Source organism: Qipengyuania sp. GPGPB31 (assembly GCF_038396345.1).
Lineage (GTDB): Bacteria > Pseudomonadota > Alphaproteobacteria > Sphingomonadales > Sphingomonadaceae > Qipengyuania > Qipengyuania citrea.
This window is the reverse complement of record NZ_CP149572.1, coordinates 2,501-112,242: the sequence shown is the minus strand read 5'-3', so window position 1 is coordinate 112,242 and position 109,742 is coordinate 2,501. Positions and strand designations below refer to the sequence as shown.

Annotated in this window: 120 protein-coding genes, 2 tRNA genes, 2 rRNA genes and 1 pseudogene; 51 read left to right on the top strand and 74 right to left on the bottom strand. The window is 64.6% G+C overall.

Annotation, left to right across the window (positions count from 1 at the left end):
* Positions 1 to 60: 60 nt before the first annotated feature.
* The 9 genes from rbfA to pspF form a co-directional block, all read right to left on the bottom strand.
* Positions 61 to 462, bottom strand: coding sequence for a 30S ribosome-binding factor RbfA (gene rbfA / locus WKH79_RS00640; protein ID WP_050600344.1), 402 nt, complete (start codon positions 460 to 462; stop codon positions 61 to 63).
* Positions 462 to 1,001 (bottom strand): DUF1697 domain-containing protein, encoded by a 540-nt coding sequence (locus WKH79_RS00635; RefSeq protein WP_063507177.1) that lies wholly within the window; start codon positions 999 to 1,001, stop codon positions 462 to 464. Before WKH79_RS00635 ends, rbfA begins: the two co-directional genes overlap by 1 nt.
* Positions 1,001 to 1,411, bottom strand: coding sequence for a PaaI family thioesterase (locus WKH79_RS00630; RefSeq protein WP_269420724.1), 411 nt, complete (start codon positions 1,409 to 1,411; stop codon positions 1,001 to 1,003). Before WKH79_RS00630 ends, WKH79_RS00635 begins: the two co-directional genes overlap by 1 nt.
* Positions 1,411 to 1,842: a PaaI family thioesterase gene (locus WKH79_RS00625; RefSeq protein WP_050600182.1), complete on the bottom strand. Its 432-nt coding sequence runs from the start codon at positions 1,840 to 1,842 to the stop codon at positions 1,411 to 1,413. The genes WKH79_RS00630 and WKH79_RS00625 overlap by 1 nt, the downstream gene beginning before the upstream one ends.
* Positions 1,843 to 1,859: 17 nt before the next feature.
* On the bottom strand, positions 1,860 to 4,403 hold the full coding sequence (gene infB / locus WKH79_RS00620) for a translation initiation factor IF-2 (protein WP_050600181.1): 2,544 nt from the start codon (positions 4,401 to 4,403) through the stop codon (positions 1,860 to 1,862).
* Positions 4,403 to 5,155 (bottom strand): DUF448 domain-containing protein, encoded by a 753-nt coding sequence (locus WKH79_RS00615; protein ID WP_341859291.1) that lies wholly within the window; start codon positions 5,153 to 5,155, stop codon positions 4,403 to 4,405. Before WKH79_RS00615 ends, infB begins: the two co-directional genes overlap by 1 nt.
* Complete coding sequence (nusA, locus tag WKH79_RS00610) at positions 5,136 to 6,797, bottom strand: transcription termination factor NusA (RefSeq protein WP_063512485.1); 1,662 nt, start codon at positions 6,795 to 6,797, stop codon at positions 5,136 to 5,138. Before nusA ends, WKH79_RS00615 begins: the two co-directional genes overlap by 20 nt.
* Positions 6,797 to 7,375, bottom strand: coding sequence for a ribosome maturation protein RimP (rimP, locus tag WKH79_RS00605; protein ID WP_050600178.1), 579 nt, complete (start codon positions 7,373 to 7,375; stop codon positions 6,797 to 6,799). The genes nusA and rimP overlap by 1 nt, the downstream gene beginning before the upstream one ends.
* Positions 7,376 to 7,574: 199 nt before the next feature.
* On the bottom strand, positions 7,575 to 8,600 hold the full coding sequence (gene pspF / locus WKH79_RS00600) for a phage shock protein operon transcriptional activator (RefSeq protein ID WP_230833379.1): 1,026 nt from the start codon (positions 8,598 to 8,600) through the stop codon (positions 7,575 to 7,577).
* A 169-nt stretch (positions 8,601 to 8,769) separates the two neighbouring features.
* Here pspF and WKH79_RS00595 point away from each other — a divergent pair, with 169 nt between their 5' ends.
* From WKH79_RS00595 to WKH79_RS00530, 14 genes are all read left to right on the top strand, one after another.
* Entirely contained in the window at positions 8,770 to 8,922 is a 153-nt protein-coding gene (locus WKH79_RS00595; RefSeq protein WP_197458144.1) for a hypothetical protein, read from the top strand.
* Positions 8,923 to 9,125: 203 nt separating this feature from the next.
* Positions 9,126 to 9,815, top strand: coding sequence for a phage shock protein PspA (gene pspA / locus WKH79_RS00590; RefSeq protein ID WP_050600176.1), 690 nt, complete (start codon positions 9,126 to 9,128; stop codon positions 9,813 to 9,815).
* A gap of 4 nt (positions 9,816 to 9,819) precedes the next feature.
* Positions 9,820 to 10,116 carry an envelope stress response membrane protein PspB gene (pspB, locus tag WKH79_RS00585; RefSeq protein ID WP_050600175.1) on the top strand — a complete coding sequence of 99 codons (297 nt, stop codon included), beginning with the start codon at positions 9,820 to 9,822 and terminating at the stop codon, positions 10,114 to 10,116.
* A complete protein-coding gene (gene pspC / locus WKH79_RS00580; protein WP_050600174.1) occupies positions 10,113 to 10,490 on the top strand; it encodes an envelope stress response membrane protein PspC in 378 nt (125 codons plus the stop codon). The genes pspB and pspC overlap by 4 nt, the downstream gene beginning before the upstream one ends.
* A 31-nt stretch (positions 10,491 to 10,521) precedes the next feature.
* Positions 10,522 to 10,833: a hypothetical protein gene (locus WKH79_RS00575; protein ID WP_063507109.1), complete on the top strand. Its 312-nt coding sequence runs from the start codon at positions 10,522 to 10,524 to the stop codon at positions 10,831 to 10,833.
* The gene (locus WKH79_RS00570; protein ID WP_063507108.1) at positions 10,830 to 11,168 is read left to right on the top strand and encodes a hypothetical protein; all 339 of its coding nucleotides are present in this window, start codon (positions 10,830 to 10,832) and stop codon (positions 11,166 to 11,168) included. Before WKH79_RS00575 ends, WKH79_RS00570 begins: the two co-directional genes overlap by 4 nt.
* Entirely contained in the window at positions 11,168 to 11,476 is a 309-nt protein-coding gene (locus WKH79_RS00565) for a hypothetical protein (protein WP_341859290.1), read from the top strand. The genes WKH79_RS00570 and WKH79_RS00565 overlap by 1 nt, the downstream gene beginning before the upstream one ends.
* Positions 11,476 to 11,790 carry a hypothetical protein gene (locus WKH79_RS00560; protein ID WP_341859289.1) on the top strand — a complete coding sequence of 105 codons (315 nt, stop codon included), beginning with the start codon at positions 11,476 to 11,478 and terminating at the stop codon, positions 11,788 to 11,790. The genes WKH79_RS00565 and WKH79_RS00560 overlap by 1 nt, the downstream gene beginning before the upstream one ends.
* Positions 11,787 to 12,062 (top strand): hypothetical protein, encoded by a 276-nt coding sequence (locus tag WKH79_RS00555; protein WP_050600170.1) that lies wholly within the window; start codon positions 11,787 to 11,789, stop codon positions 12,060 to 12,062. Before WKH79_RS00560 ends, WKH79_RS00555 begins: the two co-directional genes overlap by 4 nt.
* Positions 12,063 to 12,092: 30 nt before the next feature.
* The gene (locus WKH79_RS00550; RefSeq protein WP_341859288.1) at positions 12,093 to 12,332 is read left to right on the top strand and encodes a hypothetical protein; all 240 of its coding nucleotides are present in this window, start codon (positions 12,093 to 12,095) and stop codon (positions 12,330 to 12,332) included.
* A 2-nt stretch (positions 12,333 to 12,334) separates the two neighbouring features.
* Entirely contained in the window at positions 12,335 to 12,505 is a 171-nt protein-coding gene (locus WKH79_RS00545) for a hypothetical protein (RefSeq protein ID WP_197470561.1), read from the top strand.
* A gap of 41 nt (positions 12,506 to 12,546) precedes the next feature.
* Complete coding sequence (locus WKH79_RS00540) at positions 12,547 to 12,954, top strand: SufE family protein (protein WP_341859287.1); 408 nt, start codon at positions 12,547 to 12,549, stop codon at positions 12,952 to 12,954.
* A gap of 1 nt (position 12,955) precedes the next feature.
* Positions 12,956 to 13,306: a YbaN family protein gene (locus tag WKH79_RS00535; RefSeq protein WP_050600167.1), complete on the top strand. Its 351-nt coding sequence runs from the start codon at positions 12,956 to 12,958 to the stop codon at positions 13,304 to 13,306.
* Positions 13,307 to 13,379: 73 nt separating this feature from the next.
* Positions 13,380 to 13,538 (top strand): YqaE/Pmp3 family membrane protein, encoded by a 159-nt coding sequence (locus tag WKH79_RS00530; protein WP_082835542.1) that lies wholly within the window; start codon positions 13,380 to 13,382, stop codon positions 13,536 to 13,538.
* A 33-nt stretch (positions 13,539 to 13,571) separates the two neighbouring features.
* Here WKH79_RS00530 and WKH79_RS00525 read toward each other — a convergent pair whose 3' ends face one another.
* Both WKH79_RS00525 and WKH79_RS00520 read right to left on the bottom strand, forming a co-directional pair.
* A complete protein-coding gene (locus WKH79_RS00525) occupies positions 13,572 to 14,090 on the bottom strand; it encodes a sterol desaturase family protein (RefSeq protein ID WP_063507107.1) in 519 nt (172 codons plus the stop codon).
* 49 nt (positions 14,091 to 14,139) lie between these two features.
* Positions 14,140 to 14,565 (bottom strand): thioesterase family protein, encoded by a 426-nt coding sequence (locus WKH79_RS00520; RefSeq protein ID WP_063512490.1) that lies wholly within the window; start codon positions 14,563 to 14,565, stop codon positions 14,140 to 14,142.
* Between the two features lie 91 nt (positions 14,566 to 14,656).
* On the opposite strand from WKH79_RS00520, the gene leuC reads away from it, so the two are divergent.
* The 10 genes from leuC to WKH79_RS00470 all read left to right on the top strand — a co-directional run bounded on the left by leuC (position 14,657) and on the right by WKH79_RS00470 (position 23,199).
* Complete coding sequence (leuC, locus tag WKH79_RS00515; protein ID WP_341859286.1) at positions 14,657 to 16,114, top strand: 3-isopropylmalate dehydratase large subunit; 1,458 nt, start codon at positions 14,657 to 14,659, stop codon at positions 16,112 to 16,114.
* Between the two features lie 6 nt (positions 16,115 to 16,120).
* A complete protein-coding gene (locus WKH79_RS00510; protein ID WP_063507105.1) occupies positions 16,121 to 16,279 on the top strand; it encodes a hypothetical protein in 159 nt (52 codons plus the stop codon).
* Between the two features lie 79 nt (positions 16,280 to 16,358).
* The gene (gene leuD / locus WKH79_RS00505; RefSeq protein WP_063507104.1) at positions 16,359 to 16,964 is read left to right on the top strand and encodes a 3-isopropylmalate dehydratase small subunit; all 606 of its coding nucleotides are present in this window, start codon (positions 16,359 to 16,361) and stop codon (positions 16,962 to 16,964) included.
* Positions 16,961 to 17,959, top strand: coding sequence for an NADPH:quinone oxidoreductase family protein (locus tag WKH79_RS00500; protein WP_341859285.1), 999 nt, complete (start codon positions 16,961 to 16,963; stop codon positions 17,957 to 17,959). The genes leuD and WKH79_RS00500 overlap by 4 nt, the downstream gene beginning before the upstream one ends.
* 91 nt (positions 17,960 to 18,050) lie before the next feature.
* Positions 18,051 to 18,377 (top strand): DUF1476 domain-containing protein, encoded by a 327-nt coding sequence (locus WKH79_RS00495; protein ID WP_341859284.1) that lies wholly within the window; start codon positions 18,051 to 18,053, stop codon positions 18,375 to 18,377.
* 4 nt (positions 18,378 to 18,381) lie between these two features.
* Complete coding sequence (locus WKH79_RS00490) at positions 18,382 to 18,615, top strand: BolA/IbaG family iron-sulfur metabolism protein (RefSeq protein ID WP_050600159.1); 234 nt, start codon at positions 18,382 to 18,384, stop codon at positions 18,613 to 18,615.
* A gap of 34 nt (positions 18,616 to 18,649) precedes the next feature.
* Positions 18,650 to 18,979, top strand: coding sequence for a Grx4 family monothiol glutaredoxin (gene grxD / locus WKH79_RS00485; RefSeq protein ID WP_050600158.1), 330 nt, complete (start codon positions 18,650 to 18,652; stop codon positions 18,977 to 18,979).
* Between the two features lie 296 nt (positions 18,980 to 19,275).
* The gene (locus tag WKH79_RS00480) at positions 19,276 to 20,058 is read left to right on the top strand and encodes an NUDIX domain-containing protein (protein ID WP_157052109.1); all 783 of its coding nucleotides are present in this window, start codon (positions 19,276 to 19,278) and stop codon (positions 20,056 to 20,058) included.
* A 262-nt stretch (positions 20,059 to 20,320) separates the two neighbouring features.
* Positions 20,321 to 22,720, top strand: a complete 2,400-nt coding sequence (locus WKH79_RS00475) for an ATP-binding protein (RefSeq protein ID WP_341859283.1) — start codon at positions 20,321 to 20,323, stop codon at positions 22,718 to 22,720.
* A gap of 149 nt (positions 22,721 to 22,869) precedes the next feature.
* On the top strand, positions 22,870 to 23,199 hold the full coding sequence (locus tag WKH79_RS00470; protein ID WP_341859282.1) for an Hpt domain-containing protein: 330 nt from the start codon (positions 22,870 to 22,872) through the stop codon (positions 23,197 to 23,199).
* 100 nt (positions 23,200 to 23,299) lie between these two features.
* Here WKH79_RS00470 and WKH79_RS00465 read toward each other — a convergent pair.
* Positions 23,300 to 23,376, bottom strand: a tRNA-Arg gene (locus WKH79_RS00465).
* Between the two features lie 61 nt (positions 23,377 to 23,437).
* Here WKH79_RS00465 and WKH79_RS00460 point away from each other — a divergent pair.
* The gene (locus tag WKH79_RS00460; RefSeq protein ID WP_341859281.1) at positions 23,438 to 24,163 is read left to right on the top strand and encodes a queuosine precursor transporter; all 726 of its coding nucleotides are present in this window, start codon (positions 23,438 to 23,440) and stop codon (positions 24,161 to 24,163) included.
* Positions 24,164 to 24,246: 83 nt separating this feature from the next.
* On the opposite strand, the gene WKH79_RS00455 is transcribed toward WKH79_RS00460, so the two are convergent.
* The 10 genes from WKH79_RS00455 to WKH79_RS00410 all read right to left on the bottom strand — a co-directional run bounded on the left by WKH79_RS00455 (position 24,247) and on the right by WKH79_RS00410 (position 35,679).
* Positions 24,247 to 27,171, bottom strand: coding sequence for a TonB-dependent receptor (locus WKH79_RS00455; RefSeq protein ID WP_341859280.1), 2,925 nt, complete (start codon positions 27,169 to 27,171; stop codon positions 24,247 to 24,249).
* A gap of 201 nt (positions 27,172 to 27,372) precedes the next feature.
* Complete coding sequence (gene virB11 / locus WKH79_RS00450) at positions 27,373 to 28,332, bottom strand: P-type DNA transfer ATPase VirB11 (protein ID WP_341860075.1); 960 nt, start codon at positions 28,330 to 28,332, stop codon at positions 27,373 to 27,375.
* 81 nt (positions 28,333 to 28,413) lie between these two features.
* Positions 28,414 to 29,547, bottom strand: a complete 1,134-nt coding sequence (locus tag WKH79_RS00445) for a TrbI/VirB10 family protein (protein ID WP_341859279.1) — start codon at positions 29,545 to 29,547, stop codon at positions 28,414 to 28,416.
* Between the two features lie 3 nt (positions 29,548 to 29,550).
* A complete protein-coding gene (locus tag WKH79_RS00440) occupies positions 29,551 to 30,321 on the bottom strand; it encodes a TrbG/VirB9 family P-type conjugative transfer protein (RefSeq protein WP_341859278.1) in 771 nt (256 codons plus the stop codon).
* Positions 30,318 to 31,487 (bottom strand): type IV secretion system protein, encoded by a 1,170-nt coding sequence (locus WKH79_RS00435; RefSeq protein ID WP_341859277.1) that lies wholly within the window; start codon positions 31,485 to 31,487, stop codon positions 30,318 to 30,320. The genes WKH79_RS00440 and WKH79_RS00435 overlap by 4 nt, the downstream gene beginning before the upstream one ends.
* A 2-nt stretch (positions 31,488 to 31,489) precedes the next feature.
* On the bottom strand, positions 31,490 to 33,943 hold the full coding sequence (locus WKH79_RS00430) for a VirB4 family type IV secretion/conjugal transfer ATPase (RefSeq protein ID WP_341859276.1): 2,454 nt from the start codon (positions 33,941 to 33,943) through the stop codon (positions 31,490 to 31,492).
* The gene (locus WKH79_RS00425; protein ID WP_050600125.1) at positions 33,933 to 34,217 is read right to left on the bottom strand and encodes a VirB3 family type IV secretion system protein; all 285 of its coding nucleotides are present in this window, start codon (positions 34,215 to 34,217) and stop codon (positions 33,933 to 33,935) included. Before WKH79_RS00425 ends, WKH79_RS00430 begins: the two co-directional genes overlap by 11 nt.
* 1 nt (position 34,218) lies before the next feature.
* Positions 34,219 to 34,518 carry a TrbC/VirB2 family protein gene (locus WKH79_RS00420; RefSeq protein WP_156488709.1) on the bottom strand — a complete coding sequence of 100 codons (300 nt, stop codon included), beginning with the start codon at positions 34,516 to 34,518 and terminating at the stop codon, positions 34,219 to 34,221.
* Positions 34,519 to 34,522: 4 nt separating this feature from the next.
* Positions 34,523 to 35,149 carry a lytic transglycosylase domain-containing protein gene (locus WKH79_RS00415; protein ID WP_063507087.1) on the bottom strand — a complete coding sequence of 209 codons (627 nt, stop codon included), beginning with the start codon at positions 35,147 to 35,149 and terminating at the stop codon, positions 34,523 to 34,525.
* 146 nt (positions 35,150 to 35,295) lie between these two features.
* Positions 35,296 to 35,679 (bottom strand): hypothetical protein, encoded by a 384-nt coding sequence (locus tag WKH79_RS00410; protein WP_050600123.1) that lies wholly within the window; start codon positions 35,677 to 35,679, stop codon positions 35,296 to 35,298.
* Between the two features lie 264 nt (positions 35,680 to 35,943).
* Between WKH79_RS00410 and WKH79_RS00405 the strand changes: the two genes are divergently transcribed.
* From WKH79_RS00405 to WKH79_RS00395, 3 genes are all read left to right on the top strand, one after another.
* Entirely contained in the window at positions 35,944 to 37,512 is a 1,569-nt protein-coding gene (locus WKH79_RS00405; RefSeq protein WP_063507086.1) for a hypothetical protein, read from the top strand.
* Positions 37,513 to 37,636: 124 nt separating this feature from the next.
* Complete coding sequence (locus WKH79_RS00400; protein WP_341859275.1) at positions 37,637 to 38,803, top strand: TonB-dependent receptor plug domain-containing protein; 1,167 nt, start codon at positions 37,637 to 37,639, stop codon at positions 38,801 to 38,803.
* Positions 38,804 to 38,882: 79 nt separating this feature from the next.
* On the top strand, positions 38,883 to 40,388 hold the full coding sequence (locus WKH79_RS00395; protein ID WP_341859274.1) for a TonB-dependent receptor: 1,506 nt from the start codon (positions 38,883 to 38,885) through the stop codon (positions 40,386 to 40,388).
* Between the two features lie 131 nt (positions 40,389 to 40,519).
* Here the strand turns inward: WKH79_RS00395 and map are convergent, their stop codons facing one another.
* The 8 genes from map to WKH79_RS00355 form a co-directional block, all read right to left on the bottom strand.
* Positions 40,520 to 41,287, bottom strand: a complete 768-nt coding sequence (gene map, locus WKH79_RS00390) for a type I methionyl aminopeptidase (RefSeq protein ID WP_063512090.1) — start codon at positions 41,285 to 41,287, stop codon at positions 40,520 to 40,522.
* A 1-nt stretch (position 41,288) separates the two neighbouring features.
* Positions 41,289 to 41,498, bottom strand: coding sequence for a ParD-like family protein (locus WKH79_RS00385; protein ID WP_341859273.1), 210 nt, complete (start codon positions 41,496 to 41,498; stop codon positions 41,289 to 41,291).
* 134 nt (positions 41,499 to 41,632) lie between these two features.
* The gene (locus WKH79_RS00380; protein ID WP_050600120.1) at positions 41,633 to 42,310 is read right to left on the bottom strand and encodes a response regulator transcription factor; all 678 of its coding nucleotides are present in this window, start codon (positions 42,308 to 42,310) and stop codon (positions 41,633 to 41,635) included.
* A 106-nt stretch (positions 42,311 to 42,416) separates the two neighbouring features.
* Positions 42,417 to 43,439 (bottom strand): aldo/keto reductase, encoded by a 1,023-nt coding sequence (locus tag WKH79_RS00375; protein ID WP_341859272.1) that lies wholly within the window; start codon positions 43,437 to 43,439, stop codon positions 42,417 to 42,419.
* 31 nt (positions 43,440 to 43,470) lie between these two features.
* Complete coding sequence (locus tag WKH79_RS00370; protein WP_341859271.1) at positions 43,471 to 44,208, bottom strand: SDR family oxidoreductase; 738 nt, start codon at positions 44,206 to 44,208, stop codon at positions 43,471 to 43,473.
* A 13-nt stretch (positions 44,209 to 44,221) separates the two neighbouring features.
* Positions 44,222 to 45,364 (bottom strand): acyl-CoA dehydrogenase family protein, encoded by a 1,143-nt coding sequence (locus WKH79_RS00365; protein WP_050600117.1) that lies wholly within the window; start codon positions 45,362 to 45,364, stop codon positions 44,222 to 44,224.
* Between the two features lie 14 nt (positions 45,365 to 45,378).
* On the bottom strand, positions 45,379 to 46,356 hold the full coding sequence (locus WKH79_RS00360) for a nitronate monooxygenase family protein (RefSeq protein ID WP_050600116.1): 978 nt from the start codon (positions 46,354 to 46,356) through the stop codon (positions 45,379 to 45,381).
* Positions 46,357 to 46,416: 60 nt separating this feature from the next.
* The gene (locus tag WKH79_RS00355) at positions 46,417 to 47,007 is read right to left on the bottom strand and encodes a flavin reductase family protein (protein WP_341859270.1); all 591 of its coding nucleotides are present in this window, start codon (positions 47,005 to 47,007) and stop codon (positions 46,417 to 46,419) included.
* A 186-nt stretch (positions 47,008 to 47,193) separates the two neighbouring features.
* Between WKH79_RS00355 and WKH79_RS00350 the strand changes: the two genes are divergently transcribed.
* Positions 47,194 to 47,925, top strand: a complete 732-nt coding sequence (locus WKH79_RS00350; protein ID WP_341859269.1) for a 3'(2'),5'-bisphosphate nucleotidase CysQ — start codon at positions 47,194 to 47,196, stop codon at positions 47,923 to 47,925.
* On the opposite strand, the gene WKH79_RS00345 is transcribed toward WKH79_RS00350, so the two are convergent.
* A complete protein-coding gene (locus WKH79_RS00345; RefSeq protein WP_341859268.1) occupies positions 47,926 to 48,819 on the bottom strand; it encodes a CoA ester lyase in 894 nt (297 codons plus the stop codon). It lies immediately after the preceding gene.
* Positions 48,820 to 48,926: 107 nt separating this feature from the next.
* Here WKH79_RS00345 and WKH79_RS00340 point away from each other — a divergent pair, with 107 nt between their 5' ends.
* From WKH79_RS00340 to WKH79_RS00330, 3 genes are read left to right on the top strand one after another with little or no spacing between them, the layout of a single operon-like run.
* Positions 48,927 to 50,138: an acyl-CoA dehydrogenase family protein gene (locus WKH79_RS00340; protein WP_341859267.1), complete on the top strand. Its 1,212-nt coding sequence runs from the start codon at positions 48,927 to 48,929 to the stop codon at positions 50,136 to 50,138.
* A gap of 18 nt (positions 50,139 to 50,156) precedes the next feature.
* Positions 50,157 to 51,227, top strand: coding sequence for an acyl-CoA dehydrogenase family protein (locus WKH79_RS00335; RefSeq protein ID WP_341859266.1), 1,071 nt, complete (start codon positions 50,157 to 50,159; stop codon positions 51,225 to 51,227).
* Between the two features lie 9 nt (positions 51,228 to 51,236).
* On the top strand, positions 51,237 to 52,538 hold the full coding sequence (locus tag WKH79_RS00330) for an MFS transporter (RefSeq protein WP_341859265.1): 1,302 nt from the start codon (positions 51,237 to 51,239) through the stop codon (positions 52,536 to 52,538).
* Here WKH79_RS00330 and WKH79_RS00325 read toward each other — a convergent pair.
* Together WKH79_RS00325 and WKH79_RS00320 are read right to left on the bottom strand one after the other, a co-directional pair.
* Entirely contained in the window at positions 52,530 to 53,756 is a 1,227-nt protein-coding gene (locus tag WKH79_RS00325; RefSeq protein ID WP_157052102.1) for a TetR family transcriptional regulator, read from the bottom strand. The two genes, WKH79_RS00330 and WKH79_RS00325, sit on opposite strands and share 9 nt — an antisense overlap.
* A complete protein-coding gene (locus WKH79_RS00320) occupies positions 53,753 to 55,489 on the bottom strand; it encodes a class I adenylate-forming enzyme family protein (protein ID WP_341859264.1) in 1,737 nt (578 codons plus the stop codon). Before WKH79_RS00320 ends, WKH79_RS00325 begins: the two co-directional genes overlap by 4 nt.
* 178 nt (positions 55,490 to 55,667) lie before the next feature.
* Between WKH79_RS00320 and WKH79_RS00315 the strand changes: the two genes are divergently transcribed.
* The 5 genes from WKH79_RS00315 (at position 55,668) to WKH79_RS00295 (ending at position 65,936) form a co-directional block, all read left to right on the top strand.
* On the top strand, positions 55,668 to 56,903 hold the full coding sequence (locus WKH79_RS00315) for a serine hydrolase domain-containing protein (protein ID WP_341859263.1): 1,236 nt from the start codon (positions 55,668 to 55,670) through the stop codon (positions 56,901 to 56,903).
* A 10-nt stretch (positions 56,904 to 56,913) separates the two neighbouring features.
* Complete coding sequence (locus WKH79_RS00310; RefSeq protein ID WP_341859262.1) at positions 56,914 to 58,950, top strand: 3-hydroxyacyl-CoA dehydrogenase NAD-binding domain-containing protein; 2,037 nt, start codon at positions 56,914 to 56,916, stop codon at positions 58,948 to 58,950.
* Between the two features lie 235 nt (positions 58,951 to 59,185).
* Positions 59,186 to 61,849: a TonB-dependent receptor gene (locus WKH79_RS00305; protein WP_341860074.1), complete on the top strand. Its 2,664-nt coding sequence runs from the start codon at positions 59,186 to 59,188 to the stop codon at positions 61,847 to 61,849.
* Between the two features lie 273 nt (positions 61,850 to 62,122).
* Positions 62,123 to 65,095, top strand: a complete 2,973-nt coding sequence (locus WKH79_RS00300; protein WP_341859261.1) for a TonB-dependent receptor — start codon at positions 62,123 to 62,125, stop codon at positions 65,093 to 65,095.
* A gap of 76 nt (positions 65,096 to 65,171) precedes the next feature.
* Positions 65,172 to 65,936, top strand: coding sequence for an SDR family oxidoreductase (locus WKH79_RS00295; protein ID WP_050600106.1), 765 nt, complete (start codon positions 65,172 to 65,174; stop codon positions 65,934 to 65,936).
* Between the two features lie 21 nt (positions 65,937 to 65,957).
* On the opposite strand, the gene WKH79_RS00290 is transcribed toward WKH79_RS00295, so the two are convergent.
* Genes WKH79_RS00290 through WKH79_RS00270 form a run of 5 tightly spaced genes read right to left on the bottom strand, consistent with a single transcriptional unit; the run spans position 65,958 to position 70,200 of the window.
* Entirely contained in the window at positions 65,958 to 66,938 is a 981-nt protein-coding gene (locus WKH79_RS00290) for a TolC family protein (RefSeq protein WP_341860073.1), read from the bottom strand.
* On the bottom strand, positions 66,824 to 67,366 hold the full coding sequence (locus WKH79_RS00285) for a hypothetical protein (RefSeq protein ID WP_341859260.1): 543 nt from the start codon (positions 67,364 to 67,366) through the stop codon (positions 66,824 to 66,826). The genes WKH79_RS00290 and WKH79_RS00285 overlap by 115 nt, the downstream gene beginning before the upstream one ends.
* Positions 67,363 to 68,343, bottom strand: coding sequence for an efflux RND transporter periplasmic adaptor subunit (locus WKH79_RS00280; protein WP_341859259.1), 981 nt, complete (start codon positions 68,341 to 68,343; stop codon positions 67,363 to 67,365). The genes WKH79_RS00285 and WKH79_RS00280 overlap by 4 nt, the downstream gene beginning before the upstream one ends.
* A gap of 1 nt (position 68,344) precedes the next feature.
* Positions 68,345 to 69,076: an ABC transporter ATP-binding protein gene (locus WKH79_RS00275; protein WP_197458245.1), complete on the bottom strand. Its 732-nt coding sequence runs from the start codon at positions 69,074 to 69,076 to the stop codon at positions 68,345 to 68,347.
* 11 nt (positions 69,077 to 69,087) lie between these two features.
* Positions 69,088 to 70,200 (bottom strand): ABC transporter permease, encoded by a 1,113-nt coding sequence (locus WKH79_RS00270; RefSeq protein ID WP_230833336.1) that lies wholly within the window; start codon positions 70,198 to 70,200, stop codon positions 69,088 to 69,090.
* A gap of 92 nt (positions 70,201 to 70,292) precedes the next feature.
* Between WKH79_RS00270 and WKH79_RS00265 the strand changes: the two genes are divergently transcribed.
* On the top strand, positions 70,293 to 70,919 hold the full coding sequence (locus tag WKH79_RS00265; protein WP_341859258.1) for a TetR/AcrR family transcriptional regulator: 627 nt from the start codon (positions 70,293 to 70,295) through the stop codon (positions 70,917 to 70,919).
* Positions 70,920 to 70,969: 50 nt separating this feature from the next.
* On the opposite strand, the gene WKH79_RS00260 is transcribed toward WKH79_RS00265, so the two are convergent.
* The 14 genes and pseudogenes from WKH79_RS00260 to WKH79_RS00195 form a co-directional block, all read right to left on the bottom strand.
* Positions 70,970 to 71,797: a flagellar motor protein MotB gene (locus WKH79_RS00260; protein ID WP_050599122.1), complete on the bottom strand. Its 828-nt coding sequence runs from the start codon at positions 71,795 to 71,797 to the stop codon at positions 70,970 to 70,972.
* 1 nt (position 71,798) lies between these two features.
* Positions 71,799 to 72,662 carry a flagellar motor stator protein MotA gene (gene motA / locus WKH79_RS00255; protein ID WP_341859257.1) on the bottom strand — a complete coding sequence of 288 codons (864 nt, stop codon included), beginning with the start codon at positions 72,660 to 72,662 and terminating at the stop codon, positions 71,799 to 71,801.
* Positions 72,663 to 72,690: 28 nt separating this feature from the next.
* Positions 72,691 to 72,867 (bottom strand): hypothetical protein, encoded by a 177-nt coding sequence (locus WKH79_RS00250; protein WP_341859256.1) that lies wholly within the window; start codon positions 72,865 to 72,867, stop codon positions 72,691 to 72,693.
* Positions 72,864 to 73,601: a flagellar hook-associated protein FlgL gene (flgL, locus tag WKH79_RS00245; RefSeq protein WP_341859255.1), complete on the bottom strand. Its 738-nt coding sequence runs from the start codon at positions 73,599 to 73,601 to the stop codon at positions 72,864 to 72,866. The genes WKH79_RS00250 and flgL overlap by 4 nt, the downstream gene beginning before the upstream one ends.
* On the bottom strand, positions 73,598 to 74,875 hold the full coding sequence (gene flgK / locus WKH79_RS00240; RefSeq protein WP_341859254.1) for a flagellar hook-associated protein FlgK: 1,278 nt from the start codon (positions 74,873 to 74,875) through the stop codon (positions 73,598 to 73,600). The genes flgL and flgK overlap by 4 nt, the downstream gene beginning before the upstream one ends.
* A 60-nt stretch (positions 74,876 to 74,935) precedes the next feature.
* Positions 74,936 to 75,238 carry a rod-binding protein gene (locus WKH79_RS00235; RefSeq protein WP_341859253.1) on the bottom strand — a complete coding sequence of 101 codons (303 nt, stop codon included), beginning with the start codon at positions 75,236 to 75,238 and terminating at the stop codon, positions 74,936 to 74,938.
* A complete protein-coding gene (locus WKH79_RS00230) occupies positions 75,235 to 76,332 on the bottom strand; it encodes a flagellar basal body P-ring protein FlgI (RefSeq protein WP_341859252.1) in 1,098 nt (365 codons plus the stop codon). Before WKH79_RS00230 ends, WKH79_RS00235 begins: the two co-directional genes overlap by 4 nt.
* 11 nt (positions 76,333 to 76,343) lie before the next feature.
* Positions 76,344 to 76,996, bottom strand: a pseudogene (locus WKH79_RS00225) (flagellar basal body L-ring protein FlgH).
* Between the two features lie 11 nt (positions 76,997 to 77,007).
* Positions 77,008 to 77,796, bottom strand: a complete 789-nt coding sequence (gene flgG / locus WKH79_RS00220) for a flagellar basal-body rod protein FlgG (protein WP_050599116.1) — start codon at positions 77,794 to 77,796, stop codon at positions 77,008 to 77,010.
* A gap of 19 nt (positions 77,797 to 77,815) precedes the next feature.
* Positions 77,816 to 78,556 carry a flagellar basal body rod protein FlgF gene (gene flgF / locus WKH79_RS00215; RefSeq protein ID WP_050599115.1) on the bottom strand — a complete coding sequence of 247 codons (741 nt, stop codon included), beginning with the start codon at positions 78,554 to 78,556 and terminating at the stop codon, positions 77,816 to 77,818.
* Positions 78,557 to 78,561: 5 nt separating this feature from the next.
* Positions 78,562 to 79,374: a flagellar hook basal-body protein gene (locus WKH79_RS00210; protein WP_050599114.1), complete on the bottom strand. Its 813-nt coding sequence runs from the start codon at positions 79,372 to 79,374 to the stop codon at positions 78,562 to 78,564.
* Between the two features lie 15 nt (positions 79,375 to 79,389).
* Positions 79,390 to 79,671, bottom strand: coding sequence for a flagellar hook capping FlgD N-terminal domain-containing protein (locus tag WKH79_RS00205; protein ID WP_063505373.1), 282 nt, complete (start codon positions 79,669 to 79,671; stop codon positions 79,390 to 79,392).
* Positions 79,672 to 79,679: 8 nt separating this feature from the next.
* Positions 79,680 to 80,090, bottom strand: a complete 411-nt coding sequence (gene flgC, locus WKH79_RS00200) for a flagellar basal body rod protein FlgC (protein ID WP_050599112.1) — start codon at positions 80,088 to 80,090, stop codon at positions 79,680 to 79,682.
* Positions 80,087 to 80,434: a flagellar basal body protein gene (locus WKH79_RS00195; protein ID WP_050599111.1), complete on the bottom strand. Its 348-nt coding sequence runs from the start codon at positions 80,432 to 80,434 to the stop codon at positions 80,087 to 80,089. Before WKH79_RS00195 ends, flgC begins: the two co-directional genes overlap by 4 nt.
* Positions 80,435 to 80,616: 182 nt before the next feature.
* On the opposite strand from WKH79_RS00195, the gene WKH79_RS00190 reads away from it, so the two are divergent.
* The 9 genes from WKH79_RS00190 to WKH79_RS00150 all read left to right on the top strand — a co-directional run bounded on the left by WKH79_RS00190 (position 80,617) and on the right by WKH79_RS00150 (position 87,252).
* Positions 80,617 to 81,273 (top strand): MotA/TolQ/ExbB proton channel family protein, encoded by a 657-nt coding sequence (locus tag WKH79_RS00190; protein WP_269420710.1) that lies wholly within the window; start codon positions 80,617 to 80,619, stop codon positions 81,271 to 81,273.
* Positions 81,270 to 81,689: a hypothetical protein gene (locus WKH79_RS00185; RefSeq protein ID WP_341859251.1), complete on the top strand. Its 420-nt coding sequence runs from the start codon at positions 81,270 to 81,272 to the stop codon at positions 81,687 to 81,689. Before WKH79_RS00190 ends, WKH79_RS00185 begins: the two co-directional genes overlap by 4 nt.
* 59 nt (positions 81,690 to 81,748) lie before the next feature.
* Positions 81,749 to 82,261 (top strand): flagella basal body P-ring formation protein FlgA, encoded by a 513-nt coding sequence (locus WKH79_RS00180; RefSeq protein WP_341859250.1) that lies wholly within the window; start codon positions 81,749 to 81,751, stop codon positions 82,259 to 82,261.
* A gap of 79 nt (positions 82,262 to 82,340) precedes the next feature.
* Entirely contained in the window at positions 82,341 to 82,628 is a 288-nt protein-coding gene (locus WKH79_RS00175) for a flagellar biosynthesis anti-sigma factor FlgM (RefSeq protein WP_082847534.1), read from the top strand.
* Complete coding sequence (locus WKH79_RS00170; protein ID WP_082835635.1) at positions 82,625 to 82,960, top strand: hypothetical protein; 336 nt, start codon at positions 82,625 to 82,627, stop codon at positions 82,958 to 82,960. The genes WKH79_RS00175 and WKH79_RS00170 overlap by 4 nt, the downstream gene beginning before the upstream one ends.
* A gap of 74 nt (positions 82,961 to 83,034) precedes the next feature.
* On the top strand, positions 83,035 to 83,889 hold the full coding sequence (locus WKH79_RS00165) for a transglycosylase SLT domain-containing protein (RefSeq protein WP_341859249.1): 855 nt from the start codon (positions 83,035 to 83,037) through the stop codon (positions 83,887 to 83,889).
* The gene (locus tag WKH79_RS00160) at positions 83,886 to 85,988 is read left to right on the top strand and encodes a flagellar biosynthesis protein FlhA (RefSeq protein ID WP_341859248.1); all 2,103 of its coding nucleotides are present in this window, start codon (positions 83,886 to 83,888) and stop codon (positions 85,986 to 85,988) included. The genes WKH79_RS00165 and WKH79_RS00160 overlap by 4 nt, the downstream gene beginning before the upstream one ends.
* Positions 85,985 to 86,710, top strand: coding sequence for a sigma-70 family RNA polymerase sigma factor (locus WKH79_RS00155; protein ID WP_050599105.1), 726 nt, complete (start codon positions 85,985 to 85,987; stop codon positions 86,708 to 86,710). Before WKH79_RS00160 ends, WKH79_RS00155 begins: the two co-directional genes overlap by 4 nt.
* A gap of 140 nt (positions 86,711 to 86,850) precedes the next feature.
* Positions 86,851 to 87,252 carry a hypothetical protein gene (locus WKH79_RS00150; RefSeq protein WP_341859247.1) on the top strand — a complete coding sequence of 134 codons (402 nt, stop codon included), beginning with the start codon at positions 86,851 to 86,853 and terminating at the stop codon, positions 87,250 to 87,252.
* Positions 87,253 to 87,312: 60 nt separating this feature from the next.
* Here WKH79_RS00150 and WKH79_RS00145 read toward each other — a convergent pair whose 3' ends face one another.
* From WKH79_RS00145 to WKH79_RS00055, 19 genes are all read right to left on the bottom strand, one after another.
* Complete coding sequence (locus WKH79_RS00145; protein ID WP_063511831.1) at positions 87,313 to 87,705, bottom strand: flagellar protein FliS; 393 nt, start codon at positions 87,703 to 87,705, stop codon at positions 87,313 to 87,315.
* 1 nt (position 87,706) lies between these two features.
* Positions 87,707 to 89,125 carry a flagellar filament capping protein FliD gene (fliD, locus tag WKH79_RS00140; protein WP_230833328.1) on the bottom strand — a complete coding sequence of 473 codons (1,419 nt, stop codon included), beginning with the start codon at positions 89,123 to 89,125 and terminating at the stop codon, positions 87,707 to 87,709.
* Positions 89,122 to 90,282: an EscU/YscU/HrcU family type III secretion system export apparatus switch protein gene (locus WKH79_RS00135; RefSeq protein ID WP_050599101.1), complete on the bottom strand. Its 1,161-nt coding sequence runs from the start codon at positions 90,280 to 90,282 to the stop codon at positions 89,122 to 89,124. Before WKH79_RS00135 ends, fliD begins: the two co-directional genes overlap by 4 nt.
* Positions 90,279 to 91,064: a flagellar biosynthetic protein FliR gene (fliR, locus tag WKH79_RS00130; RefSeq protein WP_050599100.1), complete on the bottom strand. Its 786-nt coding sequence runs from the start codon at positions 91,062 to 91,064 to the stop codon at positions 90,279 to 90,281. Before fliR ends, WKH79_RS00135 begins: the two co-directional genes overlap by 4 nt.
* Before the next feature lie 11 nt (positions 91,065 to 91,075).
* Entirely contained in the window at positions 91,076 to 91,348 is a 273-nt protein-coding gene (locus tag WKH79_RS00125; protein ID WP_050599099.1) for a flagellar biosynthetic protein FliQ, read from the bottom strand.
* Between the two features lie 5 nt (positions 91,349 to 91,353).
* Positions 91,354 to 92,121: a flagellar type III secretion system pore protein FliP gene (gene fliP / locus WKH79_RS00120; protein WP_341859246.1), complete on the bottom strand. Its 768-nt coding sequence runs from the start codon at positions 92,119 to 92,121 to the stop codon at positions 91,354 to 91,356.
* Positions 92,118 to 92,399: a flagellar biosynthetic protein FliO gene (locus tag WKH79_RS00115; protein ID WP_050599098.1), complete on the bottom strand. Its 282-nt coding sequence runs from the start codon at positions 92,397 to 92,399 to the stop codon at positions 92,118 to 92,120. Before WKH79_RS00115 ends, fliP begins: the two co-directional genes overlap by 4 nt.
* A complete protein-coding gene (locus tag WKH79_RS00110; protein WP_341859245.1) occupies positions 92,399 to 92,620 on the bottom strand; it encodes a FliM/FliN family flagellar motor switch protein in 222 nt (73 codons plus the stop codon). Before WKH79_RS00110 ends, WKH79_RS00115 begins: the two co-directional genes overlap by 1 nt.
* Positions 92,550 to 92,723: a FliM/FliN family flagellar motor switch protein gene (locus WKH79_RS00105; RefSeq protein ID WP_341859244.1), complete on the bottom strand. Its 174-nt coding sequence runs from the start codon at positions 92,721 to 92,723 to the stop codon at positions 92,550 to 92,552. The genes WKH79_RS00110 and WKH79_RS00105 overlap by 71 nt, the downstream gene beginning before the upstream one ends.
* Positions 92,724 to 92,729: 6 nt before the next feature.
* Complete coding sequence (locus tag WKH79_RS00100) at positions 92,730 to 93,623, bottom strand: FliM/FliN family flagellar motor C-terminal domain-containing protein (protein ID WP_341859243.1); 894 nt, start codon at positions 93,621 to 93,623, stop codon at positions 92,730 to 92,732.
* On the bottom strand, positions 93,623 to 94,078 hold the full coding sequence (locus WKH79_RS00095) for a flagellar basal body-associated FliL family protein (protein WP_341859242.1): 456 nt from the start codon (positions 94,076 to 94,078) through the stop codon (positions 93,623 to 93,625). Before WKH79_RS00095 ends, WKH79_RS00100 begins: the two co-directional genes overlap by 1 nt.
* Positions 94,079 to 94,232: 154 nt before the next feature.
* Complete coding sequence (locus WKH79_RS00090; RefSeq protein ID WP_341859241.1) at positions 94,233 to 95,522, bottom strand: hypothetical protein; 1,290 nt, start codon at positions 95,520 to 95,522, stop codon at positions 94,233 to 94,235.
* Positions 95,523 to 95,582: 60 nt separating this feature from the next.
* Positions 95,583 to 95,948: a hypothetical protein gene (locus WKH79_RS00085; RefSeq protein ID WP_156488869.1), complete on the bottom strand. Its 366-nt coding sequence runs from the start codon at positions 95,946 to 95,948 to the stop codon at positions 95,583 to 95,585.
* Between the two features lie 10 nt (positions 95,949 to 95,958).
* The gene (locus WKH79_RS00080) at positions 95,959 to 97,290 is read right to left on the bottom strand and encodes a FliI/YscN family ATPase (protein WP_269420705.1); all 1,332 of its coding nucleotides are present in this window, start codon (positions 97,288 to 97,290) and stop codon (positions 95,959 to 95,961) included.
* A complete protein-coding gene (locus tag WKH79_RS00075; RefSeq protein ID WP_050599092.1) occupies positions 97,278 to 97,856 on the bottom strand; it encodes a FliH/SctL family protein in 579 nt (192 codons plus the stop codon). The genes WKH79_RS00080 and WKH79_RS00075 overlap by 13 nt, the downstream gene beginning before the upstream one ends.
* On the bottom strand, positions 97,849 to 98,868 hold the full coding sequence (gene fliG, locus WKH79_RS00070) for a flagellar motor switch protein FliG (protein ID WP_050599091.1): 1,020 nt from the start codon (positions 98,866 to 98,868) through the stop codon (positions 97,849 to 97,851). Before fliG ends, WKH79_RS00075 begins: the two co-directional genes overlap by 8 nt.
* Entirely contained in the window at positions 98,865 to 100,493 is a 1,629-nt protein-coding gene (gene fliF, locus WKH79_RS00065) for a flagellar basal-body MS-ring/collar protein FliF (protein ID WP_269420703.1), read from the bottom strand. The genes fliG and fliF overlap by 4 nt, the downstream gene beginning before the upstream one ends.
* A 3-nt stretch (positions 100,494 to 100,496) precedes the next feature.
* Positions 100,497 to 100,859: a flagellar hook-basal body complex protein FliE gene (fliE, locus tag WKH79_RS00060; protein ID WP_050599089.1), complete on the bottom strand. Its 363-nt coding sequence runs from the start codon at positions 100,857 to 100,859 to the stop codon at positions 100,497 to 100,499.
* Positions 100,856 to 102,109 (bottom strand): sigma 54-interacting transcriptional regulator, encoded by a 1,254-nt coding sequence (locus WKH79_RS00055; protein ID WP_341859240.1) that lies wholly within the window; start codon positions 102,107 to 102,109, stop codon positions 100,856 to 100,858. Before WKH79_RS00055 ends, fliE begins: the two co-directional genes overlap by 4 nt.
* 220 nt (positions 102,110 to 102,329) lie before the next feature.
* On the opposite strand from WKH79_RS00055, the gene WKH79_RS00050 reads away from it, so the two are divergent.
* The 4 genes from WKH79_RS00050 to WKH79_RS00035 all read left to right on the top strand — a co-directional run bounded on the left by WKH79_RS00050 (position 102,330) and on the right by WKH79_RS00035 (position 106,270).
* Complete coding sequence (locus tag WKH79_RS00050) at positions 102,330 to 103,205, top strand: flagellin (RefSeq protein WP_341859239.1); 876 nt, start codon at positions 102,330 to 102,332, stop codon at positions 103,203 to 103,205.
* Between the two features lie 186 nt (positions 103,206 to 103,391).
* Positions 103,392 to 103,958 carry a hypothetical protein gene (locus WKH79_RS00045; RefSeq protein ID WP_230833319.1) on the top strand — a complete coding sequence of 189 codons (567 nt, stop codon included), beginning with the start codon at positions 103,392 to 103,394 and terminating at the stop codon, positions 103,956 to 103,958.
* Positions 103,959 to 104,475: 517 nt separating this feature from the next.
* A complete protein-coding gene (locus WKH79_RS00040) occupies positions 104,476 to 105,879 on the top strand; it encodes a histidine kinase dimerization/phosphoacceptor domain -containing protein (protein WP_341859238.1) in 1,404 nt (467 codons plus the stop codon).
* A gap of 16 nt (positions 105,880 to 105,895) precedes the next feature.
* Positions 105,896 to 106,270 carry a response regulator gene (locus WKH79_RS00035; protein ID WP_341859237.1) on the top strand — a complete coding sequence of 125 codons (375 nt, stop codon included), beginning with the start codon at positions 105,896 to 105,898 and terminating at the stop codon, positions 106,268 to 106,270.
* Between the two features lie 179 nt (positions 106,271 to 106,449).
* Here WKH79_RS00035 and WKH79_RS00030 read toward each other — a convergent pair.
* The 3 genes from WKH79_RS00030 to WKH79_RS00020 form a co-directional block, all read right to left on the bottom strand.
* Positions 106,450 to 106,526: transfer RNA gene (locus tag WKH79_RS00030), tRNA-Met, on the bottom strand.
* Positions 106,527 to 106,636: 110 nt separating this feature from the next.
* A 5S ribosomal RNA gene (rrf, locus tag WKH79_RS00025) occupies positions 106,637 to 106,751 on the bottom strand.
* Positions 106,752 to 106,916: 165 nt separating this feature from the next.
* A 23S ribosomal RNA gene (locus WKH79_RS00020) occupies positions 106,917 to 109,708 on the bottom strand.
* Positions 109,709 to 109,742: the final 34 nt, after the last annotated feature.

Here is a 109,742-nt window from a genome sequence, read left to right as displayed (position 1 = left end):
CGTCATCCCCGTCAGCGCGGGAATGACGAACCGCAGGTGCATGGAACCCCGGGCGCGCGCCTAGTCGTCGGTATCGTCGAGGTCGCGCGCGACCTTGGGGTCGGACAGCAGCTTTTCGATCCGGCTGGCTTCGTCGAAGCTCTCGTCGGGCTGGAAATTGAGCCTGGGGGCAAATTTGAGACCGAGCCGCTGCGCGACTTCCTTCTGGAAGAACGCGGTGTTGGTCCGCAGCGCCTTGAGCACCTGGCCCTCGTCTTCGCCGAGCAGCGGCTTCACATAGGCCTTGGCGTTGCGCAGGTCGGGTGTCATGCGCACTTCCGTCACCGCGATGTTGCTGGCGGACAGCACGTCGTCATGCGCCTCGCCGCGCGCGAGCAGTTCGGACAGGATATGGCGGACCCGCTCGCCCACCTTGAGGACGCGGACCGATTGCTGTTCGGGAGTGGAGTCGTTTCGGGCCATCAGGCAAGTCTTTCGGTAAGTCGCTTGAGCGATCGCATGTTGCGCGCCGTGCCCTGGCAGCCGAGGCGGCGCTCGATAAAGGCGGCAGTCAGCTTGCTGGTGCCGACACCGTTCACATAATCGATATGGAGTGCGCGTGTTCCGGGGGCGATCCGCTCGTCCCCGCGCCCGGCATGGTCGGCAAGGAGCCGTTCGAAGCGTTCCGGTCCGGGCTGCGCGGTGAGAAAGTGGACGTGGACGAATTTGTCTTCGCCCGTGCCGGAGAAGGGATTTTCCGCGATCGCCGCTTCCAGTTCGGCGGCGCTGAGTACCAGTGCGAAGGTATCGACGCCCAGTTCGCTGCGCACAATATCGGCAATCCGGTCGGGCAGTTCCTTTCCCAACACGCCGGTTGGCGGGTCGAACAGGATATTGCCGCTGGCGACGACGGTCTCGACATCGGCGAAGCCGTGCCTGGTCAGCGCGCCGACCAGATCCCCCATCGTGATACGGTTGCCGCCGACATTGATCGACCCGAGCAGAGCGAGACGACGCCCCATCAGGCGGCCCCGCCCGGGCGCGGCGTGGGGATCGCGGTGCTGGTTGCGCGGGCGAGCAGCTTGCCCGCCTCGTCGAACAGTTCGCCTTCGAGGAAGATGACCTTGCGCCCGCGGCGGATCACGCGGCCCTTGCCGATCACCGGCCCGGCCATGACCGGCTTCAGCAGGCTCATCGAGATGTCGAGATTGAGCGGCGCTTCTTCGTGGTCGGTGGCCCAGACATGCGCCCAGCCCATCACCTCGTCGAGGAAGCCCGCAACAAGCCCGCCCTGCACGCTGCCGCGCGGGGTGATGAAACTGTCGGGCGCGTGGAAACGCAGGGTGATTTCCTCGCGGTCCTTGTCGAAATGGTCGAACTTCACGCCCAGCAATTTGGCGTGCGGTGCGCCGAGGATGGCATTGTCGGCCATCAGTCGTCCTTTCCCGGCAGCGGCGTGGGAATGGCGCTCGAAGTGGCGCGCACCAGCAGATTGCCGTCCTTGTCGAACAGCTCGCCCTCGAGGAAGGCGACCCGTTTGCCCAGCTTGAGCACGCGCCCCCTGGCAGTGACGGTTTCCATCGGGACCATGCGCAAATAGGTGAGGTTCATGTCGAGATTGAGCGGCAGGCGCTGCTCCGCCGCACCGAAGCGGGCTTCGGTAACGGCGAGCAGCGCCCCGCCCATCACTTCATCGAGGAACCCCGCGATGAGGCCCCCCTGCACCGCGCCGCGCGGGCTCGCGAAGCTCGGCGGCGGGGTGTAGCGCGTGGTCAGCTCGCCCCGCTCCACATCGAAGGAGACGAAGTCGCTCGCCATCAGCTCGGCCGATGGCGAACGCCTGCCTTCGTGGATTTTCGCCATCCGTCCTCAGCCCCCGGTCACAGCGTGCGTTCGCGCTCCTCGACTTCGAAGACTTCGAGCTGGTCGCCCGCCTTGATGTCGTTGGTATCGGCCAGCACCACGCCGCATTCGAGCCCGGCGCGGACTTCGTCCACGTCGTCCTTGAAGCGCCGCAGCGATGCGATGGTCGTTGCCGAAACGATGACGTCGTCGCGCGTGAGACGGGCGAACAGGCCCTTGCGGATGACGCCTTCCTCGACCAGCAGGCCGGCGGCCTTGTCCTTCTTGCCTGAACGGAACACTTCCTTGACCGCGGCACGGCCCACGACGTGTTCGATCCGTTCCGGACCCAGCTCGCCTGCCATCTCCTTCGCGATTTCCTCGGTCAGGTGATAGATGACGTCGTAATACTTCATCTCGACGCCGTCGCGCTTCACCAGTTCGCGCGCCTTGGCGTTGGGACGCACGTTGAAGCCGATGATCGGCGCGTTGGAAGCAGCCGCCAGCTGGACATCGCTTTCGGTGATCGCACCCACGCCGGCGTGCAGCACGCGGACCTTGATGAGATCGTTCGACAGATTGTGCAACGCGGTCGTGATGGCTTCCACCGAACCCTGCACATCGGCTTTCACCAGTACGGGGAACTCGACCACATTCGACGCGAGGTTGTTGAACATCGTATCGAAGCTGGTCGGGGCCAGCGCGGTGCGCTTCTCGGTTGCCTTTTCCTGGCGGTATTCGGCGACTTCGCGGGCACGCTGTTCGTTCTCGACCACGCTCAGCACGTCACCGGCCGACGGCACGCCGCCAAGGCCGAGGACCTCGACCGGCATCGACGGACCGGCCTTCTTGATCTGCTTGCCCTGGTCGTTGACGATCGCGCGGACGCGGCCACTCTGCGTACCGACCACGAAGGTGTTACCGCGCTCCAGCGTACCGCGCGTGACGAGCACGGTGGCCACCGGGCCGCGGCCCTTGTCGAGCTGCGCTTCGATGACCGTGGCTTCGGCCATACGGTCGGGATTGGCCTTAAGCTCGAGCAGTTCGGCCTGCAGGCTGATCGCGTCGAGCAGCTTGTCGAGACCGGACTTCTCCTTGGCCGAGATTTCCACGTCCTGCACATCGCCCGACATCTTCTCGACGATCACTTCGTGTTCGAGCAGACGCGTACGGATGTTGTCGGGATTGGCTTCGGGCTTGTCCATCTTGTTGATCGCGACGATCATCGGGACGCCCGCGGCCTTGGTGTGATTGATGGCCTCGATCGTCTGCGGCATGATGCCATCGTCGGCCGCCACCACCAGCACCACGATATCGGTGACATTGGCACCGCGCTGGCGCATCTCGGTAAAGGCGGCGTGACCCGGCGTGTCGAGGAAGGTGATCGTATCGCCGCCCTTCGTATTCACCTGGTAGCTGCCGATATGCTGCGTAATGCCGCCGGCTTCGCCCTTGACGACATTGGCGCCGCGCAGGGCGTCAAGCAGGCTGGTCTTGCCGTGGTCGACATGGCCCATGATCGTGACCACCGCGGGACGCGGCTTGAGCGTCTCGGGCGGATCGACGTCATCGACATTGGCGATGTCGACATCGGCTTCCGAGACCTTCTGGATGTTGTGGCCGAACTGGTCGACCAGCAATTCCGCAGTGTCCTGGTCGATCGTCTGGTTGACGGTCACCATCATGTCGAGATTGAAGAGTTCCTTGACGAGATCGGCACCCTTTTCGCCCATCCGCTTGGCCAGTTCGCCAACCGTGATGGCTTCGGGGACGATGACGTCGCGGACCTGCTTTTCGCGCGGCTTCGAGGGGCCGCCCTGCATGCGGCGCTCCTTCTCGCGGGCGCGCTTGAGCGCGGCGAGCGAACGCGCGCGGCGTCCTTCGTCCTCGTTGAGGGCCTTGTTGACCGTCAGCTTGCCGGCGCGGCGCTTGTCCGGCTTCTCGGCAGTGCGCGCGGCCTTGTCGTCCTTCTTCTTGCGCTCGGGCTTCTTGGGCTCGGGGCGCGCAACCGGGGTGAAGCGGCGCGGCGCCGGCGACGGGGTCCCGGCAGCGGCCTTGTCACCCGCAGGCGTTTCCGCCGCGGTCTCGCCAGCAGCCGCTGCGGGTTCTTCCGCGGGCTGCTGCGCCGGCTTCTGCGCTTCCTCGGTAGCGGCCTTGGCGGCCTCCTCCTCGGCCTTGCGCTTCTCTTCGGCGCGTTTCTTCTGGTCTTCGGCAGCCTGGCGGGCCTGCTCTTCCTCGCGCTTGCGCGCGTCCTCGCTCTGGCGCAGGCGATCTTCCTCGGCCTCGCGCTGCAGACGCGCGACGCGTTCCTGCGGGGTTTCGTCGGCGGGCGCAGCCGGCTTCTTCGGCGCAGCCTTCTTGGCCACCGGAGCCGGTGCCGGCTCGGGAGCGGGCGGCGGCGGCGGCGGCGGGGGCGGCGCAGCAGGCGGGGTTTCGCCGGGCTTCACGAGCTTGCGGCGGCGCTTCACCTCGACCGCGACCTTGTTGGTGCGGCCGTGGCTGAAGGTCTGCTTGACCTCGCCCGGCTGAGCACCCTTGAGGGTCAGCGGCTTGCGGGCTGGTTTCTTGTCGTCGTCGCTCATTATTGCTCGTTTCTCTCGTTCGTCTCGTTCAGTTCGTCATCCGGCGCGCATACGGAGGCGCGCCGCTCAGCGGTGGGCAGGTCATGCCCCAGATAGTGCATGAGGCGCGTCAGCGGTTTCATGACCCTCGCGACCGCAGCATCATCGGCCAGCGCCAGATGGACGACATTGTCGCGGCCCAATGCCACAGATAGAGCGCTCCGGTCCAGTGGCAGTTCGAGACCGCGCTCGCCCGACCCTTCCGCATCGCGTCCGACGCGCCACGCCTGGTCGAGCTTCTTGCGCCCGTCTTCGCTGGCATCATTGGCATGCAACAGCATGGCCACTGCGCCCCCGCGCGCCGCTTCCGCGATGCGCTGGGTGCCCAAGATAAGGCTTCCGACGCGCATTTCGAGCCCCAGTCGGTCGAGCAGCACGCGAGTCAGCGCATCCTCGATCATCTGCGGCAGCGTTTCGGGCAATTCCAGATCGCCGGTCTTGAACGCGCGCGCCAGCGCTCCCTTCAGCTTGCCCGAGGCCAGCGCCGCTGCGAATTCCGCGCGCGGGGCACCGGTCCAGGCGCCGCGTCCGGGCGCTTTTTCATGCGCATCGGGCAGCACCAGTCCGGCAGGCGAAACCGCCAGCCGCACGAGTGTTTCGCGCGGGGCGGTCTCCCCCGAAAGAATGCACCGCCGTTCGGGCTCGGAAGCTTTCCGTGCCTTGGGCGTGCCAGCGATGTCGGACGTCAGGCGCTCATTGGGTGGAGTCCGCATCGGCGGCCTCCTGCGTGTCGGTCGCTGCGGCAGGTGCCGGGGCTTCCTCTTCGTCGTCGAACCAGTGCGCGCGGGCGGCCATGATGATCTCGTTGCCCTGCTCTTCGCTCAACCCGTATTCGCCCAGCACGCCGGCCTTGTCCTGTTCGCGGACCGAGGGGCGGCGCATCGGCGGACCGTCGGCATTGTTGCGCCGACGCGGGGCTTCGCGCTTCTTCTGGATCAGCTCGTCGGTGGCGAGATCCGCCAGGTCGTCGAGCGTCTTGATACCCGCCTTGCCCAGCGTCACGAGCATCGCTTCGCTGAGGTGCGGCAGTTCGGCGAGGTCGTCCTCGACGCCCAGTTCGCGGCGTGCCTCGCGATGCGCGGCCTCCTGGCGGTCGATCGCTTCCTGTGCGCGGTTCTGCAATTCGCCGGCCAGGTCTTCGTCGAAGCCTTCGATCGCCGCCAGCTCGTCGAGCTCGACATAGGCGACTTCCTCGAGTTCGGCGAAGCCTTCGGCGACGAGCAGCTGCGACAGCGTTTCGTCGACGTCGAGCTCTTCCTCGAACATCTTCGAGCGCTCGGCGAATTCCTTCTGGCGCTTTTCCGAGGCTTCTTCCTCGGTCATGATGTCGATCTGGTTGCCTGTCAGCTGGCTGGCGAGACGCACGTTCTGGCCGCGGCGACCGATGGCGAGCGACAGCTGGTCGTCGGGCACGACGACTTCGATGCGGCCCTCTTCCTCGTCGAGCACGACGCGGGCGACGGTGGCCGGCTGGAGCGCGTTGACGATGAAGGTCGCGCCGTCATCGCTCCACGGGATGATGTCGATCTTTTCGCCCTGCAGTTCCTGCACGACCGCCTGGACGCGGCTGCCCTTCATGCCGACGCAGGCGCCGACCGGGTCGATGCTGCTGTCGTGGCTGATCACGCCGATCTTGGCCCGGCTGCCCGGGTCGCGGGCGGCGGCCTTGATCTCGATGATGCCGTCATAGATTTCGGGCACTTCCTGCGCGAACAGCTTGCGCATGAAATCGGGATGCGCGCGGCTGAGGAAGATCTGCGGGCCGCGGTTGTTGCGTTCCACCTTGGTGATCAGCGCGCGCACGCGTTCGCCGACCCGCGCGGCTTCGCGCGGGATCTGCTGGTCGCGGCGAATCACGCCTTCGGCACGGCCGAGGTTGACGATCACATGGCCGAACTCGACCGACTTGATCACGCCGGTGATGACTTCGCCCGCGCGGTCCTTGAATTCTTCGTACTGGCGCTCGCGTTCGGCATCGCGGACCTTCTGGAAGATCACCTGCTTTGCGCTCTGCGCGTCGATACGGCCGAGATCGACCGGTGGCAGCGGATCGACGATGAAGTCGCCGACCTTGGCGTCGTCCTGCAGCTTTTCGGCGGCTTTGAGATCGATCTGCTTGAAGTAGTCCTCGACTTCCTCGACGACCTCGACGACGCGCCACAGGCGCAGATCGCCGGTCAGCGGATCGAGCTTGGCACGGATGTCGTTTTCCGCACCATAACGGTTGCGGGCAGATTTCTGGATCGCTTCTTCCATCGCCTCGATGACGATCGCCTTGTCGATCATCTTTTCCGAAGCGACCGAGTTTGCGATCGCGAGGAGTTCAGCCTTGTTGGCGGAAATGGCACTGGCCATCAGTCGTCTGCCTTTTCTTCGTCAGGAATGTCGGGGGTTTCGACAATTTCGTCGGCACCGCTCGTGTCGAGCGGCTGGGTGGCGGCAATCAGTTCGTCGGTCAAGACGAGCTTCGCCGAATGGATCTGGTCGCGGGGGACCGTAACGAGCCCCTGCTTGCGGTCTTCGATGGTGACGATGTCGCCGTCGATGCCCTTGAGTTCGCCGCGCAGGTTGCGCTGGCCGTCATAGCTCTTGGCCATGGAAATCTTGGTTTCATGGCCGGCCCAATTGGCGAAATCCTTCGCCCGGGTCAGCGGCCGGTCGATCCCCGGACTCGATACTTCGAGGTGATAGGCCCCGGCGATCAGCACATCGCCCTGCTCTTCGAGCGCATCGATCCGATCGGACACGCGGCGCGACAGGGCCGCGCACTGTTCGATCACCAATTGGCCCGTGGCGGGATCTTCGGCCATGATCTGGAGCGCCTCGCCGCCGTCACCGGCTTCGGACGGCATCATCTTGACGCGCACGAGCTCGAATCCAAGGGCCTGTGCCTCGGGTTCGATTACTTCGGTCAAGCGGTCCAGGTCGGCCATGCAGTCTCCAATACGCGCCCCATGCGACAATGGGGTTTCGTGCCGGCCCCTCGCGGCGCCAGCCCCTCCAGTGTCGCGACAATGTCGGGATGCCCAGCCAGATAGGCGCGAGTCCTGCGAAAAGCAAGCGGTAAGCGGGAAGCGCCGAACAGCACGCGATTGCAACAGCTTGACGGGCGCCCGGCCGGCCCCGCACCGGTCAGTCGTCGTCGGTCAGCCCGTGCTTCTTGATGCAATGGCGCAGCTGGTCGTAAGTCAGGCCGAGCGCCTTGGCAGTCTGGCGCTGGTTCCAGCGATGCTTGCCCAGCGCATGCTCGACGATCGCACGCTCATGCGCATCCACCGCTCCGCGCAGATCCGCGACGAGATCGAAATCAGGCGTGGCAGGCGCGGCCGTTGCAGCCGACTGCGGCGCCGGACTGTCCTTGCGCGGGCCCGGGCCGGCGGGTTTCCACGGGCTGTCGAAGGGATCGAACACGACGTGCCCGATCGGCTGGTCCCAATCGTCCCAGCGATAGATCGCGCGCTCGACGACATTGCGCAATTCGCGCACATTGCCGGGCCAGTCGTGCCGTTCGAGCTGGTCGGCGACATGCGGCGCGAAACCGGGCCAGCCTTCCCAGCCGAGTTCGGCCGCCATACGGCGTCCGAAATAATCGGCCAGCACCTCGACATCGCCTTCGCGCACGCGCAGCGGCGGCAGGGTGATGACCTCGAAACTCAGCCGGTCGAGCAGGTCGGCGCGAAACTCGCCCTGCTCCGCCTTGGCCGGGAGGTCCTCGTTGGTCGCGCCGACGATCCGCACGTCGACGCGCATCGGGCGGCTCGATCCGATCCGCGTAACCTCGCCATATTCCACCGCGCGCAGCAGCCGTTCCTGCGCACCGGTCGATAAAGTGCCCAGTTCGTCGAGAAATAGCGTGCCCTTGTCGGCTTCCTCGAACCTTCCGGCGCGCGCCTTGGTAGCACCTGTGAACGCGCCCGCCTCGTGTCCGAACAGTTCGGCTTCGATGAGCGTTTCGGGCAAGGCGGCGCAGTTCATGACGACCAGCGGTTCGTCCCAGCGGGTGGAAAGGCGATGCAAGCGTTCGGCGATCAGTTCCTTGCCCGTTCCGCGCTCGCCCACGACGAGCACGGGCCGCCGCATCGGCGCTGCCCGGCTGGCCCGTTCGACCGCATCGAGGAACGCCCCCGACTGGCCGACAAACTGATTTCCCCGCTCCATGACCAAGAGATAGGAATATTTCCCAATGCTTGGCAAGAAAAACCAACACGCCATTTGATGTATCTGCAAAAACCCCCGCTATCCTCCCGTTTCCGGGGTTTGGCACACCGCTTGCTTAACCTAGGACAACAGCAATTGGCCCACCGGCCCCAAGGGAGGTAACCCACAGATGTACAACCGCAGCTTCTTCCGCAGCCAGCTTGGACAGGCCGCCATCGCCAGCATCGCTGCGATGGCCACCTTCGTCGTACTGAGCTCGCAGATCGCGGTGACGACGCCCACGCCGGTGCTGGCCGCATATGAACAGGTCGAGATTGCATGACCCTGCCCCCCGATCATGATCCCCTAGGGCCGGAGCGGCAGTCCCCCGAAAACCGCCGGGACAACGACACCGGCGACGCTTCGGCCCGCCCTCGCTTGTCGCGTATCGAGGAGGAGGTAGAACGGCTGCGCCGCTCGCCAACTCCGACGCGTGACAGCGGACGGTCGAAGGGATCGGACTTTTTTTCCAGTGGAGCACCTTTAATGGGCATTTTCAGCCGCACCCGCGATATCATCGCTGCCAATTTCAACGACATGCTCGACAAGGCGGACGACCCCCAGAAGATGATCCGGATGATCATCCTCGAAATGGAGGAAACGCTGGTCGAGGTCCGCGCCAGCGCCGCGCGCACGATTGCCGACCAGAAGGAAATGCATCGTCACACGGTCAAGCTGGACAAGCTCCAGGCGGACTGGGGCGAGAAGGCGCAGCTGGCCGTGTCCAAGGATCGCGAGGATCTTGCCCGCGCCGCGCTGGTCGAGAAGAAGAAAGCCAGCGACATGAGCGAGCAGCTCAAGCAGGAAATCGCCGTGCTCGACGATGCGCTGCGCGCCTACGAGCAGGACATCCAGAAGCTGCAGAACCGCCTGCGCGAAGCCCGCAGCCGCCAGACCGCGATCGCCGCGCGTCTCGAAAGCGCCGAGAACCGCGTCAAGCTGCGCAGCCTGATGACCAACGAACGCGTCGACGATGCACTCAGCCGCTTCGACCAGCTCGAACGCCGGGTCGATTATGCCGAAGGCCGCGCCGATGCGCTGAACATTGCCGATCAGTCGGACAAGCCCAGCCTGTCGGACGAGATCGCCGCGCTCGAGGGCGCCGATGCGATCGACGACGAACTCGAACAGATGAAAAAGGCGCTCGGCAAGGGCAGCGCCGGCAAGGAGGACTGACCCCATGGAAGAGATTATCATCATTCCCGCGATCTTCATCGGGCTTCCGTGGATCATCCTTCACTACATCACCAAGTGGAAGACCTCCGCGACGATCACCGGCGACGACGAAGCGCTGCTCGAGGAACTCTACAACCTCGCCAAGCGGCTCGATGACCGGATGGACACGGTCGAACGCCTCGTCGCCAGCGACAATCCCGAATTCCGTCCCGCCCGCATCGTCCACGACAGCGAACAGGACAACCAGCAGCTGCGCGAACTCGAACAGCTGATTGCCGAGAAAAAAGGAGCCAGCCAGTGAACAGCCCCCGCACGACGCTTTACCGCGACAAACAGAACGCGAAGCTCATGGGTGTGTGCTCGGGCATCGCGGATTACACCGGCGTCAACGCCTTCTGGGTCCGGCTCGGCTTTCTCGGCCTGACCTTCATGACCGGTGGATCGACGATCCCGTTCTACTTCATCGCCGGCCTGCTGCTGAACAAGAAGCCTGCGCACCTCTATGTCGACCGCGAAGAGCAGACCTACTGGCAGCGCGTGCGGCAGAACCCCAAGCGTACCGCGCGCGAAATCCGCGCCCGGATGAAGGATGTCGACCGCCGCCTGGCCGAAGTGGAAACCTTCTACGTCAGCAACAACCCGCGGCTGACCGCCGAGATCGAACGCCTCCGGTAATCCGGGAACCGACACAGGGGGAGCACAAGCAATGTTCGACTGGGCCTATCTCATTCCGCTGGCGCCGTTCCTGATCGGCGGGCTGGCAATCTGGACCCGCCACCAGCACAAGATGGCAGAGATGCAGCTCAGCGCGACCGCCGAGAGCACTGCCGAGAAGGCCGCCCAATATGCCAGCCGCGTGGGCGATCTCGAAGAACGGGTCCGGGTGCTCGAACGCATCGTCACGGACAGCGGCTACAACGTAGCAACACAGATCGAAGCCCTGCGCGACCAGCGCAGCGTGGAAGCGACCGACAGCGGAACACCGCTCGATATGAAACAGGGAGAACACAAGTCATGAATTGGGGTGGACCCGAATTCGTCATCGTCATCATCGCGCTGAGCACCGGTGGCTGGCTGATCAACAACTGGATCCGTGCCAAGCACGGCTATTCGCTCGAGGATGAATGGGGCGGCAAGACCGAACGCAGCGACACGGCGGAAACCAAGGCACTGAAAGCCGAGAACCGCCAGCTGCACGACAAGCTCGACACCATGCAGGACCGCATGGTGGTGCTCGAAAAGATCGTCACCGACCGCGGCTATTCGCTGCATGACGAGATCGAGGCGCTGCGCGACAAGCCGGCAAGCGATGCCGGCGTGCCACTGAACCTCAAGCGCGGGGAGAAAGCGTAATGGAATTCATCACCGAAACCACCGTCATCGGCGGCGTGATCGCCATGTCGCTGGCCTGGATTGTCAATACCTGGATCCGCGTCAAGAACGGCTACCCGCTCGAAAACAGCTGGGGCATGTCGGTCTATCCCAAGAACGACCAGGCGGTCGAACGGGTGAAGCTGCTCACACAGGAAAATGCCGAACTCCGCGCCGAACTCGGTTCGGTGAAGGACCGGCTCGGCAATGTCGAACGTATCGTCACCGACAGCGGTTATCACCTTACCCATGAGATCGATCGCCTTCGCGACACGAAGGATGCCAACTGATGGATGCCGACCTGCTTCTGATCTTCGGTTTCGTGCTCGCCATCCTGCTGATCGTGCTGACCTTCGGTACGGTCGCAGGCAACCGCAGCCGGGCCCACAAGTTGCAGAGGCTCGAGCTGGAAGCGCGGATCGCCGAAGCCAAGGCCGGACAAGCGGCCACGGACAATACCGAACATCGCCAGCTGGAAGAACGCATCCGCGTGCTCGAACGCATTGCCACCGACGGCAATCACGCGCTGGCATCGCAGATCGACGAATTGCGCGACCTGCAGGAAATCGAGGTCCGCACCATGCCGCAGGGAGCGACCCGATGAGTTTCTGGACCGCCATTGTCGCAATCGTCGCGATTGCCACGATCGCCGCCATCATGCGCGAGCGCTACCGGGCAATGGGACGCATCGAACGCGGCCGGCAGCAAGAGAGCGAGGATCGTATCTCTGCCGCCGAGAAACGCGAAGTCGAGGAATTGCGCGAACGCATCAAGGTGCTCGAACGGATCGCGACCGACAACAATTCGCTCGACGCACGGCAAACCAAGCAGATCGCCGCCGAAATCGAAGAACTGCGCGACAAGCAGTCCGATTGAGGCGGCGAGGTTCAAGGAGGACATGAGGTTATGTTCGAACCGACTTTGATAATCGCAGGCGCAGCGCTGGTCGGCCTGACCATCGTGGCCGCTGCCCTCCTGCGCGCCTGGCAGGGCTGGCTGGCGCTCAAGCGTGAAGAGCTGGACCGCCACCCCGCGGCCGACCGGCCCGAAAGCGGATCGACGATCGGCGCGGCGCGGATCGAGCTGGCCGACCTGAAGGAACGAATCAAGAAACTCGAAGCCATCGCCAGCGGCGTCGATCTGTGACCGTGGTCCGCACCGACGCCGCGCGCGCCGGGATCGGCCTTGGCAGTGCGATTGCGGTGGCCATCAGCTGGAGCCTGCACGGCTCGATCGTCTGGGCCGCGATCCATGGCTTTTTCGGCTGGTTCTACGTGCTGTACCATGCGCTCACCCGGCCCGGCGGCCTGTTCGGCTAAGCCCGATGGACGCCCGCAGGCACGCCCGCTAAAGGCGCGCCATGCGCACACTTTCCGACATCGCCGAAGAATACGAGTTCCTCGAAGGCGACGAACGCTATCGCCTGCTGATCGAACTGGGCCGCGAACTCGAAGCGATGCCCGATGCCCTCAAGACCGATGCCACGCTGGTGCGCGGCTGTTCGGCACAGGTGTGGGTCTATCCCACCGGCAAGGCCGACACATTGCACTTCCTGGCCGACAGCAACGCTGCGATCACCAAGGGGATCGTCGCGCTGGTGATTGCCGCCGTTCAGGATCGCCCTGCCCACGAAGTGGCGGCCATGGACGTGGCTGGCGCGCTCGAACCCTTCGATCTCAAGAACCAGCTGTCGAGCAATCGCACGCAGGGCGTGCCGAACATGATTGCACTCGTCCGGGAGCACGCGGCGCGAATCGCGGCCGGGTGACTTGAAACGGCCGCTCTACAAGGGCCTCGGCTTCCTTGCCGTCGGGCTTGGCGCCGTGGGTGCGGCCCTGCCCATCATGCCGACCGTGCCTTTTCTCCTCTTGGCAGTCTATTTCTTCGCCCGGTCGAGCCCCGAGCTCGAGCAGAAGATCCTCGATCATCCCCACTGGGGGCCGCATGTGAAAGACTGGCGCGAGCGCCGTGCGATCAGCCGCAGGTCGAAGACCATGGCGATCGGCGCGATGGCCACTGGCGCGGTGTTCACCTGGTATACGCTCGGCCATCCCTGGTACTGGATTTCAGTCGCCGTGCTGGTGATCTGCGGCAGCTGGATTGCCACGCGCAACGAATAGGCCGGCGGAACCGCGCGCGCCCCGGCCCGTTGATGACCCGAACGACGGGAGGGACGACAAAAGGACATTTCCCATGGCAATTCTTATTCTTATCGCGACCATTCTGCTGCCCCCGCTCGGCGTTGCCGCCAAGCACGGGCTCGGCAAGACCGCGCTGATCAATCTGGTGCTGACGCTGCTGGGCTATATCCCCGGCCTGATCCACGGATTGTATGTAAACTACGCCAAGTAAGACCGCACACGGCGGACTGGAAGCGCCGGGGCCTCAGGCTCCGGCGCTTTCGCGTACGATGGCGATGCCCGCTTCGCGCTGGCGGCGCAATTCGGCCTTGAGTGCTGCCGGGCTGCGGGCGAAGACGAAGCCGAAGCTGACCCCGCCTTCCTTGCCGATCGTGGCATGGTGCAGCTTGTGCGCCTGGACCAGACGCTTGGCGTAACCGCTCTTGGGGACCCATTTGAAGTAGCGCTGGTGAACCAGCCCGTCATGCACCAGCGTGTAGATGACGCCATATGCCATTATGCCGAGCCCGATCCACGTGGCTGGCCACCAGGCCCCCTCGCCCATCACCCATTCGCTGCCCAGCGCGAACATCGAAATGCTCATCGCCGCGCCGACGACCGCATAGAGATCGTTTTTCTCAAGCAGATTGTCGTGCGGTTCGTGATGGTCTCGGTGCCACCCCCAGCCGAAGCCATGCATGATGTACTTGTGGCTCGCCCATGCGACCCATTCCATCGCGACCACGGTCGCCAGAACGATCAGTGCGGGGATGAAAACGGCCATTGCGTGAATATAGGAGCTAGCGCGCGGCAGACAAAGGGCGGTCGGCGCTTTAGCTGCCTGTTTGCGCCTTCGGCTTGCCGGGCAGGCCGAAACAGGTTTCGGCGACTTCGCGGCTGATTCGTGCCGGTCGCAGGCTCTTGGCATCGATGCAGCACCACATGCTCTGCACTTCGGCCAGCACGTCTTCGCCGCGGCGAATCACCGTATTGTAGAAACTGCGCGCGCCGGCGATCTTCTCCAGCACGGTTTCGGCGATGACATCATCGTCGAGAAAGGCCGGGCGGCGATAGGTGATCTCGTGCTTGAGCGCGACCCAGGCCTTGCTGGCCACTTCCTCGGCGGGGGCGAGTTTCTGCCAGTGCGCGAGCACTGTGTCCTGCACCCAGTTGAGATAGCGCGCGTTGTTCACGTGCCCCATGAAATCGATATCGTCCGGGAGGACCTTGATCGGAAAGGTGAATGGCTTTGCTGACATTCATGTCAGTAGAGCAGGGAAAGGTTAAGTTTGGAAGACTCTTGTTTTGCCTTTTTGCGCAGGTGGGCTTCCTCCCGCACATTCCCGGGCCATGGGCAACACACCGCGCACGCTTTACGAGAAGATCTGGGACCAGCATGTCGTCGAACAGCGCGACGATGGCACCTGCCTGCTCTATATCGACCGTCACCTGGTTCACGAGGTCACCAGCCCGCAGGCCTTCGACGCGCTGCGCCTGGCCGGACGGCAGGTGCGCCGTCCCGACCTGACGCTGGCGGTCCCCGACCATAACCTGCCCACCACGCCGCGGGTGGCCGCGGATGGTTCGCGGCTGCCGATCGAGGATGCACAAAGCGCTGCCCAGCTCGCCGCGCTCGAACGCAACGCCCCCGGATCTGGAATCGATTACATCGATGCGGTCGCGCCCGAGCAGGGCATCGTCCATGTCGTCGGCCCCGAGCAGGGTTTCTCGCTGCCCGGTGCGACCATCGTATGCGGTGACAGCCATACCGCCGCGCACGGCGGCATCGGCGCGCTGGCCTTCGGGATCGGGACCAGCGAGGTTGAACACGTGCTGGCCACGCAGACGCTGCAGTTGCGCCGCTCGAAATCGATGGAAGTCCGCGTCGATGGCGCGCTGGGCCCGGGCGTCACGCCCAAGGACCTGATCCTGCATATCATCGGCGTCATCGGCACTGCCGGGGGCACCGGCCATGTCATCGAATACCGGGGTGAGGTGTTCCGCGAGATGAGCGTCGAAGGCCGCCTGACGGTCTGCAACATGAGTATCGAAGGCGGTGCCCGCGCCGGACTTATCGCCCCCGACGATATCGTCTTCGACTACCTTCGCGGCCGCCCCTATGCGCCGTGCGGCGGCGATTGGGACCGCGCAGTCGCATGGTGGCGTTCGCTGGTGACCGACGATGGCGCGGTGTTCGACAAATCGGTCGTGATCGATGCCGCCGACATCGAGCCGACGGTCAGCTGGGGGACCAGCCCTGAGGATGTCGTGCCGGTCGGCGGCACCGTCCCCGAACCCGCCAGCTTCGCCGACCCTTCCAAACAGGAAGCCGCGCGCAAGAGCCTCGATTACATGGGGCTGGAACCCGGCATGCGGATCGAGGACATCGCGGTCGAGAATGTCTTCATCGGCAGCTGCACCAACAGCCGGATCGAGGACCTGCGCGCCGCGGCGCAGGTGCTCGAGGGCCGCACCAAGGCGCCCAATGTCCGCTGGGCGATTGTCGTGCCCGGTTCGGGACTGGTCAAGCGGGCCGCCGAAGCCGAGGGACTCGATCGGATATTCATGGACGCCGGTTTCGAATGGCGCGAACCGGGCTGTTCGGCCTGTCTCGCGATGAATCCCGACAAGGTACCTCCCGGCGAACGCTGCGCATCGACCAGCAACCGCAATTTCGTCGGCCGCCAGGGGCCGGGCGCACGCACCCATCTGGTCAGCCCGGCAATGGCGGCTGCCGCCGCGGTTACGGGGCGGCTCGCCGATGTGCGCAAGCTACCCCTTGCCAAGCGAACGGTGGCTGACCATTGAGAACCGATGACCAAGAAGCTTTCCGGAAAAGCCGCCATCGTCGGGGCCATCGGCTCCGCCGCCGTTGCCGCAGCCTTGCTCTATGCGAACAAGCGCAAGGAGAAGAAGAACGGACCGCGCCAGCCGGGTCCGATCCCTTCGGGGGAAAATCCCGAAACCGATTGATCTCACACGTCGCTGGGGGGAGAGCCATGGCGCCGAAATCAGGATTTGGGACCGCGCCACGCGTGGCGGGGGCCGTGCGATGAAAGCCGTGTCCACGATCGAAGGCCGCGCGATTCCGCTGGGGCTGAAAAACATCGACACCGATGTGATTATTCCCGCGCACTGGCTGAAGACGGTCAGCCGCGAAGGCCTCGGCGAAGGCGCGTTCGAGACGATCCGCGCAACCCCGGGCAACCCCTTCGACGTCGAGGATTTCGCGCAGGCGCCGATCCTGATCGCAGGCGACAATTTCGGCTGCGGATCGAGCCGCGAACATGCCGCATGGGCGATGCTCGACATGGGTCTTGCCGCAGTGATCGCGCCCAGCTTTTCCGACATTTTCGCCGGCAACGCCTTCAAGAACGGAATCCTCGCGGTCGAATTGCCGCAGGAACATGTCGATCGCCTGCTCGAAGTCGCGAAAGAGCAGCCGATCACCATCGACCTCGAGAACCAGGTCGTCACAACGCCATTCCAGGATCGCTTCGCATTCGAGATCGATCCGTTCCGCAAACGCTGCCTGCTCGAGGGACTCGACGAGATCGGCCTGACGCTGGGCAGCGAAAGCGCCATCACACAACACGAACAGACGCGCGGGGGCGCCCTGCCCTGGCTCGACAAACCACAGAGGAGAGAAGCAGCGTGAAGGCAGTCCTTTCAAAGGAAACCGGCGGACCCGAAACCCTGGTCGTCGAGGATATCGACGCCCCCACCCCCGCCAAGGGCGAAGTGCTGGTCAAGGTCGCTGCCTGCGCCATCAATTTTCCCGACACGCTGATTATCCGCGACATGTACCAGTTCAAGCCGCCCCGCCCGTTTGCTCCGGGTGGCGAGATCTCGGGCACGATCGAGGCGCTGGGCGAGGGCGTCGAAGGCTTCGCCGTGGGCGACCGCGTGATGTGCGGCATCGGCAATGGCGGGCTGCAGGAAAAGGTCGCAGTGGCGGCCGAACGCCTGTTCAAGGTGCCCGAGGGGATCGACCTGGTAAAAGCCAGCGCGTTGCTGATGACCTATGGCACCACGATCCACGGCCTGAAGGACCGCGGCGACATCAAGGAGGGCGAAACCGTCCTCGTGCTGGGCGCCGCGGGCGGTGTCGGACTATCGGCGGTCGAACTGGCGAAGGCCTATGGCTGCCGCGTCGTGGCCGCGGTTTCGACCGAGGAAAAGGGCGCAGTCGCCAAGCAGCACGGCGCGGACGAAGTGGTGATCTATCCGCGCGCGCCGTTCGACAAGGACACTTCCAAGCAACTGGCGAGCGACTTCAAGACCGCCGTCGGCCCCAATGGCGCGGATATCGTCTATGACATCGTCGGCGGCGATTATTCCGAACCCGCACTGCGTGCGATCGCCTGGGAAGGCCGTTTCCTCGTGATCGGTTTCCCCGCCGGGATCGCCAAGATGCCGCTCAACCTCACCCTGCTCAAGAGCTGCGACATCCGCGGCGTGTTCTGGGGCGCCTTTACCGCGCGCGAGCCCGAGCGCAATCAGCGCAATATCGAGGAACTGTTCGACCTGTGGAAGGCGGGCAAGATCAATCCGCTGGTCAGCGAGACCTATCCGATCGAACGCGCGCATGAGGCCATCGCCAAGCTCGAAAACCGCGGCGCGATTGGCAAGCTCGTGGTCACAATGGAATAGCCGCTCGCGCGGGAGGATCACACAAGCGCCCTTGCGGGCTTGCGGGGCCGGGCCTATTCCGGCCCCAAGATTCCATCCCGAGAGGACCATCATGACCGATTTCAAGGATCGCGAGCGCGGCGAGGAAGCCAAGTTCGCCTTTGACGAGGAAAACGCCTTCAAGATCGCCGCCCGCCGCAACCGCCTGGTCGGCGAATGGGCGGCAGGCCTGATGGGCCTGACCGACGAGGAAACCGACGCTTACAAGAAAGCGGTCGTGCAGGCCGATTTCGAGGAAGCGGGCGACGAAGACGTGATCCGCAAGCTGCTGGGCGATCTCACCGCGGCCGACTGCGACGTCAGCGAGTCCGATATCCGCACCAAGCTGGAAGAATGCGCTGTCGAAGCGCGGCGCCAGTTCATGAGCGGCGGGGCCTGATCGGATGCCGATGGCTGCCGACGACATCGTCGCGTTGATCGAGGAAGCCCTGCCCGGTGCCAGCGTCGAGATGCGCGACCTTGCGGGCGATAACGACCACTGGGCGGCCAAGGTCACGGCGCCCCAATTTGCGGGGCTGACCCGCGTCAAGCAGCACAAGCTGGTGTATGACGCGCTGGGCGGTCGCATGGGCGGCGAACTGCACGCCTTGCAACTCACCACCCAAGCCCCCACCTGATTCCGACCACCAGATTCATACAAAGGACGGGCCGATGTCCGACACCAACCAGCGCATCGCCGACATCGTTGGCGCCAACGACGTCACGCTTTTCATGAAGGGCACGCCGCTCTTCCCGCAGTGCGGCTTTTCCAGCCGCGCGGTGGCCATTCTCGATCACTGCGGTGTCGCCTATGACAGCGTCGACGTGCTGCAGGACATGGAGATCCGTCAGGGTATCAAGGCCTATTCGGACTGGCCGACGATCCCGCAGCTTTATGTGAAGGGCGAATTCGTGGGCGGCAGCGACATCATGATGGAGATGTTCGAAGCCGGCGAACTCCAGCAGATGCTCGACGAAAAGCAGGTCGCCAAGGCGTCCTGATGATTTTGCGATACGGCGTCACGCGCGCCGTATCCTCCCAGAACGGGTAAGGCCCGCCGGGTGGAGAACCGGGCGGGCCTTTTGTTCGTCCGGATGCTGGGGGGAGCATTCCGTTGAAGACCGAACATGATACCCATCGACATGCATCCCCCGTGCCAAACTCCATGCAACGCTGCGATCCGGCGCACCTCAATGGTAAACGCGATTTTTCCCGCGATGCTTAGTGTAAAATAGCCCGACAGGCGCTGTTTACCTTTGCGCTTGGCATTCCCCCCTCCCCCCGCCACAACATGGGCATGAGCGAACAACCACAAGCCGGGCCCGCAGGCATTCCCGCTGCCACCGTCGTCATATTCCGCAATGCGCCGGCCGGCGGCCCGCCGGAAATCCTGATGACGATCCGTTCGCGCGAAATGGTCTTCGCCGGCGGCATGGCGGTGTTCCCGGGCGGCCGGGTCGATCCCGCCGATTTCGATCTCGGCGCGCGGATCGGCGGACCGCTCGATCCCGAAGAGGCGGCCCACCAGGTCGCAGTGGTTCGCGAAACGCTGGAGGAGACGGGTCTCGCGATCGGGCTTGCAGGCGAAATCGATGCCGACAAGGCGCGTGCCGCACGCCGGTTCCTTCAGCAAACCGGTGAGCTTGCCCCCGTGCTCGAACATTTCAACTGGGAACTCGATCTGGCCCAGCTGGTGCCGTTTGCGCGCTGGTTTCCCAAGAACGAACGGATCCCGCGTGTCTACGATACGCGTTTCTATCTGGCCGATTTGGGCACCGGGGCGGTCGAGATCGAAGCCGACCTGTCGGAAAACACGCATCTGTTCTGGATCAGCGCACAAGGCGCGCTCGACGCTGCCGAACAGGGTGACATCAAGGTGATCTTTCCGACCCGGCGCAATCTCGAACGGCTGGCGCTGTTCGACAGTTTCGCGGCCGCGCGCGCGCAGGCGGAAGCCATCCCCGTGCGCACCATCACCCCCTTCATCGACGATACCGATGGCCGGTCATGGCTGCATATAGGTGAGGATTTCGGCTACCCGGTCACCGGCGAACCGCTGGAGAATGCGGCGCGCGGCTAATCTCGCCGGATCGACCAGGCCCCCGGGCTGGCGATCCGTACTGCGACCCGTCTGGCCAGAGCGCTTTTATGCGAAAAACATCAGGGTTTCCCACATTGCGGCCCAAAGCTTTTTTAAGCGCCCGTCATGTATAGCCTGTTGATAGTGCCCGCCATTTCTCGACGGCCTTTTCGGTTCTTTCCGGCGGGATTGTACCAACAGCCGCTATCTTGCATACCGCAGGAGCAATAGTGCGCAAAACTCGGGGTCGGGCGTCGTAGACATGAGCATGGATTTGCAATCGGGTCTGCTCGGCTTCGCTCTCGGAGCCGTCGCGGTCGTGCTGCTGGCGCTGTGGCGGACCGCACGCAGCAGCAACCACGGCAAGACCGAAGCCGTCGCTGGTCTGCCCGGCAAGACAGCGCCTGTCGCCCCCACGGTCGAGGAAGTCGTCGAGGGTCTGCCCGACATGATTGTGGCTATCGGGCCCGATCGGGTCCGCCGCTATGTCAGCCCATCATGCAAATGGCTGCTGGGTTTCACGCCCGAGGAAATGATCGGCCTCTCGCCAATCAACGCCATCCATCCCGATGACCGCGCCCTCACCATGGAAGCCAGCGAAAAGCTGTTCAATGGTGAGGTTTCGTCGACGCTGACCACTTACCGCCACAAGCATGCGGATGGCCATTATGTGTGGCTCGAAGCGCATATGACGACGCGCTGGCGCGACAATGGCGAAATACGCGATTTCGTGGGCGTCGTGCGCGATATCGGGGGACGGCGACGCCAGAAATTGCGCGACAGCGAGCGCAATGCGCAATTGCGCGAAAACAATCGCCTGCTCCAGATGGCAGAGGAGAGCGCCAATATCGGACACTGGCGGGTCGACGTGCAGGAAGGCACGCTGTTCTGGTCCGATCAGGTCTATCGCATCCATGGCGTGGACAAGGACTTCGTCCCCGACGTGGCTTCCGGTCTCGACTTCTACTGTGAAGAAGATCGCGCGCGGGTTTCGGAAATGGTCGACAAGGCGTTTTCCGAAGGGGCCGATTTCGAATTCCAGGCCCGTATCGTGCGCCCCGACGGTGAGCTGCGCCATGTGGCCAGCCTGGGCAATGCCGAAACCGCCCCAACAGGGGAAGTCGTCACGGTATTCGGCATTTTCAAGGATATCACCGAAACGGTGGAGGCCGAAGAGCAACTCCGCCAGTCGCGCGACATTGCCGAGCGTGCTTCGCAGGCCAAGGCACATTTCCTGGCCAATATGAGCCATGAAATCCGCACGCCGATGAACGGCGTGATCGGGTTCGCCGATCTGCTGCTCGAAAGCGAGCTCGAGAAAGAGCACCACGACTATGCGCGGATGATTTCGGATTCGGGCAAGGCCATGCTGCGCCTGCTGAATGAATTGCTCGACCTGTCGAAGATAGAGGCCGGCCGGATGCAATTGACCCGCGAACCGGTGAATTTCGGGCATATCGTACGCAGCAGCGCGCGCTTGTTCGAACCCAATGCCAAGGCCAAGGGTATCAGGCTCGACATAGATGTCCCCCCGGACATGCCCGAAGGCATTGGCGACAAGTTGCGCATCCGCCAGATCGTCCTCAACCTCGTCGGCAATGCAATCAAGTTCACCGAGCGCGGATCGGTGCGCGTGGAGGCCTGCGAAAAAGACGGCAAGATCGTGTTCCGGGTGATCGATACCGGTATCGGCGTGCCGCCCGACCAGCTCGCCTATATCTTCGAGGAATTCGCGCAGCTCGATAATTTCGGCAAGGGCAAGGCCAGCGCTTCGGGCGGTGGCACGGGGCTCGGCCTGGCGATTGCGCGCCAACTCGCCGAACTGATGGACGGCCGGCTGACCGCCGAAAGCACGCCGGGCAAGGGGTCGACTTTCGAACTTGTCCTGCCCTTGGTGAAATGCCCTGCGCAAAAGTCCGCAGCAAAACAGGACAGTTCGGCATCGAGCTACCGTACGGCGCTGGCCGGGCGGCGGGTGCTGCTGGCGGAGGACGCGGAGATCAACCAGAAGCTCATCGTCGCGATGCTCTCGCGCCTGGGAGTGGAAACGCAGGTCGCCGACGACGGTCAGCAGGCGGTCCAGCAGGTCATGGAGGCGAAGGCACAGGGCCGACCGTTCGATGCCGTGCTGATGGACATGCAGATGCCGGTCATGGACGGGCTCGACGCGTCACGCGCGCTCCGCGCGAATGGCGTCGGTCCGCGCGAACTGCCGATCATCGCGGTTACCGCGAATGCCTATGCCGACGATATCGAATTGTGCATGGAAGCCGGCATGCAAGACCATGTCGCCAAGCCGATCTCGGCAGAACGGCTTGGCCCCTGTCTCGAACAATGGCTCACCAAACCGGCGCCGGGCTCCGGCGAGTTGGCGGAAACCGACCTTTCGGTAGATGTGGACGATGCCCGGAACATGTACGAACAGCGCAAGCTCGAACTGCGTAACCAGCTTGCCGCGCTCGAGGGCGAGGACATGCTTGGTTCCGCGCAATGCGACCTGCTGCGCGACAAGCTCCACGTCATGGCCGGCATCGCCAAATACTTCGGTGACGAAGAACTCGGCCAGCTTGCAGGCCGGATCGAACGGGATCTGAAGCTTGCCGCCGACGACGCGAATATCGGTCGCGCTCTCGACGAACTGCGGCACTGGTTCGACACCTGAGCGATCAGCCGCGCGCGGGCACTCCGGCAAGCGGGGTGATCGGCCGTTGCCAAGCCGCAGACTTGCAGGCAGACTTTGCGGTGCGCGACCCGGCAAGCGCGCGGGTGGGACAATAGCGCTCGGGAGGCGCATGACGGAGGAAACCGGCGATGAAAGGTAGGCCGCCCGTGGACGACCCGATCGAAGAGGAAACGGATCCCGAACTGCGCGCCCTGTTCGAACAGCGCCGACAAGCCAGCCTGGACGCGGTCGATGCCGCTCTTGCCAGCCATTCTATCGATGCTGAGCAGAAGCAGGAAATTGCCGAGCTTCTCCACCAGGTCACCGGGGTGGCCGCCTATTTCGGCGAAGCCGACCTCGGCGAACGGTGCCGGGTCGATGAACGCCGCCTCCTGCAATCCGCAGACCAGCAGGAAACCCGCCAGCTGCTCGAAATGCTGCGGCCATGCCTGGCAGGTTGCGAAACCCCATTGTCCTGAAGCGCGGGGGACCCGGTAAGTGGATAGACGGGAGATCGATTGCGATCCGGCGGCAAGCGCCATCCTGCAAGAACGGCGCAAGGTCTCCCTCTCGGGAAATTGGCGCGCCCGGCAGGACTCGAACCTGCAACTCCAAGCTTAGAAGGCTCGTGCTCTATCCAGTTGAACTACGGGCGCGCTCCGGGGCTGCCATAACGTGCCTTTCGCGGCTGGCCAATCGGCACTAACCGTGTTTGCGATGGAAAACGCTCCGACGAATACGCCCGCACCGCATTTTCGCTATTACGATCTGGTGATGGCGGCCTTCGTCACCATCCTGTTGCTGTCGAACCTAATCGGCGCATCGAAACCGAGCTACGTCATACTGCCGGTCATCGGCGAATGGTCGTTCGGCGCCGGGGTGCTGTTCTTCCCGGTCAGCTACATCATCGGTGACATCCTGACCGAAGTATACGGCTATGCCCGTGCACGGCGGGTCATCTGGACGGGCTTTGCCGCATTGCTCTTCATGGCTTTCATGGCGTGGGTCGTGGTGCAGTTGCCGCCGGCGGAGGGCTGGCCCGGACAGGAAGCCTACGAGTTCGTGTTCGGCAACAGCTGGCGCATCGTGCTGGCGTCGATGGTCGCCTTCTGGGCTGGCGAATTCGCCAACAGCTATGTCCTCGCCAAGATGAAGGTGTGGACGCAGGGGCGCCATCTGTGGATGCGCACGATCGGGTCGACGGTGATCGGCCAAGGTCTCGACAGCCTGATCTTCTACCCGCTGGCCTTCTGGGGCCTGGTCGGATGGCCGGTCGAGCTGCTGTGGCAGGTCGTGCTGTCGCAATGGGCGATCAAGACGCTGTGGGAGGCGCTGCTGACCCCGGTCACCTATGCCGCGGTCGGCGCGCTCAAACGCGCCGAAGGGGTCGAGCTGTTCGACACCGATACCGACTTCTCGCCTTTTGCATCCAGCAAGCGCTGAACACGGCGGGAGGCCGGGACCTTCACGAAAAAAGGGGCGACCCGCAGGCCGCCCCTTCCCTCTCCCCCGCTCTTGCGGGTAGCTTAGAACTTCGCCCCGATCGCGATGCCGTAGCGCCGCGGATCAAGCGTGAAGATGTTGGTGAAATTGCCCGACGAAGCATCGGTGACATAAAGGCCCGTTACCGAGTCGCTGTCAAAGATGTTCTGCACGAAACCGCGTACGAACCAGCGGTTGTCGTTCCCGTTCAGCGTGATCGAGGCGTTCGCCTGGACGAACGGTTCGATCCGGTTGACGTTGCCGTTGAACACATTGCCGTATTGTTCGCCCGTATAGGCCAGATCGAACCGCGGAACGAGCGACATGCCATTGTCGAAATCGGCAGTGTACTGCACGCCCACCGAAGCCTTGTATTCGGGCGCCTGAGGCAGGCGATTGCCCCTCAGGTTCACCTCCACGCCCGGGCTCAGCACGTCGATCGGACCCAGCGCTGCGAAAGCCGGGTTGGCAGTCTGCGCGTCGAGCACGCTGCAGATGCTGAACGCGCCGGTCGAGGCAATCCCCCCGTCGGCGGGGAAGGCGGCCGGGCCCTGCAGTCCCAGTCCGGCGTTCACCGCCCCGACGAAAGCGTTGGCCCCCGCGCCGGTCACCGCGCACAGCGAGCCGTTCGAAAGGTCCTTGATGATCACGGCGTCGGGATCGCCGCCGCCCGGATCGCGCGGATTGCTGAAGAACTGGTCGCCTGCCACCTTCGCATTGAGGTAGCTGACGTTCATGTTGACCATCCAGTTGTAGCTGGGCCGCAGGATGGTCTCGAGCTCGACGCCCCAGATATTGGCATCGATCGTGTCGTTGACCGAGGTCCGAGCAACGATGCGGCTAAGCTGCAAGCCCTTGTACTTGTAGTAGAACCCCGTGAGGTTCACCTGAGCCGCACCGTTCAGGAAACTGTTCTTCGAACCGATTTCGAAAGCGTCTATCTTCTCCGAATCGAAGCTTTCGGAAACCGCGAAGACCGGTGACAGCGGCGGGTTGATCCCGCCCGACTTGTAGCCGCGTGAATAGGAGAAATAGAGGTTGTTGTCGGGCGAGATCGCGAAGTCGAGGACCGCGCGCCCGGTAATCGCGTCGAAACTGACTTCGCGTTGCTGCAACAACTGGTTCCCCGGCGTCCCGGCATCCGCATCGAAGCTTCCGACGAATGGCGACGTGAACGGTTCGCCATTACCGAAGGGATTGAGGAAGCTGGCGTAGGTCGTCCGCGCGGCAACGCTCTTGCTGTCGTCATTGTAGCGGATGCCGCCCGTGAACTGGAGCCGGTCGGTGATGTCGACATAGACTTCGCCGAAGATGCCGAAGCTTTCCAGTTTGAAGTCGGTCGTGTTGTTCCGGTACATCGACGTCGCGAGGTAGGATGGCGGTGCCCCTGCCCCGAATGCCGAGAATGTCCCGAGGATCGCGCTGGCGTAGTCCAGCCCGAAGTTGTTGACGTAATAGCTGTTCTCGCCGACTTCGGATTCGGCGTAGATGCCGCCCAGCAGGAAGTTGAACGGTCCGTCGAAATCGCTGGAAAGGATCGCCTCGCCCGACCACGAGGTCTGCTCCTGGCTCGACCGGTCGAAGGCCAGCGGAACATCGGCGCAGATCGAATTGCCCTCGAATGCCCCCAGATTGCCCGCATCGTTATCCGATGTGCACAGCACGCCGTTGGGCCCGTTCGGGATCAGCGCGTTCGCGATCGGCGCGAAATAGGCGTTCGACCCCGGAACGAAGGGCTGGGCCGGTACGCCCGTGGGAATGCCGTTCGCCGCGAAGAAAGCCAGCGTGTTCAGGGCGCCGGCATAACCGCTGCGATCGAGGATACCGAGGTTGTAGTCCTGGCGGGAATCGACCGAGGTTTCCTGATATATCCCCGTAAGCGACAGGTTCATGGGCCCGATCCGCTGATCGAGATGGGCCTGCAACTGCAGTTCGTCGGCGAAGTATTCGGGCGTGAACGCGGTGTTGACCGTGCGCACGTCGTTGGGCTCGTCGAAATTGGCGTATCCGTCGGGTCCGTAGACGCTGCCTAGGGCCAGCGCCTCGGGGATGCCTTGGATGCGGAACAGTTCTACCGAAGACAGGACCGTACCCAGCGTCGAATTGGCATTGGTGCTGTCGAAGTCGCGGCGGTTGTTAAGGCAGCCCAGCACGCCGGTGGGATCGCGCTGGCAGGCCTGCTTTTGGATCCGCAACCGGTCGTCGTTCTCGCGGAAGTAGAACGCCATGAGGTCGAGCGTGGTGTCGGCGGTGGGCTCGAAGCGCAACGATCCGCGCACCGCGTACATGTCGCGCCCGTCGATATCGGAGTCGTCGTAGAGGTTGTCGGTGAACCCGTCGCGATTGAGATAGAACCCGGCCGCGCGGAAGGCCAGCGTGTCGCCGAGCGGCACATTCACCATGCCCTTGGCCTTGATGCTGTTGTAATTGCCGTATTCGAATTCGGCAGCGGCCCCGAAAGTACCCAGTTCGGGCTTGGCGGTCACCACATTGACCACGCCCGAAGTCGCGTTGCGACCGAACAGCGTGCCCTGCGGTCCGCGCAGGACTTCGACGCGCTCGAGATCGAAATATTCGGTTTCGAAGAGGCGCGTGCCGAACAGCGGTGAACCGTTGGTATGGATCGCAGTCGCGCTATCGCAAGTCACGCCCACGCAAAGGTCGCCGATCCCGCGGATCGTAAAACTCGCGCTGGTGAAGTTCGACTTGGTGAAAGAGACATTGGGCAGCGTAAGCTGGAGATCGCTGGCGTTTTCGATCTGCTGCGCCTCGAGCGCCTCGCTGTCGAACGCGCTGACTGCAATCGGCACTTCCTGCAGCGACTGGTTCTGACGCTGCGCGGTAACGATGATGACGTTGTTATCGAACCGCGGATCATCGAAGCCATCCTCGGCAGCGTCCTGCGCAAATGCCGGGAACGAAATAGCGCTCGCGCAGATACCCGCGAGCAGGGAAGCCCTTACCCTCATTAACCCTCTCCTCTCCATGTGCCGTCTTTGCGGCTTATGGCGTATTGCTAACACACATTCGTATGCACGCAAGCGTTGGCGCATGATTGTTGCGCAAAAGGACGGCGAATTTTGGCGAGTGTTGTTTTAGGGACGCTAGGCGAGCGTTCATTGACGCTACGGCACCCGACGCCGCGCAGGGTGTGTACAAAAATACCGCTGTCAGACGAGAGTATGGCTTTCGGCCAGTTCGATAATGCCGCGCCTGCCCGATTCATCGCGTCCAAGCTGCACGAACACGTCGATCACGCTGGCCGCATAGGCAATGGTATCGCTCCGCGTCAGCCCGATTCCCGTCTGCATGACCATCAGGGACAATTGCTCGAGCGCGCCCCGCAGCGAGTTGGCGTGGACGGTGGAGAAGCTGCCCGGATGGCCGGTGTTGATCGCGCGCAGGAAGCTGACGCTTTCGGCGCCGCGCAGTTCGCCCAGCACGATCCGGTCGGGGCGCAGGCGCAGCGCGGCCTGCAGCAATTCGTTGGCGGTGACCTTGGCTTCGCCCAGTTCGCCCTTGACCGCGACCAGCCCGACGCCGTTTTCGCCGGGCAACCTGAGCTCGGGCGTATCCTCGACCAGCACGACGCGTTCGTGACGCGGGATTTCGCCGAGCATGGCGTTGAGGAACGTCGTCTTGCCGGTGCTTGTCCCACCCGAGACGAGGATGGTGCGCCGCTGGCGGATCGCCTCACGCAGAAAAGCGATCGGCTGCGCCTGCGTATCGGGCATGGCGTCCCGCCCCTGCGGCCTCAGCGGACCGGTGTCATAGGCATCGAGCGGCAGGTCGAGCCGGCGATGGCGGCGGACCGCCATGGCCCAGTGCTTGCGCGCCGCGGGCGGACCACAGAACTGGACGCGCGCGCCGCCGGGCAGCGTCGCGCCGAGCAGCGGGTGCTCGCGGTTGATCCCCTGGTCGCTGACCCGCGCAACCTGTTCGGCCAGGCGCTGGATCAGCCGGTCGTCGATATCGGGCCGCACCACCTTGTGCATGCCGCCCCGCGCCGCATCCTCGACCCAGACCTCGCCCGGCCTGTTGACCAGGATCTCGGTCACCGTGTCGCATTCGAGCCACTCGCGGAATGGCGCGAGATAGGCGTCGAGATAGACGCTGCGTTCGCCGTGCAGATCGACCGGCGGGGCATCCGCTTCAGGCTGTCCGTCGGGTTGGAAAGGGTGGATGTCGGCGCTCACGGCAGGGCTTCCGGATCAGCTGACCGAAGAGAAATCGAGATCGCGCGCGGTAAAGATGCGGATCGGTTCGCCCTGTCGCACCCGCACGGTCGGCCCGCGCTGGCCGTCCTGCTGGGCTGCAGTGGCCGCGGCCGAGGAACTGGCCCCGCCGATCAGCACGCCTGCCGCGCCGCCGGTGGCGAGCGAGCCGACGCCGCCGACGACCGACAGCAGCAGGGCCGAACCGAACCGCCTGAAGAAACCGTCACCCGAAACCTTGCCCGCAAGACCCGTGGTCCCGTCGAAACCGATCGCAGGCGAAGCCAGGTTGACAGAAGCCCCGTCGGGACGGATCAGCCGGGTCCAGATGACATAGGCGCGCTTCTGGCCGTTCTGCAGGCCCGACTGGTACTGACCGATCAAACGGCTCGAACGCGGGACGAGAACCTTGGTCCCGTCGAAACTGCGCACGTCCTGGCTTACCACGGCGCGGACATAGCCCGGGACATTGGTGTCGATCGCCGTTTCGAGGATCGCCGGAATCAGCGTGCCCTGCGTCACCGTGGTGGTGGGATTGCCCATCGCCTTAGCCTGCGCCGGCGCCCCGCCCACGCCGCCGATCCGGCTGGCGAAATCGCTGGCGCCGTTGCCGGAAGCTCCGTTTCCGGCCGCTTCGCCGGCCCCGCTTGCCTCTCCCAGTGCCAAAGTAGCGGGGGCGTTGCCAGCATCGAACACCACGGTGGGGCTGGCATAGGGATTGACGGCAAGTCCCGGCTGCGGCTGCGCCGACAGCACGGGCTGCGGCGCGGGATCGGGGCGGGCGATGGGCGCGGCGGCAACCTGCGGCGCGATCGGCGCCGGGGCCGCTTGCGGCGGCACCGCGGATGCGGCTTCGACCGGCGCCTGCTGGCCGCCGCCTATCCCCTCGCTCGGCGCGATGCGCGCGGAATTCATGCTCCACATGGTCACAAGCCCGAGCCCCGCGACGATCGCGATCCCCGCCACCAGGCCAAGCGCATCGGACTTGCCCGCCGGACGTGCGACCACGGGAAAGGCGTTGCGCTGGGCAAGGTCGATGACCTCGGCATCGCTGCCCTCGCGCGGATCGATATCGTTGGCAACCCCGCTATCGCCGGGCTTCTTTTCGGGCAGGCGCATGGCAAGACGCATGGGTTACTTCCTTCTCGCGGCGAAAGCGGGGCTGGCACCCGCGCTGTTCGCGGGCCGCTGGGGGCCGGTGTTGACCAGTTCGGCGCTGTCTTCGCCCGAACGCAGAACGATGCTGCGCGGCACACCGTCGACCACGATCGTATCGCCCCGCACCGTGAAATTGACCGGCCCCTCGACGCCTTCGCTATTGGTCACCAGGATCGCGGGGACCTCTCTGCCGCCGGGCCAAGTCAGGAAAGTGGCAGTCCCGTCGTCATAGGTGTTCTCGGGCAGCAGTTCGGGATCGCCGGATGCATTCCACGCGAAATTGAGATCCGCCGGATCGACCACGGCATAGGGATCGCCCGCGGCCTGCCGCTCCACCGCGTTGGGCGCTTCGGCCACCTCCACCAGCTCTTCCTCCGGCTCGTCCGGATAGGCGAAGCGCATCAGATAGAGCGGCTTGGCCGACGGGCTGGCGACGAGATCGAACAGATAGGTCCGCTTGCTGGTGACGACCGTCAGATTGGTCGCGGCACGCGGCTCGAGCGGTTTGACGAACAGGATGTTCGCGCGCTTGTTGGGCGTCACTTGCCAGGTTGCGCTGTCGCCGATGGCGACATTCTCGATCACCTCGTCATCGCCAAACATGATGCTCGCCTGGACCGCGATGCGGCCACCGATACGCACCACCTTGGCTTCGTCGTACAGCACTTCTACAAGGCGAGCATCCTGCGCGGCGGCTGGGCTGGCCATCAGCGCGAGGGCGAGCGCGGGAATAAGCGCGCGGATCATGCGGTTTTCTCCATGGATCGATCAAGGGCCTTCGGCGCGGCGGACTTGAACCGGCTTCCGATACCGGAACCGCGCGCACGGGCGGAACTGGTGGGGGATGATGGGGCAGGGCCGGAAGAGGTCGCATAGACCTTCACCGTGCGCGAACCGCCACTTCCGCCAGAGCCGCCACTGTCATTCGCGGCATAGGCGGCAGGGATCGTGGCAACATCGATCCGGCGGGCCTGCGAACTCGCCTGGCTGGCGGCCTGCGCCTGCGCGAGAGCAGCGACAGGCGCGGCCTGCTGCGGCGCCGCGGCAGGCGCGGACTGTTCCTCGCGCTCGCTCGCGAGGCCGAACACGCTCCAGCCAGCCACCATCGCGCCCGCTACCTTGAGCACGAGCGCCATCAGCGCGACGTGCACCGCGCCGATCATGAAGAAGGCCATTCCGGCCTGCGGATCGACCTGCCCGGGGCTGGCGGTCAGCGCACCGAGGATCGGCACGGCGAGTTCGAGCATCACGCTGCCGCCCAGCACCGCGAACAGCGGTGCAAGCGCGCACAGCGTCAGGCCCTTGACCCACCCGGTGAACAGGCCCCGCGTGCCGTTGAACAGCGCCATGACCACGAACAGCGGACCCAGCGCCACCAGCACGCCCAGGGCGATCTTGGTGGTTACCAGCAGCCCCACGGTTCCGAGCATGAACAGCAGCGCGCCGAACCACATCATCCCGGCAGGCGAAAAGGTCGAGATATCCTGCGCGCCCGCGCTGGCTTCCTGCACCGCGAGGAACACGACATCGATCTTCTGCGCGAAGAGATCGGTGGCAGAGCCCCGTGTCCCGCTGAGAACCCCGGCAAGGTAATCGGGAGTGGCAACCGCGAGGTTCCACACCACGCTCTGATATGCGAGCCAGCTGGTGGCGAAGGTCAGCACCAGCCCCAGCGTCATCATGCGCGGGACGAGGCTGCGCACGCCGATATTGGTGCGTCCGGTCAGCAGCGCGAACGCAAACAGCACGATGAACAGCGTCAGGACGAGCGTGAGCACCGTGCCGAGCGATCCCCCGGGAGCGAACAGCCGGCCGAAGGCCGCCGCGCTGGCTTCACCCGCAATGCAGTCGACCCCGCGCAGCGCCGCGGCGACGCCATTGCCGACCTGATCGGCGGCTTGCTGGCAGTTCACGCTCACTCGGCCGCGAGGCGCAGGGCCTTGACCCCGGCCTCCCCTTCATCATTAGCGCCGCCCGGCCACCGGGTTCCGGTCAAGGCAGGGAACCACTCGCTCGGCGCGTCGCCCAGCGCTTCGCGCAACAGGTCGAGCCGGCGGACAGAGCTTTCCCGTCCCGACAGCAGCGTCAGCACTTCGGGCGCGCCCGACAGGTCGAGCCGCACCACCACGCTGGCATCGGGCTGTCGCACGAGGAAGCAGCGGCTGTGCGCAGGCAGCGTGCGGATCAAGGCGAGTTCGTGCGCGGTAAGTCCGAAACCATCGCAATAGTCTTCGGGCCGCGCGCGGCTGTTGGGCATGAACACCATGGTGGCGGTCTGTTCGACCAGCGCCGTCGAAATGCGGCTTTCAAGCGCATCGCGCGCGGATTGCGTAGCGAAACCGACCAGCGCGTTGCGTTTGCGCAAGGTCTTGAGCCAGTCCCGAATGCGCGCAGCGAAGACTTCGTCGTCGAGCGCCTTCCAGCCCTCGTCGATCAGGATCATGGTCGGCTTGCCGTCGAGCCGTTCCTCGATCCGGTGGAAGAGATACATCATGGTCGGCGTGCGCAGCCGCGGGTTTTCCAGCAGCGCGGTCATGTCGAAACCGAGGACGCGCGCGCCAAGATCGAGCCGGTCCTCGGAATTGTCGAACAGCCAGGCATGTTCGCCCCCTGGCCCCTCACCCGCGCCGATCCATGCGCCGAGCCGGTCGGCTAGATCGCCCGGTTGCGGACGCCGCGTGCCCGATAGCAGTTCCCTGAAATGCCGCAGGCGGCGCAGCGAAGCATCGTTGGCATAGGCGGCATCGACCGCCGCCGCGATGGTTTGCTCTTCTTCGGGGCCTTCGGCCTTGAGCAGCACGCCCAGCCAGTCACGCAGGAAGGCCCGGTTGCCGGGCGTGTCGGGCAGCGCCAGCGGATTGAACCCCGTCGGTTCGCCCGAGCGGATGCTGTCGTAGCGTCCGCCAATGCCGCGCACGAACAGTTCCGCGCCGCGATCCTTGTCGAACAGGATCGTGCGCGGGCTGAATTTCTGCGCCTGTGCGGCGAGGAAGTTCATTACCACCGTCTTGCCCGAACCCGAGGGTCCGATGACCGAGAAATTGCCCAGGTCGCCATGGTGGAAATTGAAGAAGAACGGTGTCGCGCTGGTGGTTTCGAGCAACGTCACCGCCTCGCCCCAGTGATTGCCCTGGGCTTGCCCCAGCGCGAAGCCGTGCAAGCTCCCGAAACTCGCCATGTTCGCGCTCGAGATCAGCGCGCGCCTTACGAGATAGGCCTCGTTGCCCGGGAACTGTCCCCAGAAGGCGGGTTCGAGATTGGTATCCTCGCGTACTGCGATCGCGCCGGTATCCGCCAGCGCGGCAGCGCAGGCGGCCATGGCGTCATCGAGCTGGCCGAGTTGCCGCTCGCGGACCATGACGGTCAGGTGATGGTCGCCAAAGCCGACCGCGCCATTGCCCAGCGCATCGCGCGCCGCCAGCATGTCCGCGCGTTCGGCAGCGGCTTCCTCGTCCGCCGATTTGAGCCGGCGGATTGCCAGATCCATCCGCTCGCGCGCGGTCTGTCGCTCGGTCGGGGCATAGCTTTCGCTGACCACCATTTCGAACGGCAGCCGCAGCAGGCTGTCGAGCAGGCCCGGAGAAGTCGCTTCGGGATAGTCCTTCATCCCGAGCATTGCCGCGAATTCGGGTGCACCCGAGCCGCGCGTTTCGATTGCATCGAGCCCGAAACTCACGCGGCGATAGGGCAGCATATGGCCGATATCGACATCGTCGGCTGGCTTGCGCACCGGGCGCATTTCGCCATTGTAAAGCGCGCTCAGCAGTTCGAGCATTTCCGAATTGGTGCTGCCCTGCGGGCCCGTGTATTCGCCCAGCGGGGTCGCCCCATATGCGCTCAGCGCTGCGACGAGACCCTGCGAAGCCGCGCGCAGCGAGCGCAGGTCCTTGGGATCGGGTTCGAGCCGGTCGCCGTCCTGCCGGCGGAATTTCCTGCCGACCCGTTCGACCAGGCCCGCTTTGCCCCGCGCGGGACGACGGATCAGCGTGATGAACTGGTCGTTGACGAACAGCTGGCCCGAACCCAGCCGGTCGCGCCGGCATGCATCGATATGCCGGCTGATCGGATCGGGAAATTCGGCTTCGAGATCGACCGATACGCGGCGGCGGATAACGTGGTGGTACAGCACGAACCGCGCATCGAGTGTCGAGCGCAGAACCACTTCGCGCGTGGCCGCATGCGCGTTGAGCGCTTCGCTGTCCTCGGTTTCGAACAGCAGCCCGGGAACCTGGATCGCGGTCATGACAGAACCGTCGCGCAGCAGCAGCGTGCTTTCGTCGATCAGCCGGAGATAGGGCAGCCGGTCGCCGGCCCGCGCTTCCTTCGCGCTCCAGGCGGCAGCGCCCATCCATTTGGTCTTATGCGGCATAGGAATTGCACCCCCAGCGCTGGTAATTCTTCACCCGCGGGCATTTCGATACCTTGGTGATCCACAGGTCGAAGATGCGCGGCTCGCGCAGGCAGGCGAAATATCCGATCCCGTGCATGACAGCGAAGACCAGCAGTGCCAGCCAGCTGCCGGTGATCAGAAAGGCCTCGGTCGTCACCATCCCGTTGATGATGAAATAGTTATATGTCACTCCCGCGAACATCTGCGGCCGCGTGAGTGCACGATGCACGGGATGGCGCACGAGCGTGGTCATCTCACGCGGCCACGCCCTGGATGCCGGCCACGATGGATGCCGCGCCGAACAGGATGAAGACGCCGATGATCACGGTCGCCCCGAAACGCCAGTTGAGGCGGCCGGTCAGCATCATGAAGCCGACTGCGGCAACCGCCATAACTGCCACCGCCGTTGCGACATTGCCAAGCAGCGTGCCCTGAAGCCAGCCGAGCGCGGCGACGATCGGCCCCGAACCCGCGGGATCGGCAGCCTGCGCGAAAGCAGCGCTGGGGGTCAGGAAGGCGGCCAGAACTGCCGGAAGGGTGAACTTGCGACTCAATTGATTACTCCCGTGAATGATCGGACAGGCGGCCCATGATGGCCGCCACGTAAAGCTGCGTTTCGCGGATGCGCGGGACACCGCCGGCGCGGATCACCCGCCCGGGCCCGGCATTGTAGGCGGCAAGCGCCTTCTCGAGATCGCCGTCGAACCGGTCGAGCTGTTCGCGCAGGTAACGCGCGCCGCCTTCGAGATTGGCGAAGGGATCGTCGGGGTCGACGCCCAGATCGCGCGCCGTGCCGGGCATGAGCTGTGCCAGTCCGCGCGCGCCCACCGGCGATACTGCATTCGCGCGCCAGCGGCTTTCCTGCCACACCAGCGCCTCGATCAAAGTCGGGCTGAGATCGAAGCGTCCGGCGAGTTCGGCGACCTTGGCCTGGTAGTCCTGGGGCACCAGCCGCGCGTGGCGGACCGGGTCCGCCACGGCGATGTCGGGCACGACGATGTCGCCCGGGACCTCGGCCGTGCCAAAGGTCATCGATTCATCGGGCGCAGCCGGTTGCGCGCGGCCTGCGCCGGTTACCCAGCGCGCACCGTCCGCATCAATCTCCAAGACATCCGCCCTTGCATCAAGGGCGGGAAGCGCGGCGCAGGACAAACCGATTGCCAAGGCCCAGCGTGCGAGAATCATTGCACCCTCCGTCCCACCGCGTCTGGGCACGTTTCATGACAAGAACGTGACGAAGCGGCGAATGAGTGAGGGCTGGATCCGGTGACTGCATGAAAAAGCCCGCCTCCCTGTGGAAGGCGGGCCCTGCGGCTCGGCCGTTGCGAAGATCAGCGGAGCGATAGCGCGTAATAGCGTGCGAATTCGCCCTGCTCGAGCATGGCCAGCGCCTTGCGGGCAAGCCGGCGGGAATCGACCCATTCGCCAGTGGCGGTCTCGAGCTCGACGCTGCTGCGCATGTTCGCAGCGGTAGCGAATTCGGTGCGGGCCGCATCGTAATTGCCCATCCGCGCGAGCGCGATACCGTGGTTGATCAGGCGTGCCGGATCGTTCGCGGCCAGTTCGTCGCAATTCTCAATGGCCTGCCGCGCTGCGGCATTGTCGTTGGCCACCAGTTCTTCATAGCCGACGTCGAACGCGGTGTCCGGGGCCTGCGCGGTGGCAACAGGGCCCTGCGCGAGAAGGACGAGGGCAACGCTGGTAATGATCGCCATGACAGCTCTCCTTTTATGTTGTGAGTGCATGTTTGAACCCCGGCCCTGCCAACTGCAACAAATCTGTAACTTTGTCATAAAACCGTAATCCGACCCCGCGGAAACGGTTTTCCGCCATTTCGGCGAGACCGCCCGGAATGATCCGAGGTTCTGCAACACAACGGTCATCTTTCGACAAAAACTGTCACGAACGATCCCTAGCGGGGGATTCGCGATCCGAGATTTCGCATCCGATTCATCCGGTTTTTGAGGGGACCGTTACCCGTGACCAATTTCCATCGTTCGCTCGTCCTTGGCTGCTCTGCACTGGCTCTTGCCAGCTGCGGCGCCGACGAAATCGTCTCGCCGGGTACCGGCGGTGACGTGATCATCAACAACCCGACCCCGGCCCCGACGCCGACCCCCACGCCGACCCCGACGTCGACGCTGGTGACCCCGGCCGCGGGCTGCCCGACCATTTCAGACCCGGTCGGCCTGACCGATGGCAACACCATCACCGGCCCCACCGGCGAATACCGCGTCTGCACCCTGCCCGCGCGCTTCACCGCTTCGTCGACCCTGCCCTACATCGAAGGCCTGCTTTACCGCATCGACGGCCGCGTCGATGTCGGCACCGACGGCGGGGCTGCCGATACCGGCGCGGACACCGACGTCGAACTGACGATCGAACCAGGCGTGATCCTGTTCTCGTCGGGCTCCGGCTGGCTGAACGTCAACCGCGGCAACACGATCAATGCGAACGGGACTGCCGCGCGTCCGATCATCTTCACCAGCCGCGACAATGTGCAGGGGCTGAACACGGCCAATTCCTCGGGCCAGTGGGGCGGCGTCGTCCTGTCGGGCCGCGCTCCGGTAACCGATTGCATCGCCCCGGGCGCAACCCCGGGCACCACCGCCTGCGAACGCCAGGTCGAAGGCGCCGCGCAGCCGGCCCTGTTCGGCGGCGCGACCCCGACCGACAGCTCGGGCAGCATGAGCTACGTCCAGATCCGCTACTCGGGCTTCGTCCTGTCGGGCGACAGCGAACTGCAGGCGCTCACCACCGGCGGCACCGGTTCGGGCACGCAGCTCAGCAACATCATGAGCTACAACAGCTCGGATGACGGCGTCGAATTCTTCGGCGGCCAGTTCAACCTGCGCAACCTGATCGTGGTCGGCGCCGAAGACGACAGCCTCGACACCGACACCGGCGTCAAGGTCGACATGCAGAACGTGATCGCCATCCAGCGCCCCGGCGTCGGCGACACGATCATCGAAGCCGACTCGTCGAACGGTCTCGAAGAAGACACCCCGCGCCAGAACACGCGCATCTCGAACGCCACCTTCATCGCCAACAGCGGCACTGGCGACCAGGCGATCCGTATCCGCGGTTTCGCCGACTACACGATCGTCAATTCGGTCCTGGTCGACAATGAAGGCTCCACGCCGTGCCTGCGCATCGACAATCCCGAAACGCTGAACCGCGCTGCCAATGGTGCGATCGACGAAGCCGGCCCGGTGGTGTTCAATTCCTTCGTGCTCGATTGCTCGGTGGACTTCCGCGACAGTTCGGGCGGGGTGACCGCGGCGCAGATCGAAACGCGCTTCAACGCCGGTTCGAACAACGATGCCAATTTCACCAACACGCTGTCGATGGGCTTCGTAAACGGCACCAACGAGAACGGTGTCGCCGTGTTCGATCCGACCGCGATCTCGTCGTTCTTCCAGACCCCCACCAACATCGGCGCGGTCTATCCGGGCAACGACACCTGGATCCAGGGCTGGACCTGCAATTCGGCAACGGTGACCTTCGATGCCGCGGTCTCCGACTGCAGCAGCCTCCCGGTCTACTGATCCGCATCGACGGCTGCGGGGCGCGCATTCCGCGCGTCCCGCGGCCGGTTTCGCATTTCGCATCGGCGCCTTCGCAGGGCTCCAGCACAGTTTTTAAGACCTGAATATGAGGGGGTCTCGAACCATGTCGACCGGCAAGCAGCTTTCCGCGCTGCTCCTGCTCTCCACCGCGCTCACCTTCCCTGCCGGGGCCGCATTCGCCCAGGCAGCGAGCACCGGCGCCGAAGGCGTACCCGCCGATGAAGATCCCGCCACCGACGCCATCATGGCGCAGCAGGCCGAGGGCATCGACGACACGCCGCAGGAGGAAGCGTTCGAGGAAACCGATATTTCGGTCCCCGGGGGCGCAATCGTCGTCACCGGTCGCCGCCGGCAGGACGTCACCCGCGCCTCGTCGCAGGTCGTCTCGGTGCTCGACAGCGCCAGCATTGCGCGGACGGGCGAAGGCGACATCGCCGGCGCGCTGACCCGCGTCACCGGCCTGTCGACCGTGGGCAACGGCCTCGTCTATGTCCGCGGCCTGGGCGATCGCTACTCGCTCGCGCTGCTCAATGGCCTGCCGCTGCCCTCGCCGCAGCCGCTCAGCCGCGTGGTCCCGCTCGACATCTTCCCCACCAGCGTCATCGCCTCGAGCCTGGTGCAGAAGACCTATTCGGCCAACTTCCCCGGCGAATTCGGCGGCGGCGTCATCAATCTGACGACCCGCGCGGTGCCTGATGAGAGCTTCGTCAAGGTCAGCGCGGGTATTTCGGGCGACACCGAAACCACCTTCGGCACGGGCTACACCTATTACGGGTCCGATTACGACTGGTTCGGCTTCGACGATGGGCGCCGCGACCCCGGCCCCAACCTGCGATCCTTCCTCGACAGCGGGCAGTCGCTCAACGACCCCGGCGTGGACCAGCAGGCCATCCTGACCGAACTGGGCGATCCCAATCTGATCCTCCTGCAGAGCACCGATGAACTGCCCGTCAACTGGTCGGGCGGCATCACCGCGGGCACCAGTGTCGATGTCTTCTCCGATGGCCGGTTCGGCGTGATCGCCACTGCCTCGCTCAGCAACAAGTACCGCAATCGCTTCATCACGCGGCAGGCCGCGCTGAACGGCGATCTCGACCTCGACCAGACGGGCAACCAGTTCCAGACCGACCAGCGGATCCTCGCCAATGCCATGCTCGGTTTCGGGCTCGAAGTGGGCGAGCACCGCTTCCGCCTGACGAACCTCTACATCCGCGATTCTGCTCAAGCGCGCGTCGCTGGCGCAGATTTCCGACCTGACCGACGACGATGACGATCTGTTCCAGAACACCGGCTGGTACGAACGCCAGCTGCTCGACACGCAGTTCGTCGGCGAACTCGAATTCGGCGATTTGTCGATCGACCTGCGCGGCGGTTATGCCCAGACGCAGCGCGAAGCGCCGAACGAATGGGAATTCGTCTATTCGCGCGACCTCAATCCCTCGGGCGGGTTCGACGACATCTATCTCAACCTGCAGAACGGAGGGCAGCGTGGTCGCACCACGGTGGCGTTCTCCGACCTGACCGAAGACCTCTATTACGGCGGTCTCGATGTCAGTTACCAGCTGGCCAACTGGCTCGGCGTGACGGTGGGCGGCGCCTATACCGACACCGAACGCCTGTCGCGGCGCCGCGAATTCGACATTCGCACGACGGGCGATTACCCGCTGGCGTTCGGCGCGCTGCGCCCCGACAATCTGCTGGGCGATGCGCTGATCGCGCTGGGTTACGATACGGAAGCGCAGACTGCCGGCGGGATCGGGCCGTTCTCCTACACCATTATCGATACCACCGCCGCCGATCCGGCGTTTTCCGCCGGGCTCGAGATCAAGGCTGGCTATGCGCAGGCGCGGATCGAACCGCTTGCCGGGGTCTCGCTCGATGCGGGTGTGCGCTACGAAGACGCGACGCAGCAAGTCGTGCCGCTCGGGCTCGACGGCCTGCCCAGCGGATCGGCCAATGCCACGCTGCTGAACAACGATTACTGGCTGCCCGCAGCCACGCTGACCTGGGAAATCGCCGACAGCCTGCAGGCGCGTTTCAATGCGTCCAAGACCATCGCGCGCCCCCAGTTCCGCGAGCTGATCCTGCAGACCTATTACGATCCGGAAAGCAACCGCCAGTTCACCGGCAACCCCGGGCTGGTGGATAGCGAGCTGACCAATTACGAAGCCCGCGTCGAATATTACTGGGGCTCGGGCAGCAAGTTCAGCCTCGCCGGGTTCTACAAGGACATCGAGAACCCGATCGAGGTGTTTTCGAGCTTCAACGACAACACCGTGGTTAGCCGCTTCGCCAATGCGCCCCAGGCTGAACTCTACGGTGCGGAAGTCGAAGTCCAGTGGAACAAGGACCTCTACACGCTGGGCGACTGGTGGGACAGCAAGCGCTTCGTCGCGATTGCCAACTACACTTACACCCAGTCCGACATCAGCGTGCAGACGGGCGACCAGGTCAATGTCCCCGAACTGGGCGGCCTGCAGTCGGCGTCCAACTTCTTCGAGGACGGTACCGCTCTTACCGGTCAGTCGGACCATATCGCCAACATCCAGCTGGGGCTCGAAGACCTCGACCGCGTCAGCCAGATGACCTTCCTGTTCAATTACGGCAGCAAGCGCGTGATCAGCCGCAGCACGCTGTCGCGCCCGGACATCCTCGAGGACCCCGACCTGACGATCGACTTCGTCGCGCGGCAGGGTTTCGAACTGGCCGGCACCGACATGGAAGTGAAGTTCGAGGCGCGCAACCTGACGGGCCGCGACCATTTCGAATACCAGACCACCGGCACCACGCGGATCGAGAACAACAGCTACGACGTCGGACGCAGCTTCAGCCTGTCGGTATCTGCCGAGTTCTGATTACACACACACACACACACACATCTCCCTCGGAAAGGGCCGCTTTCGGGTGGCCCTTTTTCGTTGATGCGCGGCTGAAGTTGGGGTGGAAGGCAGTCCTAAACTTAGGACCGGCGCCAGCCCGACCGATCCTAGGCCGGTGCCAGTTCGTCATGGCGCAAGGTCAGCACTTCGACCCCATCTGCGGTCACAGCAACCGTATGCTCGAATTGGGCTGACAGTTTTCCATCCCTGGTGACCACGGTCCATCCATCATCGCGGGTGAATATCTGACGGCTGCCCAGGTTGACCATTGGTTCGATCGTGAAGGTCATGCCTTCACGCAGTCGCATGCCTCTTCCGCGGCGGCCGAAATTCAGGACTTGCGGTTCCTCGTGCATTTCGCGGCCGATACCATGGCCGCAATATTCCCGTACCACGGAGCATCCGTTCTTTTTCGCGTGTTTTTCGATAGCGGAGCCGATGTCGCCCAGATGGGCACCGGGCCGGACCTGCCTTATCCCCGCCCACATGGCATCGCGAGCGATACGCACGAGCCTTTTCGCAGCGCCGGAAGCGTTTCCGACCACATAGGTCTTGCTGGAGTCGGCAATGAAACCATCTTTCTCCAACGTGATATCGAGGTTGATAAGGTCACCATCCCGTACGATCGTCTCGGGGTCGGGCACACCATGACAGACGACTTCATTGATCGAGCAGTTGAGCACGAATTCGAAGCCATATTGCCCTTTGCTGGCTGGCCGTGCGGCGAGGTCGACGGTGATGTAGCGCTCGACCAAATCGTTGATCTGCATGGTCGACATGCCGGCAAGATCGAGCCCGTCCAGCATCTCGAAAACCGAGGCAAGCAGACGACCGGAATTGCGCATGAGCGCAATTTCATCGGAAGTCTTTACCATTTCAGGCAGCAGTCCGCTGGTCGCGACGAGTGTCCGGAGCAAGCAAGAGTTCCTGCTTGACGATATCGCTGAACGACAGGGTCGGGTTGGCTTCGGCGAGCCTCCCTATCTTCATCCAGAATTCGGCTTGCGCATTGATCGATCGACACATGACCGCGCTAGCGTTTCGCACGTCCTCGTGCAGCTCTTCGTCTATCTTCACGATGCCCATAGCGTCCGTTCCAGCTCAAGTAATATACGGTCCGTATATGGAACATATATTGAGCCGTCAATCGGGGCTCCGCTGTGAAAGCGATGAACGCCGGTAATCGCGTCGCTAACCGACAGACTGCTATCGCCCGGCGCTCAATCGTAGCTGTCGTACACATATCCCAGCGAGCGCACCGTCCGCACGCGTTCGCCCGCCCCGACCTTGCGCAGCGCGCGGCGCAACCGGCCGACCCAGACATCCACGGTGCGCTCGTCGATCGGCGGCTCCTGCTTTCCCAGCGCCGCGATCAGATCGCCGCGCGACAGCACACGGTCGGGGTTCTGTGCGAGGAAATGCAGCAGACGGAATTCGTTGGGCCGCAGATCCAGCGCCCGGCCGTTCCACCGCGCTTGCAAGGCCGCGAGATCGACCAGCAGCGCGCCCAGTTCGAGCCGTTCGTTGACGCGTGGCTGTGCGCCGCCCATCTGCAGCGCCATCACGCGATCGAGCACCATCGTGCGATCAATCGGGCCGGTGATGTAGTCGTCGGCCCCGGCGCGGAGCGCGCGGCGCTTGTCCTGCGCATCGTCTTCCTCGAGCACGATGGTGATGTGGGCATCCTGCATTCGCGGGTCGGAACGCAGCCGCCGGCACATCTCAAGCCCCGAGAGATCATCCATCACCCAGTCGACGAAAGCGCAGACAGGTCCTTCGACCAGCCGCCGCGGTCCATCGGGATAAAGCCGCGCGAAGGCGTAGCACAGATCGCCGTTCTCGAAGTCTGGCAAATCGCCTGCCATCGGGTCGGTCAGGAATATGTTGATCGTACGCACGCAGCCGTCACCCCACCAGTGAGGTGGCAGCGATGCCGCAGTCATATGACTCGTATGTGACCTCGTCTGCGCGTTTGTAACACTGCGGCGCAAAATGCGCCGCGTCTTACGGTCTGGCGATCGTGAGCGACCAGTCGCGGGCCACGGTGGAGGCCACGCCGACCGGGTTCTTCGGCAGGTAGGGCTCTTCCAGCCGGCGAACTTCGTCCTCGGTCAGTGCCAGTTCCATCGCCGCGCAGGCGGCGTCGATATGACCGGGCTTGGTCGCTCCGATGATCGGTGCGGTCACGCCTTTGGCGAAATGCCAGGCGAGAGCCACGCTCGCGCGCGATACATCCCGTTCCGCGGCAATCGCACCAACGGTTTCTACGATTGCGCGATCCGCCTCTTCCTGCTGGCGATAGAGCAGCTTGCCGAAGCCGTCGGTCTCGCTGCGCACGGTGGTTTCGTCCCATGCGCGGGCAAGCTTACCACGCGCCAGCGGGCTCCACGGAATGATGCCGATGCCCTGATCGGCGCAGAGCGGCAGCATTTCGCGCTCTTCCTCGCGGTAGAGCAGATTGACGTGATTCTGCATCGAGATGAACCGCGTCCAGCCATTCGCGCGGGCCACTTCCTGCGCCTTGGCGAACTGCCAGGCGAACATCGACGAGGCGCCGATATAGCGCGCCTTGCCCGCCTTCACGATGTCGTGCAGCGCCTCCATCGTTTCCTCGATCGGCGTGGCATCGTCCCAGCGGTGGATCTGGTAGAGATCGACATAGTCCATGCCCAGCCGCGTCAGGCTGTCGTCCACCGCCTGCATCAGCGCCTTGCGCGACAGCCCGCCAGCATTGGGGGCCTGCTGCCAGGGCAGGAAGGCCTTGGTGGCGACCACGATCTCGTCGCGCCGCGCGAATTCGGGCAGCAAGCGCCCGATCACTTCTTCCGAGGCGCCGCGCGAATACATGTTCGCCGTATCGAAGAAGTTGATCCCCGCCTCCACCGCTTCGCGGATGAAGGGACGGCTTTCGTTCTCCGAAAGCACCCAGTCGCCATGCCAGCCCTTGCTGGTGTCGCCATAGCTCATGCAGCCGAGGCACAGCCGCGAAACCTTGAGGCCCGAAGGCCCGAGATTGACGTAATCCATGATCGTATCCCCTTTCAGGAGCAGGCCGGTTTCAGGCGAGCGTCATTCCGCCATCGACGCGTATGGTCTGGCCGACGATATAATCGGCCAGCGGCGAGGCAAGGAACAACGCCGCCCCGGCCATGTCCTGCGGGGTGCCCATCCGGCCTGCCGGTATGCGCGCCACCGCGCCTGCCGCGCGCTGTTCGTTCTCGGTCGTGACCTTGGTCAGCTTGGTCGGGACAAGGCCCGGCGCGATGCCGTTGACGCGAATGCCCTCTCCCGCCCAGGCCTGCGCGAGGCTGCCCACCAGGCTGACCGCACCCGCCTTGCTGGCGGCATAGGCCGGGTTGCCCAGCATGGCGTGATAGGCGCCCACCGAACTGACCACGATCAGCGATCCGCCCTGCTCGGCCAGACGGGGGCGGACGATCCGCGCGCAATCCATCAGCGAGTTGAGATTGACCTCCATCACCGCGTCCCAGCCCTCGCGCTCGAATTCCTCGCGGCGATAGCGCACCGTGCCCTGGCACAGCACGACGACATCGAGCCGCTCGGGCAGTTCAAAGCTGGCAGTGGCGGAGGCGTCCGACACGTCGAGCCGGTGGAAGGTCAGCCCCGCCAGATCGCTGCCTTCGGAGGCCGCATAATCGGATGCCGCAGCGCGGGTTCCGGTGACATGGACCAGCGCCCCGTGCTGGCGGAAGCCATGCGCAATGCCGTTGCCGATCCCGCTCGTCCCGCCCACGACGAGGACGGTCTTACCGGAGAAGTCGAGCGGATCGGTCATGCGGTATTGCTCCTCAGATCGAGCGGCTGATCACTTCCTTCATGATCTCGTTGGTGCCGCCGAAGATGCGCGTGACACGCGCATCGCGCCACAGCCGGGCAATTGCATATTCGTTCATGTAACCCGCCCCGCCATGCAGTTGCAGCGCCATGTCGCAGGCTTCCCATTGCAGGTCGGTATGCCACAGCTTGGCCGCGCTGGCCTCGTCGGTGGTGAGCTCGCCCGCAAGGTGCTTCCTGATCGCCCAGTCGAGATGCGCCCAGCCGACCTGGATCTTGGCCTTGAGGTCGGCGAGGACGAATTTGGTGTTCTGGAACTCGAACACCGTCTTGCCGAAGGCCTTGCGGTCCTTGGTGAACTTGACCGCTTCGTCGAAAGCGCGCTGCGCTGCGGCCTGCGCGCCCACCGCGATGCCCAGCCGTTCCTGCGGCAGTTCTTCCATCAGATGGATGAAGCCGCGCCCCTCGCCGCCGAGGATATTGGTCATCGGCACACGCACATCGTTGAAGAACAGTTCGGAGGTATCCGCCGAATGCTGGCCGATCTTGTCGAGATTGCGCCCGCGCTCGAACCCTTCGGTGCCGGCATCGACCAGCACCAGCGAGGTGCCCTTGGCGCCCTGCGCGGGATCGGTCTTGGCCACCACGATGACGACATCGGCGTTCTGGCCATTGGTGATGTAGGTCTTGGACCCGTTCACCACGAGGTGATTGCCGTCCTTGATCGCGGTGGTGCGGATGCCCTGCAGATCGCTGCCCGCGCCCGGTTCGGTCATTGCGATCGCCGAAATCACATCGCCTGAGACCATGCCGGGCAGGTATTTCGCCCGCTGTTCCTCGGTGCCCAGGCGTTCGATGTAATTCGCAGTGATATCGTTCTGCAGCGTGAAGCCGGCCGAACTGCCGAGATAGGACAGCTCCTCGCACAACACGCAATTGAAGCCGAAATCGAGGCCGAGCCCGCCGTTCTCTTCCTTTACCGTGGGGCACAGCATGCCCGCCTCGCCCAGCGCCTTCCACGCCGAACGCGGGACGATGCCCTCTTCCTCGTGCTGGTCGAGATAGGGCGTCATATGTTCGGCGAAGACCTTGCGCACGGTGTCGCGAAAGGCCTCGTGATCGTCGTTATAGGCGGTGCGATAGCTGGTATCGAGCATGGTCCGTCCTCCTCTCAGGCGTCGAGGAAGCCGGCAAGGCGCTGGCGGATGAGCACTTCGGCTTCCGCCATTATGCCGTCGATCAATTCCTTGCAGGTCGGGATGTCGTTGATCAGACCTGCCACCATGCCGCACGACCACGCGCCGGCATCCATGTCGCCTTCGGTCATGATCCGCGGATAGACGCCCGCAACTTCCTCGATGATGTCCTCGAACTTGAGGTCGTCGCCCAGCTTGCGTTCCTTTTCCAGCAAGCGTTCGACGGCATCATTGGTCATGACGCGCTCGGTGTTGCGCAGCGGGCGCATGACCAGCCGCGTGTCGAGCTCGCTCGCCGCGACGATCGCCTTTTTCACGTTCTCGTGCACCGGCGCTTCCTGGGTGGCGATGAAACGCGTGCCCATGTTCATGCCTTCCGCGCCCATCGCCAGGCTGGCAACGAGGCTGCGTGCGTCGGCCATGCCCCCGCTGGCGACAAAAGGAATGTCGAGTTCATCCGCCGCGCGCGGCAGCAGGATCATGTTGGGAATATCGTCTTCGCCGGGATGCCCGCCGCATTCGAAGCCGTCGACGCTGACCGCATCGCAGCCGATCGACTGCGCCTTGAGGCTGTGCCGCACGCTGGTGCACTTGTGGATCACCTTGACCCCGGCGTCCTTGAAATAGGGCAGCACCTGTGCGGGATTGTTGCCCGCGGTCTCGACCGCCTTGACGCCGCCGTCGATGATCGCCTTGACCAGACCGGGATAATCGGGCGCGTTCACCGTCGGCAGGAAGGTCAGGTTCACGCCAAAGGGCTTGTCGGTCATATCCTTGCAGCGCGCGATCTCGTTCGCCAGCTTCTCGGGCGTACCCTGCGTCAATCCGGTGATGATGCCCAGCCCGCCCGCATTCGAAACCGCGGCCGCCATTTCCGCGAAACCGACATAATGCATGCCGCCCTGGATGATGGGGTGCTCGATGCCGAACATTTCGGTGATGCGGGTTTTCATGTGCTGTGCCTCTTCCCTTGATTGCTTTTCGCAACGGGTATCGGCGCAAACGCGCTGAGTCTAGCGCTTCGCCACAGCTTCGAGAGCGGCCAGCAGGTCGGCCCCGCTCGCCGTAAGGGAAAGTCCGGTGCCCGCGTGTTCGGCCAGCCCTTCGCGTTCGAGGTCTTCGCCGGTCGGAGCCCGCATCACGCGGCCGTAGCGCCCGCCGTGATAGATCAGCGGGTCAGCCTCGCGCCGATCGAAGTCGACGACTTCGCCGAGGAAGATCGCATGGTCGCCGCCTTCATATTCGAAGCGCGCGCGGCAACCGAACCGAGCGGCATAACCCGCCAGCAGCGGGGCGCCCTCCGGCCCATCGACATCCTCGACCCCGGCGAACTTGCCATCGCCCGGGCGGGCGAACCGGTCGGACATCGCCTGCTGATCCGCCGCAAGGACGTGCACCGCCCAATTGTCGGCATCGCGAAAGACCGGGAGGCTGCCCGAGCGCAGCGACAGGCTCCACAGCACCATCGGCGGATCAAGGCTGACCGAATTGAAGCTGTTCGCTGTCAGCCCGTACGGCCGCCCTGCTTCGTCGCGCGCGGTCACAATGGTCACGCCGGTGACGAAGCTGCCGAGCGCATCGCGGAAAGCCTGGGGATCGAACATCGGCTTCCCAGCTAGTCGCGCCCCGGCATTTGGGCAACCATGGAGACGCGCAAAGCCCTTAGCTGCGAGAAAGCTGCAGCGCGGGGCGGGCAAAGTTGCATCTGGCCTGCCTTAGGGGGTTCGCAGCGCGGGCGGTCTCTGCCATGCGCGTCGGCCACCCTTACCAGCCAGGAATACCTTGCCGTGATGACCGATGCCGAACTCGCCGCCCACCTGGCCGAGGTTGCCGGGAAGATCCTGCTCGAAGTGCGCGGTAGCGGGGTCTTCCAGGGCAAGAGCCTGGGCAAGGCGGGCGACGAGACCGCCAACCAGTTCCTCGTCCATGCGCTACGCGAACAGCGGCCGGAAGACGGCCTGCTCAGCGAGGAAAGCAAGGACACCGACGAACGGCTGGCGAAGAGCCGCGTGTGGATCGTCGATCCGGTGGATGGCACGCGCGAATATGGCGAGGAGCGCGCCGACTGGGCCGTGCATGTCGCCCTATGCACCGATGGCAGGCCCGAAATCGGGGCCGTCGCCCTGCCCGGTCTTGGCCTGGTGCTGCGCACCGACACGCCTGCCGCGGTACCCGACGCAGCCGGAACGCCTCGCATGGTGGTCAGCCGGACGCGGCCGGCAGCCGAGGCGGTCAGCGTGGCGGAAACGATCGGCGCCGAGTTGGTCGGCATGGGCAGCGCCGGGGCCAAGGCGATGGCCGTTGTCCGCGGCGAAGCGGAAATCTACCTGCACACCGGCGGCCAGTACGAATGGGACAGCGCCGCCCCCGCAGCGGTGGCGCTTGCGCATGGCCTGCATGCCAGCCGGATCGACGGCTCTCCGCTCACCTATAACCAGCGCGATACCTACATGCCCGACCTGCTTATCTGCCGGACCGAATGGGCCAACCGGGTGCTGGAAGAGGTCGCCCGGCTCGGCTGATCAGTCTTCTACCTGTGCCAGCAATTGCCGGGCGCGGGACAGGTGCGGGCGGTCGAGCATGCCGCCCTTCCAGCCGATCGTGCCGGCACCGGGATTGGCTTCGAACAGATCGACGATCTCGCGCGCTTCGGCCACTTCCTCATCGGAGGGAGTGAAGGCTTCGTTGATCACCGGCACCTGCGCCGGGTGGATCGCCAGCATGCCGCGATAGCCTTGACGGCGCACCTCGATCGCGCGCTTTCGCAGCGCCTGGAGATCGCGGAAATTGGTGTCGATCGTTTCCACCGGCACGACTTCGGCCGCCGCGGCGCCCAGCAGGCACAGGCTGCGTGCCAGCTTGTAGGTAAAGGCGAAATCGCCTTCGAAATCCTTGTTGCTCTGCGCGCCGAGCGAATCGGCCAGGTCTTCCGCGCCCCAGGTCATTGCCGCCAGGCGCGGCGCACCGCCGTAGTCGCCGGTGGTGAACATGGCCGCGGCGGTTTCGGTCACCAGTGCAATCACCGGGGTCGATCCGGTCGCGATCCCGTTCTCGTGTTCGAGCGGAGTGATGAGCCGGTCGAGTTCTTCGACATCGTGGCGGCCACGCGACTTGGGCAACATAATCCCGCCCGGCCGGGCGGGTATGACGGCGGCCAGATCGTCGGCGGCCCACGGTCCGTCGAGCGGGTTGATCCGCACCCACAGACGCGCGCGTTCGTCCTCGCTCTTGCCGGACAGGAATTCGGCGATGCTCGCGCGCGCATCTTCCTTGCCGCTTTCGACCACCGCATCCTCGAGATCGAAGATCACGATATCGGCGTCGCCTTCGGCGGCCTTGGCCATCTTTTTCACGCTGTCGCCGGGAGCGAACAGCCAGCTGCGCATGCGGATTCGGGTAGGCTGAATATCGGTCATCCGCGCGCTTGAGACGCAAAGCGGAGCGTTCGTCAAGCATGCCCTAGCGTATTTCCGTAAGCGTAAACTTTGCGATATGCACTGCGACGGAGAAGGAGGAGAGACCCATGGCAACCCAGCTAGAACCGGACATTCATGCCGATGAGGAGGCATTCCGCACCGAAGTGCAGCAATTCCTCGCGGCCAATTTCCCTGCCGAACTGAAAGGCAAGGCCAATGCGCTGGCCGGGGTCGACGGCCCGACCGACGAAACGCCTGCGCAGACCAAATGGCGCGAAGCCGTGGGCGGGCGCGGATGGGGCACCCCGACATGGCCGAAGGAATATGGCGGGGGCGGCCTGACCAAGGCGCAGGCCAAGATCGTCGAGCAAGAATTCGCCAAGGCCGGCGCCTACAACCCGATCGGCGGCATGGGCGTGATGATGTTCGGTCCGACGCTGCTGGAGTATGGCAGCGAGAAACAGAAGCAGGAGCATATCCCGCCGATCTGCCGCGGCGAGATCCGCTGGTGTCAGGGCTATAGCGAACCCAATGCCGGGTCCGATCTCGCCAATTTGCAGACCTTCGCCGAGGACAAGGGCGATCACTACATCGTCAACGGCCAGAAGACCTGGACCAGCGGCGGCCAGTGGGCGGACAAGTGCTTCGCCATCGTCCGCACCGACAGGAGCGACAAGCACCGCGGCATCAGCTTCATGCTGATCGACATGGATGCCCCCGGCGTCGAAGTGCGCCCGATCACCATGATCAGCGGCACCAGCCCGTTCTGCGAAACCTTCTTCAGCGACGTCAAGGTGCCGAAGGAAAACCTCGTTGGCGAGGAAGGCCAGGGCTGGACCATCGGCAAGCGCCTGCTCCAGCACGAGCGGACCAATATTTCGGGCGGCGGACGCCTCGCCAGCATGATGGGCCGCAGCCTCGGCGAGCTTGCCAAGCGCTACGGCAAGACCGATGCCGATGGCGAACTGGCCGACAAGGTCCTGCGCGACAAGATCGCCGACTTCGAAATCCGCTGGAACAGCTTCCTGCTCACCGCGCGCCGCGCAGTGGAGGAAAGCAAGGCGCAGGGCGGCGTGTCGGAAATCAGCTCGGTGCTCAAGAAGCTCGGCACCAAGCTGAGCCAAGAACGCAGCGAACTGCTGATCGAGATCCGCGGCCTGCAGGGGCTCGGCTGGGAAGGCGACGAATTCACCGACGGCGAACTCGAGGCGGTGCGCGGCTGGCTCTTCGGCAAGGCCACCACGATTTACGGCGGCTCGACCGAAATCCAGAACAACATCATCGCCAAGCGTGTGCTCGGCATGCTCGACCACCAGTAAGATAGGGGAGCACAGACAATGGCAGTTCTCAACGAAGAACAGGAAATGCTGCGCGACATGGCGCGCGACTGGGCGACCAATGAAAGCCCGGTGGCCGAATTTCGCAAGGTCCGTGCGGCCGGCGAACCTCAGGCCTACAATACCGAAGCCTATGCCACGATGGCGGAAATGGGGTGGGCCGGGGTGATCATCCCCGAAGCGCATGGCGGGTCCGATTTCGGCTTCATGTCGGCAGGCCTCGTGGTCGAGGAACTGGGCAAGACGCTGACCGCCAGCCCGCTGGTCGCGACGACGATCGCCGCGAGCGCGATCATCCTTGGCGGCAGCGACGAACAGAAAGCCAAGTGGCTGCCCAGGCTCGCCAGCGGTGAAACGGTGGCGACGCTAGCCGTCGACGAAGGTGCGCATCACGATCCTTCCGCGATCGAGGCCAGCGTGTCGGGCGGCAAGCTGTCGGGCAAGAAGGCCTTCGTCCACGAAGCGCATGGCGCCGACCTGTTCGTGGTCGCCGCCAGGGACGGGCTCTACCTGGTCGAAAAGGGTGACGGCGTTTCGCTGACGACACGCAAGCTCACCGACCAGCGCAGCCATGCCGATGTGGCGTTTGACGGCGCCGCTGCGGACAAGCTCGAAGGCGGCGGCGACACGCTGCTCGACGATGTGCTCGACCGGGCGCGCGTGCTGGCGGCTGCCGAAATGCTCGGCATGGCGCAGCAGGTGTTCGACACCACGCTCGATTATCTGAAGCAGCGCGTGCAGTTCAACCAGGTGCTCGCCACCTTCCAGTCGCTCCAGCACCGCATGGCCGACCTGTTCGCCGATCTCGCGCAGATGCGCTCGGCGGTGGAAGCTGGCCTGCAGGCGGTCGATGGCGGCTTCGGTGTGGCCCGCGCGGCCACGATCGCCAAGGCCGAAGCCAACCGCGTGCTGCACGTGATCAGCAACCAGGGCATCCAGCTGCATGGCGGCATCGGCATGACAGATGAATACGACATCGGCTTCTACCTCAAGCGCGCGCGCGTGCTTGAGGCGAGCTGGGGATCGACGAGCTATCTCAAGGACCGGTTCGCCAAGTTGTCCAGCTATTGAGACCGGCGATTGAGCGACGCTAACGCCTCTTCGGGCGACACCGCAGGGGCGCTCCCGGACGACGATGTCTGGGGGCGCCACAGCGCCTTCATGGAAGCCAATCTCCGGCGCAACTACACCACCAACCTGACGCATGGCGTATTCGGAATGACGGGCTTTCGCCTGATCTACGCCCCCACGATCATCCCCGCCTACCTCTACCTGCTGACCGGCAGCGCCGCCGCAGTCGGCCTCGGCACCGCGCTGTTGCAGCTGGGCGGCACCGTGTCGCCGATCCTGTCGGGGGCGCAGGTCGAAAGCCGCCAGCGCATCCTGCCCTATGCGATCACCGTGGGGTCGATGATGCGGGTGATGGTCCTCGTGCTGGCGATCGCGGCCTGGACGCTCGAAGGCACCGCATTGCTGGTGGTCACGCTCGCCAGTTTCCTGCTGCTCGGTTTCTTCAGCGGGGCGCAGCGGGTGGCGTTCCAGATGCTGATGGCCAAGCTGATCCCGATCGACCGGCGCGGCCGGCTCCAGGGCATACGCAATATGGTCGGCGGCCTCATTGCCGCCGTGCTCGCCTGGGTGGCGGGTCATTATTTCATCGAGCAGCAATGGCTGGGCAATGGCTATGCCACCACCTTCCTGCTCGCTTTCATCCTGACCTCGGTCGGGCTGTTCGTATTGCGGCTGGGGATCCGCGAACCCGATGCCCCGCGGCGGCGGCCTGCCATCCCGCTGCGCGAACGGATCGGCCAGTTCGGCGAACTGCTTCGCCACCGCGATTTCCGCGCGTTCCTGTGGGCGCATGGGCTCGCCGCGATCGCGCGCGTCGGCCTGCCCTTCTGGACGCTCTATGTCGGCGACCGGCTGGGCCTCGACGGCGCGCTGATCGGGACGCTGAGCTTCGCCTTTCTCGCGGCCGACACGATGTCGAACCTCGTCTGGGGATCGCTGGGAGACCGCTTCGGTTTCCGCACGGTCTATCTCGGCGCGCTGATCAGCAGCCTGGTGGGCATGCTGCTGCTCGTGCTGGGCGAAGGCTGGCTGGTCTATGCCAGCTTCGTCTCCCTCGGCTTCGGGTTTTCGGGCTGGATGATGGCCGCGGTCACACTGGTGCTCGAATTCGGCGAGCACGAGGACATTCCCATGCGACTGGCGCTGACGACCACGGTCGAGGGCGGCGTGTCCTCGGTCGGCCCGATCCTCGTCGGGTTGAGCATCGCGGCACTGGGCTATGCCCCGCTGATCGTTGCCGCCTTCGCTTCGCTGCTGGCCAGCCTCGCGCTGATGCTGTGGCGCGTGCGCGAACCGCGCACCTCAGCGTGACGGTGCCAGTACGCCTTCCGACATGACCGACAGATAAGTCTCGATCGCTTTTTCCGGTTGTTCGAAACGCGCCGCCCAGTGCCGCGCCTCATAGGCTGAGTTGACCGTCGACATGATCACCTGGCCCGCCACCAGCGGATCGATAGGACGCACCGAACCATCGGCAATCCCGTCGATCAGCATGCCCGCAAAGCGGCGGGCCAGCCGGTTGGACCGCGTGACGACGCCGCTCTTGTGTTCGGTATCCAGCGCCTGCAGCGCGGTGGTGCGCAGCAGCGGCGTGCGGTCGAAGAACTGTAGGTCGACCAGCTCCGCCAGCACGCTCGACAGGCGCTTCCAGTAATCGGTGCCGATATCGCGGCCCGCGATCTGCACGGTGGAAAGCCGGTCGTAGCTCTGCTGGAAACAGGCCAGCACCAGATCGTCCTTGGCTTCGTGGTGGTGGTAGAAACTGCCCTTGGTGACATTCAGACTTTCGGCGATGCGGTTGACCGAGGCGCCGCGATAGCCGCGCTCGTTGATCATCACGGTCGCGGCGCGCAGGAAGGCCTCGTTCTGCGTCGCATCGTCGTCTTCCCCCGTCCGCCAGCCGCCCGTCAGCGGTTCGGGTTCGAACCGGCCGCGCTGCGCCGGCAGGCCATGCGCCAGAACGTCGAACAGCCGTTCCTCGATGCGCGCGAAATCGAGCACCGAATAGCGGATCGACCACACCGGCCACCACATCACCGCTTCGAGCAGGATATGCGCGCGCGCCGAAAACAGCGCGCGTTCGGCGTTGTCGTGCCATTCGCCGAAGAAACGCCGCACCAGATCGACCACGCGCAGGTAATGCGCCATCAGCGGATCCTGCACTTCGGGATCGAGCGTGCGGATTTCCGACAGCGCCACTGTCAGCCCGCGTTCGCCCGCGCGGATACGCTTCCTCAGCTCGACATGCGCAGCGATGAAATGGCGCAGCCGCGCGGCGGGATCGGCCTGCGACAGCGCATCGCGCGCAATGTCTTCCATCAGCGTCAGCGTCTGGTCGTATACGGCAACGACCAGTTGTTCCTTGCGCGGGAAGTAATAGGTGACGCTGGTGGCGTTGAGCCCGATTGCGCGCGCCACTTCGGCCAGCGTGGTCGCCTGGACCCCGACCTCGTTTATCAACACCGCCGCGGCATGGACGATCGCTTCGCGCTTCTCGCCGAACTTGCGGGTCGCCGCTGGCCGGATCATGCGAAGAATGCACCCAGATCCTTCTTGAGGATCTTGCCGTTGGCATTGCGCGGCAGCGTGTCCTGCACGAAGGCGATGCGCACCGGCACCTTGAACTTGGCAAGACGCGCGGCGACCCATTCGCGCAATTCGTCCTCGGTAGCGGACATGCCGGGGGCGAGGTGCACGACCGCCGCGGGTTCTTCGCCCAGTGTCGGATGCGCGATCGCCACCAGCGCGGCATCGGTCACCGCGGGGTGATCGTAGAGCACGTTCTCGACTTCGGAGGAGTAGATGTTTTCGCCCCCGCGAATGATCATGTCCTTGGCCCGGTCGACGATGTAGCACCAGCCTTCCTCGTCCAGCCGCGCCAGATCGCCCGTGCGGACCCAGCCGTCGACGAATGTCTCGGCGGTCGCCTCGGGTCGGTTCCAGTAGCCCTTCACCACCATCGGACCGCGCGCCCACAGCTCGCCCACTTCGCCCACCGGCAGTTCGGTAACGCCGTCATCTCCCACGATCTTGAGATCGGCCACCGCGACGGGCGGGCCGCAGCTGTCGGGCCGGTTGAGGTAATCCTCGCTCGAATGGCCGGTCACCGTGGCCATGGTCTCGGTCATGCCCCAGCCATTGGCCGGCAGCGCGCCGAATTCCTCGTGGATCTTGCGGACCAGTTCGGGGGCCGCCGGAGCGCCGCCATAAGCCACCGCCTCGAGGCTGGAGAGGTCGTAATTCGCGCGTTCGGGATGCTCGAGCAATTGCCAGGCGATTGTCGGGACGCCGCCGGTCAGATTGACCTTCTCCCGCTCGATCAACTGGAACGCCTTAACCGGGTCCCATTTGTGCATGAACACCATGGTGTGCCCGGCCACGACATAGCCCATCAGGCCCGCCGAACAGGCGGTGACGTGAAACAGTGGAATGACAGTCAGACCGACCTTCTGCACCGGCGCCGGCGGTTCCTCGCCGCGGCGCAGGAAGGCGATCGCCCCATTGTATGCGCTCGACATGATGTTGGTGCACAGATTGCGATGCGTACCGAGCGCGCCCTTGGGCTGGCCGGTGGTGCCGCTGGTGTAGAAGATCGTCGCTTCGTCTTCGGGATCGATGTCCACCTGGGGCAGCGCGGCGGAAGGAAGCGCTGCATAATCCTTGGGCGTTCCGAGGACGTCTTCAAGCTGCTCTGCCCCTTCCAGTGGCGCATCGCTGCGCGATACGAGAGCATGTTCGAGATCGGGCAGCTCGCCGCGGTGCGGGGCGATACGCTCCCAGCGTTCGGCGTCGCACACCAGCAGCTTGGCGCCCGAATTGGCGAGGCCGAAGGCGAGCTCGGAGCCCGTCCACCAGGCATTGAGCGGCACGCAGATCGCGCCGATCGTGGTCGCGGCGAAAAACGCGACCGGCCATTCGGGCAGATTGCGCATCGCCAGCGCCACGCGGTCGCCTTTCGCCACACCGCGCTCGCGAAGTTCGGCAGCCATTCGCGCGACTGCGCGGAACCACGCTTCATAAGTGACGCGCTCGTCCTCGTAGATGGCGAACAGCCGGTCCCCGTGGGTGCGTGCGGCCATCGCCACCTGGCGCATGTTGGTGGGCGCGTGCTTCCACACGCGGGTGGGCACGCCGCGAATGTCGATCGTCTCCATTTCGAAGCGTTCGCCCGGTGCGGTGAGGCGGTCGCGGCATTCGGCCCGCGACATGGCCGGCCAGCCGGCCGGTGGCACGAATCCGATTTCGTGCGCGAGATTATTCATGGCTCTCCCCTTCCCGCCTCTGTGGGCGAGTCTCCAACTCTCTCAAACAATCGGTCTAACCCCGCGGGGCCGCGTCGCGCAAGTCGCCTTCGAAGCAAAGGTATGAGGGTGGCAAGAACAGATGAAATCGCTATTCAGGCAAAACCGAAGCATAGGTATGTGCGGAGAGGAGATCAGGATGTTCGATCTGGCAGATGCCGGAGAGCTGGGATTCGACGCGGGCAGGCTGGCGCGAATCGCGCCCTTCCTCAGCGACGCCTATATTGCGAACGGGCGTCTGCCCAATGCGCAGCTGGTGGTCGCGCGCGATGGCCGGCCGGTCCATTACACCAGTCTCGGCAAAATGGGCGATGACGGGCGCGAACTGCGCGACGACGCGCTGTTCCGCATCGCCAGCATGACCAAGCCGGTCGCTTCGGTGGCCTTCATGCAGCTGGTCGAACAGTGCAAGGTCGCGCTTGAGGAACCGGTCACGCGGGTGTTTCCCGAATTTGCTGACCTCGCGCTTTATGCGGGTGGCGGCGGTTCGATCCCCTTCGCGCCGGGCACCCCTGCCCCGCCGATGCGCTTCGTCGATTTGCTGACGCATATGTCGGGCCTCACCTACGGCCTGCAGAACCGCACCAATATCGACGCGGTCTATCGCGAGAACAATTTCGACTTCGCGCGCAATCACCTCGACAGCGACGGCTACATCGAGAAGCTGGCGCAGCTGCCGCTCGAATTCGCGCCCGGCCAGGGATGGAATTATTCGGTGTCGACCGATGTGCTGGGGATTGCGGTCGAGCGGATCAGCGGCATGCGCCTGGGCGACTATTTCGAGCAGCATATCTTCGGCCCGCTGGGGATGAAGGATACGCGCTTCGGGGTCGCCGAAGGCCAGGCGGACCGGCTGGTCGATGCCTATGCCTATCGGCCCGGCAAGCCCCCTAGAATGATCGACGCCGGGGCCACCAGCAAACTCAACCGAGCCGGTACCTTCGACAGTGGCGGCGGCGGACTGGTCGGCAGCATTGCCGATTACCACCGCTTCGCCACGATGCTGCTCAACGGCGGCGAGCTCGACGGCGCGCGGATACTCAGCCCGAAGACCGTGCGGCTGATGCGCACCAACCACCTGCCCGGCGGGGCCGACCTTACCGAGATGTCGAGCAGTCTGTTTTCCGAAGCCAACAATGCCGGCACCGGGTTCGGCCTGGGCTTTGCGATGGTGATCGACCCTGCGAAGACGCTGATGCCGTCGAGCCTGGGCGAATTCTACTGGGGCGGCGCCTATTCGACCGCCTTCTTCGTCGATCCGGTCGAACGGATCACCATGGTTTTCATGACGCAGGTCTATCCTTCGTCGACCTATCCCATCCGGCGGCAGCTCAAGACCCTGATCTATTCCGCCCTCACCCAATCCCACGCCTGAGGAGAAACCGATGACGTCCCCCATTCGCACCGAACGCCATGACAATGTCCTGGTGGTCATTTCCGACAATCCGCCGGTCAACGCGCTGGGCCAGGCCGTCCGCGCCGGGCTGAAGGACGCGATCGAGGAAGCGCTGGCGGACGATGGCGTCGAGGCGGTGGTCATTCGCTGCGACGGGCAGACCTTCTTCGCCGGGGCGGACATCACCGAATTCGGCAAGCCGCCGGTCGGGCCCAACCTGCCCGAAACGCTCGACGCGATGGAAGCGAGCGACAAGCCGGTCGTGGCCGCGATCCACGGTACCGCGCTGGGCGGTGGGTGCGAAGTCGCGCTGGCCTGCCACTACCGCGTCGCGGTGCCCAGCGCCAAGATGGGGCTGCCAGAAGTGAAGCTCGGGCTGATCCCCGGGGCTGCGGGGACGCAGCGCCTCCCGCGCCTGATCGGCGCCGAAGCCGCGCTGCCGCTGGTCGTGGGCGGCAATCCGATCCCTGCCAAGAAGGCCGAGGCGATCGGCCTGCTCGATGCGCTCGTGGGCGAAGACAGTCTCGAAGCCGATGCGATCGCTTTTGCCAGGTCGAAGATCGGCCAGCCGGTGCCGCGTGCGTCGGAAGGCAAGGCCAATGAGGACGGCGTGCGCGATCCCGACCTGTTCGACCGTTTCCGCGCCTCGCAGGCGCGCAAGATCCGCGGCTTCGACGCACCCAATGCCGCGATCGAGGCGGTCAAGGCCGCCGGGCAGATGTCCTATGCCGACGGGGTGAAGAAGGAACGCGAGCTGTTCACCGAGCTCATGACCGGCACGCAGAGCGCGGCCATGCGCCATTATTTCTTCGCCGAACGCGCTGCGAACAAGATCGACGACGTGCCCAAGGACACGCAGCTCATCCCGATCAAGAAGGTCGGCGTGATCGGCGCCGGCACGATGGGCGGCGGCATCGCGATGAACTTCCTGTCGGCCGGCATCCCCGTGACGATCCTCGAGATGGCGCAGGACGCGCTCGATCGCGGCACCGGGATCATCCGCAAGAATTACGAAGCGACCGCGAAGAAAGGCCGCATGTCGCCCGAGCAGGTCGAGCAGGCGATGGGCCTGCTGACCCCGACGCTGGCCTATGAAGACCTCGCCGATTGCGACCTGGTGATCGAGGCCGTCTTCGAGGACATGAAGGTCAAGAAAGAGGTGTTCTCGAAGCTCGACGAGGTGGTCAAGCAGGGTGCGATCCTGGCCTCGAACACCAGCTATCTCGATGTCGACGAGATCGCCACGGCAACACAGCGGCCGGGCTATGTCGTGGGGCTCCACTTCTTCTCGCCGGCAAATATCATGAAGCTGCTCGAGGTCGTCCGCGGCAAGGAAACGCGGCACGATGTGCTAGCCACGGTGATGAAGCTGTCGAAGAAGATCGGCAAGGTCGCGGCGGTGTCGGGCGTGTGTCCCGGCTTCATCGGCAACCGCATGCTGTCGAAGCGGCAGGAACAGGCGAACGAACTGCTGATGGAAGGCGCCAATTACTGGGAAGTCGATGACGTCCTGCTCGACTTCGGCTTTCCGATGGGCCCGTTCCAGATGGCCGACCTCGCCGGTATCGACATCGGCTGGCACCGCGATCCGAGCAAGGTGACCACCATCCGCGAAGCGCTGTGCGCGGCGGGACGGTTCGGGCAGAAGGCGGGCAAGGGTTTCTACGACTACGACGAGGCGCGCAACCGCACGCCGTCGGACGAGGTCAAGCAGATCATCGCCGATTTCGCGGCACAGGAGGGCAAGCCGCAGCGCGCGATTTCGAAAGACGAGATCCGCGAACGGCTGCTTTATCCGATGGTCAACGAGGGCGCCGAAATCCTCGATGAAGGCATGGCCCAGCGCGCCAGCGACATCGACGTGGTGTGGATCAATGGTTATGGCTGGCCGCTCTACACGGGCGGACCGATGTTCTGGGCGCAGACGATCGGGCTGGATACGGTGGTCGCCGGGCTGGAGCAGCACGGACTGCCGGTGAGCAACTATCTGCGCGCGCGAGCCGAAGACAGCGGAAAGTTCGCCTGACCTTCATCGAATCTGCGACATAATTGAAACGCCGGTATGGAAATCGGTCGAACGGTGAAGTCGTTCGTCCGCTGCGCCTTGACAGCGCCCGCCATGCCGGTTTGAACTGCAAAAAAACAACAAATGGGCCCGGTGTGTGCCGGGCCCGGTGAGAGGAGAAAAAATGAGTAAATTCGGTTTACGCCACCAATGCGCCTTCGGTGCCCTCGCCTGTGCGCTGGCGCTTACCCCGGCCATGGCCCAGGCGCAGGATGCAGCCACAAGTGTCGATGATACCGATCTAATCGACAATGCCGAAGTCGATGGTGGCAATGTCATCATCGTGCGCGCGCAGGGCCGCGAACAGGCGCTGTCCGACGTTCCGGTCGCGGTCTCGGCAGTGTCGGGCGAAATGCTCGAGAAATCGGGCGTGGCCGACATTCGCGACCTCAACCAGGTCGCGCCTTCGCTGCTGGTCTCCTCGACCGGTAACGAAGCCAATGGTTCGGCCCGTATTCGTGGCATTGGTACGGTCGGCGACAACCCCGGTCTCGAAAGCTCGGTCGCGGTCTTCGTCGACGGCGTCTATCGTTCGCGCTCGGGCAATGCGCTGTCCGAACTCGGACCGCTCGACCGGGTCGAGATCCTCCGCGGCCCGCAGGGCACGCTGGGCGGCCGCAACTCCTCGGCCGGCCTGATCAACATCTACACCGCCCCGCCCGAGTTCGAATTTTCGGGCTACGGCGCCTTCACCTATGGCAATTACGACGCGATCAAGGTCGAAGCCGGAATCAACGCGCCGCTGGGCGATACGGTCGCCGCGCGGATCGACGGCGTCTATTTCGAGCGCGACGGCTTCTACAACGATGTCGTCAACGATGTGCGGATCAACGACCGCGACCGCTATCTCGTGCGCGGCCAGCTGCTGTTCGAACCGACCAGCGATCTCAGCATCCGCCTCGTTGGCGATTATTCGAACAAGGACGAGGCCTGCTGCGCCGCAACCTTCGTCCAGCCCGAATTTGCGCCGCTCGCACGCGTATCGCCCGGGCTCGACCGGTACAACCGCCCCGAAGGCGGCCCCGCCCTCACCAGCACCGACAATCCGATCATCCCGATCCTGCTCGGGCTCGGGCAGGATCCGCGCGGGCTGACGCAGTCGACCTTCAACCGCGATATCTACGTGTCTCCCGGTCGTTCCTACCAGGGCGAGACCGAAGACTGGGGCATTTCGGGCGAAGTGAACTGGAACTTCGGCGATGTGACGCTGACCTCAATCACCGGCTATCGCGAATATTCGAACTTCCAGGGTTCGGACACCGACTACACGCAGGTCGACCTGCTGTACCGTGCCCCCGGCCCCGATGCCGGCGCGCGTGAATTCAAGACCTTCACGCAGGAATTCCGCCTCAACGGCACGGCATTCAACGACACGCTCGACTGGCTGATCGGCGCCTATTACGCCAATGAAAAGCTGGAAACGCGCGACAACCTGCGGTTCGGCAACGATTACGGCACTTTCGCCAACTGCCGTATCGCGCTGGCGATCAACCCCGCGCTGGCCAACCCGTCGGCCGACAACTGCCTGGGTGCCAATGTCGCCGCGCTGGACGGGACGCTTACCGGCACTCCGGCATTCGGACCGGCAACGCCGCTGATCATTGCCGGTATCAACAATCTGGCGCAGGTGCGCGATATCGGCAGCAATGGCGACCGGTACAACCAGACCAGCGAGAACTTCGCGGTCTTCACGCACAACATCGTCCACGTCACCGACACGGTCGATCTGACGCTTGGCCTTCGTTACACCAACGAAACCAAGGATTTCGACGCAGCCTTCAGCAATGACAACGTGTTCTGCCCGCAGAGCCGCGCGCTGCTGGACGGCCTTCTGGCGACCCCGCTTGGTGGTCTCGCGGCCGGCCTCATCGGCCTGTCGTGCCAGGGCAACTCGACTGCCGAACTCGACGGCGTGACGCTGTCGGACCAGCGCAAGGAAGACGAGTTCACCGGTACCGCGATCCTCAGCTGGAAGCCCGATCCCGACTGGATGGTCTACGGCTCCTACTCGAAGGGCTACAAGGCCGGCGGCTTCAATCTCGATCGCTCGGCGCTCGCTCTGCCGGTCGAATTCGACGCTGCCACTCTGGACCCCAGCGCGCTGCAGTTCGACGCCGAAACGGTCGATGCCTTCGAAGTGGGCGTGAAATATTCGGCCCGCGACTGGGGCTTCAGCGTTGCCGCGTTCCGCCAGGAGTTCTCCAACTTCCAGCTGAACACCTTCAACGGCACGGTCTTCCTGGTCCAGAACATCAATGGCTGTGACACCGATCTCGGCGGGGCCGATCGCGATGGCGACGGATCCACCGGAAGCTGCGCTGCCGAAAACGTCGCTCCGGGCGTGATCGCGCAGGGTGTCGAGTTCGAGGCATCGGTCAGCCCGATCCGCGACCTCACCATGACGATGGGTCTCACCTATGCCGATACCAGCTACGAGGACAATCTCGTGGGCCAGGACAACGGATCGCCGCTCGATCCCGCGCTGCGGCTGCTTCCGGGCGACAATCTGTCGAACGCCCCCGAAGTGACCGCCACCGCCTCGCTCAGCTGGACCCCGCCGATCGGCAATTCGGGTCTGTCGGGCCTGTTCTTCCTGAACGCCCGCACCACCGATGACTACAACACCGGTTCGGACCTGCTGTACGGCAAGGAACAGGACGGGTTCACGCTGGTCAACGGCCGCGTCGGCATCACCGGTCCCGACCGTCGCTGGGGCGTCGAGCTGTGGGCGAACAATCTGTTCGACATCGACTACAGCCAGGTGGCCTTCAACACGCCGTTCGTTGCCGAGCAGCAGACCTATTCGGCCTTCCTCGCCGAACCGCGCACCTACGGCATCACGGTACGCGCAGGCTTCTGATCGCGTCACCGACCATGAACGGGGGCCCGGCATCACGCGATGCCGGGCCCCTTTTTTGCGCGTCGAGCACGGTCGGTTGAAAAATTTCGGGCCGTGGCAATCGCGCCGCTATGCCCGCGTAACTTAAAGAGTAATTTAGAATTATCGGTATGAGCCCAGGGCGACCGATTACAAAAGGAACTTGTTGCCGACTTGACATAAAGCGAAACTGCGCATTCTCTTTCGAGTGGAAGGTACGCGATAAAAAAGACGTACCTCCAAATGGAGAGGGACATGACCAGATTCACTTTACGCCACAGTTGCGCGCTGGGCGCGCTCGCCACTGCTGCGCTTTCGGCAACCCCGGCCCTGGCCCAGGCAGAGGTCGAGACCGCCGGAGCCGCGACGCAAAATGAAAACCGCATCGTCGTTACCGGTTCCTATATTCGCGGGACGCCCGAAGACGCGGCGCTGCCGGTGGATGTCTTCACCGCCGACGACCTCGCCGAACAGGGCGTCGACAGCCCGCTCGAATTCATCAAGGAACTGCCCTCGGTCGGCGCATCGCTGGGCGATACCAACCAGTTTTCCACCGACGCACAGGGTTTCCAGGGCGTCGGCTCGCTCAACCTGCGCGGGCTCGGGCCGCAGCGCACGCTGGTGCTGCTCAACGGCAAGCGCACCATCCTCAGCCCCGGCGCGGGTTTCGTCGACACCCAGCTGATGCCGCTGTTCGCTCTCGAACGGATCGAACTGCTCAAGGACGGGGCCGGTTCGACCTACGGTTCGGATGCGATCGCAGGCGTCGCCAACTTCATCACCCGCTCGACCTTCACCGGTCTCGAAGTGCAGGGTGACTACAATTTCATCGACGGTTCCGACGACAATTACAGCCTGAGCGCACTGGCCGGTGTCGAGTTGGGCGACACGGGCAATTTCGTCTTCGGCGCCGGGTGGCAGCACCGCAGCGAACTCGGCACGCCGCAGCGCGACTTCGTCAACGTCGGTTACGAAACCAATCCCTCGGCCTATTCCGCGCTGGCGACCCCGGGGCTGTTCGCAGTCTCCTATCTCGATACGGGGACTGGCACGGTCAACACGCAGATCCGGCCCGACGCGGGCTGTACCGAACTGGGCGGAACGGTCGATCTTGGCCGCTGCTATTTCACCTATGTCCCCTTCGACAACATCACCGAGGACGAGGACCGCTACCAGGCCTTCGCCGAACTCACCGTCGACCTGAGCGATACGCTGCGCTTCCGCGCCGAGGCGCTCTATTCGCGCAGCGAACTGACCTCGCTCAACTATTCGCCGGCATTCCCGCCGACGCAGGGGCCGCGCGGGTCGGGCTTCGTCAGCGCGTTCAGCACCTCGCCGAACAACCCCGGCGTGGCCGCTTTCCTCGACCAGGTCGGCCTGCCGCAGAGCTCGGCAACCGATCCGATCGTGGCCATCACCAACGTGCTGTACCGGCCGTTCGGCTTCCTCGGCAATCCGCGCGATCCCGACCGCGGCGCCGGCACCGGCAGCGCAATCAACGATGCCTACCGTTTCAGCGGCGGGCTGGAGTTCGCGCTGAGCGATACGCTGCGGCTCAATGTCGACGGCACCTTCTGGGAATCGAAGCGTGACTTCTACACCCCCGGGATCATCGGGTCGCGCCTGCAAGCGGCGCTGAACGGTTTTGGCGGTCCCGACTGCGATGGCACCACCCCGGGCGCAAATGGCTGCCAGTGGTTCAACCCCTTCGCCAACGCCGGTCCGGGCAATGGTTCGTTCAACATCGCCAACCCGTTCTACGTGCCGGGCAATGACAACAGCGAGGAGCTGGTGGCGTGGCTGCAGGTCCCCAACGGCACGCGCGAAGAGGAATCGCAATTCGTCTTCGATTTCGTCCTGGCGGGCGAAACCGGGCTCACCTTCTCCGGGGGGCCGCTGGCCTTCGCCGTGGGCGCCCAGTTCCGCGACAATCGCTATACCAGCGATCCCTACAACGATGAATCGAACGTCGATGTGAACCCGTGTTTCATCGAAGGCGACCAGAGCTGCGTGGGCACGACCACCGAAGGGGTGGGCCCGTTCATCTTCCTTGGCGGTTCGCGCCCGGTGAAGCTGCAGCAGGACGTCTACGCGTTCTTCGCCGAAGTGAACGCGCCGATCACCGACCGGCTCGAACTGTCGGCGGCCGTCCGCTTCGAGGATTACGGCAGCCCGATCGGTTCGACGATCAATCCCAAGGGCTCGGCGCGCTTCGAAGTGACCGACTGGCTGACCCTGCGCGGATCGGTGGGGACCACCTTCCGCGGCCCGCTGGCATCGAACGTGTCGCCCAATTTCGTGACCGCGCTCGAAGGCTTCACCGCGGCAGGCGGCAATTACAAGTCGAAGGACATCTACGGCAACCCGACCGATCTCGATCCCGAAACCGCCTTCACCTACAACATCGGGGCGATCATTTCCGCACCGGTCGGCGGCGGCGACGTGACCTTCTCGGTCGACTACTGGTCGATCGACCTCGAAGACCGCATCACCACCACGCCGGGGAATGCGATCGCGAGCTTCGTGGGCAATTTCCAGACCACCGGGCAGGCCCCGGTCGACTGTTCGAGCCCGCTGGCCAATCTGATCACCTTCTCGAACAACCAGTGTATCCAGGGCACGACGCTGGGGATCGACATCAGCCGCGTGCGGACCGATTTCGTCAATGGGCCCGACGTCAAGATCGCCGGTCTCGACTTCGCGCTCAACGCCAGCTTCCCGCTGGGCGACCGGGCGGATCTGAGCTTCGGCACCAATGCGGTGTGGAACCTCGATTACAGCTTCGACGATTTCATCGTCCAGGGCGTGAACGTGCAGCCCGCCTATGACGCGGTGGGCTTCGGCAATTATTTCCGCGATCCGAACACGGTTCCGGAATGGCGCGCCAATGCGTTCGTCAATCTCGGGTTCGGCGATTTCAACGCACGCTATTCGGTCCAGCACATCGACGGGGTGACCGACGATCGCTGCGTCGATCGCGATCCGTGCTTCAGCACGGGCGGCGGCGTGGGCACCAATTTCGGGGTCGAAAGCGGTTCCTACACGCAGCACGACTTCTCGGTGGCCTACGATCTCGCGATCGCGGGGGCCGACGTCCAGCTTCAGGCCGCGGTAGAAAACTTCACCGATGCCGAACCGGCCGAAGCGCAGCTTCCGCTTGGCTACAACCCGTTCATCGGCAATGCCATCGGACGCAATTACCGCCTCGGTATCCGTACCCGCTTCTGAGCAAACGGACCGCACCTACCGGGGGGCCTGCAGCGACAGCTTCGGGCCCCCTCAACTTATGCAAGGGGAACCAATCATGTCGCCATTCGACCTGTCAGGGAAAGTCGCGATCGTCACCGGATCGAGCCGCGGGATCGGCCGCGCCATCGCCGAAGGGCTGGCCGCGCAGGGCGCCCGCGTGGTGATCTCGAGCCGCAAGCAGGATGCCTGCGAGGCGGTCGCCGCCGAAATCAACGCCGCGCATGGCGATGGCAGCGCCGTGGCAATCGCGGCGAGCATTTCGGAAAAGGCGCAGCTCGAAGACCTGTTCGCGCAGACCGTCGCCCGGCTCGGCCCGGTCGACATCCTCGTCTGCAATGCCGCCAGCAATCCCTATTACGGCTCGATGGACGGGATTGCCGACGAACAGTTCCGCAAGATCCTCGACAACAACGTCATCTCGAACCACTGGCTGATCCAGCTGGCGCTGCCCGCCATGCGCGACAAGGGCGACGGGGCGATCGTCATCATCAGCTCGATCGGCGGGCTGCGCGCGTCGACGACCATCGGTGCCTATTGCATCTCGAAGGCCGCGGATTTCCAGCTGGTGCGCAATTACGCCGCGGAGAACGGCAAGCACGGGATCCGCATCAACGGGATCGCCCCGGGGCTGGTGAAGACCGATTTCGCCAAGGCATTGTGGGACAATCCCGATGCGCTGGCGGCGACCGAGAAGGCGCTGGCCATGCGGCGCATCGGCGAGCCCGAGGATATCGCTGGGGCGGCGGTCTATCTGGCGTCGCCCGCCGCGAAATGGACCACCGGGCAGACCATCGTGGTCGATGGCGGCGCGACGATCTAGCCCCGCATCGCGGCAGGCAGGCTAGCGCAGTGTGCCGCCGCCCAGCGCCTGCCACAGCAGCACTCGGGCGCGCCGCGCGCGGCCCTGCGCCGCGGCGGCGCGTTCGCCGCTGGCATCGGCAGCGCGCCGCGCATCGAGCACGGTGAGAAAATCGGCGAGCCCGGCCTCGAAACGCGCATTGGCCAGCCGCGCGGCGCGCTGCAATGCGGCGGCCTCGCGCGCAGCTGCGGCAGCCTCGGCATCCGCAGTCGCGACCACGCCATAGGCCGCCTCCGCATCGCCCAGTGCGGTGTAGACCGCACCGCGATAGGCTTCGAAGGCCGCGCGCTTGCCCGCTGCCGCACCGTCGATCTCCGCCGCGATCCGCCCGAAATCGAGCAGCGGCCCGGCAATCGATCCGGCCAGGCTGCCCACGAGCGATTCATTGTCGAACACATCGCCGATGCCGAAGGCGAGCAGGCCGATCGCGCCTGACAGGTCGAACACGGGGAACCGCCGCCGCGCCGCAGCCGCCAGAGCGGCATCGGCCGCGGCCAGATCGGCTGCCGCGGCAATCACGTCGGGCCGGTTGGCAAGCAGCACCGACGGCAAGGTCGCCGGCGGGGGCGGATCGAGCGCCGCCGGATTTTCCTGCGCCAATGCAGCACGGACCTGCGCCCCGCCCTGCGCGGTCAGCGTGACCAGCCGGCCGAGGAGGCGCGCGCGCTCGCTTTCCAGCGCGACCAGCCGGCTGCGCGAGCCCGCCGCTGAGCCTTCGGCGCGCACCCGGTCGAAACCGGGCGCGATCCCGGCGCGCTCGCGCACACCGGCCAGCCGGGCGAGTTCTTCGGCCGATGCCAGATCGTTGCGAATTTCGCGTTCACGCGCTGCAAGCGTGCGCCAGTCGATCACGCTTGCCGCGATTTCCGCCAGCAGCGCGATCCGCACCGCGCGGGCGCGCGCATTGGCGGCATCGAAGCGTGCCAGCGCGCCGCGCTCCTGCGCGCGCAGCCGGCCGAACAGGTCGAGATCCCAGCGGGCGGTGACATTGGCAGCGTAGGACACCCGCTCGGTGTCGAAGGAAATTCCCGGCGGCAGCCCCCGCCGAAAGAACCGGGATTGCTGCGCTGCCCGGTGACCGAGCCGTTCGCGCCGATCTCCGGCAGCCGCTCGTCGCCCGCGCGATCCGCCCCGGCGCGCGCTTCCTCGACGCGTGCGGCCGCTTCACCCAGCGTCGGCGAGGAGGCCAGCGCCTGCGCTGCCAGCGTATCGAACGCCGGATCCGCGACCGGCATCAGCGCCGCCAGCGATGCGCTGGCTGAAGGATCGGGCGCAAACAGGAACGCGTCCGGCAGAACCGGAACGGGCGTGGCCACTTCGGGCGGCGGCCCGGCCGCGCAGGCGGTCAGGGCCAGCGCACTGGCAGCGGCAAGAAACCCGCGAGCCCTCATTTCGCGGCGCCCTCGGCCGCGATATAGGCATCGACCTGCTGGCCAACACGGAACAGCCCATCGGTTTCGGGCAGTTCGTAAATCACCTGGAGCACGCGCACATCGACCCTTTCGGCCGCGCTGTTGGTGAGCGAACGCTTGGGAACCACCAGCGGTTCGGCCCGGACGAAGGACGCGCGGACCTGCCGATCCGCCGCCCCGCGCGGGCTGACGGTGGCAGGTTCGCCCAGTGCCAGCCGGGGGGCCTGTTCCTCGTCGATATCGATCCGCACGTGCAGCGGGTCGGTCTGCCCCATTTCGATGAAGGGCTGCGCGCTGGCGCCCATGGTGCTGACATATTCGCCCTTGCGGATGTTCACCGCGAGGATCTGGCCCGCGATCGGCGCCCGCACGGTAAGCTGGGCAATCTGCGTCTGCGCCGAACCCGCGCGCGCCTGCGCTGCCTGCAGCCGCGCCTGCGCCAGCCGCAGACGTTCATTTGCAGCAGCGGCCTCGCCTTCGGCGCGGATCACTTCGGCACGGCTGACGGCGGCCGGATCCTCGACATTGCGATAGAGTTCGAGCTGGCTCGCCGCGGTCGCCTGCGTGCTTCGCGCCTCGGCAATCGCGGCGCGTGCTTCGGCGATCGCGGCCTCGGCCTCGCGCAATTGCGCGCGCGCCGCGCGGGGATCGACCGTGAACAGCACCTCGCCCTCGGTCACCCGGTCGCCGGGCTGGACATACAGGCCCGTGATCAGCCCCGACAGCGCCGATCCGAGCTGGATCGTCTCGCTCGACGGTTCGACCACCCCCGAACCTGCCACGCGCAGGGAATCGGCCAGCGCTTCGGGCGCCCGGGGTGGTTCGCGGCCGGGTTCGGACAAGTCCCGATCAGGCATGCCCGCAAGGATGAAGATCGCCGCGGCGATCAGGCCCAGCAGCGCCGCGACGGGCAGGATCTGGCGCGAAAAGCTGAGGTTCTTCAGGTCGAGTGCCATGTCAGTGTCCTTCGGGCATGTCCTTGCCGTCATGCGTGATCCGCCCGTCCTCGAGCACAAGGATGCGGTCCGCGAGATCGAAAATGCGGTTGTCGTGCGTGACGATGATGCAGGCGCGGTCTTCGGCCACCGCGACTTCGCGCAGGAGGTCCATCACCCGGCGGCCCGAAGAGGCGTCGAGCGCGGCGGTGGGTTCGTCGCACACCACCAGCCGTGGTTCGTGGACCAGCGCGCGCGCAATCGCCACACGCTGCTGCTGGCCGCCCGACAGCTGGTTGGGCAGCTTGGCCGCCTGATCGCCGATATTGAGCTTTTCCAGCATCGCCACCGCACGCTCGCGCGCGTCATGGCGATCCATTCCCTGCGCGATCAGCGGCACCGCGGCATTGCTGGCAGCGTCGATCGAGGGGATCAGATTGTACTGCTGGAAGATGAAGCCGATGTTCTGCAGCCGGAATTCGACCAGCTCGGTATCGGCGAGATCGTAGATATCAGTGCCGAAGACCTTCACCTCGCCCAGCGTCGGCCACAGGATGCCGCACATGATCGAGATGAGCGTGGTCTTGCCCGAGCCGCTTTCGCCGACGAGGAAAGTCAGCTCGCCCGCGCGTATGTCGAGATCGATGCCATGCAGCACGGTGATGGTCTGCTGGCCGGCCACGAAATCGCGCGTCACGCCGCGCGTGCAGATTGCCGCCTGCGGGGTGCAGCCGCCGATGGCGGCGGTGTCCATCGCCTCCCCCATCAGCGGAACACCGATGCGGGTTCGGTCTTGAGCACGTTGCGCAGCGCCAGCCAGCCGGTCAGCGCGAGGATCAGCGTCACCGCGGCAAGACTGATCAGCGGGATCTGCCAGGGGATGTAGAACCCCTTGAAGGTCGGGTTGCTCGAAAAGCCCCAGATGAACAGCACGGTGCCCAATATGCCAAGGCCATAGCCAGCCAGGCCCACCAGCCCCGCCTGAGCGGCAACCATCCGGCGGATCTTGCCATTGGTCACCCCGATCGCCTTCAGCGCGCCGAACTGCTTGATGTTGTCGCGGATGAACAGGCTGAAGGTCAACCCGACGATCGCCACCCCGACCACGAAGCCGAGTGCCACCGTGATCCCGAAATTGAGCGGGATACCGGTGTTCTCGATGATGAAATCGATCCCGTCCTGCGCGAATTCGTCGCGGGTCCGAGCCCTGAGGCCGGTTTCCCGCTCGATCCGTTCGGCCAGCGCCGCAGCCTGCTGCGGCTGCTGCGCGCCGACCAGCACGAAGGACAGGCGGTTGCGCGTGCCGGGCACGAAATTCAGCGCCTGGCTGTACTTGGTATACAGCACCACCGTGCTGGTGAAGCTGGGCACCGCGTCGGCGATGCCGCGGATCACGGCGCGCTGGTCGTTCAGTTCCAGCCGTTCGCCGATCGGCGACTGGCCCGGGAACATCCGGGTGGTGCCGACATCATCGATGATCACGCTGTCGGGCTGCGACAGGACTTCGGTCGATCCCTCGATCATGCGCTTGGGCAGGCCGATCAGCGTCGCATCGTCGACCCCGATCACCGCCACGCCTTCGAGATCGCCGTCGCGCGTGCGCACGCTGGCCTGCGCCCGGATGTGCGGGACCGCCCATTCGACCCCCGGGACGCTGCGCACCTTGTCGAGCGCGGTAGAGGGCATTGCATAGGCGACATCGGTGGTGCGGCTGACCGGGTCCATCACCCAGACATCGGCGCTGGAGACGTTGTAGACCCCGCTCGCGCCGCGTTCGATCAGATTGACGAAGATGGTCAGCTGCTGGGTGATCAGCAGGGTGGAAAAGGCAATGCCGAAAACCAGCCCGTAGAACTTCTGGGCGTCGCCGGTCAGCATCCTGATCGCAATCCAGAGCACGCTTGCTTGCCTTCCCTCCAGCACTCGTCCATTACTGAACGACAGCGTTCAAGTGAACGGAGGCGTTCAGATTGTCAAGAAACGATGCCAAGAGGCCCGGCCGGCCCACTGACGAGGCCAAGCGCGACGCCATCCTCGGCGCTGCGGGCGCCAGCTTCCTCGAGCATGGTTTCGCCGCCAGTTCGATCGAGCAGATCGCCGCCGACGCGGGCGTGTCCAAGGTTACGGTCTACAACCGCTTCGGCGACAAGCGCGGCCTGTTCGCTGCCGCGGTCGAGCGCGAATGCGAACAGATCAGCACGGCCCTGGCCGTCCCCGAACTGCCCAGCGGGGCATTGCGCGCCCGCCTGACGACGATCGGCGAGGCGATGGTGGCGTTTCTTTCACGCCCTGAATTCATCCGCTTCGAACGGCGCGTTGCCGCCGAGACCGAGCATGACCCGGCGATTGGTGCGGCCTTCCTCGCCGCCGGGCCGCACCGGATGAAACGGGCCTTTGCTGAACTGATCGCAGCGATGGGCGAAGCCGGCGAACTGACGGTCGACGACCCCGAACTGGCAGCCGAGCAATTCGCCAGCATGTGCAAGGGCATGGGCGATCTCGAACGGCGCTTCGGCGCACCGGTCGATGACGCGCGCAACCGCGAACGGATCGCTGGCGCGGTCGAGGTTTTCTGCCGCGCCTATGGGGCGGACTGACGACGATCTACCGCAAGATGGAGCGCTGGCAGTAGCCGCGGGCGCGGCCGCTAGTTCTCGAGCGAGATCGATATGCGGCGATTGCGCGGGTCCGCCGGGTTGTCGGCGATCAGCGGTTCGGTATCGGCCACGCCCTCGATCCGGCGGAAGCGGTCGCGCGATATGCCGTGCCGGATCAGGTTCTGGCGCGTTGTTTCCGCCCGGCCTGCCGACAGCGACCAGTTGTTGACCCGGCTCGGATCGCGATATTTGAGTGCGTCGGTGTGGCCCCGCACGGTGATCTTGCCGCCTTCGGGGACGATCGCCTGGGCGACCAGATCGAGCAGGTCGCGCGCGTCGGGGGTCAGCACCGTCGTGCCGAGCGAGAACATCGAGAAATCGGCATCGTCGACCAGATCGATCCGGATGCCGGTGGTGGTCGGGATCATGCGCACCTGATGCATCAGCCGCTTGAGCCGTTCCTTTTCGGCGATCGCCTCGGCGACCCGTTCCTGGATCCGCTTGATGCTGGCAGCGCCCTCGCGCGGGCCGCCGGTCGCATCGCGCGGAACGGTCAGGGTCTGCGTCCCCGTCTGCCCTGCGGCGTGCGGGTAGTTGTCGACATCGACCAGCGAGGAACCGCCCAGCACCCCATCGGCGCCCGCGCTCTGTTCCTTGGTCTTGACCAGGGTCGGGGTGAAATAGTCCGCCAGCCCCTTGCGCTGGTCTTCGGTGGTCGCGCCAAGCAGCCAGAGCAGCAGGAAGAAGGCCATCATCGCGGTTACGAAATCGGCATAGGCGACTTTCCAGGCGCCGCCGTGATGACCCGCCTCGATGACGGTCACCTTCTTGACGATGATCGGGGCGGGATCGTTGCGACCCTCGGCTGCGGTGGCCATCCTACCTACCCCGCAACGCGTCGAGCAATTCGTTCAGCCCCGGGCGCACCGTATGGCCCAGACCCGACCGTGCGCTTTCGACGACCAACGGCTGCGGATGGCCATAGAGCGAAGCGATGATCACCTGCTTGACCGCATGGAAGATCTGTTCGTCCTGTTCGAGCACCTGCTTGAGCCGGCCGGCCAGCGGACCGACAATCCCATAGGCTAGCAGCACGCCGAGGAAGGTGCCGACCAGCGCCGCGCCAATCATCTTGCCGAGGATTTCGGGGGGCTTGTCGATCGAGCCCATGGTCTTCACCACGCCGAGGACGGCGGCGACGATGCCGAGGGCCGGCAAGGCGTCCGACAGCGTCTGCAGGTTGTGCTGCGGTTCGTGCATCTCGTGGAAATGCGTCTTCATCGCATTGTCCATCACCTCTTCCACGGCATGCGTTTCGAGCGTGCCCGAAGACACCACCAGCAGCGTCAGCGTGTCGCAGATCAGCGCAATCAGCGCTTCGTTCTTGAGCAGGTTGGGATAGGCACTGAAGACGGTCGAGTTGGCGGGATCCTCGAGATGGCTTTCCAGCGCGACGGGACCATCGTTCTTGAGCATGCGCATCAGCTGGGTGGTCAGCGCGATCGCATCGACATGATCCTGCTTGTCGTGCTTCGGCCCCTTGAAGATCTTGCCCATCGCGGTGCCCAGCGCTTTCAGCCCGTCGAGCGAGTTGCCGGCCACCAGCGCCCCGGCGGCGGCGCCGCCGATGATCAGCATTTCGTAGGGCATGGCCGCCATGACGGGCCCCAGCGCGCCGCCGCTGAGCATGAAGCCGCCAAAGACCATGACGAGCAGGACGATGATGCCGATAACCGCGTACATTGGAAATCTTCCTTGGGTTTAGGCGCGATCAGCGCAGCAATGAGAACAGCGAGAGGTTGGCCAGGCGGACAAAGCTGGCCTGGCTGGCCTCGAGCACGGTGAGCGTTTCCTGCAGCCTGCTCATCGTGACGGCGATGTCTGCGCCGCCCACGGTCGAGCGTTCATCGGCTACGCGTTCGGAATTGACCTCGCGCCGTTCGCTCATGAGATCGACCCAGTTGAGCCGCGAACCGATAACCGTCTGCGCGGTGGTGACCTTTTCCAGGCCCGCATCGAGTTCGCCCAGCGCGGCGGAACTGGCGCTGATCGCATCGGCTCCCCCGTTGCGAGAGCTGCTGCGAGATTGCTCAGCACGGCAAACAGGTCGCTCGGACCATTGGCGGTATCGAAATTGAAGACATCGGGCCCCGTGAGCCCCGGCACGACGGTCTGGCCTTCGCCGATCTCGACCGGCGTGACCCCGCCGCTGCCGACGTAGTCGATGCCCGTGCCATTATCGGTATAGGCCTGGCCGGCAGTCTGGCCGCCCAGCAGCGCATGGCCGGAAATGTTGCGGCTGTTGGCCAGCAGCACGAGGTTCTCGCGCAGGCTGGCGATTTCGGTCCCGATCGTCGCGCGCTGATCGTCGTTCAGCGTAGTGGATGCGGCCTGCACGGCCAGTTCGCGCACCCGGACCACGAGGTCGGCGATCGAGCCGAGCGTCTCGTCGGTCAGCGCCAGATTCGCTTCCGCCAGCTCGGAATTGCGCGTGTCGACCTGGCTGATGCGATCGGTGCGCGCCAGCATCCGCAGCCGCGCGGCTGCCACCGGATCATCGGACGAGCGCTGAAGCCGTTCGCCCGTACCGATCTGCTGTTGCAGCGTTTCGGCCTGCGCGCGCAGCCCACCGATCTGGCTGGTGCTACGCTCGTAGAATGCGCCGGTACTCAGATTGATCATCGCCCGATCCCTAAGAGAGTGTCGAATATGTCGCTGGCGGTCTGCATCGCCCGGCCCGAGGCTTGGAAGGCCTGCTGGAACCGGATCAGATTGGCCGCCTCGGTATCGAGGTCCACGCCCGATTGCTGCTCGAGCGATATCCGCGCCGACGATGCGATCGTCTGCAGCGCGCTTTGCGTGACATTGCGGCCCGCGACCTTGCTCGAGACGTCGAACAGCAGCCCGTTGAGCTGCTGCGCCGGATCGAGCGTGGCAAGCGACTGGCGCAGCGCGCTGAGGTTTGCGTCATCGCGGCTGCCCGCGACCGCGCCTGCGGGCGCGGTCGCGAGCCCTTGGCCGCTGGTCATCACAACCTTGAGCGTGCCTGCCGTGGTCCCGGTAAAGATCGGCTGACCCTGCGAACCGTCGAGCGCGGAGCCCGCGGCTTGCGCATTGTTGACCGTATCGGCAATCCCCGCTGCAATCGTATCGAGCCGGGTGCGCACCGACGCGAGCTCGGTGAGGGCGAGCGCCGCACCTGCAAGGCTGCCCGATCCGGGCGCCATCGCCTGTCCGTCGACGCTGAAGCTGAGCGTGCCGTCGGCAGCAGTCGCCGAGGCCAGCGTTCCTGCGGTACCGCCCTGTACGAAGCTGCGCGGCGGATTGGTACCCAGCGACACCGCGACCGTGCCGTCAGCCGCGAACTGGGTGCCGACCGTGGTGAAGCCGGCGAGCCGTTCGAGCAGCTGGTCGCGCTGGTCGAGCAATGCGGCGCGGTCGCTGCTGCCGCTGCCTGCGCGCGTCAGGCGCAGGTTCACGCGGGCCAGTTCACTGCCGGTGACATTGGCACCGGACACTTGCGCTTCCGCATCGAAACGCAGGCCTTCACCCACTGCCTCGAAACCCGATGCAGTGATGTTGAACTTGTTCGCCAGCGTCTCGGCTTCGGCCACGACCGCAGCGCGGCGCGACGGGTCCACCGGATCGCTCGAAAGCTGCTGCAGCACCGCTTCGAATTCGACGATCGAATTGAATACGCCCGACTGTTCGAGCGCGCTTTCCATGTTGCGCAGGCCCTTCAACTCGACATCGGCGCGCTGCAGATCGCCCGAGGTACGGCGCACCTCGCCCTGGAGGAAGGAATCGGCGTTGCGGCGAATTTCCGCGATGCGGGCGCCCGACAGCGAGATATCGCCGATCTGGCCGGCCCCGCCCGAGGCCGCGACCTCTTCGATCCGCAAGCTGCGACGGACATAGCTATCGCTCGATGCGTTGGCGATGTTCTGCGCCGTCACATCCAGCGCGCCGCGCGCCGCGCGCGCCGCTGGCGGCGATCGAGAGGAGGTCGGATGCCATCAGTCGCCACCTTCCGGCAGGAACCGGGCAAGCTGGGTTTCGATCGCGGCGGCAAAGCCAAGCTGGCCGGATTCCGCAGTGACTTCGGCAAAGCGCACATCGCGCATCTCGCGGAAGGTATCGTCGCTTTCGCCGAACAGGTCGTTGCCGCCGAAATCGGTGCTCCGCGCGCTCGACAGCATCTGCCGCAGGAGGATGGCTTCGAACTGCTGTGCCGCTTCGCGCAGCTCGCCCCGAAGGGGGGCCGCCTCGCGCTCGGGCAGCACGCTCGCGCCTGCCAGGTTGATCGGATAGGACGTCATATGATCACGAGCTCCGCGGTCAACGATCCGGCCTGTTTGAGGCCTTCGAGAATAGCCACCAGATCGGCCGGGCTGGCACCGAGCGCATTGAGCGCATCGACGACTTCGGCCAGCGAGGCGCCGGGCCCCACGCGCGACACGACGTTTTCTTCCTGTCGGGCAGTGATGGTGCTGTTGGGTTCGAGCGCGGTCTGCCCGCGCGAAAACGGTTCGGGCTGGACCACGGCGGGGTTTTCGTCGATCCGCACGACCAGGCTGCCGTGGCTGATCGCGGCAGGTGCCAGCCGCACCGCGCTCGAAATCACGATCGTGCCGGTCCGGCTGTTGATCACGACCCGGGCCGCGCGTTCGGCCGGATTGATGTCGAGCATCTCGATCTGAGCCATGATTCCCGCACGCGTGTTTGCGCCCGGCGGCAGCATCAGCGCGAGCGTGACGCCGTCCTCGACCTGCGCCATGCCGGGATACACCGCATTGATGGCATCACGAACGCGCGAGATGGTGAGGAAATCAGCCTGGTAGAGATTCCAGCGCAGGACTTCGGTGAAGTCGAAATTGCTCGCCACCGCCTGTTCGACGGTCGCCCCGTCGGCGATCCGGCCCACGGTGGGGATGTTGACGGTCAGCTTCGAGCCATCCTGCCCGGACACGCCGAGACCGCCGACAGCGAGGTTGCCCTGCGCCATCGCGTAAATCTGGCCATCCGCACCATAAAGCGGGGTCATCACCAAGGCGCCGCCGCGCAGCGACTTGGCCTTGCCCATGGTCGAAACGGTCACGTCGATCCGCTGGCCGGGCTTGGCAAAGGCGGGCAGTTCGGCGGTAATGATAACCGCTGCGGCATTCTTGAGCGCCGGATTGACGCCCGGGGGCAGTTGCAGCCCCAGCCGGCCCGAAACGCCGCGCATGGCCTGCGTGGCATAAGCGAAATTGTCATCGCCCGAGCCGTCGAGGCCGACCACGATGCCATAGCCGGTGAGCTGGTTCGAGCGCACCGACTGGAACTGGCCCAGGTCGCGAACCCGCTCGGCCGCGGCCGGGACCGGTAGCAGCGCGAGCAGCGCGAGAATGAGGAGAGCGAGACGACGGATCATGATCGATATCCTCAGAAGGGCGATACGGCGCCGAAGAAGCGCGACAGCCAGCCTTCGCGGCTGGCCCGCTGGACCGAACCCGCGCCCGAATAGGAAATGCGTGCATCAGCGACGCGGATCGACGGGATCCGGTTGTCCTGATCGATATCCGCCAGCCGGATGATGCCCGAAAGCTGGACCCATTCTTCTCCTTGGCTGAGCTGCATCACCTTTTCCCCCGCACCAGTGCGGTGCCGTTCGGTCGGACTTCGACAATCGTTACCGTCAGATCGGCACGGATCGAGCTGGCCTGCGACGCGTCGCCCGATCCCTTGAACGACGATCCGCCCGACGCATTAAGATCGGAACTGTCGATCCCGATGAATTCGGGCAACGACAGACCCACGCTGCCATCGCGCTTGGTCGAGCCGCTGGTCGACTTCGACGTCTGCGTGCGTTCGATCAGCGCGATGGTGACGATATCGCCGACCCGCGCCGCACGGTTGCCGTAATAGAGCGGGGCATAGCCCTGGCTGGCCTGGTAGATGGCGCCATCGCGGTGCCGGGCGGGCGCCGCCTGCTGCGGCGGCGGCAGCGCGGCGGCGAACCCGGCGGGACGCGCAGAACCGCCCCCGCAGGCGGCAAGCGCGAACGACAGGGGCAGCAGGCAGATGGCGGTCTTCATCGCGGAATTCCTCACAGCGTCTGGTTGGCGTTGCGCAGCATTTCGTCGACGGCCGAAACCATCTTCGAGCTGATTTCGTAGGCGCGCTGCGCTTCGATCATTTCGACCAGTTCCTCGACGATGTTGACGTTCGAGGATTCGAGCATCCCCTGGCGGATGTTGCCGCGGCCGTTTTCGCCCGCCGGGGCGACTTCGGCGGCGCCGCTGGCGGCGGTCTCGACGAGGAAGTTGTCGCCGATCGCCTGTAGTCCGGCGGGGTTGGTGAAACGCGCGACCTGGATCTGGCCCAGCTCGGCCGGCTGCGCTTCGCCGGGAACGGTTGCCGAGACCGTGCCGTCGGGCGCGACCGCGATGGCCGTCGCGCCCTCGGGAATGGTGATCGCCGGCTGGACCGCATAGCCCTGCTGCGTGACCAGCTGGCCTTCCGCAGAGGTCGTGAAATTGCCCGCCCTGGTATAGCCGACACGGCCGCCCGGCAGTTCGACTTCGAAGTAGCCATCGCCGTCAAGCGCGAGATCGAACGCATTGCCGGTGGTGCTGAGCGCCCCCTGCGTCATGATCTGGCTGGTCGACTGGACCGACACGCCGGTCCCGAGGTTGAGGCCGGTGGCGTATGCGGTTTCGCCCGAGGAGCGCTGACCGGCGACGCGAGCGTCCTGATAGGCGAGCGTGGCGAAATTGGCACGATCGCGCTTGAAGCCGGTGGTGCCGACGTTGGCGAGGTTGTTGGCGATGACGCGCATGCGCGCATCCTGGGCCTCGAGCCCGGTACGGGCGACCTGAAGGGCTGAAGTGGGCATGGGTTAATCCTTTCCCTGACTAGCCGAGGCGCATGAGCTGCGCGCCGCTTTCGTCTATTTCGCGTGCGGTCGAGATGACCTTGCTGCGCATGGCGAAAAGCCGCTGCGCATCGATCATGTCGACCAGCACTTCGGTGGTCTTGACGTTGGACTGTTCGAGCGAGCCGACCTTGACGGTGGCCGCCTCGTCGGTGGGCAGGATGCCCCCGCCTTCGACGCGGAACAGTCCGTCGAGGCCCTTGCTAATCGGCGATCCTTCCCACGCGGCCAGCTTGATCCGGCCGATCTCGGCCGGGGGCTGGTCGGGTGCGGCCGGATCGGCGATCGTGATCGAACCGTCGGGGGCGATCCCCGGGATGCCGACCGGCGGCACGGTGATTGGGCCGTTGTCGCCCAGCACCGGCCGGCCTTCGCCGTTGACCAGCAAACCGGTGGCCGAAACCGACAGGTCGCCGCGGCGGGTGTAGGCTTCGGTGCCGTCGACCGCCTGCACGGCGATCAGCGCGTCGGTTTCCACCGCGACGTCGAGGTCGCGGCCGGTCGCGATGGTTTCGCCCGCAGCCATATCCGCGCCGCGCACGCTGGCCCGCTGCATCGCGCGCGCCTCGTTCGGCTGGCCTTCGATGGTGACTGCGCGCTGGTCGAGCATTTCGGCCCGGAACCCGAGCGTATTGGCATTCGCCATGTTGCTGGCGATGACACGCTGGCTGTCCATCGACGCCCGCATGCCCGACAGCGCGGTATGGATGAGGCGGTCCATCTCGATCAGGTCCGCAGGTTGATGACGGTCTGCGAGATCTGGGTCGCGGTGTCGATTGCCTTGGCGTTGGCCTGGAAGTTCCGCTGCGCGGTGATCAGGCCGACCAGCTCCTCGGCAATATCGACATTGGAGCGTTCAAGCGCACCCGAAAGCAGCGACCCGTAAGCCCCCGTGCCCGGCGAACCGTAGGTGGCTGCGCCCGAAAGGCCGGTGCCTTCCCAGTTTGCCGAACCGACCTTCTTGAGACCGGTGGGCGAAATGAAGCTGGCAAGCGCCACTGCCCCGACCGGTTCGACCGTGCCGTCGGCATAGGATGCCTGGACAATCCCCGTAGCCGTGACGGTCACGCCGGCGAATTCCGAACCGTTGGCATTGACCGGCGGCACCTGCGCATCGCCGATGGCATTGCCGGTCACCTGGCCGTTGGCATCGACTGCGAAAACCTGCAGGCGATTGCCTGCGCTATCCGCGATATTGCCGCTTTCGGTCATCGAGAACGAGCCCGAACGCGTATAGAGCGTCGACCCGTCGGAAGCCGACCGCGTGGTGAAAAAGCCATCGCCGGTAATCGCCAGGTCGAGCGCCGAACCGGTCTGTTCGACCGGGCCGAGCGAGAAGTTCTGCGTGATCGATTCCACCGACGAGCCGATGCCCTGGATCATCCGCGGATTGGTCAGTGCCGAACCGGCGACGATTTCGGAGAATTCGGTCCGGCTGCGTTTGAAGCCGTAGGTTTCCGAGTTCGAGATATTGTGCGCGATCACCCCGAGCGAGGTCTGCGCATTCTTCATGCCATTGAGCGAGGTATAGAAGGACATGGACTGTCTCCCTGATCAGATATTGGATGCGGAAGCGGAGGCGGTGGTATCGATCAGCTGGTCGAGCTTGTCCGCGATCTGCTCGAGCATGGAATTGGTTTCGCTGACGCCTGCGAGCGAGGAAAACTGCGCCATCTGCGCCAGCATTTCCTTGTTGTCGACGGGGTCGAAAGGGTCCTGCTGCTGCATCTGGACGGTCAGCAGGCGCAGGAAATCGCCCTGCCCCAGCGCGTCCATTCCGCGGCCGGAGGTTGCGGTGGACGCAGTCGTCGCAGACATGGCTGCCTGGTTGGTCATCGGTGTGATCATTTCATTCTCATCGTTTCGAGCATCAGTTGCTTGGCGGTGGACATGGCCTCGATCATGTTGCGGTACTGGCGCGAGGCCTCGAGCATCTCGACCATTTCGGCGTTCTCATCGACCGGAGCCTCCCACACGTCGCCGTTCTCGTCGGCGAGCGGGTGGCCGGGGTCGTGCCGGCGGATGGCGGCGACATCTTCGCGCACCACCCCGCCGACACGGACCGAAGACAGGCCAGAGGCCTTGTCGAGCTCCTGCTCGAATACGGTACGCATCGGGCGATAGGCTTCTTCCTCGCTGCCGGCGATCGAGCCCGCATTGGCAAGGTTGGAGGCGGCCGTGTTCATCCGCACGAGCTGCGCGGACATGGCGCGGTGGCCTACTTCGAAAAAGGATGTCGGGCCGCTCATCGTCATTCGCCCCGGATCGCGCGGGTCACGGTTTCGACCCGTCCGCGCAGGAAGTTGAGCGTGGCCGTGTAAGCCACCGCGTTTTCGGCGAAGGCAGCCTGTTCGGTCGACATCTCGACCGTGTTGCCATCGAGGCTGGCCATCGTCGGGATGCGATACTGGATCGCCCCATCGCTCGCCCGGCCGGCGTCAGCGCCGCCCAGCCGTGCCTGCAGTGCAGCGGCGAAATCGACGTCGCGCGCCTTGTATCCGGGGGTTGCCGCATTGGCGATATTCGAACCGAGCACGCCCATGCGCTGCGACCGGATCTCCAGTGCCGCCCCGTGAATGCCGAACAAACCTTCGCTCATCTGAGCCTCCGCAAAAATTACGGAAACCATTCAGCAAGGGGCGTGCCAAACTGCGATTGCCGCCCCTGCAACGGCGAAACCGGCAGAAGGTGGCAAGCCCTTGCCGGAATGCGGCAAAGTTCGTCCGCCGGATAAAACTGGCGCTTGCCGCGCCGTTCTGGGCTGCAAGGAGTAGCTACCCCATGCTGGAAACCTGGTTCGATCCCGCGGCGATCGCCATTGTCTTCGCCGGTACGCTCGCGGCAACGTTGCTGCGCTGCGGCTTAGCCGATTGCCGTATTGCGCTCGCCGCGCTGAGCGGTCTGTTCGACAAGCCGTTCGACCCGGCGCAGGCCAAGGCCGAACTTTCCGTGCAGGTGCGCGAGATCGCCGACGACGGCTTCCTGCGGGCCGAACCGCGCCGGTTCGGCGACAGCGAGTTCGACAGCCTGTCCGATCTGATCATCAACCAGCGGTCGATCCAGTCGCTCCATGGCGAACACGCGAAGTTCGCTGATGCGCGCCTCGCGCATGCCCAAACCGCGATGCGCGTGTTCGACAACGCCGCCGAACTGGCCCCCGTGCTGGGCCTTGCCGGGACGCTGGTCGCACTCGCTCAGGCGCCGGGCGCGTCGGCGCAGGATGCCGGACTGGTGGGCGCTATCGCAATGGCGGTGATCACGACGCTCTATGGCCTGGTCGCGGCGAACTTCGTCTTCGCCCCGATCGGCAGTGCGATCGGCCGCAAGTCCCGCAAGGAAGAGCGCGACCGCGAGGCCGTGCTGGAATGGCTCGAGGAAGGCATCCGCAGCACCGGAGCTGCCACTTCCGCCGCGCAACCGGCATCGCACGCCGCATGATCCTGCGCGCGCCCTCGAGCTGGCAGACGATCACTGCCGATCTGGCGCTGATCCTGTTCCTGATCACCGCGCAGGCCGCAGGCGAAGGCGCTGCGCCGCCGCCCGAAGCGCGCCAGACGGGTCCCGCCGAAACCGGCGAAGCCGCGCTCGCGGTGCACCGCCCCGCCCCCGGCGAAAGTGTCACCGAATGGCTGCGCGCGGCGGCAACCGACGAACGCCAGATGGCCACGATCGAAATCGGCTACCCGGCGGGCAACCGGGACGCAGCGCTCGCCGAGGGCAGCCGCCTGTTGGACGAAGCCGAACGGGCAGGTGTCACGGCGCGGCTGCTGCTAGCGCCCGATACGGCCGCCAGGGTCATCATTTCGGTCGATTACCTCCGCCGCCCCGAAGATGGCACGAACCTTGCTGAATAAGTTCCTGTAATGCTCCCGCTGCGGGAGCAGGTTCTGCAATGCCGGAGTCAGGAACGACCATGCGCCAACTTATTCTCGGATCACTCGTAGCCGCAGGCCTTGCGGCTTCCGCGGCGGCGGCCTCGCCGATGGACCTGTCGATGCTCGACCGAGCGGTGGCGGAATTCACCGGGGCTGAGGTCGGGCAGCCCGGCGGCGCAAAACTGCCCGTCGATCGCCGCCTGCGTCTGCAGGCCTGCCAGTCGCCGCTCGACCTGCAATGGTTCGGACGCGATCAGCGGTCGGTGCAGGTCGCCTGCCCCGCAGCGGGATGGCGGATCTATGTGGCAGTCGACACAGGTGGCTCCAACGCCCGGAACGCCGCGCCGCAATATGGGCAAACGCTCGTCAAGCGCGGTGAGAACGTCAGCATTCTGGTGCGCGGTCGGGGCTTCACGCTCAACCGGCAGGGCTCTGCCGTGGAAGACGGCGCACAGGGCGAATGGATCAAGGTGCGCGCCAGCGGCGAACGCACCGAAACGCTGCGCGCGATGGTCCTAAGCCCGGGCCAGGTCGGCATCGATTTGCCGTAACCGGCAAAAATATTGCCGGGGTGTTAAACCCGCGCATCCTTCGCCGTTCTCCTGAACGACCAGCTAATGGAGCGAAACGATGCGTATTGTCGGATTGCCGGAATTCGGAGGATCGGTGCGACGGCCCAGTGCCGCGCTCGCGCCTGCTGAAAAGATTGCGCCGTCCCCCAAGGTCGGCGACCAGGCCCGCGAAGCCGAAGCGCCGGTAGCTTCCTCGGCACTGGCTGCCGGACGCGACGTTCCCGTCGACCACGATCGCGTGGCGGAAATCCGCAAGGCGCTCGAAACCGGCACCTATCCGCTCATTCCCACAGAAATTGCCGATGCCCTCATCGCTTCGGGCCTCTATGGAAAGGTCGGGAAATGACCCGCAAACAGGAAACGCTGTCGACCCTGCAACAGATGCTCGCTCTTTTGCAGGGTGAGCGGCAGGCGCTTGCCGCTCTGGATCTCGATCGCATCGTCAACTGTACCGACGGCAAGCTCGATCTGTGCGCGAAACTGGAAAGCGTCGATCAGGCCAGCATGGATGAGGAATGCCTCGGCGTCCTCGATGCCGTGCGCCGCCTGAACGAGATAAACCGCCGCCTGCGCAACCTGATTGCCAGCAATGTACAGAACCGGCTGGGCGCGCTCAGCGGCGGCAACACTTCCTATACCGCGCTGCCGCGGCAGGGTGCGAGCATGGCGCTGGCCTGATCGGCCCACGAACACGACGCAGGTTTTGGCACGGACCTTGCTGATCTTCCGGAACAGTTAATTCCGGAGATCGCGTGCCTACCATCAATCCAGTCCAGTCGGCCAACGTGCAGAGCGCCATTGCGCGCGCTGCCACGCGGACGGGTGTCGACTTCGATTATCTGCTCGCGCAGGCCAAGCTGGAATCGGGTCTCGACCCCAGCGCCAAGGCCGGCACCTCGAGCGCGACCGGGCTCTACCAGTTCATCGACTCCACCTGGCTGCGCACGCTCGACCGGCACGGCGCCAAGCACGGGATGGAATGGGCCGACGCCGCGATCGGCAAGAACGGCCGCGTTGCCGACCACGCGACGCGCGACCACCTGCTGTCGCTGCGCTACGATGCCGACACCTCCTCGTTGATGGCCGCCGAGCTGACGCGCGAGAACGCTGCCGGCCTGCAGACAGTGCTGGGACGCGAGGCCGAACCGGCCGAGCTTTATCTGGCGCATTTCCTCGGCCTCGGCGGAGCACAGAAATTCCTCGGCGCGCTGGCCAGCAATCCCGATCAGTCGGCGGCGGCCATGATGCCGCAGGCCGCGCGAGCCAATCGCTCGATCTTCTATGACGGCGGGGCGCCGCGCTCGGTCGGTGACGTCATGTCGCTGATGCGCGACAAGGTGGCGCGCGCCTATGGCGACACGCCGCTGCCAGGCACCGGGCCGCGGATCGAACAGCAATTCGCCGGACTGGCCGCGCAGCAGCCCGCCCAGCGCAGCATGCGCAGTTCGGGCGGGCTTGCGCCCCCCGCCCTGCCAAGCAATCCCGCAGCCCGGCCCTCGATGGCCGATACGCTGCGCGCCACCTTCGGCGATACCGGCACGGGCAATGGCCGCGCGCAAACGCAGATCGCCGCCGCCTATGACAAGTTCAGGGCGTTCGGGCTGTGAGCGCGCGGACCTTCTTCAACCCGGGGCTCGCGCTTCCCTTCGGGATCCTCACCATCATCCTGCTGATGGTGGTGCCGATCCCGGCAATGCTGCTCGATGTCTTCTTCGTACTCAATATCGCGCTGTCGGTGTCGGTGCTGATGGCCGCCATGAACGCCCAGAAACCGCTCGATTTCTCGTCCTTCCCGTCGGTCCTGCTGTTCGCCACGCTGCTGCGCCTGGCGCTCAATGTCGCCTCGACGCGCATCGTCCTGCTCAACGGGCACGAAGGCGGTGCGGCGGCGGGCAAGGTGATCGAAGCCTTCGGCGCATTCCTGATCGGCGGCAATTTCGCGGTCGGCATCTTCGTCTTCCTGATCCTGATGATCATAAATCTGATGGTCGTCACCAAGGGTGCGGGCCGCGTCTCCGAAGTCTCCGCCAGGTTCACGCTGGACGCCTTGCCCGGCAAGCAGATGGCGATCGATTCCGATCTCGCCGCAGGCCTGCTGACCGCCGAGGAAGCCAAGGCGCGGCGGCGCGAGATCGCCACCGAAGCCGACTTCTACGGTTCGATGGACGGTGCCAGCAAATTCGTGAAGGGCGATGCGGTTGCCGCGCTGCTGATCCTGCTGATCAATGTGATCGCCGGGCTCGTACTGGGCATGTCGACGCATGACCTGTCGGCAGGCGATGCCGCCAGCTTCTACATCACGCTGGCAGTCGGCGATGCGCTGGTCGCCTCGGTGCCCGCGCTGCTGCTGTCGATCGCCGCCGCAGTGATCGTGACGCGGGTTTCCGACGCACGCAATCTGACCGACCAGATCGGCGGGCAGTTGTCCGATCCGAAGATCTGGCTTCCGGTCGCGTGCATCCTCTTCGTTATCGGCTGCATTCCGGTAATGCCGCAGTCGATCATCCTGCCGCTGTCGGCCGGGGCGTTCTGGCTGTGGCACAGCCTGCGCAAGCGCGAAGACGCGGCGCAGAACGTGCCCGAGCCCGTCGTCACCCCCGATCCTTCGCACATCGAGATCGACGAGGTGTCCGACCAGACGCTGGTCACGGTCCAGCTCGGCTACGGCCTCATCCACCTGACCGACGAGAAGCACGGGGCCACGCTGGTCGCGCGTCTCACCGGACTGCGCAAGCAGATGTGCCAGACCTTCGGCTTCATCGTCCCGCAGTTCCGCATAGAGGACAGCTTCGAAGTCGATCCCGACAGCTATCGCATCACGCTGGGGGGCGCGGCGATCGGCGGGGGCAAGATCAAGCCCAACCACTTGCTCGCCATCGATACCGGCGAAGCGATGAATTCACAGCCGATCCCCGGCGAAGCGACGGTCGATCCCAGCTTCGGCTGTCCGGCGCTGTGGATCGATCCCGGCACGCGCGACCTCGCGGTTGCCGAAGGCTATCTCGCGGTCGATCCCGAAAGCGTCATCGCCACCCACATCCACCAATTGCTGGCGACCCGGGCGCACGACCTGCTCGGCCCCGACCAGGTCCGCGACCTGATCGACCACTTGCGCGGACGCCATGGCCAGCTGATCGAAACGATCACACCGCAGCCGCTGACGTTGGCAGCCGTGACCCGCGTGCTCAAGGCGCTTCTCGCCGACGGCATTTCGCTGCGCCATTCGCTGCGCGTTTTCTCCAGCCTGTCGCTGGCCGCGCAGCAGACCGCCGAACACGATCGCCTGATCGACATCGTCCGCGCGGATCTGGGCGCGATGATCGTGAGCGAAACTTGCCCGCCCGATGCGAAGTTGCCGGTCATCACGCTGGCTGCACAGCTCGAGGAAATGGTGGTCGGCGGGCTGCAGGATCCCGCCTCGGGCGAAATCGTCATCGAACCCGACCTCGCCCGCTCGATCGGCGAACGCATCGCGGCCATCGTCGCCCAGCGTGATCCGGCTGCGGTCCGCCCTGCACTGATCGTCCAGCCACGCGCGCGCCGCGCACTGACCGCACTGCTGCGCCAGCGCGCGCCGCAATGCCTGGTGCTGTCGATCAACGAACTGCCCGCTTCGCAACCGATCGAGGTGATCGCGGTCGTGGGCGACGAAACACCCGAACAGACAGAACAACTCGGCCATCAAACGGAGGCCTTGGCTGCATGAGATACGACCATACCCATTTCAACGCGCAGCGCGCCTATGGCGGCGCAATCAACGAGCGCATCGGCAATTTCCTGCCCATGGTCCGCAAGCTGGCGTGGTATTACGAAGGCAGCGGCGGCGCGGCAGTCGATGTCGACGACCTCATCCAGGCCGGCATGATCGCGCTGACCGAATGCGCACAGCGCCACGACCGGCCGGGCGAAGACGGCTTTGCCGCTTATGCGAAAATGCGCGTGCGCGGAGCGATGATCGACCTGCTGCGCGCACAGTCGCCGCATGCACGCGGTGCGGCTGGCCGGCTGCGCCGCATCGATGCGGCCGTCGATCGCCTGCGCAGCACGCTGGGACGCGACCCCTCCGCCAAGGAAATCGCGGCGGAATTGCAGATTTCGATAGGGGAGTATCACGAAATGCGCACGCAACTGGCGACGCGGGTGGTGGATCTGGAGGATTGCTATTCGGATTCTGATCCGACCTTCCAGTCGGCCGAGCCCGACGCCGAGGCGCAATTGCTGGAAACGGGCGATCGCGCCGCTCTGGCCGAAGCGATCGGCAATCTGCCCGAACGGCTGCAACTGGTCATCAAGCTGCACTTCATCGAGGAACTGAACCTGACCGAGATCGCGGCGGTGCTCGACGTCAGCGTTCCGCGCGTCCATCAGCTGAAGTCTTCGGCCCTAGCAAAGCTCAAGCTGGCGATCGTCGAAAGCGAGAACGCTTAAGCATTTGGTAAGTAGCCCATGACAGTCCGGTAGAATTATCGGGTGAAATTGGCCGCCAGGCGGATGACATCCGCCAGTATAGCAGTGTATTCATGCTGCAACGTTGCCCGAAACGGCGCGTTCATACGGGGTGCGTGCCAATGCCTCTCTGGAACACCAGACTGCTGGACTTGGTCGACACATGTTCGGTCGACGGTTTCGCAACGGCATCCGATGCCATCCTGGCGATGGCCGACCTTCTCGACACCGCGCCCACCCACCTTGCTCCGTTCATTACGCCGCGCGCCAGCCGCGCTCGCTTGGCCCGGCTGCTCGAAGCCGACGCCGCAGTCTGCGCCGCGCTGGAACTGGTCGGGCCGCTGAGCGGCGTGCTGCTCTCCCGCGCGGCGGGCGGCTCCGCATCGGGCATGGTCAAGATTGTCGATGAGATCGAGGAAGGCAACCTCTTCGCCGCGGACCCCGCCATCGCTCTGGTCGGCGCATATGGCGCCGCGCTGGTCAAGGTAAGCGCCCAAATCGGGGAGCAGGACGAACCCGGTTGAATTGCCCTGAAACCCGCCTGCAACTGTCCCGCTCGACGCGCGGGCGGATGGAAGCGCCGGTCAGCCCCCGCGCGCGGCGCGCTGGGCGGCACGGAACGCCAGGGCGATTTCGCGCAGGTCGTCGCGCAGTTCCCTGATCTTGTCGAGGTCGACCACGCGGATCGAATCCAGCAGCAGCGCCTTCGCCGCGCCATAGAATTGCGCGAGGCTGGCGGCCATTTCGGCTTCGCGGTCGATCCCCAGTTCCAGCGCGGTCAAGGCGGTAACGCAGCGTGTCAGCGCGCGGCTGCGGACCGCCCGGTCGTTGCGGGTCTCGGCGATTTCCAGCACGCCAAGGTTCTCGATCAGGTCGTCGAAGCAAATCAGGATCAGGTCTTCGCGCCCGCTGGTGACCAGCCGGGCATCGAAATTGCTTTCGCGGTAGGCTTCACCGGGTCGCGCGCGTGCCAGCATGTCAGTCGCCCTGCGAGTTCCAGATATCGATCTGGGACTGGAGGAAGGACAGGGTGGATTGCGATGCCGCTACCCGCGCGTCAGCGCTGGCGAAGCGGGCCACCATGCTGGACCGCAGGGCTTCCTGCTTTTCGGCCAGCTTTTCCATGTCGCGGTTGAGCTGGTCGGTCTGCTTTTCATAGCGCGCGATCGAACCAGCCAGCGTCCCCGGATCGCTCGCCATGCTGTTCGAGCGCGCCATCCGGTCGATGGTGGCGTAAATGCCGTTGATCCCGGTGGTGAACATCGCTGCCACACCCGCGGGATCACGCTCGAGCGCATCGGTGAGCGTGTCTCTGTTGAAACGGAAGCTGCCATCGCGTTCGATGGCCAGCCCCAGTTCCGCCAGAGTGCGCGGGGCGCCGTCGGGCGCGTTGGGCATGACGACAAGCGAACCGAGCGCGGACAGCTCGCTGCGCAGTGCGCGGGCGCCGGCATCGCGCGACAGCGGGCCCGTAAGCGGATCGATCGCGCTGCGCAGCTCCGATACGATCTCGTTGAGTGCGCCGGTGATGTCCTGCATCACGCTGGACAGCGCACTGTCGGGACTGTTGAAGCGGATCGTGGTCGGCGCACCGGCATTGGTGCCGGTAAGCGTCAGCGACAACCCCGGCGCAACGCCAGGAATAGTGTTCGACGCGCTGGTCCGGGCAAGCCCGTCGAGGAGGAATTCGGCATCGGCGGAAGTGGACACGAGCCGGGCCGGGTCCCCGCCCGGCTGCCACGCCAGGGCCGACAGTCCCGGATCTGCCCCGTCTTCGGCGGCTTCGATCACGAACCCGTTCTGTGCGCCGTCGGCACCCTTCACCACCAGCTGCGCGCCGGCGGATGTCTGTGCGACATAGGCATTGAGGCCCGCGTTCTTGCCGTTGATCGCGGATGCCACATCCTTCAGCGTTGCACCGGCAGCGATATCGATCGACAGCGGCGTACGGCCGGTGTCTTCGGCAAATGCGGCATTGGTGACGGACCCGAAACGGATCGTCAGCGATCCTGCCCCGACCGTGTCGGTGGCACTGGCGTAAACCGGGCCGGTCAGCACCTGGTTGGTGGCCAGCTTGGTCACTTCGAGCGAGTAGCTACCCTTGCCGATCGAGCCCACCGGCGACGAAACGGCGGCCACCGAAGTGTTGCCGATATTGGGCAGCGGGGCGAGATCGCCCGTCCGCATGCGCTCGCCCAGCGCCGAGGCGAAGGTCGAGAAACTGCTGCGGATCGATCCGGCAAGCGAGATGCGCTGCTCCAGCGTTTCCGACTTCGTCGCGAGCCGTTCGTTGCGCCCGGCAAACTGCGCTTCGGCAAGCTGCTCGGCAAGACCGGTCATGTCTACGCCGCTGCCGATACCAAGCGTGGTGGCGATCGAGGAAGTTGCAATACTCATCGCTCTGAGAACGACGCTTCACTGGCGAGATTAACAGCGATCCGCCCTTCGGTATCGAACCGCAGCGCCGCGGGCACTTCGACCGCGGGCAGCGGCGGCGTTTCGCCCCGCTTGAGCGAGAAGACATAGGCCAGAACCGAAGCGACCGCACCGTAGAGGTCTTCGCAAATTACCTGCCGCTCGCGCGTGGTGTAATAGACCGAACGGGCGAGCTGCGGCAGCTCGAGCATCGGCAGGTCCATCTCGCGGGCGAGTTCCTTCATCGCCATGGCCTTGTCGCCGCGGCCCTTCGCCAGGACGATCGGGGCGGAGGCCTTGGCCGGGTCATAGGTCATCGCAACCGCGAAATGGGTCGGGTTCGTGACGACGAACTGCGCCTCGCGCATCGCACCGGAGACCGAGCCGGTGGCGATATCGCGCTGGCGCTGCCGCCGCGCGGCACGCATTTCGGGCGAACCTTCGGCTTCCTTGTTCTCGTCGCGCATTTCCTGGTGGCTCATCTTGAGCCGCTTCTGCTGCCGCAGCCACTGGATCGGGAGGTCGACAAAGGCGATCACGATCAATCCCCCGCCGAGCGCGAAGATCAGCGAGACGATCGAGTGCCAGGCCGCCGACAGCTGGGCCGAGAGATTGCCCCGTCCCAGCCCGATCACGGTTTCCATGCTGGTCCACCACCATGCCCCGGCAATGCTCCCGAGCAATGCGACCTTGAGCAGCCCCTTGCCCATCTCGACCAGCCCCTGCGGGCCGAACATCCGTTTGAGACCCGAGAGCGGATTGATGCGCTGGCCCTTGGCCTTGAGGTTGTCGAGCACCCAGCGTCCGCGGCCGAACGCGAGCTGGGTGAGCAACGTCACCAGGATCACCGGTACGGCGAGCGTCAGGATTGCAGGGACGCCGAGCAGCAGCCCTTTCATCAACAGGCCGGAAATCGTGAAATCGCGGATATCGCGCGCATCGAACAGGAAGGCGTCGCGCGCCAGCCCGGCCAGCCCTTCGAGCAGCCACGGTCCGGCCAGCGCCAGCCACGCGCCGCCCAGCAACATCACCGCCGCCGTGCCCGCATCCTTCGAGCGCAGCACATCGCCCTTCTTCGCGGCATCGGCCAACCGCTTTTCGGTTGGTGCGAAGGTCTTCTCGCCGGCGGTCTCACTCATGGTAGGATCACGTTTTCGGTTTGCGCCAGCGCGTCACCGACGAGGCCGGTAAACTGGTCGTAGATCAGCGGTGCGGAAATGATCAGCGCCGCCATGCCCGCGAGCACGCCCGCCGGCAGGCCCAGCGCGAAAAGGTTGAGTGAGGGCGCCGAACGGCTGAGCACGCCGGTAAGCACCTGGACCAGCAGCAGGATCACGGTCACCGGCAGCGCGATCCGCAGCGCGGTTTCGAACATGAAGCTGGCAAACCCGGCGATCGCGGCGAAACGGTCTGCGCCGAGCCAGGTCTGACCGGGCGGGAACGCGTTGTAGCTCTCGGTCACCAGCGCGATCCAGTGCAGATGGGCGCCGGTCGCCAGGAAGATCAGCGTGAGGACGATCACGAAATACTGGCCGAAGGAGGTCGTCGTGCCGCCGCCCATGGCATCCTGCGATACCGCCATGCTCATGCCCATGCCGCCGCTGATCAGCTCGGCGGCCACGGTCGGCGCGGCAAACGCAAGCTGGAGCACGAAACCGAGCGCGAGCCCGATGATCACCTCGCCCGCCACGGCCAGCAGTCCTTCGAGCGAGAGCAGCGCCGGCGGCGTGGCGATTTCGGGCATCCATACGGACACGAAAATGGCCAGCGCGCCGGTGATCGACACGCGCACCGACATCGGCACGGAAGTCGCACCGAAGAACGGGGCGGCCAGCAGCGCGGCACCGAGCCGGGTCATCAGGAAGACCACCCGCCACATGTCCTGCTCCAGCGCCCCGAGGCCGAGATCGAGCCCGTTCACCGCGCGTGGCCTCAGTCGCCGATCCGCGCGATTTCGGTAAAGACGTCCTGGGTGAAATCGCCCACCAGCGCCATCATGGACGCGCCCAGGATAACCAGCACGAAGGCCACTGCGCCCAGCTTGGGGACGAAGGTGAGCGTCTGCTCGTTGACCGAAGTGGCGGCCTGGATCAGACCGATGACCAAGCCGATGGCGAGGCTCGCCAGCAGGATCGGGGCTGCGACCAGGGCGGCGATCCACAACATGCGGTCGGCCATGGAAAGGAGTACGGCGCTTTCGTCCATGAGATCTATCCGAAGCTTGAGGCGAGCGAACCCATCAGAAGCGCCCAGCCGTCGACGAGGACGAACAGCAGCAGCTTGAAGGGCAGCGAAACGATCATCGGGCTCATCATCATCATGCCGAGGCTCATCAGCACGCTGGAGACGACGAGGTCGATGACAAGGAAGGGCAGGAACAGCATGAAGCCGATCTGGAAGGCGGTCTTGAGTTCGCTGGTAACGAAGGCCGGCAACAGGATCGAGAACGGCACGTCCTGCGGGCTGGCGAACTGCCCCGCCCCGGCGATGTCGGCGAACATCTCGAGGTCGTATTCGCGGGTCTGGCGGATCATGAAGCCATGGAACTGGTCGCCGGCGCGCTCGATCGCGACTTCCGCACCGATCTCGCCGGCGGAGTAAGGCGCAATAGCCGCCTCGTTAACGCGCTCCAGCGTCGGTGCCATGATGAACAGCGACAGGAACAGGCTGATCCCGATCAGGACCTGGTTGGGCGGCGATTGCTGCAGGCCGAGCGCCTGACGCAGGATCGCGAGCACCACGATGATGCGCGTGAAACTCGTCATCATCAGCAGCAGCGCGGGCAGGATGGTCAGCAGGCCCATCACCAGCAGCAGCTGGAGCGACAGGCTCAGCGGCTCACCACCGGCGCCCGCCATCTGGCCGAAGGCGCGGTCGAGCGCGCCCGAGACCGCGGTATCCCCGGTCTGCGCGCTGGCCAGCGCGGGATAGAGCAGCGCCGTAGCGGTGGCAGCCAGCTTGGACAGGCGGAGGATCACTGGACGATGTCCCCGGCCTGCTCGCGAGCGGGCGCTTCGGCCAGCCGGGTCAGCCCGTTGCGCGAGGTCGAGACGAGGATTTCGCGGCCATGGAACTCGATTACCGCCAGCCGCAGCGTGGGCGAAAGCATGGTGGTTTCGACAATGCGCACCGCCTTGCTGCCGCCCGTGGGGGCGCCGAACTGGCCCTGCATCTTCTTGGCCAGCTTCAGGCTGCCCCAGATCATGAAGCCGATCAGCGGCAACAGGATCAGCAGCTTGAGGATGTACCAGAACATCAGGCGGTCTCGGCCGTGGGAGCCGAAGTAACAGTGATCGGCTGCGCGCGGCGTTCGACTGCCGGCTCGCTCGACCCTGCGCCCATGATTTCCAGCACCCGGATCGCGAACCGGTTGCCCTGGGCGATCACCTCGCCGCGCGCGATCAGCTTACCGTTGACGAACATGTCGAGCGGCTCGTCGGTCAGGCGGTCGAGTTCGACAACGCTCGATCTCGCCAAGCGCGAGCACGTCGCGCAGGCGCATCGACTTGCGGCCGAGCTCAACGGTGAGCTGGACATCGATATCCTGGATAAGGCCGAAGCCGTCTGCATGCGTAGCCATTGGGTGTTACTCCGAGAGAGAAGTCTGGTTGAGTTCGAGCGCCACACGGTCGTCGAGTTCGCCGACGCAGCCATGGGCAATGGTGAGGTCGCCGATCAGCAGCGGGACATTGCGGTTCACGGCTACGGGGATGACCGCGCCGGGTGTGAGGCTGGCCAGCCGCGCGATGGACATCGGGACATCGACCAGCACCGCACGCAGCGGCAGAGCCACATCGGCGATCGCCGAACCGTTGATGCCGCGCGCGCCGATCGGTCGGCCCTTGGCGGGCGATACGGTGCGCGTACCGACGATCCCGGCGATGGTCTGCTCACATGCGGCGAGCCGGATCGACCATTTGCGCGCGGTCTTGGTGCTGCTGACTGCCAGCGTCGTCGTCCACACCCGCTCGCCGCCGCCGAAGGGTGCCACCTGTTCGATCACGTCGCCATTGGCGCTGGCGGCGATACCGCGCTGGTCGCTCGCCCGGCGCAGCACTTCGGCCATGCGGTCCTCGAACTGCTGGGCGAAATAGCGCGCCGAAGCGGGCAACGCGGTGCAGCCCTCGTCGATATCGCCGGTTCCGCCGAGGATCCGTTCGAATTCGCCGACGAGTTCGCCGATCCGGACCGATACCAAGATGCCCCGGCTTTCCTGGCCGAGCGCGAAGAAGCTGTGCCGATGCGCGGTGCCGACCTGTGCGTACCAGTCGGCCACCGGCATCAATTCGGTTTCGGCAACGTCGACCACGATCGCGCGATCGTCACACAATTGGGCCACTTGCCCAGCCGCCTCGAGTGCCGCCGCGCGAGCGAAGCGGGCGAATTCGATGTCGAGATCGGGCGGCGTGGCCGCGCGGCTCAGCAGCTCGGCGCAGTGCTGCGCGGCCGGGGCCTGTGCTACGGGGGTCGGCTCGTTCATCATTGGACGATGAACGACCGGAAGTAGACGTTGTCGACACCGCCGAAGCCTTCGCGTTCCTCGAGCGCTTCGTTGATCGCCTTGGTGAGCCGTTGCTGCAGCTTTTCCTTGCCCGCCACGCTGGCAAGATCGGCTTCATCCGTTGCGGCCAGTTCGGTCAGGATCCGCGAGCGCAGCGCGGTTTCATGCTCGTCGAGCCACATCAGCACGCGGCCGTCGTAATGCGTCGATGCAGCCAGGCTGACCTGCACCAGCGCACCGCTGTTGCCGAGGTTCGAAGTGAACTCCTCGGTGAAATCGTAATAGGCGGTGCGGTACTTGCCGCCGCCCGCGCCGTGAACGACGGCGGCCTTGTCCTTCAGGTCGCCTTCGCTCGCCGCCGGAAACGGGTCCTCGTCACCCTTGCGCACCAGCTTGGGGTTCGGATCTTCCTTCTCACCGTCGGGGCCCAGCATGCCACTGGCGAACGCGGCATAGGTGCCGCCACCCCCGCGGCGAGCAGCACGAGAGAGAACAGCGCCATCTTGAGCAGCCCTCCCTTCTTCTTGACGGGTTCCTGAGGAGCGTTTTCGGTCGACATGGTGGTTTCCTGCTAAAATCTGGATCGGATCAGGCGTAGAGCGCGTCATCGGAAGACGGCGGCTGGGCCTGCGGGTTGGAATGGCCGGCGCTGCCGCCATCACGGCGTCCACGCTGGTCGGATTGCTGCGAACGCTGCTGCTCGGCGTCGGCCTGGCCGGTGCCCGAACCCGCAGCGTTGCCGCCTGCCCCGCGCTCACCATTGGCCGCGGGCTGGTTGCCTGCCTGTGCTGCCTGCGTGAACGCTTCGGGCTGGCGCGCGGAGGGCCGCTCGTTGGCCATTGCCGCGGTCAGAGCCCGCTGGGTTTCCCCGTCCTGCGCGGCGATCTCGACATTCATGCCGCCAGCCGATTGGTCGAAGGTCACGGTCAGCTGCCCGAATTCGCGGTGCGCCACGGCAATGGCTGCTGATTTCGTCAGGTCGACCTGGCGGGCGGCCATCAGATGCTCGACCACGCGTTCGACATTGGCGAACTGGTCGCCCGCGATCGGACGCGGCGCGGCGGCCACAGGCCGAACCGATGCCGCGCTCTCGTCGGAAAGCGCCGCAATGCCTTGCGCCGCGGGTTTCGCGGTATCGGTCTGGGCCATCGCCCGCAGCTTGCCCTTGTCGGCAAGTGCACTGTCTTCAGCCGGCTTGCCGCCATCTTCCGAGGAAGGTTTGTCGCCGCCATCCGAACGCATGGCCCCCGGTGCGCCCAGTGCAGCGCGATCGCCCACTTGCGCCGCGGCAGTTTCCACCTTCGCAGTCACCGTTGTCGCGGCTTCTGCCGATGCGGCGGCCTCTGCTGCAGCGCCCGGCAGCGTGATTGCCGCCATGCCGTTCTGCACCGCCGAACCAGCCGCAGCAAGGCGGCCGTCCTGCGGGGCCTGCGCAGCGGAAATACGCACTTCAAGCCCCCCGCCTTGCGCCGGGCTTGCCGCCACGTTCGTACCGGCCGGCGTATGCAGCGCCGACGGCGTGCCTGGCGCATTGCCGGGTGCAGCGCGAGAACCGGTCTCGGGGACGACACCGGTCTCCAGCGTCACGGCCAGTTGCGGCACTCCGAGCGGAGTGCCGGAAGCATCGTCCGGCACCACCGGCAATCCCGCGGCATCGACCGGCAATTCCTTGCCGCCCGGCAAATCCTGCGCCTGCCGGTCCGGCAATGCGCCGTCGCCCTCAGCATTCGCCGGGATGAAAGATGCCAGCTGGTCGAGCATTTCGGAAAACCCGTCCCGCGCTTGCGAACCCTCGGTTTTGCGCGCGTTTCGGCCTTCCAGCGCACCGCCGGCGGCGGGGCTTTCGGGAGATTTCGGCAGGGCAAAAGAAAGGTTCATGACGGGTCCGCTTCTTGTTCACCGACCTACTATCAAGAAGCATGCCAAATAAGCTTGGCGTTAACCGTTCTCGATCCCGGCAATCACGAGCTTGGCAAGATCACGCGTGCCTTCGGCAGCCTTGCGAAGGCGCATGTCGGACTGGGCGAAATCCTCGCGCTTGGTTTGCGAAAGCAGCTCGGCTTCCTCGGCCTGTCGCTCGCTCAACTCGCTCAGCTTCTGCAGCTGGTCGCTCATCGCCTTGCCGCTGCGCAGGTCCGCAGCAACCATGTCGCCGGACCGCTGGGCGTAATGCTCGGCCAGGCTGCGCGTTCTTTCGGCGACGCCCGAAAGGCGCGCACGCGTGGCTTCGGCATCGCTCGCGGCAACCGCCGACTGCATGCGCTCGACCGTCCGCACCCGCTGGATCAACTGGGCACGTTTCAATTTCCGGCGGTCAGGCCGCATGGCCGACCAGTTCGCTCATCTGCGCAAAGGCAGTGGCGACATCGATGCTTTCCTCGCTCGCCTGCGACAGGAACTGGCACATACGCGGGTGCAGCGCGATCGCCTCGTCGAGCAGCGGGTCGGCACCTTGTCTATACGCCCCCATCATCACCAGGTCGCGATTGGCTTCGTAAGTCGCGCTGAGCGCGCGGAAGCGGCGGGCAAGCGCCGCGTATTCGGATGGCACGATATCGTTCATCACGCGGCTTAGCGACGCGCCCACGTCGACCGCGGGGTACTGCCCGCGCTGGGCGATCTCGCGCGAGAGCACGATATGCCCGTCGAGAATGGCACGCGCGGTGTCCACCACGGGATCGTTCTGATCGTCGCCATCGGCCAGGACGGTATAGATCCCGGTGATTGCGCCGCCTGATTCTTCAGAATTGCCCGCGCGTTCGATCAACTTGGTGATCGTCGCCAGCGCCGACGGCGGATAGCCGCGTGCGGCGCCGGGTTCGCCCAGCAGAATGCCGATTTCGCGCGCGGCGTGCGCCACGCGGGTCAGGCTGTCGAGGATCAGGAGCACGCGTTTGCCTTGCGAGCGCAGATGTTCGGCGATCGAGGTCGCCAGCATCGCGCCGCGCAGGCGGAGATTGGCGGCATGATCGGCAGGGACGGCAACGATCGCCGTGGTTGCGGCGCGTTCCCCCGCCATATGGCGGGTAACGAAATCGGACACTTCGCGGGCGCGCTCGCCGATCAGCCCGACGACCACGGCATCCGCATCCGCGCCGTCGACGATCATGTCCATCAGCACCGACTTGCCCACGCCCGACCCGGCGACGATACCCACGCGTTGGCCGACACCGAAGGTGGTGAGCGCGTTGAGCGAACGGATGCCGCTGTCGAAAACCTGCGTGACGCGCGAACGGTCCAGCGCGCCGACACGGTGCCCGCCAGCTGGCCAGCTGGTGGTCGCCATGACCGGTCCGCGGCCGTCGATCGGCTCACCCGCCCCGTCGACCGCACGGCCGAGATATTGCTCGCCCACGCTCAGCATGCCCGGATTGCCTTCGGGGCGCACGATGGCGCCCGGACGCAGCAGAACCGTGTCGCCGAGCATCATCATCATTGTGTGCCCGTTGCGGAAACCGATGGTTTCAGCGCGGTGTTCGGTCGAAGCGCCTTGCGCGATCGAACACAGCGTGCCGATCGGCACGCCCAGGCCCGAGACCTCGATCAACCCGCCATCGCAGGCCACCACGCGGCCGAACCGGCGCGGGGCAAGATCGAGCGGGGACGTTCCGACCGCCGCCAGCGTGCGGTCGATCAGGGCCTGCATGTATCGAAGATTTCGTTCAGTGCGCGGCGCCACTGCTGCGGGCCGTCCTCGACCCCGCCATCGTCTGTTTCGACCCGCAGGCCGCCGCGTTCCACGCTGGCGTCGGGTACCAGCTCGAGATCCCCCGCCACGCTGTCGCGCACTAGCTCGAGATCGTCGGGGTTGATGTGTATGATCCGCTGGTCATGCTTGCGTTGCAGCATGGAAGCGGCGGCTTCGACCCGGCGGGCCAACCCCTCGGCATCGAGCGCCAGCGGCAGCACCGCCTCTTCGCACAATGCATGAACCGTTTCGAGAAGGCGTTCGCGCAAGTGCCGCCCGCTTTCGGCATCGAAGCGCGCGAAGGCGGTTTCGATGGCCGACCGCGCAGCCCGCTCGGCCTGCAATTGCGCTTCACATTCGGCGCGGGTGGAAATCTGCCCGTCCTCGTAACCGGCCCGGTAGGCCTGTTCGGCGGCATCCTCGGTCGGCGCCGCCGGCACCGCGTCGGCGGGCGGTGCGGTGTAGCGGGTATCGCGGGAAAAGCTGCCCCGCTTGCCCAGCGCTGCATAGGCGACCCTAGACATAGTCTTCGTCGCCCTCGCCCATGATGATATCGCCCTGCGCGATCAGCCGCTTGGCAATCGCGACGACTTCCTTCTGCGCGGTTTCGACTTCGCTCTTCTTCACCCGGCCCCGCATTTCGATCTCGTCGCGCAGGCCGTCGGCAGCCCGCGACGACATGGCACCGAAGAACTGTTCGCGCTGGTCCTCTTCGAGACCCTTGAGCGCGAGGACCAGCGTATCGCTTTCGATCTCGCGCAGCAGGACGCCGGTCATCTTGAGATCGAGCACGAACAGGTGCTCGAACTTGAACATCTCGTTCTCGAGATCCTTGGCGAGCTGCTCGTCGATCTTGCCGATCGTGGGCAGCACGCGCTGTTCGACGCTGCGGTGCGAGCTGTTGATGATTTCGGCAGCCTGTTTGATGCCCCCCATGGTCAGCGGGATCGTGCCATGCAGCTTTTCGATCTTCGCATTGAGCGTGGCTTCGAGAATGCCGATCGCCTGGCGCGACACCGGACCCAGCCGGGCGACGCGGTGGAGCACGGGAGTGTGCATGTCCTCGGGCAGCGCGGCGAGCGCCTGGGCAGCGACTTCGCTGTCGAGCTGCAGCAGCAGCACGGCAATCGCCTGCGGATGCTCGTCGGCCAGGATTTCGCCGATGATCTTCGGATCCAGCCAGCGCAGCAGACCCAGCGCAGGCAGGTTCTCTTCTTCCGCAGCGGGCGCAACCTGGCGCATGAGATTGTCGGTCTTCACCTCGCCCACCGCTTCGGTCAGCAGCTTGCGGACATTGTCGACGCGGCCATGCCCCGAAATGCCGCTGTTCTCGGTGGAGCGCGAGAAGCCGGCGATGGCGTCCGCAATCGCCTGCGGTTCGATCTCGCCGATGCCGCACATCGTCCCGGCCAGCTGCCGCAGTTCATCGGGGGTGAGCTGGCTGAGGATGCGCGAGGCGTCCTCTTCTGCCAGCAGCATCACCATGATGGCCGCCTTGTCGGTGCCGCCCAGAAGTTGCGGTGCGGGCGCGGTCATGCCGAGGCTCCGGTGCGGGTGTCTTCGGCCAGCAGGCGGCGCAGCGCCAGCACGGCATTGTCAGGGTTTTCGCGCGCGATCCGCTGGGCCAGTTCGATCTGGCCGTCGAGCGACTGCCTGTCGAAAGGCGGTACGGTATCGGCCGCAGGACCGCCAAGTGCAGGCTGCTGTCCGCCGCCGACTTGCGGTTCTGCCGCCCCCTTGCCCTTGCCATCACCGCGCAGCGCCTTGATCGCGGGCCGCACGGCGAGGAACAGCACCAGCAGGACCGCCAGCAGAGCGACACCATTGCGCACGGCCATGCCGAACCAGCTGGTTTCGTAGAACGGCACGCTTTCGGCTTCGATCTTCTCGAAGGCCCGCATGACGACGGTAACCTTGTCGCCGCGATCCTCGCGCGCACCCACGGCTGCGGACACCAGTTCCTTCACCTTGTTGATATCGGCTGCGCTTGCCTTCTCCAGTGCGGCCTGGTCGATGGCCACCGCCACCGAGAGATACTTGATCGATCCCGGGGTCAAATTGGAGACCGAAACCTCGCGGCCCAGTTCATAGACACGCGTGGCGCTGCTTTCGCCGACGCCGCCGCCTGCCTGCGCGGCATTCTCGTTATCCTGCGGAGCGCCTTCGCGCGCCTCTGCTTCGGCGGGCGGCGTGTTGGCAAGCACGCCGGGAATCCCGCCGGCCTGCGCCCCAGCGCTTTGCGAAAGCTGGGTGGTCTCGCGGCGGATGGTGCCGTCCTTGTCATAGCTTTCGCGCGCCGAGGTTACCTCGTTCATGTCGAGATCGACCTGGACTTGCGACGTGAACGCAGCCGCACCGAACATCGGTGCCAGCAGCTGATCGACCTGCGCGTTGAGCTTGGCTTCCATCTGCGACTGCAGGTCGAGCCGGCCACTGTTGGGATCGCGCATCTGCGTCAGCAGCTTGCCGTGCTGGTCGACGACCTTGACCGCGTCGATGCCGAGCCCCGGCACCGAACCTGCGACCAGATTGGTGATCGCTGTGACTTGGCTGTCGGTAAGCTGGCGGCCCCGCGCCATGCGCAGCATGATCGATGCGGAAGGTGCGACGTCTTCACGTACGAAGACCGAACGTTCGGCCTTGGCAATATGCACACGGACCGCCTCGACGCCGTCGATTTCCATGATCGTCATCATCAGTTCGCGTTCCTGCGCCGCCCGCAGCCGGTCGCCCTCGAGGGTCCGGCTGGCGCCCATCGGCAGGTTCTCGATCAGGTCAGCGCCGCTTTCGGGAGTCGCCAGCGATCCGTCGGACGCCACCAGCATCCGCGCGCGATAGACATCGTCTTCGCCCACGGTCAGTGCGCCGGTGTTGTTGTCGATGGTGTAGTCCACCCCCGCCTGGTCGAGCGTGGCGACCACGCTCGCGCGCTCGGCATCACCGAGCGAGGAATAAAGCACGCGCTGCGGCGCGGGCGACAGGGTCGCCCAGGTCAAGGCCAACAGGCCGAGGCCCGCAGTGCCGGCAAACAGCGGCAACACCTTGCGCACAGGCGGCTGCGCCGCGAACGTCCGCAAACGTTCGGCGAAGCTCCCCGTCCCTTGAGTGAGCGGGGTCAGCACGCTTGGCGGCGGACTATCTGCAGGAACGATGCCGTTCATGGATTAGACCCCCATCCGCATGGTTTCCTGGTACGCAGACAACAGCTTGTTGCGTACCTGGAGCGTGGCCTCGAACGCCACCCCGGCTTCCTGCCGGGCCAGCATGACCTTGGCGATGTCGGTTTCTTCACCGCGCTCGTAAGCCGCGGTCAGCTTGCCGGATTCGGCCTGGACCGAATTGACGTTCTCGAGCGCGGTGCGCAGCGAATCCCCGAAACTGGGTGCGCCGGTTGCACCTTCGGCCGGGGCCGCAGGCTTGGGTTCGTGCAGTTCCTGCAGGACCTTCGACCGGTCGATGATCTGCTGGCGCAGCGCGATGACCTGTTCGAGCGATCCGCCGCCGCCAATTCCGCCTACCGGGTTCATCGGCCTGCTCCCACGGCAATTCCGGCTTCACGGAACGAAGCCAGGCGATAGCGCAGCGTGCGTTCGCTGATCCCCAGCGCGCGTGCCGCATTGGCACGATGCCCGCCAACCGAATCCAGCGCTTCCATAATGGCGCGGGCTTCCGAGATCTGGACGATCTTCGACAGCTTGGCCGGACCCTTGGCCTCTTCGGCAGGCTGCGTCGCGGCCGGCGTCTCGACCGCCCGTGCGGTCATGTCGAAGACGATATGTTCGGTTCCGATCTCGCCGCGCCCCTGCGACAGCAGCAGCGCACGGCGGATTACGTTCTCGAGCTCGCGGACATTGCCGGGCCAGGCGTAGTCGCCCAGCATAGCAAGGGTAGCATCGCTGATCCACGGAACCGCATCGCCCTTGGCAACGTGGCGCAGCACCATGGCAAAGGCCAGCGGCGCTATGTCGGCGCGGCGTTCGCGAAGCGGCAGCATCTCGATGGGAAATACGTTGAGGCGGTAATAGAGGTCGGCGCGGAACCGGCCCTCAGCCACTTCCTGCGGCAGATCGCGGTTGGCGCAGGCAATGATGCGGACATCGACCTTGATCGGGCGGGTCGCGCCGATCGGAACGACTTCGCCTTCCTGCAACGCGCGCAGCAGCTTGGCCTGAAGCGACAACGGCATTTCGGCGATTTCGTCGAGCAGCAGCGTGCCGCCGTCAGCCGCACGGAAAAAGCCCTCACCCGCCGCGTTGGCGCTGGTGAACGAGCCCTTTTCATGGCCGAACAGCATCGCTTCCAGCATCGTTTCGGGGATCGCGGCGCAATTGACCGCGATGAAGGGTTTTTCCGCACGCTCGCTGCGGCGATGGATGAAGTTCGACAGGACTTCCTTGCCGGTTCCCGTCGGGCCATTGATAAGCACGGGAATATCGGTCCGCGCGAGGCGATCGGCCAGCGCGATGACCGACAGCGACGCCGGGTCGGCTGCAACCGGCCCCTGGCCGGCATAGGTCATGGCGACCAGCGCGGCGAGGCTGCTCTCGGCGATCGGATCGCTGTAGGTCAGCTTTCCGCCCGCACCGACCAGTTCGATCGCGGGCATGTCGCCGCGTGCCAGCGTGATGGTGCGCGCATCGCGACTGGCCGAAAGATCGCTTTCGTCCGCCAGCGTAACCGGCCGCTCCATGAACAGCGAGGATGCAATCCCCGCCATCCGGGCATCGATCGTGCTGTGCGTACGCGAAAAATTCGCGCTCTTTGTAATCCCGTCCATTTGTGCCCCCACATGGCATGTCTTATCGACAGACGTGGAAATGGCGCAGGGACGTCAAAAGAACGGCTAATTTTAGGGCTGGTAGATTTACGAGGTCGGCTTGGAAACCCGCTCGCTGAAAATCACAATGCCCTTAATCCCGAGAAGTTCCTGCCGGTCTGGTTTCTGGCTGCCGCATCCCGAACGGGGGCAGTGATCGTAGACCAAAGGGAAACTAGCCATGAACGTCATCAACACCAATATCGGCGCGATGAAAGCCGCCAACTCTTCGAACGCTGCCGGGAAGGCTCTCGGAACCGCCATGGAACGCCTGTCGACCGGCAAGCGCATCAACAGCGCGAAGGACGACGCGGCCGGTCTCGCCATTGCCACTTCTATGACCTCACAGGTTAAAGGGATGAGCCAGGCGGTCCGCAACGCAAATGACGGTATCTCGCTCGCACAGACTGCTGAAGGCGCACTCGGCGAAGTTAGCAATATGCTCCAGCGCGTCCGGGAACTCGCCGTCCAGTCGTCTTCGGGAACATATCAAGCGGACGACCGGAAGGCTATGCAGGCCGAAGTCAGCGCCCTCAATGAACAGATCAGCGATGTCCTCACTAATTCCAAGTTCAACGGCAACGCTCTCTTCAAAGTCGTGGGCGCAGCCCCTGTAGCTACTGACGACCTCAGCTTCGACATTCAGGTCGGGGCTCAAAAGGGTGAAACTATTGCTTTGACGAGCAAGGCGTTCGACGGAACCAAAATCTTCGGCGGTACAAACGTCGCGTACAACGCTGCAGAAGCGGCTCAAGCTCTGGATGTCACGGACGCAACCAAAGCCGGCACTACGATTGATAACGTTGATGCTACGTTGAAAGGTGTTAACGCCACGCGTGCCGCACTCGGTGCCGGTCAGAGCCGCTTGGAATCGGCGATGAATAACTTGAACGACAACATCACGAACCTGTCCGACGCACGTTCGCGGATCGAAGACACCGATTATTCGGCCGAAACGACCGCGCTCGCCAAGGCGCAGATCCTCAGCCAGGCTTCGAGCGCAATGCTCGCACAGGCCAACCAGAGCCAGCAGAACGTGCTTTCGCTGCTCCGTTAATCCTCCCGATACCCACATGATCGGGATGATGGCCCGTCGCTCGAAAGGGCGGCGGGCCTTGCCTTGTCCGATGTCCCGACATAGCGGCTCTGCTGTTCATGGCAGACCGCACTAGGGGTTAATACGTAAGTGGGCACATAGCCTATCTTGCAAAACCATCGGGCATGTCGGCTTGGGGGATTGAACATGCTTACTGCCGCCTACGAAACGCCGGAACCCTATTCCAACTGCGCTCGGATCGAGCCGCGGACCAACATGTTCGTGATGGCCTCGCTCGCGGCTGGGCAGGCGCAGGCAACGGTCAAGGTCCGCAACATGTCGACCAGGGGGGCACTGATCGAAGGCACGTCTCTTCCTCCCGAGGGGGCCGAGTGCCTGCTCCATCGCGGCGACATAGCGCTCGAGGCCACCGTGGTGTGGATGAAGTTCGGCAAGGCCGGTATCCGTTTCCACCAGCATGCCGATGTGGCGCAATGGTTGCCTTCGGGACGCCGGACGCAGAACGACGTCGATGCCGCGGTGGCATTGGCCAAGGCGCAGCCCGCGCCTGCAGCTCCCACGAGCCACAAGCCGGCACCATTGTTCTCTGCCGAGTTGAGCCGCGAGGACGTCACCGCCATCGCCGCCGCAGTCGAAGCGCTGGCCGATGACCTCGCCGAGGATCCGGCGGTCGTCGCGCGCTTCATGACCAAGCTTCAATCGCTTGACGTCGCCGCGCAAACGCTGCGCAAGTTGAGCGACCTCATCCCCTGATCGCAATCGGCATAGCGCCCCTTCCGCCGGAACACGAGCGTGAAGATCGGCGCGGGCGCCAACCCTGGCCAGCCGGCCTGTTTATGAGTTAGGAGAGCCTAGTATTGGCGTGGCCGGGCGTGCCATTCCCGAATAGTTTCGCTACATAGAGCGCACGTCGAAGCACAAGCGCCCCCACGCCGGCGGTTACAGCGTCGGGTGGTTGCTAGTCTTCGTATCGGATGGGGTAGCCAGCCATCTTTTTTAAGAGGAGGCAAAGCCGGTCAGGACTGACATGGCGGCGATACGCGCTATCGGCATACCGTAGCGGCCGCTCGAGCAGCCACGCGGGTCTCCCGCCTCTGTTAGGCCAAGCCCACCGTACCAAAAACCACTGACCTTGCCCCGATGGGCCAAGCTGCATATCAAGCCGGTCGTTTCTGTTTCAGGCTTTGGCTTCTGGCGTCCCGATCCGGCGCGATCGGGCCCAGTCACCCAAGAGAGGAATTCGGCCCTGGATACTTCGATCGACATGGGCGTGCTGTTCGACTCCCAACCGACGGCACAAATGGTGTTCCGGCCCGATCTGCACGTCGTCGCTGCCAATCGCTGCTATTGCGAGATGCTCGGTATCGAACGGGCGGAGCTGGTCGGCAAGCGTGTCTTCGAAGCCTTCCCCGCCAATCCCGACGATCCCCGGGCGGATGCCGAAGGCGAATTGCAGGCGTCGGCCGATCGCGTCGTGGAGACGGGCGAAGCGCAGGAGATGCCGCTTCGCCAGCATGATGTGGCAGGGCCCGACGGACATTACCGGGTCCGGTACTGGCGGATCGTCAATTCGCCGGTGTTCGCCGATCGCGGCGATCCCACCAGGGTCACGCACATCATCCATACGGCCGAGGACATCACCGGCAGGATCCTGGGCGACCGCGTTCACGAGGCGAAGCGGCGCGCTGCCATGCGCGGCGCGGATCTTGCCTATTTCGAATGGTGCCCGGGCAGCCGGAGCGTGTCGAGAACCCCGCAATTCGATACCATGTTCGGCTTCGCCGAGGAGGACCACGCCAATCCCATCCGGCCGTTCATGGAGCGGGTCCATCCCGACGACCTGGCCGGACTGGAAGCCGAAATGGAGCGGGTTTCCCGGACAGTGGGCGCCGACCTGCACCAGGATTTTCGCACTGTCTGGCCGGACGGTACGACGCGCTGGCTGCTGGTCCGCGGGGAATCGATCCGCAATCCCGATACGGAAGAGCTGCTGGTCGTCGGCATGCTGCTCGACGTCACGCATATCAAGCAGAGCGAAGCCAAGCTGCGGGAGGCGATCGCCGTGCGCGACCTGCTGATCGCCGAGGTCAATCACCGCGTGAAGAATTCGCTGCAGATGGTCACGAGCATCCTGAACCTCGAAGCGCAAGCGACCGGGGACGAGACCGCCCGCGTATCGCTGAATGCGGCGACGGCGCGCGTGCAGGCGGTCGCCGCAATTCACGCCTCGCTCTACGAAGACAACGATTTGAAGACGGTCAGGCTGGACAACCATATCGGGCGCCTTGTCGAACATCTTCGCGCATCGCTGCCCGGGAGAAACGAACAGGCGCCTCAGATCGTTCTGCAGGTGGCGCCGCTGCGCCTGCCGATCGACAAGGCGGTAACGCTGTCGCTGGCGGTCAATGAACTGGTGACCAATACGGTCAAGCATGCCAGCTGGCCCGAGCAGGGCGGCACCGTCACGGTCGAACTGCGACGGGAGGAAGGCGAACAGATCGTGCTCGAAGTGTCGGACAATGGAACAGGCGGCACGTCCGGCTTGTTGAGCGAGGACATGCCGTCATCGGGGTTGGGCAAGCGGCTTATCCGCGGGATGGCGGCCCAGCTGCGCGGTACGATAGAAGAGGAATGCGTGAATGGATGGACAACCCGCATCCTCTTCCCCGAATAGGGATTCCCGCGTCCGCGTGCTCATCATCGAGGACAACGCCCTCATCGCGCTCGATCTCGAAACACAGATGGAAGACCTGGGATGCGATGTCGTTGGCGTTGCGGTGACCGCAGCCCAGGCGATCGACACCGCGCGCCGGACCCTGCCCGACCTCGCGCTTGTCGATCTCCAGCTTGCTGACGGCTCGCGCGGGCAGGACGCGGCGCTGGTCCTGCGCTCCGAACTGGATGTGGCCTGTATAATCCTGAGCGGAAGCCTGCACAGCGTCACCGAGGAGGAACGACTTGCGATCCGTCCCCTGGCGATGCTTTCGAAGCCGATGCTCCCGCACGAACTGGGCGATGTCGTCTCGCGGTACCAGAAACCCCATCGGCAAACGAAGGGTCTGTAGCCAAACCGCTTCCCGTGATTTTTATGAGATCACCGGCAACTGCCGTGAGGCGTTCATTTGCTCTTTCCCTAGGTCTCAGAGCGAATTGCTCTTCCCGACCCACGGTGCGCATGCGCGCAGTTCCGGGTCTGCGGGCATGCTGCGGCGGAGCGTCGCTATTGGAGAGTTATTTCTAGAGATGGTTGCGGGGGTTGGATTTGAACCAACGACCTTCAGGTTATGAGCCTGACGAGCTACCGGACTGCTCCACCCCGCGGTACCTTCTTTTACGCCTCAAGCAGAGACGAAAAAGCCGCCGCGCGGTTTGCACCGGCAGCGGCTTTTTGAAATCGTGAATGGGTTTGTTCCGCGTCCGTCCGCTATAATGCCTGGCGGCGACCTACTCTCCCAGTGCTTGAGCACTAGTACCATCGGCGCAGTCCGGTTTCACGTCCGAGTTCGAGATGGGATCGGGTGGGTCACAGACGCTATAGCCACCAAGCAATAAAGCGGGCGGACGGGCCGCCCGCAGGTTTTACCCTGCGGGGACCGTATCGGATTTTAAATCGATGCTGTTGAGCTTTTGAGGGCTTATCCGGCTGAAGTTTCCTCTACCACCGTTGAGCCGCCTGTCTTGCGACAGGGCTGTCATTGATGGTGCAGATCCTACAAGCGCGAAAAGAACTATTAGGACCGGTTAGCTACACGCATTACTGCGCTTCCACACCCGGCCTATCAACGTCATGGTCTATGACGGTTCGAAGATTGCTTATCTCAAGGGAGGCTTCCCGCTTAGATGCTTTCAGCGGTTATCCCGTCCATACATAGCTACCCTGCGGCACCCTTGGCAGGATGACAGGTACACCAGAGGTATGTTCACCCCGGTCCTCTCGTACTAGGGGCAACTCCTTTCAACAATCGACGCCCACGGCAGATAGGGACCAAACTGTCTCGCGACGTTCTGAACCCAGCTCACGTACCACTTTAATTGGCGAACAGCCAAACCCTTGGGACCTGCTCCAGCCCCAGGATGTGATGAGCCGACATCGAGGTGCCAAACGATTCCGTCGATATGAGCTCTTGGGAATCATCAGCCTGTTATCCCCGGCGTACCTTTTATCCGTTGAGCGATGGCCCTTCCACGAGGGACCACCGGATCACTATGACCGACTTTCGTCTCTGCTCGACCTGTCGGTCTCGCAGTCAGGCATGCTTATGCCATTGCACTCTTGCAGACGGTTTCCAACCGTCCTGAGCATACCATCGCGCGCCTCCGTTACTCTTTAGGAGGCGACCGCCCCAGTCAAACTACCCGCCACAGAGGGTCCCAACACCGGATAACGGTGCGTGGTTAGACATCAGAAAATCACAGGGTGGTATTTCACAGGTTGGCTCCACACCAGCTGGCGCCGATGTTTCAAAGCCTCCCACCTATTCTACACAGTAATTTCCTAATGCCACTCTGAAGCTGCAGTAAAGGTGCACGGGGTCTTTCCGTCTAACCGCGGGTACTCCGCATCTTCACGGAGAATTCAATTTCGCTGAGCATATCCTGGAGACAGTGGGGAAGTCGTTACGCCATTCGTGCAGGTCGGAACTTACCCGACAAGGAATTTCGCTACCTTAGGACCGTTATAGTTACGGCCGCCGTTTACTCGGGCTTCAATTCGGAGCTTGCACTCCTCCTCTTAACCTTCGAGCACCGGGCAGGCGTCACACCCTATACGTCGTCTTGAAGCCGACTTAGCAGAGTGCTGTGTTTTTGCTAAACAGTCGCTACCCCCTGGCCTGTGCCCCCCACAAAGACTTGCGTCGATATGGGGCCTCCTTCTTCCGAAGGTACGGAGGCAATTTGCCGAGTTCCTTCAGGATACTTCTCTCAAGCGCCTTGGTATACTCTACCTGACCACCTGTGTCGGTTTCGGGTACGGTCTATAGTGAAGAGGCTATTTCCTGGAACCGCTTGGCTGCCCTCTCAATCCAATAAGAGAAAACAACTTCCACGATCCGTCACACATCTTCAGGCCCACGAATATTTACGTGGTTCCCATCGACTACCCCCTTCGGGCTCGTCTTAGGGGCCGGCTAACCCTGCGCCGATTAGCGTTGCGCAGGAACCCTTGGTCTTTCGGCGACAGGGCATCTCACCCTGTTTGTCGCTACTCATGTCAGCATTCGCACTTCCGATACGTCCAGCGTCGGTTACCCTTCGCCTTCACTCGCTTACGGAACGCTCCGCTACCGCTCAGAATAAATTCTGAACCCTAAGCTTCGGTGCATATCTTTAGCCCCGTTACATCTTCGCCGCAGGAACCCTTGTTTAGACCAGTGAGCTGTTACGCTTTCTTTAAAGGATGGCTGCTTCTAAGCCAACCTCCTGGTTGTTTTGGGATTCCCACATGCTTTCCCACTTAGATATGACTTGGGGACCTTAGCTGTAGGTTAGGGCTGTTTCCCTTTTGACGACGGACCTTAGCACCCGCCGTCTGTCTGCCGGATAAGACTCGATGGTATTCGGAGTTTGGTTAGGTTTGGTACCGCTCGCGCAGCCCTAGCCCATCCAGTGCTCTACCCCCATCGGCATACATCCGACGCTCTACCTCAATAGATTTCGCGGAGAACCAGCTATTTCCCGGCTTGATTGGCCTTTCACCCCTAAACACAGCTCATCCGAGAATTTTTCAACATTCACCGGTTCGGTCCTCCAGTGCATGTTACTGCACCTTCAACCTGGCCATGCCTAGATCGCCGGGGTTCGGGTCTAATCCATCATACTCAGTCGCCCTATTCAGACTCGCTTTCGCTGCGCCTACACCTAACGGCTTAAGCTTGCATGGTAGATTAAGTCACTGACCCATTATGCAAGAGGTACGCTGTCACCCCCTATGGGGCTCCAACTGCTTGTAAGCATCCGGTTTCAGGTACTGTTTCACTCCCCTAATCGGGGTGCTTTTCACCTTTCCCTCACGGTACTGTGTTCGCTATCGGTCATGTGCGAGTATTTAGGCTTGGAGGGTGGTCCCCCCATGTTCAGACAGGATTTCACGTGTCCCGCCCTACTCGAGTCCTTCATCATCACTTTCGCATACGGGGCTGTCACCCGCTATGGCCACTCTTTCCAAAGTGTTTTGCTAGTTGAAATGAAGGCACTGGCCTGGTCCCGGTTCGCTCGCCACTACTACGGGAATCTCTGTTGATGTCTTTTCCTCCGGGTACTGAGATGTTTCAGTTCCCCGGGTTCGCTTCACCAAACCTATGTATTCAGTCTGGTGATACCCTATCCACCTCTTTCCGACTGTCCGAAAACAATCGAAAGGAAATGGTGAGGGTGGGTTTCCCCATTCGGAAATCGCCGGATCAAAGATTGCTCACATCTCCCCGACGCTTATCGCAGCGTGCCACGTCCTTCATCGCCTGCACATGCCAAGGCATCCACCAAATGCTCTTACCTCACGCTTGAGAATCCACACCATCAACGACAGACCTGCATAAA

What these genes read in the sequence shown, in the direction of transcription:
- WKH79_RS00340 (WP_341859267.1), top strand. Translation starts at nt 48,927, where the DNA reads ATGGCAACCCAGCTAGAACCGGACATTCATGCCGATGAGGAGGCATTC.
- WKH79_RS00625 (WP_050600182.1), bottom strand. Translation starts at nt 1,842, where the DNA reads ATGGCGAAAATCCACGAAGGCAGGCGTTCGCCATCGGCCGAGCTGATG.
- WKH79_RS00150 (WP_341859247.1), top strand. Translation starts at nt 86,851, where the DNA reads ATGCCTCTCTGGAACACCAGACTGCTGGACTTGGTCGACACATGTTCG.
- infB (WP_050600181.1), bottom strand. Translation starts at nt 4,403, where the DNA reads ATGAGCGACGACGACAAGAAACCAGCCCGCAAGCCGCTGACCCTCAAG.
- WKH79_RS00235 (WP_341859253.1), bottom strand. Translation starts at nt 75,238, where the DNA reads ATGACGTCCTATCCGATCAACCTGGCAGGCGCGAGCGTGCTGCCCGAG.
- WKH79_RS00310 (WP_341859262.1), top strand. Translation starts at nt 56,914, where the DNA reads ATGACGTCCCCCATTCGCACCGAACGCCATGACAATGTCCTGGTGGTC.
- WKH79_RS00400 (WP_341859275.1), top strand. Translation starts at nt 37,637, where the DNA reads ATGTCGACCGGCAAGCAGCTTTCCGCGCTGCTCCTGCTCTCCACCGCG.
- WKH79_RS00365 (WP_050600117.1), bottom strand. Translation starts at nt 45,364, where the DNA reads ATGCTCGATACCAGCTATCGCACCGCCTATAACGACGATCACGAGGCC.
- WKH79_RS00190 (WP_269420710.1), top strand. Translation starts at nt 80,617, where the DNA reads ATGCTGGAAACCTGGTTCGATCCCGCGGCGATCGCCATTGTCTTCGCC.
- WKH79_RS00155 (WP_050599105.1), top strand. Translation starts at nt 85,985, where the DNA reads ATGAGATACGACCATACCCATTTCAACGCGCAGCGCGCCTATGGCGGC.
- WKH79_RS00425 (WP_050600125.1), bottom strand. Translation starts at nt 34,217, where the DNA reads ATGACCACGCTCGTGCGCCATCCCGTGCATCGTGCACTCACGCGGCCG.
- WKH79_RS00315 (WP_341859263.1), top strand. Translation starts at nt 55,668, where the DNA reads ATGTTCGATCTGGCAGATGCCGGAGAGCTGGGATTCGACGCGGGCAGG.
- WKH79_RS00440 (WP_341859278.1), bottom strand. Translation starts at nt 30,321, where the DNA reads ATGATCCGCGCGCTTATTCCCGCGCTCGCCCTCGCGCTGATGGCCAGC.
- WKH79_RS00250 (WP_341859256.1), bottom strand. Translation starts at nt 72,867, where the DNA reads ATGAGCGAACGGCGCGAGGTCAATTCCGAACGCGTAGCCGATGAACGC.
- WKH79_RS00475 (WP_341859283.1), top strand. Translation starts at nt 20,321, where the DNA reads ATGAGCATGGATTTGCAATCGGGTCTGCTCGGCTTCGCTCTCGGAGCC.
- WKH79_RS00560 (WP_341859289.1), top strand. Translation starts at nt 11,476, where the DNA reads ATGGATGCCGACCTGCTTCTGATCTTCGGTTTCGTGCTCGCCATCCTG.
- WKH79_RS00555 (WP_050600170.1), top strand. Translation starts at nt 11,787, where the DNA reads ATGAGTTTCTGGACCGCCATTGTCGCAATCGTCGCGATTGCCACGATC.
- WKH79_RS00410 (WP_050600123.1), bottom strand. Translation starts at nt 35,679, where the DNA reads ATGGCGATCATTACCAGCGTTGCCCTCGTCCTTCTCGCGCAGGGCCCT.
- motA (WP_341859257.1), bottom strand. Translation starts at nt 72,662, where the DNA reads ATGTACGCGGTTATCGGCATCATCGTCCTGCTCGTCATGGTCTTTGGC.
- flgG (WP_050599116.1), bottom strand. Translation starts at nt 77,796, where the DNA reads ATGCCCACTTCAGCCCTTCAGGTCGCCCGTACCGGGCTCGAGGCCCAG.
- leuD (WP_063507104.1), top strand. Translation starts at nt 16,359, where the DNA reads ATGAAAGCCGTGTCCACGATCGAAGGCCGCGCGATTCCGCTGGGGCTG.
- WKH79_RS00320 (WP_341859264.1), bottom strand. Translation starts at nt 55,489, where the DNA reads ATGAATAATCTCGCGCACGAAATCGGATTCGTGCCACCGGCCGGCTGG.
- WKH79_RS00105 (WP_341859244.1), bottom strand. Translation starts at nt 92,723, where the DNA reads ATGGCTACGCATGCAGACGGCTTCGGCCTTATCCAGGATATCGATGTC.
- WKH79_RS00045 (WP_230833319.1), top strand. Translation starts at nt 103,392, where the DNA reads ATGCTTACTGCCGCCTACGAAACGCCGGAACCCTATTCCAACTGCGCT.
- WKH79_RS00355 (WP_341859270.1), bottom strand. Translation starts at nt 47,007, where the DNA reads ATGTTCGATCCCCAGGCTTTCCGCGATGCGCTCGGCAGCTTCGTCACC.
- fliE (WP_050599089.1), bottom strand. Translation starts at nt 100,859, where the DNA reads ATGAACCCGGTAGGCGGAATTGGCGGCGGCGGATCGCTCGAACAGGTC.
- WKH79_RS00565 (WP_341859290.1), top strand. Translation starts at nt 11,168, where the DNA reads ATGGAATTCATCACCGAAACCACCGTCATCGGCGGCGTGATCGCCATG.
- WKH79_RS00285 (WP_341859260.1), bottom strand. Translation starts at nt 67,366, where the DNA reads ATGAGGGCTCGCGGGTTTCTTGCCGCTGCCAGTGCGCTGGCCCTGACC.
- WKH79_RS00430 (WP_341859276.1), bottom strand. Translation starts at nt 33,943, where the DNA reads ATGCCGCATAAGACCAAATGGATGGGCGCTGCCGCCTGGAGCGCGAAG.
- WKH79_RS00125 (WP_050599099.1), bottom strand. Translation starts at nt 91,348, where the DNA reads ATGGACGAAAGCGCCGTACTCCTTTCCATGGCCGACCGCATGTTGTGG.
- WKH79_RS00575 (WP_063507109.1), top strand. Translation starts at nt 10,522, where the DNA reads ATGTTCGACTGGGCCTATCTCATTCCGCTGGCGCCGTTCCTGATCGGC.
- grxD (WP_050600158.1), top strand. Translation starts at nt 18,650, where the DNA reads ATGTCCGACACCAACCAGCGCATCGCCGACATCGTTGGCGCCAACGAC.
- WKH79_RS00075 (WP_050599092.1), bottom strand. Translation starts at nt 97,856, where the DNA reads ATGTCTAGGGTCGCCTATGCAGCGCTGGGCAAGCGGGGCAGCTTTTCC.
- WKH79_RS00080 (WP_269420705.1), bottom strand. Translation starts at nt 97,290, where the DNA reads ATGCAGGCCCTGATCGACCGCACGCTGGCGGCGGTCGGAACGTCCCCG.
- rimP (WP_050600178.1), bottom strand. Translation starts at nt 7,375, where the DNA reads ATGGCCGACCTGGACCGCTTGACCGAAGTAATCGAACCCGAGGCACAG.
- WKH79_RS00270 (WP_230833336.1), bottom strand. Translation starts at nt 70,200, where the DNA reads ATGCTGACCGGCGACGCCCAGAAGTTCTACGGGCTGGTTTTCGGCATT.
- WKH79_RS00100 (WP_341859243.1), bottom strand. Translation starts at nt 93,623, where the DNA reads ATGAACGAGCCGACCCCCGTAGCACAGGCCCCGGCCGCGCAGCACTGC.
- WKH79_RS00305 (WP_341860074.1), top strand. Translation starts at nt 59,186, where the DNA reads ATGGCCCAGGCGCAGGATGCAGCCACAAGTGTCGATGATACCGATCTA.
- WKH79_RS00630 (WP_269420724.1), bottom strand. Translation starts at nt 1,411, where the DNA reads ATGGCCGACAATGCCATCCTCGGCGCACCGCACGCCAAATTGCTGGGC.
- WKH79_RS00350 (WP_341859269.1), top strand. Translation starts at nt 47,194, where the DNA reads ATGACCGATGCCGAACTCGCCGCCCACCTGGCCGAGGTTGCCGGGAAG.
- WKH79_RS00520 (WP_063512490.1), bottom strand. Translation starts at nt 14,565, where the DNA reads ATGTCAGCAAAGCCATTCACCTTTCCGATCAAGGTCCTCCCGGACGAT.
- WKH79_RS00300 (WP_341859261.1), top strand. Translation starts at nt 62,123, where the DNA reads ATGACCAGATTCACTTTACGCCACAGTTGCGCGCTGGGCGCGCTCGCC.
- WKH79_RS00135 (WP_050599101.1), bottom strand. Translation starts at nt 90,282, where the DNA reads ATGAGTGAGACCGCCGGCGAGAAGACCTTCGCACCAACCGAAAAGCGG.
- flgC (WP_050599112.1), bottom strand. Translation starts at nt 80,090, where the DNA reads ATGACGATGAGCGGCCCGACATCCTTTTTCGAAGTAGGCCACCGCGCC.
- rbfA (WP_050600344.1), bottom strand. Translation starts at nt 462, where the DNA reads ATGGCCCGAAACGACTCCACTCCCGAACAGCAATCGGTCCGCGTCCTC.
- WKH79_RS00595 (WP_197458144.1), top strand. Translation starts at nt 8,770, where the DNA reads ATGTACAACCGCAGCTTCTTCCGCAGCCAGCTTGGACAGGCCGCCATC.
- WKH79_RS00345 (WP_341859268.1), bottom strand. Translation starts at nt 48,819, where the DNA reads ATGACCGATATTCAGCCTACCCGAATCCGCATGCGCAGCTGGCTGTTC.
- WKH79_RS00460 (WP_341859281.1), top strand. Translation starts at nt 23,438, where the DNA reads ATGGAAAACGCTCCGACGAATACGCCCGCACCGCATTTTCGCTATTAC.
- WKH79_RS00540 (WP_341859287.1), top strand. Translation starts at nt 12,547, where the DNA reads ATGCGCACACTTTCCGACATCGCCGAAGAATACGAGTTCCTCGAAGGC.
- WKH79_RS00370 (WP_341859271.1), bottom strand. Translation starts at nt 44,208, where the DNA reads ATGACCGATCCGCTCGACTTCTCCGGTAAGACCGTCCTCGTCGTGGGC.
- WKH79_RS00230 (WP_341859252.1), bottom strand. Translation starts at nt 76,332, where the DNA reads ATGATCCGTCGTCTCGCTCTCCTCATTCTCGCGCTGCTCGCGCTGCTA.
- pspB (WP_050600175.1), top strand. Translation starts at nt 9,820, where the DNA reads ATGGAAGAGATTATCATCATTCCCGCGATCTTCATCGGGCTTCCGTGG.
- WKH79_RS00145 (WP_063511831.1), bottom strand. Translation starts at nt 87,705, where the DNA reads ATGCTGGCACGCGCGCGACCCGGTGAAGCCTACCGCGAAAGCAATTTC.
- pspF (WP_230833379.1), bottom strand. Translation starts at nt 8,600, where the DNA reads ATGGAGCGGGGAAATCAGTTTGTCGGCCAGTCGGGGGCGTTCCTCGAT.
- WKH79_RS00095 (WP_341859242.1), bottom strand. Translation starts at nt 94,078, where the DNA reads ATGCTGGGCCCCGACGGTGAGAAGGAAGATCCGAACCCCAAGCTGGTG.
- WKH79_RS00115 (WP_050599098.1), bottom strand. Translation starts at nt 92,399, where the DNA reads ATGTTCTGGTACATCCTCAAGCTGCTGATCCTGTTGCCGCTGATCGGC.
- fliF (WP_269420703.1), bottom strand. Translation starts at nt 100,493, where the DNA reads ATGAACGGCATCGTTCCTGCAGATAGTCCGCCGCCAAGCGTGCTGACC.
- WKH79_RS00275 (WP_197458245.1), bottom strand. Translation starts at nt 69,076, where the DNA reads ATGGACACCGCCGCCATCGGCGGCTGCACCCCGCAGGCGGCAATCTGC.
- WKH79_RS00175 (WP_082847534.1), top strand. Translation starts at nt 82,341, where the DNA reads ATGCGTATTGTCGGATTGCCGGAATTCGGAGGATCGGTGCGACGGCCC.
- WKH79_RS00185 (WP_341859251.1), top strand. Translation starts at nt 81,270, where the DNA reads ATGATCCTGCGCGCGCCCTCGAGCTGGCAGACGATCACTGCCGATCTG.
- WKH79_RS00375 (WP_341859272.1), bottom strand. Translation starts at nt 43,439, where the DNA reads ATGGATTACGTCAATCTCGGGCCTTCGGGCCTCAAGGTTTCGCGGCTG.
- WKH79_RS00210 (WP_050599114.1), bottom strand. Translation starts at nt 79,374, where the DNA reads ATGTCCTTCTATACCTCGCTCAATGGCATGAAGAATGCGCAGACCTCG.
- WKH79_RS00280 (WP_341859259.1), bottom strand. Translation starts at nt 68,343, where the DNA reads ATGGCACTCGACCTGAAGAACCTCAGCTTTTCGCGCCAGATCCTGCCC.
- WKH79_RS00495 (WP_341859284.1), top strand. Translation starts at nt 18,051, where the DNA reads ATGACCGATTTCAAGGATCGCGAGCGCGGCGAGGAAGCCAAGTTCGCC.
- WKH79_RS00550 (WP_341859288.1), top strand. Translation starts at nt 12,093, where the DNA reads ATGTTCGAACCGACTTTGATAATCGCAGGCGCAGCGCTGGTCGGCCTG.
- WKH79_RS00635 (WP_063507177.1), bottom strand. Translation starts at nt 1,001, where the DNA reads ATGGGGCGTCGTCTCGCTCTGCTCGGGTCGATCAATGTCGGCGGCAAC.
- WKH79_RS00530 (WP_082835542.1), top strand. Translation starts at nt 13,380, where the DNA reads ATGGCAATTCTTATTCTTATCGCGACCATTCTGCTGCCCCCGCTCGGC.
- WKH79_RS00090 (WP_341859241.1), bottom strand. Translation starts at nt 95,522, where the DNA reads ATGAACCTTTCTTTTGCCCTGCCGAAATCTCCCGAAAGCCCCGCCGCC.
- WKH79_RS00510 (WP_063507105.1), top strand. Translation starts at nt 16,121, where the DNA reads ATGACCAAGAAGCTTTCCGGAAAAGCCGCCATCGTCGGGGCCATCGGC.
- WKH79_RS00325 (WP_157052102.1), bottom strand. Translation starts at nt 53,756, where the DNA reads ATGATCCGGCCAGCGGCGACCCGCAAGTTCGGCGAGAAGCGCGAAGCG.
- WKH79_RS00525 (WP_063507107.1), bottom strand. Translation starts at nt 14,090, where the DNA reads ATGGCCGTTTTCATCCCCGCACTGATCGTTCTGGCGACCGTGGTCGCG.
- fliG (WP_050599091.1), bottom strand. Translation starts at nt 98,868, where the DNA reads ATGACCGCGCCCGCACCGCAACTTCTGGGCGGCACCGACAAGGCGGCC.
- WKH79_RS00050 (WP_341859239.1), top strand. Translation starts at nt 102,330, where the DNA reads ATGAACGTCATCAACACCAATATCGGCGCGATGAAAGCCGCCAACTCT.
- WKH79_RS00455 (WP_341859280.1), bottom strand. Translation starts at nt 27,171, where the DNA reads ATGAGGGTAAGGGCTTCCCTGCTCGCGGGTATCTGCGCGAGCGCTATT.
- flgF (WP_050599115.1), bottom strand. Translation starts at nt 78,556, where the DNA reads ATGGACCGCCTCATCCATACCGCGCTGTCGGGCATGCGGGCGTCGATG.
- WKH79_RS00360 (WP_050600116.1), bottom strand. Translation starts at nt 46,356, where the DNA reads ATGAAAACCCGCATCACCGAAATGTTCGGCATCGAGCACCCCATCATC.
- WKH79_RS00445 (WP_341859279.1), bottom strand. Translation starts at nt 29,547, where the DNA reads ATGCGTCTTGCCATGCGCCTGCCCGAAAAGAAGCCCGGCGATAGCGGG.
- WKH79_RS00170 (WP_082835635.1), top strand. Translation starts at nt 82,625, where the DNA reads ATGACCCGCAAACAGGAAACGCTGTCGACCCTGCAACAGATGCTCGCT.
- WKH79_RS00570 (WP_063507108.1), top strand. Translation starts at nt 10,830, where the DNA reads ATGAATTGGGGTGGACCCGAATTCGTCATCGTCATCATCGCGCTGAGC.
- WKH79_RS00055 (WP_341859240.1), bottom strand. Translation starts at nt 102,109, where the DNA reads ATGGACGGGATTACAAAGAGCGCGAATTTTTCGCGTACGCACAGCACG.
- WKH79_RS00480 (WP_157052109.1), top strand. Translation starts at nt 19,276, where the DNA reads ATGAGCGAACAACCACAAGCCGGGCCCGCAGGCATTCCCGCTGCCACC.
- WKH79_RS00260 (WP_050599122.1), bottom strand. Translation starts at nt 71,797, where the DNA reads ATGGCCACCGCAGCCGAGGGTCGCAACGATCCCGCCCCGATCATCGTC.
- WKH79_RS00470 (WP_341859282.1), top strand. Translation starts at nt 22,870, where the DNA reads ATGAAAGGTAGGCCGCCCGTGGACGACCCGATCGAAGAGGAAACGGAT.
- map (WP_063512090.1), bottom strand. Translation starts at nt 41,287, where the DNA reads ATGGTAAAGACTTCCGATGAAATTGCGCTCATGCGCAATTCCGGTCGT.
- WKH79_RS00415 (WP_063507087.1), bottom strand. Translation starts at nt 35,149, where the DNA reads ATGATTCTCGCACGCTGGGCCTTGGCAATCGGTTTGTCCTGCGCCGCG.
- nusA (WP_063512485.1), bottom strand. Translation starts at nt 6,797, where the DNA reads ATGGCCAGTGCCATTTCCGCCAACAAGGCTGAACTCCTCGCGATCGCA.
- WKH79_RS00490 (WP_050600159.1), top strand. Translation starts at nt 18,382, where the DNA reads ATGCCGATGGCTGCCGACGACATCGTCGCGTTGATCGAGGAAGCCCTG.
- WKH79_RS00335 (WP_341859266.1), top strand. Translation starts at nt 50,157, where the DNA reads ATGGCAGTTCTCAACGAAGAACAGGAAATGCTGCGCGACATGGCGCGC.
- flgL (WP_341859255.1), bottom strand. Translation starts at nt 73,601, where the DNA reads ATGATCAATCTGAGTACCGGCGCATTCTACGAGCGTAGCACCAGCCAG.
- WKH79_RS00180 (WP_341859250.1), top strand. Translation starts at nt 81,749, where the DNA reads ATGCGCCAACTTATTCTCGGATCACTCGTAGCCGCAGGCCTTGCGGCT.
- WKH79_RS00615 (WP_341859291.1), bottom strand. Translation starts at nt 5,155, where the DNA reads ATGCGGACTCCACCCAATGAGCGCCTGACGTCCGACATCGCTGGCACG.
- WKH79_RS00295 (WP_050600106.1), top strand. Translation starts at nt 65,172, where the DNA reads ATGTCGCCATTCGACCTGTCAGGGAAAGTCGCGATCGTCACCGGATCG.
- leuC (WP_341859286.1), top strand. Translation starts at nt 14,657, where the DNA reads ATGGGCAACACACCGCGCACGCTTTACGAGAAGATCTGGGACCAGCAT.
- fliD (WP_230833328.1), bottom strand. Translation starts at nt 89,125, where the DNA reads ATGAGTATTGCAACTTCCTCGATCGCCACCACGCTTGGTATCGGCAGC.
- WKH79_RS00385 (WP_341859273.1), bottom strand. Translation starts at nt 41,498, where the DNA reads ATGGGCATCGTGAAGATAGACGAAGAGCTGCACGAGGACGTGCGAAAC.
- pspA (WP_050600176.1), top strand. Translation starts at nt 9,126, where the DNA reads ATGGGCATTTTCAGCCGCACCCGCGATATCATCGCTGCCAATTTCAAC.
- WKH79_RS00205 (WP_063505373.1), bottom strand. Translation starts at nt 79,671, where the DNA reads ATGACCAACCAGGCAGCCATGTCTGCGACGACTGCGTCCACCGCAACC.
- WKH79_RS00195 (WP_050599111.1), bottom strand. Translation starts at nt 80,434, where the DNA reads ATGAGCGAAGGTTTGTTCGGCATTCACGGGGCGGCACTGGAGATCCGG.